The sequence below is a fragment of the Microbacterium sp. BDGP8 genome, assembly GCF_029991045.1.
In the GTDB taxonomy this organism is placed as follows: Bacteria; Actinomycetota; Actinomycetes; order Actinomycetales; family Microbacteriaceae; genus Microbacterium; species Microbacterium plantarum.
The window spans coordinates 738,578-852,325 of the sequence record NZ_CP120712.1 but is presented as its reverse complement, the minus strand read 5'-3'; the positions used below and the strand labels follow the sequence as shown (position 1 = coordinate 852,325).

Annotated in this window: 108 protein-coding genes and 3 tRNA genes (2 of these 111 only partly in view); 35 read left to right on the top strand and 76 right to left on the bottom strand. The window is 70.5% G+C overall.

Annotation, left to right across the window (positions count from 1 at the left end):
* Window positions 1–1,708, bottom strand: partial view of an ABC transporter ATP-binding protein gene (locus tag P6897_RS04035; protein ID WP_282502172.1) — the 5' portion only. It extends 20 nt beyond the left edge of the window; the window shows 1,708 of its 1,728 coding nt (coding positions 1–1,708); its start codon is at window positions 1,706–1,708; its stop codon lies beyond the left edge, outside the window.
* A 113-nt stretch (window positions 1,709–1,821) separates the two neighbouring features.
* On the opposite strand from P6897_RS04035, the gene P6897_RS04030 reads away from it, so the two are divergent.
* Window positions 1,822–2,517, top strand: a complete 696-nt coding sequence (locus tag P6897_RS04030) for a GTP pyrophosphokinase family protein (RefSeq protein WP_112616804.1) — start codon at window positions 1,822–1,824, stop codon at window positions 2,515–2,517.
* A gap of 24 nt (window positions 2,518–2,541) precedes the next feature.
* Here the strand turns inward: P6897_RS04030 and P6897_RS04025 are convergent, their stop codons facing one another.
* The 6 genes from P6897_RS04025 to P6897_RS04000 form a co-directional block, all read right to left on the bottom strand.
* A complete protein-coding gene (locus tag P6897_RS04025; RefSeq protein ID WP_282502171.1) occupies window positions 2,542–2,964 on the bottom strand; it encodes an organic hydroperoxide resistance protein in 423 nt (140 codons plus the stop codon).
* Entirely contained in the window at window positions 2,961–3,455 is a 495-nt protein-coding gene (locus tag P6897_RS04020) for a MarR family transcriptional regulator (protein ID WP_240309688.1), read from the bottom strand. Before P6897_RS04020 ends, P6897_RS04025 begins: the two co-directional genes overlap by 4 nt.
* 93 nt (window positions 3,456–3,548) lie before the next feature.
* A complete protein-coding gene (locus tag P6897_RS04015; RefSeq protein WP_112616993.1) occupies window positions 3,549–4,445 on the bottom strand; it encodes an SDR family oxidoreductase in 897 nt (298 codons plus the stop codon).
* Between the two features lie 53 nt (window positions 4,446–4,498).
* Window positions 4,499–5,383 carry an SMP-30/gluconolactonase/LRE family protein gene (locus tag P6897_RS04010; RefSeq protein ID WP_282502170.1) on the bottom strand — a complete coding sequence of 295 codons (885 nt, stop codon included), beginning with the start codon at window positions 5,381–5,383 and terminating at the stop codon, window positions 4,499–4,501.
* Window positions 5,373–7,163 carry a glycoside hydrolase family 15 protein gene (locus tag P6897_RS04005; protein WP_282502169.1) on the bottom strand — a complete coding sequence of 597 codons (1,791 nt, stop codon included), beginning with the start codon at window positions 7,161–7,163 and terminating at the stop codon, window positions 5,373–5,375. Before P6897_RS04005 ends, P6897_RS04010 begins: the two co-directional genes overlap by 11 nt.
* Complete coding sequence (locus tag P6897_RS04000) at window positions 7,160–7,519, bottom strand: sugar ABC transporter ATPase (protein WP_112616796.1); 360 nt, start codon at window positions 7,517–7,519, stop codon at window positions 7,160–7,162. The genes P6897_RS04005 and P6897_RS04000 overlap by 4 nt, the downstream gene beginning before the upstream one ends.
* Window positions 7,520–7,661: 142 nt before the next feature.
* On the opposite strand from P6897_RS04000, the gene P6897_RS03995 reads away from it, so the two are divergent.
* Window positions 7,662–8,582, top strand: coding sequence for a DUF368 domain-containing protein (locus tag P6897_RS03995; protein ID WP_282502168.1), 921 nt, complete (start codon window positions 7,662–7,664; stop codon window positions 8,580–8,582).
* A gap of 62 nt (window positions 8,583–8,644) precedes the next feature.
* Entirely contained in the window at window positions 8,645–9,964 is a 1,320-nt protein-coding gene (locus tag P6897_RS03990; protein ID WP_323987313.1) for a cytochrome P450, read from the top strand.
* Window positions 9,965–10,489: 525 nt separating this feature from the next.
* Here P6897_RS03990 and P6897_RS03985 read toward each other — a convergent pair.
* The 6 genes from P6897_RS03985 to P6897_RS03960 form a co-directional block, all read right to left on the bottom strand.
* Window positions 10,490–10,563, bottom strand: a tRNA-Met gene (locus P6897_RS03985).
* A 23-nt stretch (window positions 10,564–10,586) separates the two neighbouring features.
* A tRNA-Thr gene (locus P6897_RS03980) sits at window positions 10,587–10,658 on the bottom strand.
* A 63-nt stretch (window positions 10,659–10,721) separates the two neighbouring features.
* Window positions 10,722–12,077 (bottom strand): M23 family metallopeptidase, encoded by a 1,356-nt coding sequence (locus P6897_RS03975; protein WP_282502167.1) that lies wholly within the window; start codon window positions 12,075–12,077, stop codon window positions 10,722–10,724.
* Window positions 12,078–12,213: 136 nt separating this feature from the next.
* Window positions 12,214–13,011 carry an inositol monophosphatase family protein gene (locus tag P6897_RS03970; RefSeq protein WP_282502166.1) on the bottom strand — a complete coding sequence of 266 codons (798 nt, stop codon included), beginning with the start codon at window positions 13,009–13,011 and terminating at the stop codon, window positions 12,214–12,216.
* Between the two features lie 407 nt (window positions 13,012–13,418).
* Window positions 13,419–13,589, bottom strand: coding sequence for a LuxR C-terminal-related transcriptional regulator (locus tag P6897_RS03965; RefSeq protein ID WP_282502165.1), 171 nt, complete (start codon window positions 13,587–13,589; stop codon window positions 13,419–13,421).
* Window positions 13,590–13,781: 192 nt separating this feature from the next.
* Window positions 13,782–14,684 (bottom strand): hypothetical protein, encoded by a 903-nt coding sequence (locus P6897_RS03960; RefSeq protein ID WP_282502164.1) that lies wholly within the window; start codon window positions 14,682–14,684, stop codon window positions 13,782–13,784.
* Between the two features lie 79 nt (window positions 14,685–14,763).
* Between P6897_RS03960 and P6897_RS03955 the strand changes: the two genes are divergently transcribed.
* Complete coding sequence (locus P6897_RS03955) at window positions 14,764–16,041, top strand: histidine kinase (RefSeq protein WP_274178494.1); 1,278 nt, start codon at window positions 14,764–14,766, stop codon at window positions 16,039–16,041.
* A gap of 13 nt (window positions 16,042–16,054) precedes the next feature.
* A complete protein-coding gene (locus tag P6897_RS03950; protein WP_274178493.1) occupies window positions 16,055–16,723 on the top strand; it encodes a response regulator transcription factor in 669 nt (222 codons plus the stop codon).
* Window positions 16,724–16,834: 111 nt separating this feature from the next.
* On the opposite strand, the gene P6897_RS03945 is transcribed toward P6897_RS03950, so the two are convergent.
* Both P6897_RS03945 and P6897_RS03940 read right to left on the bottom strand, forming a co-directional pair.
* On the bottom strand, window positions 16,835–19,243 hold the full coding sequence (locus P6897_RS03945) for a thioester domain-containing protein (protein ID WP_282502163.1): 2,409 nt from the start codon (window positions 19,241–19,243) through the stop codon (window positions 16,835–16,837).
* Between the two features lie 198 nt (window positions 19,244–19,441).
* Window positions 19,442–20,137: a response regulator transcription factor gene (locus P6897_RS03940; RefSeq protein WP_282502162.1), complete on the bottom strand. Its 696-nt coding sequence runs from the start codon at window positions 20,135–20,137 to the stop codon at window positions 19,442–19,444.
* A 322-nt stretch (window positions 20,138–20,459) separates the two neighbouring features.
* Here P6897_RS03940 and lanKC point away from each other — a divergent pair, with 322 nt between their 5' ends.
* On the top strand, window positions 20,460–23,054 hold the full coding sequence (lanKC, locus tag P6897_RS03935; protein ID WP_282502161.1) for a class III lanthionine synthetase LanKC: 2,595 nt from the start codon (window positions 20,460–20,462) through the stop codon (window positions 23,052–23,054).
* Between the two features lie 199 nt (window positions 23,055–23,253).
* Here lanKC and P6897_RS03930 read toward each other — a convergent pair.
* The 5 genes from P6897_RS03930 to P6897_RS03910 form a co-directional block, all read right to left on the bottom strand.
* A tRNA-Tyr gene (locus P6897_RS03930) sits at window positions 23,254–23,335 on the bottom strand.
* A 94-nt stretch (window positions 23,336–23,429) separates the two neighbouring features.
* Entirely contained in the window at window positions 23,430–23,918 is a 489-nt protein-coding gene (locus P6897_RS03925; RefSeq protein ID WP_269267386.1) for an FBP domain-containing protein, read from the bottom strand.
* Between the two features lie 61 nt (window positions 23,919–23,979).
* Window positions 23,980–25,362 carry a hypothetical protein gene (locus P6897_RS03920; RefSeq protein WP_282502159.1) on the bottom strand — a complete coding sequence of 461 codons (1,383 nt, stop codon included), beginning with the start codon at window positions 25,360–25,362 and terminating at the stop codon, window positions 23,980–23,982.
* A complete protein-coding gene (locus P6897_RS03915; protein WP_282502158.1) occupies window positions 25,359–26,504 on the bottom strand; it encodes a DUF2510 domain-containing protein in 1,146 nt (381 codons plus the stop codon). Before P6897_RS03915 ends, P6897_RS03920 begins: the two co-directional genes overlap by 4 nt.
* Window positions 26,505–26,627: 123 nt before the next feature.
* Window positions 26,628–26,954, bottom strand: coding sequence for a hypothetical protein (locus tag P6897_RS03910; protein ID WP_282502157.1), 327 nt, complete (start codon window positions 26,952–26,954; stop codon window positions 26,628–26,630).
* 55 nt (window positions 26,955–27,009) lie between these two features.
* Between P6897_RS03910 and P6897_RS03905 the strand changes: the two genes are divergently transcribed.
* Window positions 27,010–27,498 (top strand): YajQ family cyclic di-GMP-binding protein, encoded by a 489-nt coding sequence (locus P6897_RS03905; RefSeq protein ID WP_071918434.1) that lies wholly within the window; start codon window positions 27,010–27,012, stop codon window positions 27,496–27,498.
* Between the two features lie 30 nt (window positions 27,499–27,528).
* Here the strand turns inward: P6897_RS03905 and P6897_RS03900 are convergent, their stop codons facing one another.
* The 10 genes from P6897_RS03900 to P6897_RS03855 form a co-directional block, all read right to left on the bottom strand.
* Window positions 27,529–28,506, bottom strand: coding sequence for an alpha/beta hydrolase (locus P6897_RS03900; RefSeq protein WP_282502156.1), 978 nt, complete (start codon window positions 28,504–28,506; stop codon window positions 27,529–27,531).
* A 40-nt stretch (window positions 28,507–28,546) separates the two neighbouring features.
* A complete protein-coding gene (gene ugpC, locus P6897_RS03895) occupies window positions 28,547–29,842 on the bottom strand; it encodes a sn-glycerol-3-phosphate ABC transporter ATP-binding protein UgpC (RefSeq protein ID WP_112616747.1) in 1,296 nt (431 codons plus the stop codon).
* A gap of 46 nt (window positions 29,843–29,888) precedes the next feature.
* Window positions 29,889–30,737, bottom strand: a complete 849-nt coding sequence (locus P6897_RS03890; RefSeq protein WP_094262209.1) for a carbohydrate ABC transporter permease — start codon at window positions 30,735–30,737, stop codon at window positions 29,889–29,891.
* Window positions 30,737–31,672, bottom strand: coding sequence for a sugar ABC transporter permease (locus P6897_RS03885; RefSeq protein WP_282502154.1), 936 nt, complete (start codon window positions 31,670–31,672; stop codon window positions 30,737–30,739). The genes P6897_RS03890 and P6897_RS03885 overlap by 1 nt, the downstream gene beginning before the upstream one ends.
* The gene (locus P6897_RS03880; protein ID WP_282502153.1) at window positions 31,669–32,931 is read right to left on the bottom strand and encodes an extracellular solute-binding protein; all 1,263 of its coding nucleotides are present in this window, start codon (window positions 32,929–32,931) and stop codon (window positions 31,669–31,671) included. The genes P6897_RS03885 and P6897_RS03880 overlap by 4 nt, the downstream gene beginning before the upstream one ends.
* A gap of 141 nt (window positions 32,932–33,072) precedes the next feature.
* Window positions 33,073–33,438 carry a hypothetical protein gene (locus P6897_RS03875; protein WP_274178475.1) on the bottom strand — a complete coding sequence of 122 codons (366 nt, stop codon included), beginning with the start codon at window positions 33,436–33,438 and terminating at the stop codon, window positions 33,073–33,075.
* Window positions 33,435–34,820 (bottom strand): FAD-dependent oxidoreductase, encoded by a 1,386-nt coding sequence (locus P6897_RS03870; protein ID WP_274178474.1) that lies wholly within the window; start codon window positions 34,818–34,820, stop codon window positions 33,435–33,437. The genes P6897_RS03875 and P6897_RS03870 overlap by 4 nt, the downstream gene beginning before the upstream one ends.
* 53 nt (window positions 34,821–34,873) lie before the next feature.
* Window positions 34,874–35,929, bottom strand: coding sequence for a polyprenyl synthetase family protein (locus P6897_RS03865; RefSeq protein WP_274178473.1), 1,056 nt, complete (start codon window positions 35,927–35,929; stop codon window positions 34,874–34,876).
* 48 nt (window positions 35,930–35,977) lie between these two features.
* Window positions 35,978–36,658 (bottom strand): class I SAM-dependent methyltransferase, encoded by a 681-nt coding sequence (locus P6897_RS03860; protein ID WP_282502546.1) that lies wholly within the window; start codon window positions 36,656–36,658, stop codon window positions 35,978–35,980.
* 172 nt (window positions 36,659–36,830) lie between these two features.
* On the bottom strand, window positions 36,831–37,373 hold the full coding sequence (locus tag P6897_RS03855) for a DUF402 domain-containing protein (protein WP_282502152.1): 543 nt from the start codon (window positions 37,371–37,373) through the stop codon (window positions 36,831–36,833).
* Window positions 37,374–37,398: 25 nt separating this feature from the next.
* Between P6897_RS03855 and P6897_RS03850 the strand changes: the two genes are divergently transcribed.
* A complete protein-coding gene (locus P6897_RS03850; RefSeq protein ID WP_282502151.1) occupies window positions 37,399–38,691 on the top strand; it encodes an isochorismate synthase in 1,293 nt (430 codons plus the stop codon).
* Window positions 38,692–38,725: 34 nt separating this feature from the next.
* Here the strand turns inward: P6897_RS03850 and menD are convergent, their stop codons facing one another.
* Together menD and P6897_RS03840 are read right to left on the bottom strand one after the other, a co-directional pair.
* Window positions 38,726–40,537: a 2-succinyl-5-enolpyruvyl-6-hydroxy-3-cyclohexene-1-carboxylic-acid synthase gene (menD, locus tag P6897_RS03845; protein ID WP_282502150.1), complete on the bottom strand. Its 1,812-nt coding sequence runs from the start codon at window positions 40,535–40,537 to the stop codon at window positions 38,726–38,728.
* A gap of 1 nt (window position 40,538) precedes the next feature.
* Entirely contained in the window at window positions 40,539–40,943 is a 405-nt protein-coding gene (locus P6897_RS03840) for a PLD nuclease N-terminal domain-containing protein (protein WP_274178470.1), read from the bottom strand.
* Between the two features lie 53 nt (window positions 40,944–40,996).
* Between P6897_RS03840 and P6897_RS03835 the strand changes: the two genes are divergently transcribed.
* The gene (locus P6897_RS03835; protein WP_112616729.1) at window positions 40,997–41,257 is read left to right on the top strand and encodes a DUF4229 domain-containing protein; all 261 of its coding nucleotides are present in this window, start codon (window positions 40,997–40,999) and stop codon (window positions 41,255–41,257) included.
* Window positions 41,258–41,275: 18 nt separating this feature from the next.
* Here P6897_RS03835 and P6897_RS03830 read toward each other — a convergent pair whose 3' ends face one another.
* From P6897_RS03830 to P6897_RS03820, 3 genes are read right to left on the bottom strand one after another with little or no spacing between them, the layout of a single operon-like run.
* Window positions 41,276–42,244, bottom strand: a complete 969-nt coding sequence (locus P6897_RS03830) for a 1,4-dihydroxy-2-naphthoate polyprenyltransferase (RefSeq protein ID WP_282502149.1) — start codon at window positions 42,242–42,244, stop codon at window positions 41,276–41,278.
* An 11-nt stretch (window positions 42,245–42,255) separates the two neighbouring features.
* Window positions 42,256–43,416 carry an AMP-binding protein gene (locus P6897_RS03825; protein ID WP_274178469.1) on the bottom strand — a complete coding sequence of 387 codons (1,161 nt, stop codon included), beginning with the start codon at window positions 43,414–43,416 and terminating at the stop codon, window positions 42,256–42,258.
* A 17-nt stretch (window positions 43,417–43,433) separates the two neighbouring features.
* Complete coding sequence (locus tag P6897_RS03820; protein WP_114588152.1) at window positions 43,434–44,333, bottom strand: 1,4-dihydroxy-2-naphthoyl-CoA synthase; 900 nt, start codon at window positions 44,331–44,333, stop codon at window positions 43,434–43,436.
* A 47-nt stretch (window positions 44,334–44,380) separates the two neighbouring features.
* On the opposite strand from P6897_RS03820, the gene P6897_RS03815 reads away from it, so the two are divergent.
* Window positions 44,381–45,370 (top strand): o-succinylbenzoate synthase, encoded by a 990-nt coding sequence (locus tag P6897_RS03815; RefSeq protein WP_282502545.1) that lies wholly within the window; start codon window positions 44,381–44,383, stop codon window positions 45,368–45,370.
* A gap of 18 nt (window positions 45,371–45,388) precedes the next feature.
* On the opposite strand, the gene P6897_RS03810 is transcribed toward P6897_RS03815, so the two are convergent.
* Window positions 45,389–46,006: a TetR/AcrR family transcriptional regulator gene (locus tag P6897_RS03810; protein ID WP_282502148.1), complete on the bottom strand. Its 618-nt coding sequence runs from the start codon at window positions 46,004–46,006 to the stop codon at window positions 45,389–45,391.
* A 126-nt stretch (window positions 46,007–46,132) separates the two neighbouring features.
* Here P6897_RS03810 and P6897_RS03805 point away from each other — a divergent pair, with 126 nt between their 5' ends.
* Together P6897_RS03805 and P6897_RS03800 are read left to right on the top strand one after the other, a co-directional pair.
* On the top strand, window positions 46,133–48,958 hold the full coding sequence (locus tag P6897_RS03805) for an MMPL family transporter (RefSeq protein WP_282502146.1): 2,826 nt from the start codon (window positions 46,133–46,135) through the stop codon (window positions 48,956–48,958).
* Entirely contained in the window at window positions 48,955–51,006 is a 2,052-nt protein-coding gene (locus P6897_RS03800; protein WP_282502145.1) for a YhgE/Pip family protein, read from the top strand. The genes P6897_RS03805 and P6897_RS03800 overlap by 4 nt, the downstream gene beginning before the upstream one ends.
* A 627-nt stretch (window positions 51,007–51,633) precedes the next feature.
* Here P6897_RS03800 and ccsB read toward each other — a convergent pair.
* The 6 genes from ccsB to P6897_RS03770 form a co-directional block, all read right to left on the bottom strand.
* Window positions 51,634–52,701, bottom strand: a complete 1,068-nt coding sequence (ccsB, locus tag P6897_RS03795) for a c-type cytochrome biogenesis protein CcsB (protein WP_282502144.1) — start codon at window positions 52,699–52,701, stop codon at window positions 51,634–51,636.
* A gap of 5 nt (window positions 52,702–52,706) precedes the next feature.
* Window positions 52,707–54,485, bottom strand: a complete 1,779-nt coding sequence (locus tag P6897_RS03790) for a cytochrome c biogenesis protein ResB (RefSeq protein WP_274178463.1) — start codon at window positions 54,483–54,485, stop codon at window positions 52,707–52,709.
* On the bottom strand, window positions 54,466–55,305 hold the full coding sequence (locus tag P6897_RS03785; protein ID WP_282502143.1) for a cytochrome c biogenesis protein CcdA: 840 nt from the start codon (window positions 55,303–55,305) through the stop codon (window positions 54,466–54,468). The genes P6897_RS03790 and P6897_RS03785 overlap by 20 nt, the downstream gene beginning before the upstream one ends.
* The gene (locus tag P6897_RS03780) at window positions 55,302–55,916 is read right to left on the bottom strand and encodes a TlpA disulfide reductase family protein (RefSeq protein ID WP_282502142.1); all 615 of its coding nucleotides are present in this window, start codon (window positions 55,914–55,916) and stop codon (window positions 55,302–55,304) included. Before P6897_RS03780 ends, P6897_RS03785 begins: the two co-directional genes overlap by 4 nt.
* The gene (locus tag P6897_RS03775; RefSeq protein ID WP_282502141.1) at window positions 55,916–56,557 is read right to left on the bottom strand and encodes a histidine phosphatase family protein; all 642 of its coding nucleotides are present in this window, start codon (window positions 56,555–56,557) and stop codon (window positions 55,916–55,918) included. The genes P6897_RS03780 and P6897_RS03775 overlap by 1 nt, the downstream gene beginning before the upstream one ends.
* 67 nt (window positions 56,558–56,624) lie before the next feature.
* Window positions 56,625–57,350, bottom strand: coding sequence for a DedA family protein (locus P6897_RS03770; protein WP_274178461.1), 726 nt, complete (start codon window positions 57,348–57,350; stop codon window positions 56,625–56,627).
* A gap of 99 nt (window positions 57,351–57,449) precedes the next feature.
* On the opposite strand from P6897_RS03770, the gene aspS reads away from it, so the two are divergent.
* Together aspS and P6897_RS03760 are read left to right on the top strand one after the other, a co-directional pair.
* A complete protein-coding gene (gene aspS, locus P6897_RS03765; RefSeq protein WP_064956100.1) occupies window positions 57,450–58,790 on the top strand; it encodes an aspartate--tRNA(Asn) ligase in 1,341 nt (446 codons plus the stop codon).
* Window positions 58,791–58,894: 104 nt separating this feature from the next.
* Window positions 58,895–60,073, top strand: coding sequence for a mechanosensitive ion channel family protein (locus P6897_RS03760; protein WP_282502140.1), 1,179 nt, complete (start codon window positions 58,895–58,897; stop codon window positions 60,071–60,073).
* Window positions 60,074–60,109: 36 nt separating this feature from the next.
* Here the strand turns inward: P6897_RS03760 and P6897_RS03755 are convergent, their stop codons facing one another.
* The 6 genes from P6897_RS03755 to P6897_RS03730 form a co-directional block, all read right to left on the bottom strand.
* The gene (locus P6897_RS03755; RefSeq protein ID WP_112616703.1) at window positions 60,110–60,412 is read right to left on the bottom strand and encodes a Dabb family protein; all 303 of its coding nucleotides are present in this window, start codon (window positions 60,410–60,412) and stop codon (window positions 60,110–60,112) included.
* On the bottom strand, window positions 60,409–60,687 hold the full coding sequence (locus P6897_RS03750; RefSeq protein WP_274178459.1) for a glutaredoxin family protein: 279 nt from the start codon (window positions 60,685–60,687) through the stop codon (window positions 60,409–60,411). The genes P6897_RS03755 and P6897_RS03750 overlap by 4 nt, the downstream gene beginning before the upstream one ends.
* A gap of 16 nt (window positions 60,688–60,703) precedes the next feature.
* Entirely contained in the window at window positions 60,704–60,997 is a 294-nt protein-coding gene (locus P6897_RS03745; protein WP_269267353.1) for a rhodanese-like domain-containing protein, read from the bottom strand.
* A 114-nt stretch (window positions 60,998–61,111) separates the two neighbouring features.
* Window positions 61,112–61,210, bottom strand: a complete 99-nt coding sequence (locus tag P6897_RS03740; RefSeq protein ID WP_003792170.1) for an AURKAIP1/COX24 domain-containing protein — start codon at window positions 61,208–61,210, stop codon at window positions 61,112–61,114.
* Between the two features lie 83 nt (window positions 61,211–61,293).
* Complete coding sequence (locus P6897_RS03735) at window positions 61,294–61,485, bottom strand: helix-turn-helix domain-containing protein (RefSeq protein WP_094262527.1); 192 nt, start codon at window positions 61,483–61,485, stop codon at window positions 61,294–61,296.
* Window positions 61,486–61,585: 100 nt separating this feature from the next.
* Window positions 61,586–61,993, bottom strand: coding sequence for a metalloregulator ArsR/SmtB family transcription factor (locus P6897_RS03730; RefSeq protein ID WP_023952229.1), 408 nt, complete (start codon window positions 61,991–61,993; stop codon window positions 61,586–61,588).
* 100 nt (window positions 61,994–62,093) lie between these two features.
* Here P6897_RS03730 and P6897_RS03725 point away from each other — a divergent pair, with 100 nt between their 5' ends.
* Window positions 62,094–63,536 (top strand): potassium transporter TrkG, encoded by a 1,443-nt coding sequence (locus P6897_RS03725; RefSeq protein WP_112616695.1) that lies wholly within the window; start codon window positions 62,094–62,096, stop codon window positions 63,534–63,536.
* Complete coding sequence (locus P6897_RS03720; protein ID WP_023952231.1) at window positions 63,529–64,200, top strand: TrkA family potassium uptake protein; 672 nt, start codon at window positions 63,529–63,531, stop codon at window positions 64,198–64,200. Before P6897_RS03725 ends, P6897_RS03720 begins: the two co-directional genes overlap by 8 nt.
* A gap of 37 nt (window positions 64,201–64,237) precedes the next feature.
* Here P6897_RS03720 and proC read toward each other — a convergent pair whose 3' ends face one another.
* Window positions 64,238–65,080, bottom strand: a complete 843-nt coding sequence (proC, locus tag P6897_RS03715) for a pyrroline-5-carboxylate reductase (protein WP_274178457.1) — start codon at window positions 65,078–65,080, stop codon at window positions 64,238–64,240.
* A 114-nt stretch (window positions 65,081–65,194) separates the two neighbouring features.
* Here proC and P6897_RS03710 point away from each other — a divergent pair, with 114 nt between their 5' ends.
* Window positions 65,195–66,313, top strand: coding sequence for an alpha/beta hydrolase (locus tag P6897_RS03710; RefSeq protein ID WP_282502137.1), 1,119 nt, complete (start codon window positions 65,195–65,197; stop codon window positions 66,311–66,313).
* Window positions 66,314–66,322: 9 nt separating this feature from the next.
* Here P6897_RS03710 and P6897_RS03705 read toward each other — a convergent pair whose 3' ends face one another.
* Window positions 66,323–66,754, bottom strand: coding sequence for a nucleoside deaminase (locus P6897_RS03705; RefSeq protein ID WP_282502544.1), 432 nt, complete (start codon window positions 66,752–66,754; stop codon window positions 66,323–66,325).
* An 87-nt stretch (window positions 66,755–66,841) separates the two neighbouring features.
* Here P6897_RS03705 and upp point away from each other — a divergent pair, with 87 nt between their 5' ends.
* Entirely contained in the window at window positions 66,842–67,477 is a 636-nt protein-coding gene (upp, locus tag P6897_RS03700; RefSeq protein ID WP_023952235.1) for a uracil phosphoribosyltransferase, read from the top strand.
* A gap of 115 nt (window positions 67,478–67,592) precedes the next feature.
* Here the strand turns inward: upp and P6897_RS03695 are convergent, their stop codons facing one another.
* Complete coding sequence (locus P6897_RS03695) at window positions 67,593–71,111, bottom strand: bifunctional RecB family nuclease/DEAD/DEAH box helicase (RefSeq protein WP_282502136.1); 3,519 nt, start codon at window positions 71,109–71,111, stop codon at window positions 67,593–67,595.
* Window positions 71,112–71,181: 70 nt separating this feature from the next.
* On the opposite strand from P6897_RS03695, the gene P6897_RS03690 reads away from it, so the two are divergent.
* Window positions 71,182–73,251, top strand: a complete 2,070-nt coding sequence (locus P6897_RS03690; RefSeq protein ID WP_282502135.1) for an NAD(+) synthase — start codon at window positions 71,182–71,184, stop codon at window positions 73,249–73,251.
* 24 nt (window positions 73,252–73,275) lie between these two features.
* On the opposite strand, the gene P6897_RS03685 is transcribed toward P6897_RS03690, so the two are convergent.
* Window positions 73,276–73,857, bottom strand: coding sequence for a hypothetical protein (locus tag P6897_RS03685; protein WP_282502134.1), 582 nt, complete (start codon window positions 73,855–73,857; stop codon window positions 73,276–73,278).
* A 143-nt stretch (window positions 73,858–74,000) separates the two neighbouring features.
* On the opposite strand from P6897_RS03685, the gene P6897_RS03680 reads away from it, so the two are divergent.
* Together P6897_RS03680 and P6897_RS03675 are read left to right on the top strand one after the other, a co-directional pair.
* Window positions 74,001–74,132, top strand: coding sequence for a hypothetical protein (locus tag P6897_RS03680; RefSeq protein WP_258524632.1), 132 nt, complete (start codon window positions 74,001–74,003; stop codon window positions 74,130–74,132).
* Between the two features lie 2 nt (window positions 74,133–74,134).
* Window positions 74,135–74,695 (top strand): nucleoside phosphorylase, encoded by a 561-nt coding sequence (locus P6897_RS03675; RefSeq protein WP_282502133.1) that lies wholly within the window; start codon window positions 74,135–74,137, stop codon window positions 74,693–74,695.
* Here P6897_RS03675 and P6897_RS03670 read toward each other — a convergent pair.
* From P6897_RS03670 to P6897_RS03635, 8 genes are all read right to left on the bottom strand, one after another.
* Window positions 74,683–74,865, bottom strand: coding sequence for a hypothetical protein (locus tag P6897_RS03670; RefSeq protein ID WP_023952247.1), 183 nt, complete (start codon window positions 74,863–74,865; stop codon window positions 74,683–74,685). The genes P6897_RS03675 and P6897_RS03670 overlap by 13 nt on opposite strands.
* A gap of 9 nt (window positions 74,866–74,874) precedes the next feature.
* Window positions 74,875–77,880, bottom strand: coding sequence for an AAA family ATPase (locus tag P6897_RS03665; RefSeq protein WP_282502132.1), 3,006 nt, complete (start codon window positions 77,878–77,880; stop codon window positions 74,875–74,877).
* Window positions 77,877–79,025: an exonuclease SbcCD subunit D C-terminal domain-containing protein gene (locus P6897_RS03660; protein ID WP_282502131.1), complete on the bottom strand. Its 1,149-nt coding sequence runs from the start codon at window positions 79,023–79,025 to the stop codon at window positions 77,877–77,879. The genes P6897_RS03665 and P6897_RS03660 overlap by 4 nt, the downstream gene beginning before the upstream one ends.
* 62 nt (window positions 79,026–79,087) lie before the next feature.
* Complete coding sequence (locus P6897_RS03655) at window positions 79,088–80,551, bottom strand: MFS transporter (RefSeq protein ID WP_274178450.1); 1,464 nt, start codon at window positions 80,549–80,551, stop codon at window positions 79,088–79,090.
* 132 nt (window positions 80,552–80,683) lie between these two features.
* On the bottom strand, window positions 80,684–81,043 hold the full coding sequence (locus tag P6897_RS03650) for a hypothetical protein (protein ID WP_258524631.1): 360 nt from the start codon (window positions 81,041–81,043) through the stop codon (window positions 80,684–80,686).
* A complete protein-coding gene (locus tag P6897_RS03645) occupies window positions 81,040–81,270 on the bottom strand; it encodes a hypothetical protein (RefSeq protein WP_064956107.1) in 231 nt (76 codons plus the stop codon). The genes P6897_RS03650 and P6897_RS03645 overlap by 4 nt, the downstream gene beginning before the upstream one ends.
* Before the next feature lie 102 nt (window positions 81,271–81,372).
* Complete coding sequence (locus tag P6897_RS03640; protein WP_112616677.1) at window positions 81,373–81,666, bottom strand: GNAT family N-acetyltransferase; 294 nt, start codon at window positions 81,664–81,666, stop codon at window positions 81,373–81,375.
* Entirely contained in the window at window positions 81,663–82,229 is a 567-nt protein-coding gene (locus P6897_RS03635) for a toxin (protein WP_282502130.1), read from the bottom strand. Before P6897_RS03635 ends, P6897_RS03640 begins: the two co-directional genes overlap by 4 nt.
* A gap of 401 nt (window positions 82,230–82,630) precedes the next feature.
* Between P6897_RS03635 and P6897_RS03630 the strand changes: the two genes are divergently transcribed.
* The 3 genes from P6897_RS03630 (at window position 82,631) to P6897_RS03620 (ending at window position 84,634) form a co-directional block, all read left to right on the top strand.
* Complete coding sequence (locus P6897_RS03630) at window positions 82,631–83,323, top strand: winged helix-turn-helix domain-containing protein (RefSeq protein ID WP_274178448.1); 693 nt, start codon at window positions 82,631–82,633, stop codon at window positions 83,321–83,323.
* Between the two features lie 100 nt (window positions 83,324–83,423).
* Window positions 83,424–84,389 (top strand): DNA-3-methyladenine glycosylase 2 family protein, encoded by a 966-nt coding sequence (locus P6897_RS03625; protein ID WP_282502543.1) that lies wholly within the window; start codon window positions 83,424–83,426, stop codon window positions 84,387–84,389.
* 26 nt (window positions 84,390–84,415) lie between these two features.
* Window positions 84,416–84,634, top strand: coding sequence for a hypothetical protein (locus P6897_RS03620; protein ID WP_112616669.1), 219 nt, complete (start codon window positions 84,416–84,418; stop codon window positions 84,632–84,634).
* 95 nt (window positions 84,635–84,729) lie between these two features.
* On the opposite strand, the gene P6897_RS03615 is transcribed toward P6897_RS03620, so the two are convergent.
* From P6897_RS03615 to P6897_RS03600, 4 genes are read right to left on the bottom strand one after another with little or no spacing between them, the layout of a single operon-like run.
* Window positions 84,730–85,488 (bottom strand): ATP-binding cassette domain-containing protein, encoded by a 759-nt coding sequence (locus tag P6897_RS03615; RefSeq protein WP_282502129.1) that lies wholly within the window; start codon window positions 85,486–85,488, stop codon window positions 84,730–84,732.
* Entirely contained in the window at window positions 85,485–86,477 is a 993-nt protein-coding gene (locus tag P6897_RS03610; RefSeq protein ID WP_282502128.1) for an iron chelate uptake ABC transporter family permease subunit, read from the bottom strand. The genes P6897_RS03615 and P6897_RS03610 overlap by 4 nt, the downstream gene beginning before the upstream one ends.
* Entirely contained in the window at window positions 86,470–87,444 is a 975-nt protein-coding gene (locus P6897_RS03605) for an iron chelate uptake ABC transporter family permease subunit (protein ID WP_282502127.1), read from the bottom strand. Before P6897_RS03605 ends, P6897_RS03610 begins: the two co-directional genes overlap by 8 nt.
* A 54-nt stretch (window positions 87,445–87,498) precedes the next feature.
* The gene (locus P6897_RS03600; RefSeq protein ID WP_274178444.1) at window positions 87,499–88,485 is read right to left on the bottom strand and encodes an ABC transporter substrate-binding protein; all 987 of its coding nucleotides are present in this window, start codon (window positions 88,483–88,485) and stop codon (window positions 87,499–87,501) included.
* A 100-nt stretch (window positions 88,486–88,585) separates the two neighbouring features.
* Between P6897_RS03600 and P6897_RS03595 the strand changes: the two genes are divergently transcribed.
* From P6897_RS03595 to yidC, 4 genes are all read left to right on the top strand, one after another.
* Entirely contained in the window at window positions 88,586–89,371 is a 786-nt protein-coding gene (locus P6897_RS03595) for a siderophore-interacting protein (protein ID WP_274178443.1), read from the top strand.
* A gap of 111 nt (window positions 89,372–89,482) precedes the next feature.
* The gene (locus P6897_RS03590; protein WP_282502126.1) at window positions 89,483–90,025 is read left to right on the top strand and encodes a DUF805 domain-containing protein; all 543 of its coding nucleotides are present in this window, start codon (window positions 89,483–89,485) and stop codon (window positions 90,023–90,025) included.
* Window positions 90,025–90,306, top strand: coding sequence for a DUF6412 domain-containing protein (locus P6897_RS03585; protein WP_112616655.1), 282 nt, complete (start codon window positions 90,025–90,027; stop codon window positions 90,304–90,306). The genes P6897_RS03590 and P6897_RS03585 overlap by 1 nt, the downstream gene beginning before the upstream one ends.
* 118 nt (window positions 90,307–90,424) lie before the next feature.
* Window positions 90,425–91,150 (top strand): membrane protein insertase YidC, encoded by a 726-nt coding sequence (yidC, locus tag P6897_RS03580; RefSeq protein ID WP_282502125.1) that lies wholly within the window; start codon window positions 90,425–90,427, stop codon window positions 91,148–91,150.
* 49 nt (window positions 91,151–91,199) lie between these two features.
* Here the strand turns inward: yidC and P6897_RS03575 are convergent, their stop codons facing one another.
* From P6897_RS03575 to P6897_RS03565, 3 genes are all read right to left on the bottom strand, one after another.
* Window positions 91,200–93,272: an alpha/beta fold hydrolase gene (locus tag P6897_RS03575; RefSeq protein ID WP_282502124.1), complete on the bottom strand. Its 2,073-nt coding sequence runs from the start codon at window positions 93,270–93,272 to the stop codon at window positions 91,200–91,202.
* Between the two features lie 23 nt (window positions 93,273–93,295).
* Complete coding sequence (locus P6897_RS03570) at window positions 93,296–94,126, bottom strand: aldo/keto reductase (protein ID WP_282502123.1); 831 nt, start codon at window positions 94,124–94,126, stop codon at window positions 93,296–93,298.
* A 63-nt stretch (window positions 94,127–94,189) separates the two neighbouring features.
* On the bottom strand, window positions 94,190–94,993 hold the full coding sequence (locus tag P6897_RS03565; protein WP_274178437.1) for a Cof-type HAD-IIB family hydrolase: 804 nt from the start codon (window positions 94,991–94,993) through the stop codon (window positions 94,190–94,192).
* Window positions 94,994–95,113: 120 nt separating this feature from the next.
* Between P6897_RS03565 and P6897_RS03560 the strand changes: the two genes are divergently transcribed.
* The 4 genes from P6897_RS03560 (at window position 95,114) to P6897_RS03545 (ending at window position 99,360) form a co-directional block, all read left to right on the top strand.
* Window positions 95,114–96,382 carry a sensor histidine kinase gene (locus P6897_RS03560; RefSeq protein WP_282502122.1) on the top strand — a complete coding sequence of 423 codons (1,269 nt, stop codon included), beginning with the start codon at window positions 95,114–95,116 and terminating at the stop codon, window positions 96,380–96,382.
* The gene (locus tag P6897_RS03555) at window positions 96,370–97,047 is read left to right on the top strand and encodes a response regulator transcription factor (RefSeq protein WP_282502121.1); all 678 of its coding nucleotides are present in this window, start codon (window positions 96,370–96,372) and stop codon (window positions 97,045–97,047) included. The genes P6897_RS03560 and P6897_RS03555 overlap by 13 nt, the downstream gene beginning before the upstream one ends.
* Window positions 97,044–97,928, top strand: a complete 885-nt coding sequence (locus P6897_RS03550) for a hypothetical protein (protein ID WP_282502120.1) — start codon at window positions 97,044–97,046, stop codon at window positions 97,926–97,928. Before P6897_RS03555 ends, P6897_RS03550 begins: the two co-directional genes overlap by 4 nt.
* A gap of 220 nt (window positions 97,929–98,148) precedes the next feature.
* Window positions 98,149–99,360: an MFS transporter gene (locus P6897_RS03545; protein WP_274178434.1), complete on the top strand. Its 1,212-nt coding sequence runs from the start codon at window positions 98,149–98,151 to the stop codon at window positions 99,358–99,360.
* 34 nt (window positions 99,361–99,394) lie between these two features.
* Here the strand turns inward: P6897_RS03545 and P6897_RS03540 are convergent, their stop codons facing one another.
* The 6 genes from P6897_RS03540 to aztB all read right to left on the bottom strand — a co-directional run bounded on the left by P6897_RS03540 (window position 99,395) and on the right by aztB (window position 105,942).
* On the bottom strand, window positions 99,395–100,741 hold the full coding sequence (locus P6897_RS03540) for an MFS transporter (RefSeq protein WP_282502119.1): 1,347 nt from the start codon (window positions 100,739–100,741) through the stop codon (window positions 99,395–99,397).
* Window positions 100,742–100,798: 57 nt separating this feature from the next.
* On the bottom strand, window positions 100,799–101,629 hold the full coding sequence (locus P6897_RS03535; protein WP_282502118.1) for a hypothetical protein: 831 nt from the start codon (window positions 101,627–101,629) through the stop codon (window positions 100,799–100,801).
* Between the two features lie 77 nt (window positions 101,630–101,706).
* Complete coding sequence (aztD, locus tag P6897_RS03530) at window positions 101,707–102,891, bottom strand: zinc metallochaperone AztD (protein ID WP_282502117.1); 1,185 nt, start codon at window positions 102,889–102,891, stop codon at window positions 101,707–101,709.
* 29 nt (window positions 102,892–102,920) lie between these two features.
* Complete coding sequence (locus P6897_RS03525) at window positions 102,921–103,823, bottom strand: metal ABC transporter substrate-binding protein (protein ID WP_282502116.1); 903 nt, start codon at window positions 103,821–103,823, stop codon at window positions 102,921–102,923.
* Entirely contained in the window at window positions 103,820–105,064 is a 1,245-nt protein-coding gene (locus P6897_RS03520; protein WP_282502115.1) for a hypothetical protein, read from the bottom strand. The genes P6897_RS03525 and P6897_RS03520 overlap by 4 nt, the downstream gene beginning before the upstream one ends.
* Entirely contained in the window at window positions 105,061–105,942 is an 882-nt protein-coding gene (aztB, locus tag P6897_RS03515) for a zinc ABC transporter permease AztB (RefSeq protein ID WP_282502114.1), read from the bottom strand. Before aztB ends, P6897_RS03520 begins: the two co-directional genes overlap by 4 nt.
* Before the next feature lie 54 nt (window positions 105,943–105,996).
* Between aztB and aztA the strand changes: the two genes are divergently transcribed.
* Together aztA and pgi are read left to right on the top strand one after the other, a co-directional pair.
* A complete protein-coding gene (gene aztA / locus P6897_RS03510) occupies window positions 105,997–106,716 on the top strand; it encodes a zinc ABC transporter ATP-binding protein AztA (protein ID WP_274178427.1) in 720 nt (239 codons plus the stop codon).
* A complete protein-coding gene (gene pgi, locus P6897_RS03505) occupies window positions 106,713–108,398 on the top strand; it encodes a glucose-6-phosphate isomerase (protein ID WP_282502113.1) in 1,686 nt (561 codons plus the stop codon). The genes aztA and pgi overlap by 4 nt, the downstream gene beginning before the upstream one ends.
* Window positions 108,399–108,492: 94 nt before the next feature.
* Here the strand turns inward: pgi and P6897_RS03500 are convergent, their stop codons facing one another.
* The gene (locus tag P6897_RS03500; protein WP_282502112.1) at window positions 108,493–109,047 is read right to left on the bottom strand and encodes an XRE family transcriptional regulator; all 555 of its coding nucleotides are present in this window, start codon (window positions 109,045–109,047) and stop codon (window positions 108,493–108,495) included.
* Window positions 109,048–109,113: 66 nt separating this feature from the next.
* On the opposite strand from P6897_RS03500, the gene P6897_RS03495 reads away from it, so the two are divergent.
* Window positions 109,114–110,748, top strand: coding sequence for a bifunctional NAD(P)/FAD-dependent oxidoreductase/class I SAM-dependent methyltransferase (locus P6897_RS03495; RefSeq protein ID WP_282502111.1), 1,635 nt, complete (start codon window positions 109,114–109,116; stop codon window positions 110,746–110,748).
* A 102-nt stretch (window positions 110,749–110,850) separates the two neighbouring features.
* On the opposite strand, the gene P6897_RS03490 is transcribed toward P6897_RS03495, so the two are convergent.
* Both P6897_RS03490 and P6897_RS03485 read right to left on the bottom strand, forming a co-directional pair.
* Window positions 110,851–112,950: a glucose PTS transporter subunit IIA gene (locus P6897_RS03490; protein WP_282502110.1), complete on the bottom strand. Its 2,100-nt coding sequence runs from the start codon at window positions 112,948–112,950 to the stop codon at window positions 110,851–110,853.
* Between the two features lie 88 nt (window positions 112,951–113,038).
* A protein-coding gene (locus P6897_RS03485; protein ID WP_282502542.1) for a PepSY-associated TM helix domain-containing protein crosses the window boundary here: on the bottom strand, window positions 113,039–113,748 show its 3' portion. Its footprint extends 682 nt past the window's final position; only the last 710 of its 1,392 coding nucleotides appear in the window; its start codon lies beyond the right edge, outside the window; the stop codon is at window positions 113,039–113,041.

Here is a 113,748-nt window from a genome sequence, read left to right as displayed (position 1 = left end):
GCGATTCGACGATCTCGCGATACGTCTCGTTGGACTCGAGGAGTTCTTCGTGCGTACCGAGACCCGCCATCCGGCCGTCGTCGAGCACGAGGATGCGGTCGGCACCGGTCACCGTGGAGATCCGCTGTGCGACGACGATCTTCGTGACCTCCGGCAGTTCGCGCCACAGCGCTTCGCGCAGTCGCGCGTCCGTGGTGAGGTCGAGCGCGGAGAACGAGTCGTCGAAGACCAGGACGTCGGGGCGCCGCACGATCGCTCGTGCGATGGCGAGCCGCTGGCGTTGCCCTCCCGAGACATTGGTGCCGCCTTGCGCGATGCGCGCTTCGAGGCCTCCCTCCATCTCCGCGACGAAGTCGCGCCCCTGCGCGATCTCGAGTGCCTTCCACAGTTCGTCGTCGGTCGCGTCCTCCCGCCCGAACCGGAGGTTCGACGCGACCGTGCCGGTGAACAGGAACGCGCGCTGAGGGACGTAGCCGATGCCGCTCCAGAGCAGGTCGAGGTCGGCCTCGCGCACGTCGACGCCGGCGACCGTCACCGATCCCCCGGTGACGTCGAACAGCCGGGGTATGAGCGAGACGAGCGTGGTCTTGCCCGACCCCGTCGACCCGACGACGGCGACCGTCTCGCCGGGATCCGCGCGGAACGAGATGCCCTGCAGCACCGGCGTCTCGGCGCCCGGGTACGTGAACGCGACGTCGTCGAACACGATGGCGCCGGGCTCGGGGAACTCCCGCACGGGCGAGGCGGGACGCTCGAGCGCATCCTGAGAGGAGAGCACCTCGCCGATCCGGTCGGCGGAGACCGCGGCGCGCGGGATCATGATCGTCATGAACGTCGCCATGAGCACGCCCATCAGGATCTGGCCGACGTACTGCATGAACGCGAACAGCGTGCCGATCTGCACGTTGCCCTGATCGACCTGGATGCCGCCGAACCAGATCACGCCGACGACCGTGACGTTGAGCACCAGCATCGCCAGCGGGAACATCAGCACGAACAGCGACCCGACCTTGCGCCCGACGATCATGATGTCGGTGTTGGCACCGCGGAATCGCTGCTCTTCGATGCGCTCGCGGACGAACGCCCGCACGACCCGGACGCCGGTCAGCTGCTCGCGCATGATGCGGTTGACGTTGTCGAGCCGGGTCTGGAACTGGCGGAACAGCGGCACCATGCGGCCGATGATGAGCCCGGCGACCACGAGCAGGAGCGGCACAGCGACCCCGATCAGCCAACTGAGCCCGACATCCTGCTGCAGCGCCATGATGACGCCGCCGATCGCGAGCATCGGAGCTGTGACGAGCATCGTGGCGCCCATCATCGCGAGCATCTGCGCCTGCTGCACGTCGTTCGTGTTGCGGGTGATGAGCGTGCCCGGACCGAAGCGCGACACCTCGCGCTCGGAGAAGCCGCTGACCTTCTCGAAGACGTCGCGTCGGATGTCGCGTCCCGCGGCCATCGCGGCACGGGCAGCGCACAGCGTCGCGATGACCGACGCGACGATCTGCCCGAGCGCGATGACCAGCATGATGGCCCCGCGCGACCAGATGTAGGCGGTGTCGCCTCGGGCGACGCCGTTGTCGATGATGTCCGCGTTCAGTCGAGGCAGATAGAGCGAGGCCATCGCCGAGCCGAACTGGAACACCAGCACGCCCAGGAGCAGCCACCGATAGGTGCGCAGATAGCGGAACAGGAGCTTGCCGAGCATGGGTCTCCTTGAGCGAGTCGACCGGACGGTTCATGGTAGCGCCGGGCTCCGACACGCGAACGACCGTGGATCCTCACAGCCGCCGCCGATGCCGGATCGGTACCGTCGGTGCCATGACGACCGGCAGCTCCGTGCCCCCGCTCTCGATCACCGACGGTCTCCAGAACTTCACGCCACAGGAGCTCCGGAGCCTGCGCGACGAGTTCCAGCAGTTCCTCCTGGAGTACCGCTTCGGCATGCAGGAGATCGAGACGAAGCTGCAGATCCTGCGCGACGAGTTCCAGCAGCTGCACGATTACAACCCCATCGAGCACCTCTCGAGCCGGCTGAAGTCACCCGACGGCATCGTGGAGAAGGTCGTCCGGAAGGGGGTCGAACCCGAGTTCGCGTCGATCCGCGAGCACATCACCGACATCGCCGGCGTCCGCGTCACCTGCAGCTTCACGCAGGACGCCTATCGCCTGTTCGACCTGCTCACGGCCCAGGACGACATCGAGGTCCGGACCGTCAAGGACTACATCGCTGAACCCAAGCCCAACGGCTACAAGAGCCTGCACGCGATCGTGGAGGTGCCCGTCTTCCTCTCGACCGGACGCATCACCGTGCCCGTCGAGGTGCAGTTCCGCACCATTGCGATGGACTTCTGGGCGAGCCTCGAGCACAAGATCTATTACAAGTTCGCCGCGAACGTGCCGGCGGAGCTGACCGCGGAGCTGAAGGATGCCGCCGAGACGGCGGCCGAGCTCGACGCGAAGATGGAGCGCCTGCACCGCGAGGTGCGGCACCGTCCCCGCGTCGTGCGCATCTGAGCGCGCGACGCGGGGACGCGGGGATCAGTCCTCCGAGACCGTGATCTCGACGGGGATGTTGCCGCGGGTCGCGTTCGAGTACGGGCACACCTGGTGCGCGGCGTCCGCGAGCTCCTGGGCGACCTCGCGCTCGACGCCGGGCAGCACGACCTCGAGGACGACCGAGAGCGAGAACCCGCCGGCATCCGTGGGGTGGATCTGCACCTGGCCGCCGACGGCCGAGTCGGTCACGTCGATCTTCTTGGAGCGCGCCACCATCTGCAGGGCGGAGTGGAAGCAGGCGGCGTAGCCGGCGGCGAAGAGCTGCTCGGGGTTCGAGCCGCTGCCCGAACCCCCCATCTCCTTCGGAATGGCCATCTCGAGGTCGACCCGGCCGTCCGTGGTGCGGACGTGCCCGTTGCGGCCGGCGCCCGTCGAGAGTGCTTCGGCGGTGTAGAGAGCGCTCATGCGTGCTCCTCCTTCATTTCCTTTTCGGGGGTGGTCTTCGTCGCGCGGGTATCCGCGCGCAGATCGGTGGCGGTGTCGCGCATCCCGTCCGCCAACTCGGTGAGGGCGGCGATCAGCTGCCGGGCACCATCGACGGTGACGCCCATCCCCTGCGCGATGCAGGCGGGCACGTGGGCGAGCTCCGAGCGCAGTTCGCGGCCTCGGGGGGTGAGCGACACGGTCACGACGCGCTCGTCGACACTGTCGCGACCCCGTTCCACCAGGCCGTCACGCGTCATCCGGCGCAGCAGCGGCGACAGCGTGCCGGAATCGAGGTCGAGCGCCTGGCCCAGGTCGCTGACGCTGCGGCCGTCGCGGTTCCACAGCAGCACGAGCACGAGGTACTGCGGGTAGGTCAGTCCGTGCGGCTCGAGGAGAGCCGCGTACGCCTTCGTCGTTGCCCGCGACGCGGCGTAGAGCGAGAAGCAGACCATGTGCTGCGTCGGTTCCATACATGCACTGTACACAACTAGGTTGTGCGCAATCAATATGCTGGAAAAGTGCGCCGGCAGCCGCGGCCACCGGCGCACTCGTCAGCGATGACGTCAGGGCGTGGGCATTCCGCCGTTGACGTTCAGGGTCTCCCCCGCGACGTAGCTCGACTCTGCCGACGCGAGGAACACGTAGGCGGGCGCGAGCTCCGCCGGCTGACCCATACGTCCCAGCGGGGTCTCCTCGCCGAAGCTGTCGATCTTCTCCTGCGGCTGGCCGTCGCTCGGCTGGAGCGGCGTCCAGATCGGCCCCGGCGCCACGGCGTTGACGCGGATGCCCTTCGGCGCGAGCTGCTGGGCGAGCGCCTTGGTGAACGTGTTGATCGTCGCCTTCGTCGAGGCGTAGTCCACGAGCGTCTCGGACGGCGAGTAGGCCTGGATCGACGTGGTGTTGATGATCGAGGCACCTGCCGGCAGGTGCGGCAGCGCGGCCTTGGTGATCCAGAACATCGCGTAGACGTTGGTCTTGAAGGTGTCGTCGAACTGCTCGTCGGTCAGATCGGCCAGCTCGTACTGGAAGATCTGCTTGCCGCCGTTGTTGACGAGGATGTCGATGCCGCCGAGCGCCGAGACCGTGTCGGCGACGAGCGAGCGGCAGTACTCCGGGTCGCGCAGGTCGCCGGGAAGCTGCGCCACCGTCACACCCGCATCCTTCAGGATGCCGGCGATGCGCTGCGCGTCCTCTTCCTCCTCGGGAAGGTACGAGATGGCCACGTCGGCACCCTCGCGCGCGAAGGCGATCGCGGTAGCGGCGCCGATTCCCGAGTCGCCGCCCGTGATGAGCGCCTTGCGCCCGGTCAGGCGGCCGCTGCCACGGTAGCTCTCCTCGCCGAGATCGGCCTTCGGCGTGAGGTCGGCGTCGAGGCCCGGCTCGTCCATGTGCTGCTTCTCGGGCTCGATGTCCGCGTACAGCTCGGCGGGGTTGACGAAGGTGTACTGGTCACGGGACATGGTGTCTCCTTCCATCGGTCTTCCTGGGGGTGGTCGTCACTCGGGTCCGTCGATCAGGCGATCGACGGAGACCCGAACGTGTGGATGGGGCGGCCGGTCGCGCCGGGTTCGAGGCGGAGGATGCCGCCCGAGAGAGGATGCCGCTGCAGCTGCTCCTCGGTGAGGTTCTCGCGCGCCGATCCGACGAGGAGGACGTCGAGGTCGGGCCCGGCGAACGCGACGGAGGTGATGTTGGGCACGGGCATCGTGCTCTCCTCGACGAGGTCTCCGTCGGCGCTCCAGCGCGCCACCATGCCCTCGCCATAGAGCCCGTTGAAGAACGAGCCGTCGGTCGCCATTACCAGCCCGTCACTCGACCGGCCGACAAGGTAGGGCTCGAGCTCTCCGAGCTCGCCGGCGGGACCGTAGGACGCGCGGTAGACGGTCGAGGTCGCGGTGTCGGTGATGTACATCGTGCGCCCGTCGTCGGACCACTCCATACCGTTCGCGATTCCGTAGCCGCCGCCGAGCACCCGCACGTCGCCGTCCGGGTCGACCGACCATACCGCCGCATCGGGGTCGTCAGTCGTGAGCTCCATGGCGCCGACGATGAAGCGGCCGAACGGGTCGACCTTGCCCTCGTTCAGCCGCATGCCGTCGTGGCGGTGACGCAGCGAGGCGAGGTCGCGCTCGATACGGCCGTCCGCGTCGAGAAGGACGACGCGGTCCTTCAGTGCCGCGATGTAGCCGCCTCCGGCGGCCGGCTGCACCGCCGATAGCGGCGGGGGCAACTCGACGACCCGGTCGTCGCTGCCGTCGACCGCCCCGTCGAGCGGGCCGCGATGCAGCAGCCCTGCGGTGATGTCGACCCACACGACCTCGTCGGTGCGGTCGTCCCACCAGATGCTCTCGACGAGCACGGCACGAGTGTCGCGGAACACTCCGATCTCATCTGCCACGGAGGGCCTCCTCGGGGACGACGTCGCGGATGGTGAGGACCGTCGCGATGAACGCGAGGTGGCTGAGGGCCTGCGGGGTGTTGCCCCAGGCGGTGCCGTCGTCAGCGTCGATCATCTCGGCGTAGATGCCGACGTCATTCGCGAGGGCGACGAGCTGGTCGACGAGGTCGAGCGCCTCGTCATGCCTGCCGACGCACGCCAGCGCCTCGGCGCGCCAGAACGCGCAGGCGACGAACGTCTTCTCCTCCGCCGACACCCCGCTGTAGCGGTACAGCAGCGGGCCGGCGCCCAGTTCGTCGGTGAGGGCGTCGATCGTCGTCGACATCCGCTCGCCGCGGTCGAAGCCGGTGGGCGCGTGCAGCAGCACGGAGGCGTCGAGCTCGTCCGAACCCGCGTAGAAGGCGTAGGCCGACTTCGCCTCGGACCAGCAGTTCTCGTCGATCCAGAGCCGGATGCGCTCGCGCTCGGCCTTCCACCGCTCGGCGCTCCCGGGGATCGCGCCGCTCTCGGCGAGCGCGACGGCGTCGTCGAGGGCTTTCCAGCATCCCATCTTCGAGGAGGTGTAGTGCCGTTCCTCCGGCAGCTCCCACATTCCCGAGTCGGGATTGCGCCACAGGTCGCAGGTGCGGTCGGCGACGCCCGCCAGCATCCGCCCCGTACCGATGTCCAGGACGTTCCCCGCATCGACGTACGTCCGGCAGATCGCCATGAGGTCGCCGTAGACGCCGAGCTGAAGCTGCTCGCGCGCTGGATTGCCCGTGACGACCGGACCGACGCCTCCCCAGCCGGGCACGGGGTAGTCCTGAGCATCGGGCACGAGTTCGCCGCCTAAGGTGTACATGACGTGCAGCTCGGGCCCGTGCTCGCGGATGGTGCGCAGCATCCATGACAGTGCCGCGTGCGTCTCCTCGCGGAGACCGAAGCGCACGAGCGCGTGAGCGGTGTAGGCGAGGTCGCGCACCCAGGCGTAGCGGTAATCCCAGTTCTTGCCGCCCTCGGGATTCTCGGGCAGCGACGTGGTGGCGGCAGCGGCGATCGCGCCGGTGGGACTGAAGATGAGCAGCTTGAGGGCGAGCGCGCTGCGCTGGATGCGTTCCTCCCAGGGGCCTTCGTACGAGAAGACCTCGGACCAGTGCCGCCAGTTGTCGATCGTCCGGTCGATGCCGACGTCGACGTTACGGGGGTCGGGAAGGTGCAGGGGCTCGTCGTGCGTCGCGGCGAGCGCGATGAGGTGACGCGAACCCTTCGAGGCGGTGAACGAGCCGGTCAGGCGGGGGCCGCTCGTGCCGTCGGGATCGGGAGCCTCGGGCCCGTGCTCGAACCCCACGACGACGAGAGCGGTCTTGCCGCTGCGGATGACGTCGCCGTGCTGAGTGCGCTCGATCCAGGGCGACGCCGTACGCAGCGAAGTACCGGGATGGATGCGCCAGGCCATCGGCACGGTGCCCTCGAGCCCGTCGATGCGACGAGCCAGCTCCGCCCACGGCATCCGCCCGGCGACTCCCGACACCATGGCGTCGGTGACTCTCACGGACCCGCGAGCCGTTGTGAACGTCGTCTCGAGAACATTGGTGTCGGGCACGTACCGACGGGTGGTCTCGAAATCCTCCGTGGGCGCGAGCTCGAGATATCCGCCCGTCTCGCGATCGAGCAGGCGCGCGAAGACGGGCGTCGAGGTCAGATCGGGGAGCGGCAGCCAATCCACGCTGCCGTCGAGACCGATCAGCGCGACGGTGCGGCCGTCGCCGATCGGCGCGTACGACTCGATCCCCGGGGTCACATGCCCTCGTCGTTGATGTCGCCCTCGCCGTCCTCGCCGAGTTCGGCGATGACCGGGTCGTCTCCCTGGGTCTCCGGCTGGGCGTATCCCGTGGGCAGGTCCTCTGCGGGGATCTCGTCTTCGTCCGACGGGATGTGCGCCGGGTCGTCGCTCGTCGCCGTCGCGACATCGAGTTCGGCGGGGTCGACGCCGGAGTCGAGCGCCTCGTCGATCGCGTCGGTGCGGTCCCACTCGCGCTGGGCCGGGTCGAGGTCGGGGTCGGCCACGCTGGTCGCATCGCCGTCGCGCAGCGGCTGGATGCCGGCATCCTCGGCTGCGGCGGGGCGGGCGAGGTCGTCGTTGAATGCGTTGGACATGCCTCCACGATGCGGCGGGGCGGCGAATCCGTCGAGCCACTTGCACCGGGCCGGAGTGCGCGGTAACGCGCGCACCCCTCGATCGCTCAGGTGCCGTCGGTAGGCTGGCACGCTCCGTCCCCGCTCTTCCCGGAGGTCCCCCATGCCCGTCGCCCGAATGCTGCTGGATGCCGGACGCGGCGCTCTCATCGGAACCGTCGAGATCATTCCCGGAGTCAGCGGCGGCACCGTCGCGCTCATCATCGGCGTCTACGAGACGCTCATCGAGTCGGCCGGCCACCTCGCCCGCGGGGTCGCCCGTGGTGTCGCGGACGGCGTGCGAGGCCGCGGGCTGACGCGCGCTCGTGCCGAGTTGGCCGCCGTGCGCTGGTCCGTCGTGCTGCCGGTCGGCATCGGCATGATCACCGCCGTCCTCGTCGCGTCCGCCGTCCTCGCCCCGATCATCGAGGCCGAGCCCGTCGCCTCACGCGCCTTGTTCGCCGGGCTCATCCTCGCGTCGCTCGTCGTGCCGATCCGCATGGTCGGCGGCCGGTGGCGGATGCGCGAGTACGCCGTCGCCCTCGTCGGCGCGGTCGCCGGCTTTGCCCTCACGAGCCTCCCCCAGGTCGACCCCCTCGACCCTCCTCTCCCGGTCGTCGCACTCGCGGCGGCGTTCGCCGTGTGCGCTCTGGTGCTGCCCGGCGTCTCGGGGTCGTTCCTCCTGCTGGCCGTCGGGATGTACGCGCCGACGCTGGCCGCCGTCAACGAGCGCGATTTCCTCTACCTGGGCGTCTTCATCCTCGGCGCCATGATCGGTCTCGGCCTGTTCGTCTCGGTGCTGCAGTGGCTGCTCGTCCATCGTCGGCGCATCATGCTCGCGACGATGACCGGCCTCATGATCGGCTCGCTCCGGGCGCTGTGGCCCTGGCAGGAGGGCGGCGCCGTCCAGGCCCCCGGGCCCGACGCGCTGCCGGCGCTCCTCCTGGTGGTGCTCGGCGCGGCGGCGGTGGGCGGCGTGCTGCTGATCGAGTCGGCCGTGTTGCGGCGGGCCGCGCGGCGCCTCGAATCCGGAGCCGCGGGCTAGCACACGGCGGTCCGATCCGCCTCCCCCTCGGCTCATCGGACCCGACGTGTGAGCGTGGAGACATGATGTCTTCGATCGCCGCCGCTGCACGCACGCTGACCGACGACTCCCCTCAGCTCCTGCTGCGTGGGTACCGATTCGGCGACCGCATCTGGAGTCGCGTACGGGCTGGCGCCCGCTCGGCTCCGATGGGCCTGCTCGGCGACCCGACCGTCTTCGTCCGCGGCGCGGAGGGCGTCGAGGTGTTCTACGACGAGGAGCGGGTCCGGCGCCACGGGGCGATGCCCGGAATCGTGCAAGAGACCCTGTTCGGGCATGGTTCGGTTCACAGCCTCGACGGCGAGGACCACCGGCACCGCAAGGCGACCTTCCTCGACGTCGCCTACGAGGACGAGCAGGTCGAGCGTCTGCGTCCGCTTCTGGCTGCCGAATGGCAGGGCGAGCTCGACGACTGGTTCGCCGGCGGGGAGCGTTCCGCCTACGACGCGGCGGTGGGCGCCTTCGGCCGCGCCGTCATGCGGTGGGCAGGACTCCCGGGAACGCCCGCGGCGAAGACGCGGTGGGCGGCTCGTCTCGCCCAGATCGTCGACGGCTTCGGCGTCCCCTACTCCCCCGAGTACCTCCTCGCCTGGATCAATCGCCGCTGGTCCGACCGGCACACCCAGCACCTCATCGAGGCGGTGCGCGACGGCGACCTCGAGCCCGAGCCCGGAACGGCCCTGCATGCATGGGCCTGGCACCGGGACCGCGCCGGTGTCCTGCTGTCCGCCCGCCTGGCCGGCATCGAACTGCAGAACAGCATGCGTCCGATGATCGCCGTCGCGCGCTTCGTGGCGTTCGCCGCGAAGGAGCTCCACGACCGTCCGGAGTGGCGCGATCGCATCGCCGCGGAGGCGGCCGAGCGTGAGACGCTCGACGGCGGGCCTCTCGCCGTGGCGTTCGCGCAGGAGATCCGGCGCACGGCCCCGTTCGTCCCCATGCTCCCCGCGCGTGCGGTCGCCGATATCGAACTCGACGGCCAGAGCGTCGCGGCGGGTGGCCGCGTCGTCCTCGACATCCTCGGCACCAACCTCGATGAGAACTCGTGGGAGCGTGCCGACTCGTTCGCGCCCGAGCGTTTCGTCGGCGTCGACGACTACGAGGCTCTCCCCGCATTCATCCCCCACGGCGGTGCCGATGTCGCGACGGGCCACCGCTGCCCTGGCGAGAAGCTCGCGATCGCCGGACTCGCGACGGCGATCACGGCGATGAGCCACCCGGATGTCACTATCCTCGACTCGGGTCTCGACGTGAACATGCGCCGGTTGCCCACCAAGCCGGCGTCGGGCGGGCGCGTGCGGGCGACGGGCACCGGCGGCGGCTGCCCGTTCCACCGGCGCTGACGCGTCACCGGCAGACGACGTGTCCCCCGAAAGGCCGACTCGACGGACCGGCGGGGAGGCCCTAGCGTCGATGACGTCGACGATCTTCCCCCCGGATCGTGGAACGCCCCGCATCCTCCGATGACGGGGCGTTCTGGTTTCTGCGGGACGCGCGGCGCCACGTCATCCGATCGGATGAAATCCTGCGCGGAAATTCAGCCCATACGTAGCTCGCAAATGGCACCGTTGCGCCCCGATTTCACTGCTTCACCGGCCATTTTCCCTCGAGGTGGACGGATGGTCGGCGCGCCCCAGCATCCTGCCACGCGAGGCATGATCGTGACGTCGGGTGCGATCCAGCGCTGATGGGGAGCAGGGCGGGCCTGCTCGATCCCTCGGCCGCGAGTTAGGTCCTCGTCTCGCGTCCGACCTGCGCCCGGGACTCTGGAGGGGTCCCGGGCGCCTTCTCGTTCCCGCGGACTTTCGCGCGCGGTTGCCGTTGCCGAATACGACAAAACCCCCGGTGCGTCCGGGGGTTTTCATCTGTAGCAGGAGCGGGGCTTGAACCCGCGACCTCACGATTATGAGTCGTGCGCTCTCACCAACTGAGCTACCCTGCCGCATCGCATCCGAGGATGCTGCGAGCCCCGAGTCAGGATTGAACTGACGACCCCTTCCTTACCATGGAAGTGCTCTGCCACTGAGCTATCGGGGCGTGCTACCCGCAAGCGGGCAACTAGAAGAGGATACCATCTCGGCGGCCTCACTTCGAATCAGGTCAGCGCTTCGTGTGCTCTTCGAGCCAGGCGATCGGGTCGATCTGCGTCGTCCCGCCGAGGAGCACCTCGAGGTGCAGGTGCGCGCCGGTCGACTTGCCGGTGCTGCCGACCTGTCCGATGATCTCGCCGGGCTCGATCGTGTCTCCGACCTTCACCCGCAGCGAGCCGTACTGCATGTGGCCGTAGCGCGTCGAGACGAGCTCACCGTCGATGTTGTGGTCGATGACGACGGTCACGCCGTAGTCGCCGCCTGCCTCGGTCGCGATGCGCACGGTTCCGCCCGCGACGGCGTGGATCTCAGCCCCGGCCCCCGGCGTCAGGTCGACACCGCGATGCGGGCGGGAGAACTCGGACAGGTACGAGACCGAGCCGAACTGCGCCGAGATCGGAACCCCGACCGGGAACGGCCACTGGATCGCGGCGTTGGGGTCGTTGACCCACGTACCGGCGAAGTTGGTCACACCCGAGTCGGCCGCGATCTCCGAGACGGACGTCACATCGAAGGTGTCGCTGCGATCGAAGGTGACGCCCGTGTTCGGAGACGAGACGTACGCCTGGATCTCTTCGGGCTCGATCGACGCGGATGTCCGGGGCGCCTCGGCCGTGATGTCGCGACCCGTGTCGCCCGAGGCGAAGACGGCGGCGGCAGGGCTCGTCAGGCCGACGGCCAGGAGACCGACGGCGGCGACGGCGCTCATCGAGACGGATGCGGCAGCAACTCGCTTGCCCACGCGACGCAGGCGACCCGGACGCGCGACCGTGACCTCGCGGGTGCGCTGCTGGTGCTCGGCGATGGACTCCTCGCCCACCTGCACCGGGGTCTGCGCTGTGAAGGAGAACAGCCGCGCGGCGAACTCGAACTCGTCGACGTCGTGCGCGTCGGACGGCTTGCGCGTCTCATCGCTCGCGTGCGCGTCGCTGTGCGAGCGCGCGTCATCGGCATCCGGCGTCTCGGTCGTCGCGGAGTCGACCGCGGCCGGGCCGAACGACTCGCCCTGCGCGGCGGCATGCTCGGCGGCCGGGCGGGTGCGACGACGGCGGGATGGCGCGACGAAATCCGGTCCCGCGTAAGCGTCGCCGTCCACGACGGTGAGGACCATCTCGTCGGCTACGGTCTCGCTGGTCGCGGCGGCCTGCGAATCGACGGCTTCGACGTCCGGCGTCTGCGGTGCCTCGTCGATCGTTGCGACGTCATCGGCCGGAACGGCGGCGACCTTCGCGGCGAGCTCAGCTTCAGCTGCCAGCCGCCGCCACTGTGCCCGGGTGAGACCGGCAGCCCGCGTGAGTCCCGCCGAGGCTTCCCCTGCCGAGGGTCGCGAGGACGCGGCCTCAGTGGGAGTGGTCTCAGAAGTCAAATCGCAGGCTCTCGAAAACAGCGCGCGCTCGTGCGCAGCGGAACAGTCCGGGTTGCGTTCGATCCCTCGGCTCGGGTTCCGAAGATAACGAACGGGTAAACACTAACGTCTTACAGCTGGGAACGCGATCCACGCGTCAGCTTTCGTGGAAAACCCGTTCGGTCAGCCGACTGTGGAGCGACGACGACGCGGCGATCGTCATGGTACGGCCGGGCCGCTCGCCGGGCATACCGGTGACGACGCCGCCCGCCTCGGCGACGAGAAGCGCCCCGGCGGCGTGGTCCCACGGCTGCAGCCCACGCTCGACGTAGCCGTCGAGACGCCCCGCCGCGACGTAAGCGAGATCGAGCGATGCGGCGCCGGCTCGGCGGATGTCGCGAGCGACCGGCATGATCCGCCCGAGTCGCGCGAGGTCGCCCGCGTGCGTCGCCGGGTCGTAGCCGAAACCCGTCGCCAGGAGGGCACCGGCATCCGTCGGCTCGGACACCGCCAGGCGCGCATCCCCGAGCCACGCTCCCCCGCCCGCGGTCGCCCGGAACATCTCGTCGACAGCCGGCGAGAAGACCGCCGCCACGACCGCCTCCCATCGCTGAGGATCGGGTTCACCGTCGACGACCGCGATGCTCACGGCGTAATGCGGGATGCCGTAGGCGTAGTTGACCGTTCCGTCGATAGGGTCCACGACCCAGGTCAGCCCGCTGGCGCCGCGCTCGGCGCCGGACTCCTCGCCGAGGAAACCGTCATCGGGGCGCGCATGTGCGATGCGATCGCGGATGAGGAGCTCGACCTCGCGGTCTGCTTCGGTGACGATGTCGGCGAGCGCCGACTTCGTCGCGGCGATCGCGACTCCCTCGCCGCGGCGTCGGCGCGCGAGCGCACCCGCCTCGCGGGCGATGTCGACGGCCAGGTCTTCGAGCTCTCGGGCATCCACCATGCCTCCACGCTACGCGGTCGTGCCGGAGGCCAGCCTCGAAGCCGGATCGCCCAGGTCGAGGACTCGGGGTTCGATCGCCTGCAACGCCTCCTCATCATGCGTGGCTCACACCACCGCACCGCCCTGAGCGAGATGACCGGTCAGCAGCTCTCGGAGCGCGCGGGCGGAGCTCCCCCCAGATCAATCCCGCCCAGTTAGCGAGGTCGAGCCCAATGAGGATGACGGCGCCGGCCGCTGTCTGCGACGGCACCCCGAACCGGGGCAGGCGAAGTGTCGTCAGGGCAGCAGCGACGATCCATGCGTGGGGCAGATCCACGATCACCGGCGCACCTCGCTCCGAACCGCCGGCATACGTGACAGCGAAGCTAGTGACGACACGGACATCAGCGCGTCGGCAGGAAGTCGCTCTACCGGAAGCTGACGAGTCCGAAGCGCGCCGCCGTGATGAGAACCTGCACCCGGTCGCGGGCGTTCCACTTCAGCATGATGTTGCTCAAGTGGGCTTTGACCGTTCCTTCGGATACGTGCATCGAACGGGCGATCTCGCCGTTGGACTGGCCCGCTGCCAGATATCGCACGATCTCTGCCTCGCGCGCCGACAGCTTCTCCGACTCGGTAGGCAGTCGCAATGCACCGGTTTCAGCTGTCTGCAGGGCTCGGATCAGCTAGGGCGGCCCTCCTCGGTGGAGCTTTCGACTCCCGGCGTGAGGGGCGAGAATGGGTGGTGACGGCAGCCCTGCCCATCACCTGACGTGCGGCCGCGGAAGGCCTCAGCGCGGGGCGATGGGCTGGTCGGGCAGCGGCGGAGGCGGCGGATAGTCCCCGTACCCGGGCTCGGCGTGGGCCGCCTGCTGCGGCGGGGCCACCTGCGGTGCGGGGGCGGACTGCTGCGTCGGCGCGGGGGCCTGCGGCGCCGGCTGCGCGGGAGCGTAACCCTGCGGGTAGGTGGGGCGCCCCGTGTAGTACGCCTGCCACTCGGGCGATCCGTCGGCGAGGACGGGGAGAGGCGTCCGGCCATCGGCGTAGGTCGGCCATGCCGGGGCAGCCGGCTGAGGAGCGCGAGGCATCAGTAGCGCGTTCACGAGGGGCACGAGGGCCGTGCCCACGGCGGCGAGGATCGTCAGTGCGACCACGACCCGCCAGTAGATCGGCAGGAAGTCGAACCACTCCCCTCCGACCAACGGCACGATGAGCATGACGGCCACGATGCCGAGGAAGGCGATCGTCACATAGGTGACGATCGACAGGAAGGTCGTGGGGTTGCGCAGGTAGGCCTTGGTGAAGAGTCGCAGGTGCAGCAGCGCCAGCTGCAGGATGAGCAACACCAGCAGGAAACGCATGAACCGCTCGTACCCCCAGCCGAAGCTCTCGGTCGGGGATGGAAGCCAGATCATGACGGCGCCCACGAGCAGCGCCCCGACCCACGTGCCCATACTCGTCAGAGCGAACCACGCCGGGCGACGACCCGCGAGGTGCGACTCGAGGATCGCGATGCCTGCGAAGCCGGCGAGCAGCAGGACTGTCATGAACGCGCGGGCGACGATCCCGGTGCCCGACCCGATCAGCACCCAGACGACGCAGACGATCGCCGCCGCGATGAGCGCGCCGATAGCGACCCAGATCGCGGCTCGCAGCAGCTTGTTCGATTCCGGAGATGTGATGGGTTTGCTCATCGACAGGGTTTCCTTCCGCGCTGACACCTCACATCCTGGCACGCGCGAACGTTCCGTGCGGGGCTGAGAGGATTCTGTGGTGAACCCACCCCGAGAGCCTGGCCTTGAGTTCGACGCATCCGCGACGCGCACCTTCTTCCGCACGCGTCGCGCGGCGCTGATCCTGGTCGCGATCGTCTCGGTGAGCACGACCGTTCAGGTGCTCGCAACGCCGATCACCGCAATGATGGCTGGCCCCGTCGATTGGCCCTTCGACATATCGATATCGCTGCTGTGCGTCATCCTCGCCCTGGCATGCGTGGCCCAAGCCTCGGCTGTCCTCCTGAGCGATCGGTGGCCCCGCATCGCGGTCTTCGCAACCGTGGCCGTCTACCTCCTCCTCCTCGGCGCCTTCGACATACCGAACTGGCTCATCGGCATGTATCTCGTCGTGGCACTCGCGCAGTTCCTTCTTGCCCGCCGGGTCTCGGCCGGCTCGGCCGTCGTGTGCTTGCTCGGCGTCGTGGTCGCCGGAATGGGCGGGCTCTTCACCTGGGCCGTCTTCTACTCGGGTGATGTCGGTACCGCCCTGAGCTTCATGGCGAACGAGTTCTTCCGCTTCACCGCGCCGGCCCTCGGTGCGACCGCCCTGGGGATCTGGTGGGGCGCCCAGGTGCGTCAGGTGACCCTGGCTCGCGAGCAGGCCGAGCTCGCGCGCCAGGAGCACGACGCGCGGGTCAACGACGCGCGCGAACGCGAGCGCGCCCGCATCGCGCAAGAGCTGCACGATGTCGCGGGCCAGCACCTCGCCGGGCTCGTGACGCTGGCCGACGCCGCTATCTCCCTCGCACCGGCACGCCCCGACGAAGCCATCCGCCTGGTCGGCGAGGTGCGCAACGAGGGCCGATTCGCCGCCGCGAGCCTGGCGGGTGCGCTGAGCGACCTGCACGCCGCCGACGCAGCTGGTCCCGCCGAGACGACCCGCGACCTGCGTCGCGCCGGCGAGCTCGTGGAGTTCTGGTCGCAACGCGGCATGCCGGTCTCATTCGACCTAAACGGGGCCGTGTCCGATCTGCCCGCCGTCGTCTCGACCACCGCCTACCGCGTTCTCCAGGAGGCACTGACGAACGCGGCGAAACACGCCCCCGGAGCGCCGGTCACCATCTCGGTGACCGTGACCGAGGAGGAGCTCCATGCCCGCGTCGTCAACCAAGCACCCGGCACTGATTCGATGCCCGTTCCGGGCCTCGATCTCGGCTGGGGCCTGCGCGGGATGCGCGAGCGCGTCGAGCTGTTGCGCGGCACACTGTTCGCAGGGCCGACGCCGACCGGCGGATGGGATGTGCGGATCGCGATCCCGATCGACCCGATCGCCTGACAAGGAGAACGGTATGAACCGTGGGGCCGAGCGCATCCGCGTTCTGATCGCCGACGACAATCGCGCCGTGCGGCGGGGGCTGCGGCTTCAGCTCGAAGGCGCCCCCGGCATCCAGGTCGTCGGCGAGGTCTCGAACGGCGTCGACGCCGTTCATGTCGCACGCGCCGAACGCGCCGACGTCGTGCTCATGGATATCCAGATGCCCCAGATGTCGGGATTGTCCGCCACCCGCATGCTCGCTCGTCCCGACGACGGCCGCTCCCCCATCGCCGTCATCGTCATGACGAGCTTCGCCGTCGATGGCTACGTCAGTGAGGCACTTGATTCGGGCGCCGTCGGATACCTGCTGAAAAGCCACGACTCGGACCAGCTCGTCGGCGCGATCTACGCCGCAGCGCGGGGCGAAGCACTCGTGTCGTCGCGAGTGACGGCGCCGCTGATCCGAGAGTTCGTGCGCCGCGGCGGCGCTCCCGAAGACCCCGAAGCAAGCGCTCTGCTGACCTCGGCCGAGCGCCGCGTGATCTCCGTGCTCGCCGGCGGAGTCACGAGCAACGAGGGCATCGCCGAGACGCTGCAGGTGTCGGTTCACACCGTGCGATCGCAGCTGCACTCCGCACTCAAGAAGCTCGATCTCGCCGACCGCACCCAGCTCGCGCTGTGGGGCGCGCGCAACCGGGTGTGAGATTACTTCATCCATCCGGGTGAAACTTCGACACGGGTTTTCACCGCACGACCGACCGCACGACCGTCCCCCTCCCGCTGACCAGCGAGAGGGGGACGGTGCGTGTCAGGCTCAGCGGACCGCGCGCTGACGGTGGACCCGCAAGCCTCCCACGAGCAGGAGCAGACCGACCATCATGCTGCCCAGTCCGAGCATGAGGGCCAGGTGCGGTTCGCTGCCACCGGTGGCGGGCAGGGCGCTGTGGCCCGGGACCACCGGCTCGCCGCCGCGGACGTCGTTCACGAGGGCGGCGTCGACGGTGTCGCCCGGTTGGATCTCCACCGTGACCGGGTCGGCGGTGGCCACCTGGACCAGTGCGGTCGTTCCCGCCTTCGTCTCCGTGACGACGCAGTCCGAACCGGCGGGCAGGTCGGTGTACACCTGCTCGTAGTCGCCCGCTGCACTCCTCGCGGGGATCGTGAACGTCTCATCGAGCACGGCCCCGTCATCACAACGGACGGTGAGTTCGATGTCCGCCTGCAAGCCGGCGCCGCCACCCGTGATCGTCTTCACAACCCGCAACGAACCGGACAGATACACGACGTCGTTGGCCAGGGCGGCATCGACCGTCGCGCCCGGCTCGATCGCCACCGTGACCGGGTCGCCGGTCGTGACGTCGACCTGCGCGGTTGCGCCCGATTCGAGCTCCGTGACGGTGCACTCGGTACCCGCGGGGATGTCGGTGAAGAGCTGTTCGTACTCCCCCGCGGCAGCACCCGCGGGGATCTCGAACGTCTCGTCGAGGACGTCTGCGCACACGATGCCGAGCTCGATCGCTCCCTGCTGCCCGGCCGCCACTCCGTCGATGGACTTCACCACGCGCAGCGAACCGGGCCGGTAGGTCACGGCGTTCGCCAGGGAGGCGTCGACCGTCGCGCCGGGCTGGATCTCGACGGTGACAGGATCGCCGGTCGCGACCTGCACCTGCGTCGTCTCACCGGTCTCCGTCTCCGTCACCGTGCACTCCGTGCCGGCAGCCAGGTCGGAGTAGACCTGTTCGTAATCACCGGCCGCGCTCCCCGCGGGAATCTCGAAGGTCTCGTCGAGCACGTCGCCGCACACGATGCGCAGCGAGATGGCGCCCTGCTGACCCGCCGCGTCGCCGTCGATGTTCTTGACGACTCGCAGCGCTCCCGGCCGATAGGTCACCGTGTTGGTGACGGTGACGGCCGCGCCCTCTGACGTGATCTCCGCGTCCTGGCCGGCATCCGTCGAGACGTCGACGACCGTGTTCGCGCCCGTGACCGGTTCGGTCACGGTGCAGGTCGTGCCCACCGGTATGTCCGAGTACGTGAAGGTCTGCGTCGACGCGGTACCGGCCGGGATGTCGGCGGTATAGGCGTAGCCCTCGCCGCAGTCGATCGTCAGCTGGATATCGCCCTGCAACCCGAGCGCTTCACCGGCGAACGCCTTGCTGACCGTCAGCGAGCCCACAGCGAGGAACTCCGCCACCGCAGAGTCGACCGCGTCGAGTTCGGCGGTATCCGCGAGGATGAGCCGCTGCGCGTCGGCGAGATCCGGGGTGTTGCCGTCATATAGGTAGACCTGGCCGCGCTGAACGGTCACCGTCGCGCGCGCGTTGATCACCGCGTCTCCCGGTGATCCGTCGGGGACTCTCACCCAGATGTCGGTGCCCGATGGGACGGTCGCGGGGTTTGCCAGGGGCTCCATGCCCGCCTCATCCGTGAACATGGCGTACCCGCCGGGAACGGAGACGGTGACGTCGGTCGCTCCCTCGGCGGTGACCGTGTAGGGCCCGGCACTCGATGTCGCTCCGACCGTGTCGGACTCCGGCGTGATGCTCACTTCAGGCGCGGGCGGCTCCACGACGGGACCGGCGGCCTGAGCTGCCGCGACGATCGCCGCCGTGGCCTCGCGCACCGTGGAACTGGCCGCGGTGTTGAGCACATAGCCATCGGTGAAGTACCAGATCGCGGACTGCACGGCGGCAGCCTGCTGGTTCGCCGACAGACCCGCCGGCTCCGGAACGGTGGGGTAGAAGTTGTTGAGGATGTAGGTCACGTACCCGATGTTGGGCACGTTCGACTCCTCCCAGCTGCCGGACTCGTATCCGATCCCCACGTAGGTCGAGACGCGCAGATTGATGCAGTACATCTCAGCGGTGAGCGACGGGTCCGAGACGCTCGCCGCGACGATCGTGCCGGCGAACGTCGAGACCGATGCGTATCCCTCCGGGTTGCTCGCCGGGTACGGCGCCTGCGGGTCTTGGGTGATGGGCGACGGGGGTTGGAGACCGGGAAGCGTCGCACCCGGGCCGAGGCTCGTGATCTGGATCTCGGTGTTGGGACCGATCTGACCATCACCGATGGGCGTCGCATCATCGATGCGCGCATGTGCGGCGGGACCGAGCGGGAACAGAACGAGCGCCGCGACGACGAGAGCTCCCAGTGCGGCGATGATGCCACGGCTGCTCGCGCCGACTCGATCACCGCCAGGCGCGATGACTGAGCGCACCGTCACGGCGCGACCTGCTTTTCCTTCGACGAGTGATGCGCGGCTTCATGTCTCATGCCAGTCATGGCGTCGTCCTCTCTCCGGGGCGGGGGTGCAGACGCTCCCTTTCACGGGGATGCGTACGGTCACCCTCGACCACGACGGAGCGAGATCGGCAGTGCCATTCGTCCCTTCGATCTCCAGAAATCGAAAGAACTATCTCGCTCATAAAGGGCCGCTGTGCGTGCTTTCGTCGTGAGTGACGCGATACACGGCGGCTTGCGTACGACTTTCCAGATGCAACTTGGCGAGCAGTCCCGAGACGTAATTCTTGATGGTCTTCTCCGCCAAGCCGAGCCGGAGGCCGATCTGCCGGTTCGTCATTCCGGCGGCGATGAGACGGAGGACCTGCCGCTCGCGCAGGGTGAGGTCGGACACTCCCGGTTCGTCGGCGGGAACGACCGCGGTGGGCACCGCCTGCAGCCCATGGGAACCGTCGCCGCGCGCGATCCGCCGCACCAGCTGCAGGACGTCCTTCCCGCGGGCGTCATCGAGAAGATATCCGTCGGCTCCAGCCGCCCACGCGATGCGCTTGGCTTCCTCGGCGTCGGTGCGTCCGTGCACGAGCACGGGAACGTTCGCCTGCACACGACGGATCGTGTCGACCGTGTCGACGATGCGCGCGGTGGGTTCCGTCGCATCGAGGATGGCGACATCCAGCTCGGTCCGGTCGATCATTCGTCCCGTGTCGTCGAGTCGAGCCGCGTCGCCCACCACGACGACGTCGTCCGAATCCTCGATGACCGCTCTCAAGCCTCGTCGGACGACATCCCGTCGATTGATGAGGAGGACCCGTACTTCGTCTTCGGCGTCGAGGTCCTCATCAATTGACTCTGGCTGCGTCTCCACTTCGTCATTCATAGCCTCCGTGCCTCTCCCGGGTGGCCCCAGTCAAACACCTGCACCCGGGCGCGCCTAGGGGGTGCCCGGGTTTTCGAACGGTTTCAGGCCTTTAGTCCATACCACCTCCTTGCGGCGCGCATTCTGGACAAACGCGACTCCTTCATCCATTCGGATGAATTTTCACGACTTGTTTGCGGACCGCCTCGGTGCCCCTGCACCACTGCAACGCGGCACCACCGGTAGCTCAGGGCGCCTTTGTGCCGGGAGCGACGCAGGCGACGCCGCTCGAGCGGACGGATGATGACCCTGGGCCCGTCGTTCCGGGCCATGGGGGAAGCAGATGGAACCGATTTTCGGGCGCTTCGCGACACGAGGTCGGGTGTTCTACGACGCGCCCGGCACGGGTGACGCCAGCGCCGAAGCCGAGGGGCGTACCGCTGCGTACGTACCGGCGACGACCCTCGCGTGGCAGGGCTGGCGGCACAGCCGACGGGGCCCGTGGTCGGTGTGGCTGCCGCCCGCGCATCGTCTGCCCGAACAGGGATGGAAGGTGCACATCACCGCACTTCCCGATGCCGCAGCGACCGTGCTGGACACCGCCTCGAGGTACTGCCACCGCCACGGCATCGCTTTCAAGCACCTGCAGAACGCGCACGCGCTCGGCGCCGTGCTCGCCAAGGATGCCGACCGCTCAGGCGCGGGCAAGTTCATCACGCTCTATCCGCCATCCGAGCGCAGCCTCGAGCACTGCCTCGTCTCGCTCGACGACGCGCTCGGCGGCCAGCCCGGCCCGTACGTCCTTTCGGACCTTCGCTGGAACACGGGCCCCCTGTTCGTGCGGTACGGCGCGTTCACCGATCGCGAAGTCCTCGTCGGCGGCGAAGCCCTGCCCGCCATACAGGATCTGCGGACGGGAGAGTGGGTACCCGACCGGCGGACCGCGGGGTTCCACATCCCACCTTGGGTCGAACTGCCGCCTTTCCTTCAGCGGCAACTCGACGCGCTCGGACACGAGCCGCCGCCCGGCTTCCCGGAGATCACCGGCGCCCTGCACTACTCCAACGCCGGCGGTGTCTACACCGGAGCCCTCGACGGCGCCGAGGTCATCGTGAAGGAAGCTCGCCCGTTCGCGGGCTGGACGCCCGACGGGCGCGATGCCGTCGCCCGGCTCCGCGACGAGGAACGCACCCTCCGCGCTCTCGCCGGAAGGGTCCGCGTCCCGGCGGTCCGCGCTGCCTTCGAGGCGCACGGTCACCGCTTCGTCGCCATCGAGCAGCTGCCGGGACAGCCCCTGGACCGGCTGGTCGCAACGACCAGCCCGCTCACCGCCGCCGTCTCGACCGCAGCCGAGCGCCGCGCGTACCGCGATCGGATGCTGCAGCTGCTCGACGCGCTGCGGAGGGAGATCACCCGGCTGCACGCCGCGGGCGTCACCCACGGCGACCTGCACCCGGCGAACGTCATGGTCGACGCCGACGGCTCGGTGAGCCTCCTCGATCTCGAGATGTCCCTTCCCGTCGACTCCCGCGCGCCCGCCGTCCTCGGCGCAGCGGGATTCTCCCTCCCGGACGAGCCGGACCCCGTGCGCCGCGATGCACACGCTCTGGCGTGCATCGAGCTCTACGTCTTCCTTCCGATGACGAGCCTGCTGGCGCTGCAGCCGGCCAAGGCGGATGCCCTCGTCACCGAGGCCGCGACGGTCTTCGATCTGCCCCGCGAATGGTGCGAGCGGATGAGCGCCCGGCTTCGGCCCGCCAACTGTGCGGCGCGGCATCCTGCACCCGTCGTATCGATCGAGCGCGTCGCCGAGCAGCTCGTGGCCGACGCGACGCCCGAGCGGACCGACCGGCTGTGGCCCGGCGACCCCCGCCAGTTCGGGCAGCCCGCGTTCTCTCTCGGTCACGGCGCACTGGGGGTGGCCGTCGCGCTGGATGCCGGGGGCGTCGCCCTCCCGTCGAAACTGCGATCGTGGGTGTCGCGCTCGATTTCGAGGTCGCTCACCGGGCAGGCACGCCTCGGGCTGATGGACGGCGCGGCCGGCGCGCTCTGGGCCTGCCGGCGCCTCGGCTTCGCCGACGAGGCGACGGCACTCGACGAGTACCTGCACGACGACGCCGTCGGGTCACTCGGCTCCGACCTCGCGACGGGTCTTCCGGGGATCGGCATCGCTCTGCTCGACGAGCCCGATTCCGGGCGCGACATCGAGCGGGCGACCGCGATCACCGACGTCCTCGGCGCACGCTGGGGGCTGCTCGGCCCCGCCGCGCCGTCGGGAGCGCCGTCGCCCGCGCCGTCACGACGGCACGGCGGCCTGATGGGCGGCGCGAGCGGGACGGCTCTTCTGGCTCTCCGGGTGTTCGAACTCACCGGAGAGCGCCGCTTCCTCGAGATCGCCCGCCGGGCGCTCGACGTCGACCTCCGCACGTTGCGCCGCGACGCGGACGGGTCGGTGCAGGTCGACCAGGGATGGCGCATGCTTCCCTACCTCGCGCACGGGTCGGCCGGCGTCGGCCTCGTGCTCGCACGGTACCTGGCGCATGAGCCTGCCGATGACGAGCTGCGTGTCACGCTGCACGGCATCATCCGCGCGGCGTCGGCGCCCTTCGTCGTACAGGCGGGACTCTCCGCCGGCCGAGCCGGATTGGCCCTCTTCCTTCATTCTCTGGAGGCGACCGGACACGCGAGCGCAGACACGGTCCGCGCGCGCGACCATCACCTCGGGCGAATGACGCTGCACGCCCTCGACGCGCCGGTCGGCGCGCGTTTCGTGGGCGACGGGATGCTGCGCGCGTCGTGCGATCTTGCGACCGGCGCCGCGGGCGTGCTGCTCGCGCTCGCCTCCGCGTCGCCTCCGGCTTCGAACAGTGACCAGCCGGTCCTGCCCTTCCTCCCCCCGGTGCTCGTGCCCGCCGGTTCTCCGGCGGCGAGAGGATGAGGGAGGTGAACAAATGGGTTTCATCCTGGCATTGCAGACGCTCGAGAAGAGCGAAGAGGAACACCGCACTGTCGTGGGCAGCACAGTAAGCATCGGCCTGTGCCGGAGCACCGTGTCGACGGCCTGCTGATCCCGCCGTGATCGCGCGCTCCGCAGCGAAAAACGAAGGGCCCCCGCTGAGCGGGGGCCCTTCTCGATGTGGCGAGTGAGGGATTCGAACCCCCGAATGCAATGCAGTCTGATTTACAGTCAGATCCCTTTGGCCGCTTGGGTAACTCGCCAGTGCGCACCCGCCCGGCTTGTACAGTCGACCGGAGGCGCGAGAACCCATATTACCCCCTGTGGCCGGGTGCTCCGAACCACGGGGGTCGGCCGTCAGTCGTTGCCGACGACCCGTTCGACGAAGGCCTCGGTGCGGTGGCGCGTGCCGTCGATTCGGCGATCGACGCTCGCGCGGATCTCGCTGGGCGCGAGCGGGCCAGCGATCCGCACGTTGTCGTGGCATCCGAGGTCGGCGCAGATGTACGTGCCGATCGTGTCGCCGGCATCGCCGGCGGGCCCGGCCTTACGCGCACTGAAGAGGGTGACCTGGTCTCCGGGCTGCATCGTGTGACAGAGGTTGCACAGCGCGGACCGTGCGCGTGAGCTTCCCGACGCCGCGCGCATGACGACTCCGACCGGGGCGCCCTCACGCTGCGTGATGACGTATCCCCGCTCGCGCGAGTTCGGATCCCGCCACGCGAGGAAGTCGAGGTGGTCCCAGTCGAGCAGCATGAAGTCGATCGGCATCGCCATGATCCGGCGATCGTCGACCGTCGCGTTCACGAACGAAGCGCGGACTTGGTCTTCGGTCAGAGCTTGCACGCGTTCCAGCCTACGAAGCGCACGGCATCCGCGGGCCGCGTGCGCGGACGCCCTCCCGCGGTCACTGCGATGCGACCCATGCCTGCCAGTCGGCCTCGGTGAATTCGGTGCTGTCGACGAAGAATCCGCCGCCGAGGACCGAATCCACTGCCATCGTCCAGGCCGACCCGTCATAGGCATCGGCGTAGGCGTAGAACGAGCCCGCGGCGTCGTACGCGAGGTTCGCGTCCTTGCTGCGCAGCGCCTCGTCGGTGAAGGCACCCATCCCCTGCGCGGCGACGGCGGCCTTCACCTCAGGCCGGAGGTACCCGGGATCGGCGAGCCCCGATTTCCATTCGACGAAGCGGGCGAATCCCTCGTGGACCGCGACGGGCGGTGCGATGAACGACCCGGGCGCCGCTGCGTAGTGAAGGCCGTGTGCGAACTCGTGGACGAACACCTGCTCGCGACCCGACGCGCTGCCCGGGCCCATCACGATGAGCGTTCCGGATGTGTCGGATCCCGTCGCGATCACGGGGTCGAGGAAGCGCTGCGCGATCTGCGGACGCAGGGTCGGACGGGCATAACCGGCGACATCCATGTCCCACGGCGTGCCCTTGCCGTACTGCCAGCGCTGGAAGCGGTCATCGTCGTCGGTGATCGCCGATACGAAGCCGTCCTGCGTCGGCTCGCCGCCGAGGGCGCGGATCGTGTCGAGCGCGATGACGGCCGATCGCTCGGCCGCATCCGCGTTCTGATCGACCAGCTCGGCCTCGTCGCTCATCCCGAACAGGACGACGTGATCGCGCTTGGTGACGTAGATTTCGCCCTCGTCCCACGGGTTCGGCTCGCGCGCGGGGACGATGGACGTGATCGTTGCGGGCTCGGGCGGTTCCGTCTGCTCGTACCGGTCGAACGACCGGCTGGGGACGGTACCGGGCTCGAAGGTGACGGTGTAGGCGAAGCCCTGAATGAGGTCGAGGCCGGCGTCACGGTCGCCGTCGCCTCGCTGCGGCTGTGCCGCGAAGGCGTACTGAGCGCCGAGGATCACCTCGATGGTGCCGGTCTCGTCGACGTCGAAGTCCGACGGCGCGATCGCCGCGACATCCCACCCGATCTTGCTGGAGTTGTCCCACCACAGCGCGAGCTGCGTCGCCGCGTCACCCGTGGCGTGAGCGAGGAACCGCTCACGATCCTTGTCGCGCATCGCGGCGTTCATCTCGGCGAACGTGGCGCTGGTGGGAGTCGCGAGGTCGTTGTCGGCCCACGGCGCCCAGCCGACCGGAACATCGGCCGTCGGCCCGGTCTCGGGCGTCCGCGGCCACAGCACGACGCCCGCGGCGACGGTCATCAGCAGCGCACCGATGCCGAGGGAGGCGATGACGATCTGCATCGTGCGCGCCGCGCGATTGCGAGGCTTCGGCTGCGGTGATGCCGCAGGGTGCACTTCAGTCGTGTCGGTCATCGGGTCTCCGCCTTAGAGATGAGGATGATGCGGCGTTCGGAGTCGGTCGTCAACTCGCCGCCGACGCCTGTCGAGGCGAGAACGAAGACGTAGTCGGTGCCACCGGAAGAGATGAGGTACTGCTCGAGCGGCGCCGGGGTGTTGGGGTCGTTGTGCCAGCCCATCAGATCGGTCATCGGTGCAGCCTGGCCGACGACGGGGAACCCGGCGGCGAGGGCGTCGATGTCGATGCCGTCGTCGAAGGAGGTCGAGGTTCCGCCGCTCAGGCAGACCGCGGCCAGCACGCCTTCGGTGCGCGCGATCTCGGAAATCTGCGACAGCACCACGTCGGAGGTGTAACAAGCCTGATCGATAGGGGCGGGCTCGAAGCTCGTGGTCGCGACGACCGCTCCGTCGTACGCCGACGCCGAGGCGGCGCCCGTCACCCGCCAGGGGCCGATGGCCGTCGGAGTCTCCCCCTGGCGAGCGCCGGAGGGCACATCGTCACCGTAGTAGTAGGGCCGGGTCAGCCAGATCTCGCGGGTCGAGGTCGCCGTCTGCGGCGTGCCGTCGACGGTGAAGGTGTAGGTCATGTCGACCAGTGCTTTGGCGGTGTCCGCGCCGCTCGGCGACTCGTAGCCGGCGGTGCCGTTGGTTCCATAGAGGATGCCGCGCCGGTCGTACTCGATGGAGAGGTCGAGCACCTCCGCGGCACGCGCATCGCCGAACAGGGGCGTCGCCGACCCCGAGATCGCGATGTACCCGGGCGAGGCGTACTGCGTCCAGCTGGGCTCGTCTGCTGTGGCGGCGGCGAGGAAGCCGTCGACGACATCCGGCGCCTCCGAGGTCGCGGCGGCGTTGGCCGAGACGACGGTCCAGCCGACGAACCCGGCTGCGCCGCCGACGATGAGGAGGGTGGCCGCCAGCACGATCCAGGTCACGCGCGTCATCACCTTCTGCCCGGGGTTCTTGGACGCGGGACCGGGCGCGGCAGCGGGGGCCGCCGCCGGCGCGGCATCCGACGCCGACTGCTCCGCCACAGGGTAGGGCGAGACATGGTCGGTCCATCGCTGGCCGTCCCAATACCTCAGCTGCTGCTGTCCCGATGGGTCGGGATGCCAGCCGGCCGGCGCGGTCGGAACAAAGTCCGGCACGTCGTTCACACGTCCCCCTCGCCCCGGCCGCGAGCACCGCCGGTCCGTGACGATGCTATTGGCATGCGCGAAGTGGCTCGTACACCTGCTTTTCCGCGCCGGATCTGCTAGTCGTGACGGACACCCTGGGCGTCAGATGAACCAGCCGTTCAGGAATCCGGTCCCCAGCAGCACCTGCCCCCAGCCGAGGATCAGCGCGACCACGGGCCACCCGTATCCTCCTCGGTCACCGCGCGCCGCGATCAGCCCGATGATGCCGAGCACGCCGCCGAGGGCTCCGGCCGCGATCGAGATCGGCAGTGCGATGAACAGCATCCATCCCCAGAGCGGATCCACGGTGTACCCGAGGACGACCACGACAGCAACCGGGAGGATGCCGATGCCCGCGAGGATCGTCGCGGCGATTCCCCACCCGCGGCCGCGGCGGCGCCGGGACCGGTCAGCGGGCTCACTCGTCATGGCGCGAGCCTAGCGTCCCCCGGCGCGACGCCACGGGCGCGGCTAGAGTAGCGGCATGGCAGATTCCTCGTTCGACATCGTCAGCAAGATCGATCGCCAGGAGGCCGACAATGCGCTGAACCAGGCCCGCAAGGAGGTCGAGCAGCGCTACGACTTCAAGGGCACCGATGCCTCCATCGAGTGGTCGGGCGAGTCGATCCTCATCAAGGCGAACTCCGAAGAGCGCGCCAAGGCCGTGCTCGACGTCTTCCAGACGAAGCTCATCAAGCGGGGCATCTCGCTCAAGAGCCTCGACTCGGGCGAGCCCACCGCTTCCGGCCGCGAGTACCGCATCGTCTCGACGCTGAAGGAGGGCATCTCGTCGGAGGATGCCAAGAAGATCAGCAAGATGATCCGCGACGAAGGTCCGAAGTCTGTCAAGTCGCAGATCCAGGGCGACGAGCTGCGCGTGCAGTCGAAGTCGCGCGACGACCTGCAGGAAGTGCAGCGGATGCTGAAGGCCGCCGACCTCGACGTCGACCTCCAGTTCGTCAACTACCGCTGACGCTCCCCCGCACCATCCCGGGCTGAGCGCTCACCGGTCGAGGCCGCTGACGAACGACACCAGTCGGTCAGCGGCTTCGGCGCGTGCGGGCGCAGCCGAGAGGAAGACGTCGTGCAGGGCGCCCTCGATGCGGGCGATCGTGACGGTGGCGGCGATGCGGGTGGCCGCGCGTGCGATGTCGTCGACGACGAGCACCGAGTCGGTCGAGGTCATCGTGTCGTTCCAGCGCAGCGGCGACGTCGACCGCGCCGAGAGCAGAACGAGGGCCGGTGCGCCGACCTCCACGCCGGCCGCGACGCGCGCATGCCCGGCGATGACGGCGGCGAGCCATGCGGGATGCGTCGGGAAGCCCCGTTCGGGACGCCAGCCGTCGGGCGCATCGGGCAGGCTGCCCACTTCACGCTGGGCCCGCGTGTAGAACCCGAGATCGACGGCGGGGTGGGCACCGCGCGGGTCGAAGCGCGCCCGCACCTCGACGAGCGGCGCGACCGCCTGCCGCCCGAGGGGGCCGAGCTGCAGCTCCAGCCACGGACTGTTCAGCACCACGGCGGCGGCTCGCCCCGGGTGACGCGCCGCCCAGAGGGTGAGCGTCAGCCCGCCGGTGCTGTGCCCGAGGAGCATGAGCCGCCGGCCCAGACGCTCGGTGTCCATGGCAGCGAGCGCCGCCTCGATGTCGTCGTCGTAGACATCGAGCGATGTGACGTACCCGCGCGCCTGTCCGGGACGGATGCTGCGCCCGTACTTCCGCAGGTCGAGCGCGTGGAACCGCGCGCCACGATCGGTGAAGATCCGCGCGAGGTCGGTCTGGAAGAAGTAGTCCGACCAGCCGTGGACGTACAGCACGTCGATGTCGCGCCACGCGCCGAAGAGGCGGAGCCCCGGATGCGGCATCGCCCGCACGAGTGTCGCGACCACGTCGCCCTCGTCATCCGACCCGAGCGGAAGCGTCGTCTGCTCGAAGCCGGGACCCAGCAGGTCGGGACCCCACGTCACCTCATCCGCCCGCATGCCCCCACCCTAGGTCGTGGACATCCGCGGGCGCAGGGGGTCAGGCGGCGGAACTCTGCTGCGAGCCCGAGCCCGCACCGGAGCCGGTGCGACGGGCCTCACGCTCCTGGGCACGCTGGAGCGCGCGCTTGCGCTGCTCGCGGGCGTCGTCCTCGAGCTTCGCTGCCCTCTCCTCGTCGCGCGTGAGGTTCTCTCCCGTCTCGGGGTCGAACACGTGCAGCGAGTCGGGCGAGAACCACAGTGTCGCCGGATCCCCCGCGCGGATGTTGCTGAGCGAGTCGAGCGCCACGACGAGCTCCGTGCGGAGCCCCTCTCCGTCGAGATCGCGGTCGAGCTCGGCGAGCTTCTCGCGTACCGATTCCTCGACCTCGAATGGGATGTAGGCGTACAGCACCTCGCCGAGCCACTCGGTCATCTCGACGTCGACCTCGGCGCGCACACCACCCTCGAGCGGACGGTCGGAGGTCTCGGCATCCTCGAATGCATCGGGACGCACGCCGACGATGACGAGCTCGCGCTCTCCGATCGCGCGGCGCAGCCGGTCATCGAGCGGAACGTCGAACATCGGCAGCTTGAGGGTGTCGCCCTCGACCGTGCCGTGCAGGAAGTTCATCGGCGGCGAGCCGATGAAACCGGCCACGAAGAGGTTCACCGGCTGCTCGTACAGCCCGCGAGGGCTGGCCACCTGCTGCAGCTCGCCGCGGCGGAGCACCGCCACCCGGTCGCCGAGCGTCATGGCCTCGGTCTGATCGTGGGTGACGTAGACGGTCGTCGTTCCCAGCGAGCGCTGCAGCCGGGCGATCTCGGTGCGCATCTGCCCGCGCAGCTTGGCGTCGAGGTTCGACAGCGGCTCGTCGAACAGGAACGCCCGAGCGTTGCGGACGATCGCGCGGCCCATCGCCACGCGCTGACGCTGGCCACCCGAGAGGTTCGCCGGTTTGCGCTCGAGGTGCTCGTCGAGCTCGAGAAGGCTCGAGGCCCGGCGCACGCGCTCGTCGATCTCATCGTCGGGCACGTTGCTCGACTTCAATCGCATCGGGAAGGCGATGTTCTCGTACACCGTGAGGTGCGGGTAGAGCGCGTAGTTCTGGAACACCATCGCCAGGTCACGATCCTTCGGCGCCTTGTCGTTGACGAGGTCGCCGTCGATGAGCATCTCGCCGCTTGTGATGTCTTCGAGGCCCACGATCATCCGCAGGAGCGTCGACTTGCCGCATCCGGAGGGTCCGACGAGGATCACGAACTCGCCGTCGGCGATGTCGAGGTCGACGCCCTTGACCGCCGTGAAGCCGTCGTCGTACGTCTTCACGATGTTCTTCAGCGTGATGGAGGCCATGACGTTCCCTTCGAGGTAGACGCGGCGGCGGCGGGGATGCTGGAGGTCATCCCTTGACCGCGCCCTGCGTGAGGCCGGAGACGATCCGGCGCTGGAAGATGACGACGACCACCACGATCGGGATCGTCACGATGATGGCGGCCGCCGAGATCGCGCCCGTGGGCTGCTCGAACTGCGACGCTCCGGTGAAGAACGACAGAGCGGCGGGCACGGGGCGCGCCGCACTCGTCGAAGTGAGCGAGATGCCGTAGACGAAGTCGTTCCACGCGATGAAGAACGCGATGATCGCCGTCGTGAACACTCCGGGCGCCGCGAGCGGGACGACCGTCTTGCGGAAGGCCTCGAACGGCGTCGCGCCATCGACCTGCGCCGCCTGCTCGAGCTCCCAGGGGATCTGGCGGAAGAAGGCCGCGAGCGTCCAGATCGCGATCGGCAGCGTCAGCGAGAGGTACGGGATGATGAGCCCCAACCAGGTGTCGTAGAGGCCGATGACCCGCCACAGGTTGAACAGCGGCGTCACGATCGAGACGATCGGGAAGACCGACACCGCGAGCGCGGTGACGAGGATGATGCGCTTGCCGCGGAACTCGAGTCGCGCGATCGCGTAGGCGCACAGCGTGGCGAGAACGACCGCGACGAAGGTGGCGATGAGCGAGATGCCGACGGAGTTGCGCAGCGCCGGAAGGAACAGATCCTGCGCGCCGCCGCCGGGGGCGAGGATCTCGGTGTAGTTCTCGAGCGTCCATTCCTGCGGGAGCAGGGTTCCCGAGAACAGACCCGACGGCGTCTTGAACGACGTCATGAGGATCGAGAAGACGGGGAAGAGCGACCAGACGAGCACCGCGATGATGATCGCGGCCCATCCGATCCGCTGCGGCCAGGTGAGCGTGCGCATCAGGAGTTCCGTCCCGTCGCCAGGTCGACTTTGAAGCCCTTGATGAAGATCGCGGCGATGATCAGGACGCTGAGGAACAGCAGCACCGAGATCGCCGAGCCGAGCCCGATCTCGAGGCGCCCGATCGAGGTGTTGTACGCGAGCAGCGACAGCGCCTCGGTGTCATTGGCGCCACCGGTCATGATGTAGATGTTGTCGAAGATGCGGAACGCCTCGAGCGTGCGGAAGAGCACGGCGACCATGATCGCGGCCTTCATGTTCGGCAGGATGACGCGACGCATGACCTCCCACCCGGTGGCTCCGTCGACCTTCGCCGCCTCCTCCAGATCGCCGGGCACCTGCGCGAGGCCCGACAGCAGCAGCAGCGAGATGAACGGCGTCGTCTTCCACACCTCGGAGAAGATGATCACCACGAGGGAGGTGCCCTGCTCAGCGAACCAGTTGAGCTCGGGGTCGAACCCCGGGATCCAGCTGAGCCAGTTGTTGACGTACCCGCCCGAGTTTATGTCGAACGCGTAGAACCAGGCGAAGGCCGCCACGACCGTGATGATGCCGTACGGCACGAGGATCGCGGTCCGCACGAGCCCGCGGAGCTTCTTGATCGCCCGGTGCATCACCAGCGCGAGGAGGAAGCCGAGGATGAGCTCGAACAGCACGGTCACGACCGTGATGAAGAGGGTGACCCCCATCGACCGCCAGAACGCGGGGTCGCTGAGGACCACCCGATAGTTCTCGAAGAGGACGAACGACCGCTCGTCGGGGGCGGTGAGCCGCAGGCTGAACAGCGAATCGAACAGGGCCTGTCCGATGGGGTACATCGTGACCAGCAGCATGATGACGAACGCCGGGCCGGCCAGCATCCAGCCCAGTCGTCCCTCCGCACGCGCCCGGGCCGAGCGTCCGGGCCGCGGCGACGCGCTCTCCCGCGTGCTCACAGCAGACGCTCCCCTCGCAGGACGGCGAGGATGAACTCGCTCGATGTTCTCGGGGTGGTGTCGGGGTTCACAGCTGCCGGCGGGTGCCATGTCCGCTGGAGCCCGATCGAGATCTCGTTGTAGTACGGCGTCTGCGGACGCGGCACACCGAGGTCGAGCGACTCGCGGATGGTGTCGGCCATCGGGAACTCCTCCTGCACGCGAGGGTCGTCGTAGGCGGCGGCGTTGGACGGCGGGTTGCCGTCGGTGACGAAGTACTCCGACTGGTTCTCGGGCTGGACGATGCACTCGACGGCCTGCCAGGCGAGGTCGGGGTTTTTGCTGAAGGCGCCGACGCCGAGGTTGATGCCGCCCACCGGAGGTGCGGCCGGGGTGTCGGCATCGACACGCGGATACACCGCCCAGCCGAGGTCGTCGGCGATGGCGGGGTCGGCGCCGGTCATCGCCGGCCACACGAACGGCCAGTTGACCATGAAGGAACCCTGCTCGCCCTGGAACAGGTTCATGTTGGCGTTCTCGTCGGCGGTCGGGAGGCCCGGCCCGCCGAGCCCGTCGGCCCCGATGCGGTGGATGATCTCCGCCGCGGCACGTCCCGCGTCGCTGTCGAGCCCGAGCTCGAGCTCGTCAGCGGGCGCCTCGGGGTTCTTCAGGATCTCGCCGCCGGCCGACGCGACGAGAGCGTTGATCCACACCGTCAGCGACTCGGCCAGCGCGCCCTGAACGCCGAGCCGCAGATCCTGCTCCTGGGCGACGGCGATGATGTCGTCCCAGGTGACCGGCTGCGACATGTCGAGGCCCGCCGCCTCGACGACCGACTGCCGATACCAGAGCAGCTGCGTGTTGGCCCAGAAGGGAACGGTCACCAGCTCGCCGCCCCAGCTCGCGGAGTCGACCGCGCCCTGGACGATGCCGTCGGTGTTCTGCAGTTCTTCCGGGACGTCGTCGAGGAAGCCGGGCTCGGCGAGCTCCGGGATGAACGGCGGGTCGAGGCTCATGATGTCGAGCGAGGTGTCGCCGGCTGCCAGACGCCGGGCGAGCTGCTCGCGCTGCGACGCCGCATCACGCGGCAGCAGCGACGTCTCGATGCGATACGCGCCGTCAGCGGCATCCGTGCAGGCGGCGGCGATCCGCGCCTGCCCGCCGTCGTCGGGGTTGATGTACCAGGTGAGCGTGGGCACACCGTCATCGGGGGCGCAGGCGCCGAGCGTCGCTGCGAGCGCGACCACCGACGCGGCTGCCAGGACCCGGGTCGTGCGCATCGGGCCTCCTCGTTCCGTATCGTCGCGACCCAGCGCGCTCACGGCACCGGGCGTTCCCCCATCATGGCGTCGGAGGAATGCAGCGACCACGGGTTGCCCAACCCGACGCGCTGTAGTACGCCGGGCGGGCGAGGATGCCGGTCAGTTCTCGGCGACCAGGCTCACGATCTCAGCGGGGTCGTCGCCCGCGAACGCGTGCGATTTCGTCTCGAGGAACGCGCAGAGGGTCGACACCATCGCGAGCTCGGTCGACAGGGCGAGCGCGGCGCCGGCTCCGAGCCGCAGTTCGGTCTCGCGCGCCTCGAACGTGATGCGCCAGGTGTTTCCGCCCGGCACGTCCGGCTCGATGTACGTCACGGTCTGCGCGTTCATCATGTTGATCGCGACGAGCCCCGTGTCGCGGCCGAGACTGCCGTCCTGCGGGATGACCTTCACGGCGAGGGAGTATCCGAACTGCCGGAACTCCTCGATCCACGAGACGAGCGTCTCCTTGCTGCGGAAGGTCATCGCCCGACCTCTTCGCCGCGCGAGATGGCGACCATGTCGTCGCGGTCGACGACCTTCACACGCGCGCGATCGGCAGCGGCGCCGAGAGCGATCTCGTGCTCGTCGAGACGGTGCCACCCGTCGAGGTCGGTCCAGGCGACGCCGCGCTCGGTCAGCAGATCGAGGACGCCCTGCTCGGACGGGTCCACCGGCTGCCACCACGACCCCTGGTCGTTGATGACATGGCGCACGGTCTCCATCGCGTCGGACTTCGTGTGGCCGATGAGTCCGACGGGTCCGCGCTTGATCCATCCCGTCGCGTACACGCCCGGCACGCGCTCGTTCGAGTCCTCGTGGAGCACCTGACCCTCGTGGTTCGGGATGACGCCGTGCGTGGCGTCGAACGGCACGCCCGGCAGCGGCGACCCGAAGTACCCGACCGCGCGGTAGAGACCCTGGAGGGCGACCTCGCGCATCTCGCCGGTGCCCTCGACCCCGCCTTGCCCGTCGGGACGCGTCCGCTCGTAGACGAGCGCGGCGACGCGGCCCGCGGCATCCTTCTTGACCTCGACCGGCTTGGCGTAGAAGTGCAGGTGCAGGCGACGTGAGGCCTCTCCCCCGGCGCCGTTGACGCCCGGGCGCTGACGCCATGACTGCAGCACGCGGTCGATGACCATCACCTGCTTGTTCGACGCGATCGCCGCCTTCGAGGCCTCGTCGTAGTCGAAGTCCTCGTCGTAGACCACGAGGTCGACGTCGCGCAGATCGCCGAGCTCGCGCAGCTCGAGGGGCGTGAACTTGACCTGCGCGGGTCCGCGGCGTCCGAAGATGTGGACATCGGTCACGGCCGACGAGCGGAGACCCTGGTAGACGTTGTCGGGGATCTCCGTGACCAGAAGGTCGTCCGCGTGCTTGGCGAGCAGTCGAGCCACGTCGAGCGCGACGTTGCCGTTGCCGATGACGCCGACGGATGCGGCATCCAGCGGCCATTCGCGTGGGAAGTCGGGGTGACCGTCGTACCAGCTGACGAAGTCGGCCGCGCCGTACGAGCCGTCGGCATCGATGCCGGGGATGTCGAGGGCTGCGTCGCGCACCGCGCCGGTGGCGAAGATGACGGCGTTGTAGTGGTGCTTCAGGTCATCGAGCGTGATGTCCTCGCCGAAGCGCACGTTGCCGAACAGGCGGATGTCGCCGCTGTCGATCACGTCGCGGAGGGCGTTGATGATGCCCTTGATGCGGGGGTGATCGGGCGCGACTCCGTAGCGGACGAGCCCGTAGGGGGCGGGCAGGTGATCGAACAGGTCGATCGAGACGTCGAACTTGCGCTCGGCCTTCAGCAGCAGATCCGCGGCGTAGATGCCGGCGGGCCCGGCTCCGACGATGGCCAGCCTCAGCTTGGTCATGGGTGTTCCTCGTTCCTGGTGGCACCCGAGCGCGGGCGCAGCGGGGGTCTGTGTCAGCTGGCGCGGTCGACGACGACCTCGGCGAACCGGGTCAGCGCGTCGCGCACGGCGCCGGTCGGCAACGGTGCGAGGGCCGCGACGGCGTCGTCGGCCCACTTCTCGGCGAGCTGCCGCGTCTGGGCCGTCACCTCGTGGTCGCGCAGGCGGGCGAGCGGCTCGTCGAGGATCGCGGGATCGGCTCCCTCCGCGATCTCGGCGACGCCGCGGTCGATCGTCGCGGCGAGCTCGCGCGAAGCGGCATCGTCGGCGCGGGTCAGCAACAGGTAGGGCATCGTCGGCACCCCGGCACGCAGGTCGGTTCCGGGAACCTTGCCCGTGGCCTCGGGGTCGGCGGAGAGGTCGATGACGTCATCGAGCAGCTGGAAGGCGACGCCGGCCTTCTCGCCGAACGCGAGCAGCGGCTCGGCGAGCTCCTCCGGTCCGCCGGAGAAGAGCACGCCCACCTGCGCCGCAGCGGCGATGAGCGAGCCGGTCTTGTCGGCGAGCACCTGGATGTAGAACTCGACGGGATCATCGCCGGGCTGAGCGCCGATGGTCTCGTGCATCTGACCGAGCACCAGGCGCTCGAAGGTGTCTGCCTGCACGCGGATTGCTCGCTCGCCGATGCGCGCCATCAGCTGGCTCGCCCGCGAGAAGAGCAGGTCGCCGGTGAGGATCGCGACGTTGTTCCCCCACACCTCGTGTGCGCTGGGGACGCCGCGTCGCTTGTCGGCACCGTCCATGACATCGTCGTGGTACAGCGATCCGAGGTGGGTCAGCTCGAGCGCCGCAGCGCCGGCGATGACGTCCTCGGTCGCACCGTCGCCGAGCTGCGCGGTGAGCAGAGCCAGCATGGGCCGCAACCGTTTGCCGCCGGCTTCGTAGAGGTATCGGGTCTTGGCGTCGACGAGCGCGTCGCTGACGGTGAGCTCATCGCCGAGGCGCGACTCGACGCGCTCGAGCCCGGCTTCGACGGTCGCGAGCAGCTTGCGGGTGCGGGGTCCGGCGAAGATGCGCTCGGTCATCCCGAGGTGCTTCGCCAGCCGCGGCGCGGATGGGCTCGATGTCACCTCTCCAGCCTACCGGCCGGGCGACCGCGCCGATCCGCGCGAGCCGGTTCAGACCGCGGGCTTGACAGCGCGGTGGAGCGCCACGATGCCGAAGGACAGATCGCGGTGCGCGACCTCGTCCCAGCCGGCCTCGCGGATCCACCCGGCGAGGGTGCGCTGGTCGGGCCAGTCGCGGATCGACTCGTTGAGGTAGTCGTAGGCCTCGGCGTTGGAGCTCACCGCGCGCGCGACCAGCGGCAGCACCCGGTCGTTGTAGAAGCGGTAGATCCCCGCGAACGCCCGGGAGGGCGGCTGCGAGAACTCGCTGATGAGCAGGCGGCCGCCGGGCTTGGTGACGCGCAGCATCTCGGCGAGCGCCTTCTTCGGCTCGTTGACGTTGCGGAGTCCGAACGAGATCGTGACGACGTCGAACTCGGCATCCTCGAAGGGCAGGTTCGTGGCATCCGCCTCGACGAACGACAGATTCGGGATGCCGCCGCCCGGCGCCTGCGCTCCGTACCGGCGGACGCCCTCGGCGATCATGCCGGGCGAGAAGTCCGCGGCGACGACCTCGGCACCGCTGCGGGCGAGCGAGACCGAACTCGCACCCGTTCCCGCGGCGAGGTCGAGGATGCGCTCCCCCGGCTTCGGGTCGATCGCGCGGGTGGCCGCGATGCGCCAGAGGCGGTCCTGGCCGAGGCTCAGGACGTCGTTGGTGCGGTCGTAGGCGCCGGCCACCTGGTCGAACATGCCGCTCACACGCGACGGGTCCTTGCCGAGGTCGGCGCGGTTGGGCTCGCTGGTCACGCTCCGAGTCTAGGCGCGGACATGCCTGCTCAGCCCCGCCCCGCGAGGTCCCACTTCGGCCGGGTATGGGCGCGGCTTTCCCGGCCGAAGTGGGACCTCGGCGGGCGGACGGGAGTCAGGGGGCCGCGGGGGCAGGGAGGGATGCCAGGATGCCGAGCCACTGGGCGGCCGTGGGGGCGTCGAAGGGCGGTCGGTGCGCGGTGACGGCCGCCTCGAGGTCGACGGCGAGGGCCTCGAGCTCGGCGACGATCGCCCGCGGGTACCCGTAGGCGACGCGATGCTCGTCCCACTCGTCGCGGTCATCGATCCAGATGCCGCGGGTGGCGGAGTCGACGACATCCAGGTCCATGTCGATCGCCGTGGGCTCGCCGCCCTCGTCCCATCGGGCGTCCCAGGCGATGTCGATGTACACGCGGGTGGGATGCGGCGGCGCGTTCATCGTCAGCACCCACTCGCCGACCGCAGGCAGGAGCATCACGCACGGATGCGTCGCGACGAAGTCGCGTCCGGGCCGGTTGCTGCGGTCGCCGGGGCGCTGGCCGAACCAGTCGCCGTGCTCGTCGCTGCCGAGGTAGGTGCAGGCGTGCACCCAGTGGGTTCCGCCGTTCCACTTGCGCCAGCGGAAGGTCACCGGGGTTCCCGGCACGGGGCGGAGCATGACGCGCCGAGTCTAGGCTGGTCGAGTGAACGATTCTGCGCCCGCCGCCCGGCTGCGCGTGGTCACTCGCGAGATCGAGGCACCCGACGAGCTGCTGGTGTTCGCCGACCCGCAGCACCCGACGGTGTGGTCGCGACGCGGCGACATCCTCGTGGCGCGCGGCACTGCCGCGGCCTTCGACTCAGCCGACGCGAACCCCGGTCCACGCGAAGCCGCCGACTGGTGGCGCAGAACGGTCGCCGCCGCCGAGATCGACGATCCGGTCGGATTGCCGGGATCGGGCCTCGTCGCGTTCGGCGCCCTGCCGTTCGATCCCCGCCCCGACGAGCGCGCCGACGCCTCCACACCGCCATTGCACTTCGCGGTGCCTCGTTTCGTCGCGGGTCGCCGCGGGTCTCGCGCCTGGGTGACCGCGATCACCGCCGACGGATCCGACCCGGATGCCGCCCTCCCCACCGCGACCGGCTTCGGCCCGCACTGGTCGGCGACGACCGGCCCCGGAGCGCTGACACCCGACGGCTACCAGGAGATCGTGCGCGCGGGCGTCGACGCGATCCTCCACGGCGACCTGCAGAAGGTCGTCCTGGCGCGTGATCTCGCCGGCACCGTTCCCGCGGATGCCGACCTCCGGCGCCTCGTGCGCGCACTGTCGTCGGCGTACCCCGACACGTGGGCGTTCGCGGTCGACGGTCTGATCGGTGCAAGCCCCGAGACTCTCGTGACGGTGTCGGGCGGCACCGTCACCGCGCGCGTCCTCGCCGGGACGATCGCACGCGGGGCCGACGCCGACGCCGACACGGCGGCATCCCTGTCCCTCGCCACCAGCACGAAGGACCTCGACGAGCACGGCTATGCGGTGCGCAGCGTGCTCGACGCACTCCGCCCGTCGACCTCGTCGCTCGTCGCCGGCGAGCAGCCGTTCATGCTCAAGCTGCCGAACGTCTGGCACCTGGCGACCGACGTCGAGGGCGAGCTCGCCGGGGATGCCTCCGCCCTCGACCTCGTCGCGGTGCTGCACCCCACCGCGGCGGTCGCCGGCACACCGACCCCGAACGCACTCGACGAGATCCGCCGCCTCGAGCCATTCAGCCGGGGACGGTACGCGGGACCCGTCGGATGGATCGACGCGCACGGCGACGGCGAGTGGGCCATCGCGCTGCGGTGCGCGCAGTTCCGTCCCGGCGACCGCGCCGACGGCGGCGCCTCGATGCCCTTCACCGCCTACGCCGGTGCGGGCATCGTGGGCGCGAGCGACCCCGAGTCGGAGATGCTCGAGACACGCGTGAAGTTCCGGCCGATCATCGACGCGCTGGCCTGAGCGGGCGCACGGGCCGCACACCGGGCGGAGCGACTCAGCGGGCGAGCGGGACCTCGATGAGCAGACGTCCGCCGACCGGCGAGGTGAGCACCTGGTCGAGCGCGGAGCGCGTCGTCACGCGGCGGTACTCCCACCCGTAGGCGAGCGCGAGCTGCTCGAGCCGCGCCTCATGCGGCGTGAAGAGCACCCGGTCGGCGGCCTCCGGCGGTGCGGTGCCGGCGACCTCGAGCCCGTCGAAGATGGTGCCCCCGCCGTCGTTGCCGACGATGACCTGGATCCGGGGTTCGTCCTCGGTGCCGGGAAGCAGCAGCGCGCCCACGTCGTGCAGCAGAGACAGGTCGCCGGTGAGCACGCGGGTCACGCCCGCCCGTGCGTCGTCCTGGCTCGCGACCGCGATACCCATTCCGGTGGCGACGATGCCGTCGATGCCCGCGAGCCCCCGATTGGCGTGCACGGGCACTTTTTTGCCACCGAGCACCGTGTCGGCCACGCGAACGAGCCTCGACGAGGCGAACAGCAGACGATCGTGCGGCCAGCTCGCCCGCCAGACGGCGTCGACGAGCGACTCACGGTCGAGCGGAGCCTTGAGAACGGCCATCTCCGCCGAGATCGCGCCGAGTCGCTCCTGCGGCACCGCCGACGCGAGCCCGTCGACATCGGGCGCCGCGGGGCTCAGGTCGACGGCCTCCTCACGCGATGCGCGCATCCAGGCGCCGAGCCAGGCCCGGTCCGCCTCTCCGGGCTGAACGGACACCGCGGCGACCGCTGTCGTCGTTCCGTTGAGATTCAGGTCCTCTCCTGGGCCGCGCACGGCCCAGACCTCGACCTCCGGTCGCGAAAGCAATGCGGCCACCTCGCGGCTGAGCGTCGGGTGCCCGAACACGACGACCCGTTCCACGGCGTCGGCGAGATCGGGGCGGGAGAGCACCGCACGGTAACCGTGGACGAGGTTGCGCCCGAACCGCGCACCGCTGACGATCTCGGCGACGAGCGGCCAGCCTCCCGCGTGAGCGAGATCCTCCGCCGCCGGACCGGCATCCGCGCCCGCGACGACGAGCGTGTTCGGCCCGCGGGTGAGCTCCACCGGCTCGAGGGGCATCGGGGGTTCGGCTTGGCCGATGCCCCCACCGCCCTGATAGTGCGCGCCCGACACTGTGGCGTCGACTGTTTCGCCCGGCTCGGCGCCGCGGGCGGCCGGGGCGGGCGCGGGCTCGGCGTCCGCGTCGATGAGCCACGGCGGGAGGCCGCCCGACAACGGGTTCCGATACGGCAGGTTCAGGTGCACGGGGCCGGCCGGCCGCGATCGGTCGCCGAGCGCCGCGGTGAGCGCGTCGGCGGCCAGGACGGCGATCTCCGCCGACTGCGCCCCGGTGGGGGCGTCGTCGATGTCCTGCGGCGTCACGGCGTCGACCTCGAGCCGGACGAAGCGCGAGAACATCCCGGGCTGATGCGTCGCCTGATTGGCCCCGATGCCGCGCAGCTCCGGCGGCCGGTCGGCGGTCAGCAGCAGCATCGGCACGCCGGAGTGGTGCGCCTCGAGAACGGCAGGCATCAGGTTGGCGACCGCCGTTCCCGACGTGCATACGACAGCCGCCGGCATCCGGGTGTCACGTCCGATACCGAGCGCGGTGAACCCGGCGACCCGCTCGTCGATGCGGACGTGCAGACGGATGAGGCCCCGCCGCTCCAATTCCGCCGCCACGAGCGCGAGCGCCTGGGAGCGCGATCCCGGGCTCAGGACCACGTGGCGCACTCCCCCGGCGACGAGAGCACCGAGCAGTGCAGCGGCGGCGTCGGTCGCCGGCGCCCGATCCGCCGGCGTCGGAGCGTGTTCGGCGCCGTTCATCTCAGGCGCGCGGGCCGCGTGAGCCGGCCGGGCCTTCGGCATCGTCATCGCTCGACGACGAGGAAGCGGGCGGAACGTCGCGAGGGTCGTCGGCCTCGGCGTCGAGGGCCGCCAGCTCCTCCTCGAGACGGCGGATGCGCTCGTCCTGGTCTCGCACCGACCCGAGGCTGCCGAGGAAGTCGGGGTCGTCGTCCGGGGCTCGGCGGACGGGAGCGCTCGCGCGGCGGGCGCGTCCGACGACGAACCAGAGGATGCCGCCCAGCACGGGCAGCAGGACCACGATGAGGATCCAGACCGGCTTGCTGACGCCGCGGTGACGGGTCGCGTCCTGCAGCGCGCAGTCGACGATGCTGTACACCCAGAAGGCGAGTGCCAGCAGCACACCGATGAGCAGGAGCCGCGCCATCCCCCCATCCTAGGCGTCCGGCGACCCCCTCGGCCCGGACGTAGAATGGCCGGATGAATGCCCGCTCGGCCGTCGTCTACTCGGTGCTGCGGCTCCTCGCCTTCCTGGTCCCGTTCGGCATCATGATGCTGTTCCCCATCATGCGCGAGTACTACTGGCTCTCAGCGATCTTCGCCGCCCTCATCGGCTTGAGCCTGTCGATGATCTTCCTGCGCCGGCCGCTCGACGATGTCGCTTCGGGCCTCGCCGAACGACGCACGCGCCGCCGCTCCGGCGCCCAGACCGACGCCGAGGCCGAAGACGCCGCGTCCTGACCTCAGGTCTTCCGGGCCTCAGCCGACGAAGGCCCAGAACAGGAACGCGCCGTACGCGACGGACGTCAACGAGGTCAGCGCGAGGGCGACGACCAGTTCACGCGGCTGGCGGTACGTCCAGACGATGAGGATGGCCGACAGAGCCGGCAGCAGCGCGAAGAGGCTCAGCCAGGCGATCGGATAGACCAGGGCGAGCAGCACGGCGATCGCGAACGGCGCCAGGACGAACAGGGTGAAGACGATGCGCGTCGCCGTCCGGCCGATCAGGACCGTCAGGGTGCGCTTGCCGGCGATGCGGTCCTGGTCGATGTCGCGCAGGTTGTTCGCCAGGAGCACGGCGCACGCGAGGAGCCCAGCGCCCACCGCGCCGAACCAGCTCTCCTGGGGAACGAATCCGGCCTGGACGAAGGTCGTGCCGACGGTTGCGACAAGGCCGAAGAAGACGAAGACGAAGAGCTCGCCGAGACCCGCGTAGCCGTACGGGCGCTTGCCACCCGTGTAGAACCACGCCGCGACGACGCAGGCGGCCCCGACCAGCAGCATCCACCAGTGCCCCGTCCGCACGACGATCGCGATGCCGGCGACGGCGGCGATACCGAAGAACCCGAGGGCGACGATGAGCACCGTTCGGGGCTTCGCCAGCTTGCCGCCGGTGAGTCGCGCGGGACCCACGCGCACATCGTCCGTGCCCCGGATGCCGTCGCTGTAGTCGTTGGCGTAGTTGACGCCGATCTGCAGTGCGACCGCGACCACGAGGCAGCACAGCGCGATGACCCAGTGCAGGTCGCGGTCGACGAGCATCGCCGCCCCCGTGCCGATGAGAACCGGGGTGATCGCGAGCGGCAGGGTGCGCAGCCGCGCCGCGCCGATCCAGTCGCGAGCCGTCGCCTTCCGCGGCGGCGGAGCCGAGACGAGGCCGCGCTTGGCGGGGTTACCGCCGCGCGGCGCGGGACGAGACGACTTCGGGGAGCGAGACGAGCGAGCCACGAGGGATCATCCTAGATCGCGAGCATGCGACGCAACGCCGCACGGTCGGGTTTTCCGCTCGCGAGCACCGGCATGCGCTCGACCGGGACGACCCGTGCCGGGCGCGCCGGCTTGCCGAGCCGGTCGCCGACCGTGTCCCGGATCTCGGACAGCAGAGCCGACTCGTCGGCACCGATCTCGGCGAGCGCTGCGATCTCGACGACGACGGCGGACGCCTGCCCCCATCGCTCGTCGGCCGTCGCGACGACGACGGCCGACGCGAGTCCGGGTCGCTCCCGGACGACGGCCTCGACGCGGTCGAGCGAGACGTTGACGCCACCCGAGATGATGACGTTGTCGACGCGCCCGGTCACCCGCAGCACGTTCTCGTCGAACTCCCCCGCGTCGCCGGTGCGGTACCAGCGCACACCGTCGTCCACGATGAAGGATGCCGCCGTGCGGTCGGGCTCGCCGAGGTAGCCGTCGGCGAGCATGGGGCCCGAGAGCTGCACCTCGCCGGCCACGATCCGCACCCCTACCCCGTCGAGCGGGACGCCGTCGTAGACGCATCCGCCACTGGTCTCCGTCGAGCCGTAGGTGCGCACGATGCGCGCCCCCAACCGCGTGGCGCGCTCGCGCTGCGACGCCGGGAGCGCCTGCCCGCCCACCAGGATCGCCTCGTAGGCCCGCAGGGCGTCGGCGACGGCGGCATTCGTCTCGGCCGCATCGAGCAGATCGGCCAGCTGGGCGGGTACCAGCGAGGTGAACGTCGCCGCACGCTGCCCGCCGACGCTCGAGTGCGTCGACGCGGTGACCGCGGCGAAGGCGGCGGGCGAGAACGACCCCGTGAGGACGGCCGGCTGGTGCCCCGCGAGGAGGCTGCGCACCATCACCTGCAGCCCCGCCACGTACCCGGGCGACAGGGCGAGGAGCCAGCGCCCTTCGCCGATGCGGGCCGCGGTCGACGCGGCGCTGGCGATGAGGGCCGAACGGCTGAGCACGACGCTCTTGGGCACCCCCGTCGACCCCGACGTCGTGACGACGGCGACGGTTCCCGGCGGCGCCTGCGCCGGAGCGCTCGTGCCGGCGGGCGCGCCGAGGGCGAGCGCCGGCCCGGCACCGTCGAGGGTCTGCCGAAGGGCCCGGAGCACCGCGCGGGGCTCCGACGCGACCGGGACGAGGTCGACCGCCATGTCAGAGGCGAGCCATCTCAGAAGTGGTAGGGGTAGGGCGACCAGTCGGGGTCGCGCTTCTGCAGGAAGGCGTCACGCCCCTCGACGGCCTCGTCGGTGCCGTAGGCGAGCCGCGTCGCCTCGCCCGCGAACACCTGCTGGCCGACCATTCCGTCGTCGATCGCATTGAAGGCGAACTTCAGCATGCGGATCGCGGTGGGCGACTTGCCGAGGATCGTGCGGGCCATCGCGATCGCCTCGCGCTCGAGCTCGGCGTGCGGGACGACACGATTGACCGCGCCCATCTCGTAGGCGCGCTGCGCGGAGTACTCCTCCGCGAGGAAGAACACCTCGCGGGCGATCTTCTGGCCGACCTGCCGCGCCATGTACGCCGAGCCGTACCCGGCGTCGAACGACCCGACATCCGCGTCGGTCTGCTTGAACCGGCCGTGCTCGGCCGAGGCGATCGAGAGGTCGCACACGATGTGCAGGGAGTGCCCGCCGCCCGCAGCCCAACCCGGAATGACGGCGATGACGACCTTCGGCATGAACCTGATGAGGCGCTGCACCTCGAGGATGTGCAGGCGCCCGGCCCGGGCCGGATCGGCGACCGCGCTCTCGTCATCGCTGTACTTGTAGCCGTCGCGGCCACGGATGCGCTGGTCACCGCCCGAGCAGAACGCCCAGCCGCCGTCCTTCGCGCTCGGACCGTTGCCGGTGAGCAGCACGACGCCGATGCGCGGGTCCTGGCGCGCGATGTCGAGCGCGCGGTACAGCTCGTCGACCGTGTGCGGGCGGAAGGCGTTGCGCACCTCGGGACGGTCGAACGCGATGCGCGCGATGCGCCCGTCGGTCGAGACGTGAGCGGTGATGTCGGTGTAGGCGTCCGCCCCGGGGGCGAGCGACCATTCCGCGGGATCGAACAGTTCCGAGACCATGCCGCCAGCCTATGCCGCGGTGGGAGGATGAACGCGTGGACCCCGCCATGCCCCTCCCCTCCCTGGCCGAGCTGCTCGACCGATCGCACGTCGTGGCGCTGCCGCTGACGACGCGTTTCCGCGGCGTCGACGTGCGAGAGGCGCTGCTGCTCGAGGGGCCGGAGGGCTGGACGGAGTTCTCGCCGTTCACCGAGTACGACGACGGTGAGGCCGCGACCTGGCTGGCCGCCGCGCTCGAGTTCGGCTGGACCGCGATGCCCGCGCCGGTCCGCGAGCGCGTCGCCGTGAACGCCACCGTGCCGGCCGTCGCGGCCGAGCGCGTCGCCGAGGTGCTCTCGCGGTACGACGGATGCCGCACGGTCAAGGTCAAGGTCGCGGAGCGCGGCCAGGTGCTCGCCGACGACGTCGCCCGCGTGCGGGCGGTCCGCGAGGCGCTCGGCCCCGAGGGGCGTGTGCGGATCGACGCGAACGGCGTGTGGAACCTCGACGAGGCCGAGCACGCGCTCCACGCCCTGGCGGAGTACGACCTGGAGTACGTCGAGCAGCCGTGCGCGAGCGTCGAGGAGCTCGCCGAGTTGCGCCGCCGTGTGCGTTACATGGGAATTCCCATCGCCGCCGACGAGAGCGTCCGCAAGGCCGACGACCCGCTCGCGGTGGCGCGAGCCGGTGCCGCCGATCTGCTCGTCATCAAGGCGCAGCCGCTCGGCGGCGTCCGGCGTGCGCTCGCTCTGGTGGCAGAGGCGGGTCTACCCGCGGTGGTCTCGAGCGCCCTCGACACGAGCGTCGGCCTGTCGATGGGGGTCACCCTGGCGGCGGCCCTGCCTAACCTCGACTTCGACTGCGGCCTGGGAACGGCCTCCCTCTTCGTCGACGACGTCGCGACCCCCGCCCTGCGTCCGCTCTCGGGTGAGCTCGCGACCGGACGGGTCACGGTCGACCGGGATGCCGTCGCCGCGCTCGCCCCGTCCGCGGAGCGGCAGCGGTGGTGGCGCGAGCGGCTCGAGCGCTGCCACGCGGTGCTCGCACAGGCGCGCTGAGCGCAGGTCGCTCGGGCCTCAGGCGTCGAGGAGCGCGGTCGCGAGCTGCCCGATGCGCTCGTGCAGCAGCCGCGTCGTCTCGGGTTCGCCGAGCCCTTCGACCGCCGCCCGCTCGCACGTTGCATCGGAGAGGTCGACCATGAGCTGCGCGACCTCCGAGACCGGCAGCCGGAACCGCAGCTCGTAGACCTTCCGGATGTCGTCGACGATCACCCGGACCCGTTCGACGATGCCGTCCTGCAGGCGAAGGTACGCCTCGGCCATCCTTTCGTCGCGCAGAGCCTGCGTGCGCAGCTCGGACACCAGCCGGGGCTCCATGCCGGCGAGCGAGACGCCAACGACCTGGGGGACGAGCGAGGACGGGTCGGGCGCCGCGGTGCGGTCGAGGGCGCGCACGCGGTCGGCGACCAGGTCGAGCTTCTCGCTGGAGGACCGCTCGACCAGGGCGAGGAAGAGCTCGCCCTTGGAGTCGAAGTTCGAGTAGAAGGCGCCGCGCGAGAATCCGGCGCGGTCGCAGACGGCCTCGACCGACGCGGCATCCAGCCCCACCTCGGCGAACACCTCGGCGGCGGCGTCCAGCAGCCGGGCGCGCGTGTTCTCGCGACTGCGGGTGGCCGGGCGGGCCTCGGCATCCATGGTGCTCCTCGTGTTTCACACCGATCGTCCAGCCTGATCGATGGGTGATCAACCTAGGATACATTGGTGTATCGGATACAGCGCTGTATCGAACAACCATGACGATCGATCAGACCTGGAGCGCCCGTGTCCACACTCCTGTTCACCCTCGGACGCTGGTCGTTCCGTCACCCCTGGCGGGTCCTCGTCTCGTGGCTGCTGATCCTCGTCATCGCCGGCGGCGGAGCGGCGCTGCTGAACAAGGGCACCGACAACTCCTTCTCGATCCCGGGGACCGAGGCGCAGGAGGGGCTGGAGTTGCTGAACCGCACGTTCCCCCAGGCGAGCGGCACGAGCGCGCAGCTCGTCGTCGTCGCCCCCGAGGGAGACAGCGTGCGCGACGAGCCGTTCGCCGGCGAGATCGCCGACACCGTGACCGCGTTCGGCGACCTGGGTGATGACGTCCTCGCCGTGACCGATCCGTTCGACCAGACGGTCTCCGGCCTGGTCTCGGAGGACGACCGGGCCGCGATCGTCCGCGTGCAGTTCGACGGCGAGGCGACCTCGGTCAGCGCAGAGACGAAGGACGCGCTCACCTCGGTGGCCGACCGGATGCGGGCGGACCTACCCGACGGCACGCAGATCGCGCTGGGCGGTGACCTGTTCTCGACCTCGATCCCGGCGCTGTCGATCGTCGAGGTGATCGGTGTGCTGGTGGCACTGTTCGTCCTCATCGTCACGTTCCGCTCATTCGCCGTCTCGTGGTTCCCGCTCGTCAGCGCTCTCATCGGGGTCGCGCTCGCGACGGCGATGATCTTCGTGGCGACGCAGTTCGCCTCGGTGTCGTCGACGACCCCGCTGCTGTCGGTCATGCTCGGCCTCGCCGTCGGCATCGACTACTCGCTCTTCATCGCCGCCCGACATCAGGACCAGGTGCGTGCGGGCATGGACCCGGAGGAGTCCGCCGCCCGTTCGACCGGAACCGCGGGATCGTCCGTCGCGTTCGCGGGCATCACGGTGCTCATCGCACTGATCGGGCTCAGCTTCGCCGGCATCCCCTTCCTCACGACGATGGGCATCGCTGCAGCCGTTGCCGTCGCGATTGCCGTCGTCGTCGCCGTCACCCTCACTCCCGCGCTCCTCGGTTTCGCCGGAGCTCGTGTCGCCGGTTGGCCCCGCCGAGCGAAGCGGTCGCGGAAGCGACCGGCCGCGCCCCGTCGATCGTTCTCGGAGCGCTGGGTGCGCGGCGTCACGCGGCATCCGCTCGTCACCACGATCGCGGTCATCGCGGGTCTCGGCGTCGTCGCGATCCCGTCAGCGAGCCTGACCCTTGCCCTCCCCAACGCGGGGGTGCAGCCGCTCTCGAGCGAGGCCCGGCAGGCGTACGACCTCACCGCCGAGCACTTCGGTCCCGGCGCGAACGGTCCGCTGATCATGACCGGGACGATCGTCACCTCGAACGATCCGCTGACCCTGATGCAGGACATCGGCGATGACATCGCCACCATTCCCGGGGTGAAGGAGGTCGCGCTCGCCACCCCCAACGAGACCGCCGACACCGGGCTCGTGCAGATCGTGCCCGAGACCGCACCCGACTCCCCCGAGACGGCCGACCTCGTGCGCGAGTTGCGGGCACAGCACGACCGCCTGCTCGACGAGTACGGTGTCGACCTCAAGGTCACCGGGTTCACCGCCGTGGGTATCGACATCTCCGATCGGCTCGGCGAAGCCCTGCTGCCCTTCGGTGTCTTCGTCGTCGGGCTCTCGCTCATCCTGCTGACGATCGTGTTCCGATCGATCTGGGTGCCGATCAAGGCCGCGCTCGGATATCTGCTGTCGGTGCTCGCCGCCTTCGGCGTCGTCGCCGCCGTCTTCGAGTGGGGCTGGTTCGCCGACCTGCTGCACGTCACCCGCGAGGGGCCCGTGATCAGCTTCATGCCGATCATCCTCATGGGCGTCCTGTTCGGCCTCGCGATGGACTACGAGGTCTTCCTCGTCTCGCGGATGCGCGAGGACTACGTCCACGCCCGCCGCGACCGGGGCGGCCGCGCGGATCGCCTCACCGCCGTCGGGGCTGTCCGCTCCGGTTTCACCTCGTCGGCGCGCGTCGTCACGGCCGCGGCGGTGATCATGTTCGCCGTCTTCGCCGCGTTCGTCCCCGAGGGCGACTCGTCGATCAAGCCGATCGCACTGGGGCTCGCCGTCGGCATCGCCGTCGACGCATTCCTCATCCGCATGACGCTCGTGCCGGCCGTCATGGCGCTGCTCGGTGAGAAGGCGTGGTGGATGCCGCGCTGGCTCGACCGCGTCCTCCCCCACTTCGACATCGAGGGCGAGGCCGTCGAGCGCGAGCTCTCGCTGCGCGAGTGGCCGGAGCGCAACACCTCCGCCGCCCTGGTCGGAGAGGATGTCGCCGTCCACGCCGACGACGACGGCCACGCGGCGGTCTTCTCCGACGCGACCTTCCGGGTCGAGCCCGGCGAGTCGCTCGTCGTCTCCCACCCCGATCCGCGCGTCGGCCGCGCCTTCGCCCTCGCCGTCTCCGGGCGGCTCCGCGTCGACGGGGGGCTGCTCCGCGTCGGCGGGCACCTGCTGCCCGAGCGGGCGCCGTGGGTCCGCTCGCACGTCGGCCTCGCGCTGCTCGACGACACGACCGACCCGGTGGCCGAGCTGCGTCGCGCCACCTCGGGCGGAGCGACGATCGTCGTGGTCGACGGACTCGACGCCCTCGCCGGCGCTGACCGCGATCAGGCCGCCGCGGTGCTCCGCGATGCGGCATCCGACCTCGACGAACGCCACGCGGGGGCCGGTGCCCTCACCGTCGTGGCGATCGTCCGGCGCGAGCTCGGCGTGCTCGACATCCTCGCTGAGGCCCATCGCCCGGCGCCCCACACCCTCCCCCTGCACGGCGGTGCATCCGCGACATCCGCGTCCGAACCGTCGCACCCGAACACCGAGGTGATCCCGTCATGACCCTGTTCATCGAGCGCGCCCGCTCGCGCAAGCCCGTCACCTGGCTCACGATCGTGGGCGTCATCCTGCTGCCCGTCCTCATCGGCGGCGTCTTGGTCGCAGCGCTCTACAACCCCGTCGAGCGCCTCGACAACATGCGGGCGGCGATCGTCAACGACGACCAGGCGGTCGAGGTCAACGGTCAGCTCGCGCCCCTCGGCCGGCAGCTGACCGCCGGTCTGGTCGCCGGGTCGGACGAGGTCCCGAGCAACCTGGACTGGGTCATCTCGAACGACGAGGACGCCCGGGCCGGGCTCGCCGACCGCACCTACGACGCCGTCGTCACGATCCCGAGCGGCTTCTCGGCCGCGGCCACCTCGACCGCCCCGGGCGGCACGCCCGAGAAGGCCACCATCCGGGTCGACACCGCCCCGGACAGCCTCGTCGTCGACGACGCCATCACGGCGCAGATCACACAGGCGGCCACCTCGCTCATGGGCTCGCAGCTCTCGACGGTCTATCTCGAGAACGTGTTCCTCGGCTTCACGACGCTGGGAGATCAGCTCGGAGATGCCGCCTCGGGCGCCCGACAGCTCGCCGACGGCGGGCGGCAGGCAGCCGACGGCGCCACGCAGCTCGCCGACGGTGCGGGCCAGTTGGCCAGCGGTGCGGGCACCCTCTCGGACGGGGTCGGCCAGCTCGCGACCGGTGCCTCGCAGCTCTCCGACGGGGCCGCGGCGACCCAGACGGGCCTGACGACCTGGGCGCAGGGCGCGCGCACCCTCGCCGGCGGAACCAACGAGTTCGCGACCCAGCTGTCGCAGTCGCTGAGCGGGCTGAGCGTTCCCGAGATCCCCGCCGAGGCCGTTGCCGGAGCGCAATACCTCGCCGAGAACTCCGACCGCATCGCGACCGGCGTGACGCAGGCCGCCGACGAGCTCGCGGCCGTCGCGGCGAGCTGCGAGGCCGACGGTGGATCGGCGCAGGTCTGCGACGCCCTTCGCGCCGTCTCCGCGCGCACGCAGAGCGCCCTGCCCGAGGTCACCGGTGCGATCGGTCAGTCCGGTCAGATCGCCGGACAGGTCTCGGGACTGGCGGCCTCCGCGCCCGAGCTGATCTCCGGTCTGCAGCAGGCCGCCGGTGCGGCGACGCAGCTCGCGAACGGCATGACCGAGCTCGCCGACGGTGCCGACGCTCTCGCAGCCGGAGGCGGCCAGCTGGCCTCCGGCGCCTCGGCCCTCGCCGCGGGTGCCGGATCCGCCGCCGACGGCGCCGCGCAGCTGTCCTCCGGCGCCGGCGAGCTGGCGGGCGGTGCGACCGACCTCGCCACCGGCGTCGGAACCGTCGCCGACGGCACGGGCACCCTCGCCGACGGCCTCGACACCGCGACGGCGGCGCTGCCGTCGTACACCGACCAGCAGGCGACCGACCTCGCGAGCGTCGTGGCCGCCCCCGTCGAGGCCGAGGGGCTCGGGCCCGACCTGTTCGGCGCCTCGGCCATCCCGCTGCTCACGGGCCTCGCCCTGTGGCTCGGCGCGATCGGATCCTTCGTCGCGCTGCAGTCCGTCCCCCGCGGCGCGCTGACCTCACGTCGCCCGTCGTTCCTGCTGACGCTGCGGGCCTTCGCCCCCGCCGCGGTGGTCGGGCTCGTGCAGGGCGTCCTGGTCGCGGTGGTCGTGCAGCTCGCGGCCTCGTACGACCCGTGGACGTGGGCCGCGTTCGCCGGACTCTCCGCCCTGGCGGGTGTCGCCTTCGCCGCCGTGAACCAGGCCCTCGTCGCGCTGCTCGGCGGAGCGGGCCGATGGGTCGCGGCCGGTGTCGCCGTGCTGGCGGTGGCCACGGGAGTCGTCTCGACCGTGCCCGGAGTGCTGTCGCAGATCGCGGGGCTGCTGCCGACGGCATCCGCCTACCAGGGCCTGCTCGCGGTGCTCACCTCGGCCGGAGGTGGCGGAGCCGCGGTTGCGGGGCTGCTCGTGTGGACGGCGATCTCACTCGTGGTCACGGTCATCGTCACGGCCCGGGCGCGCACGACCTCGGTGCGCGACGTGCTGCGCCCCGCCGCCGTCTGACTCGCTCCGCCCCGCCTTCTCTTGAGGCGGGGCGGAGCGAGTGAGTTGGCAGTTCACGCCCCCTCGAGCGAAAGGAATGGGCGCATGCTGCCAACCGAGCCGACGCCCCGCACCCCGGCGAGGTTGAGTTGGCAGTTCACGCCCCCTCCCGCGACGGGAATGGGCGCCCGCTGCCAACCGAAGCGACGCCGCGCACCACGGGCGACTCCCAGCTGGCAGTTCACGCCCCCTCCAGCGACGAGAACGGGCAGCTACTGCCAACCGAAGCGACGCCGCGCACCGCGGGCGACTCCCAGCTGGCAGTTCGCGCCCCCTCCCGCGACGGGAATGGACACATGCTGCCAACCGAGCCGACGCCCCGCACCCCGGCAAGGTTCAATTGGCAGATCACGCCCTCTCCCGCGACGAGAATGGGCGCCTGCTGCCAACCGAGCCGACGCCGCGCACCACAGGCGACTCCCAGTTGGCAGTTCGCGCCCCCACGCGCGACGGGAATGGGCACACGCTGCCAACCGAGCCGACGCCCCGCACCCCGGCAAGGTTGAGTGGGCAGTTCACGCCCCCTCCAGCGACGAGAATGGGCGCCTGCTGCCAACCGAAGGCGACTCCCAGCACCCCGGCGAGGGGTCAGCTCAGGCCGCTGTAGGCGTGCAGACCCTTGAAGAACTGGTTGACGATGATGAAGTTGAACAGCACCGCTGAGAAGCCGACGATCGACAGCCAGGCGCTGCGGTTTCCGCGCCAACCGCGCGTCGCGCGAGCGTGGATGTAGCCGGCGTAGAGCACCCAGATGACGAAGGTCCACACTTCCTTCGTGTCGAAGCCCCAGTACCGGCCCCACGCGTCGTTGGCCCAGATCGAGCCGGCGATGAGGGTGAAGGTCCAGAAGATGAAGCCGATGATCGCGAAGCGGTAGGCGAGCGACTCGAGGGCGTCGGCGCTCGGCAGCGTACGCAGGAACCGCGCACCGTCGCGCTGCGGAGCGGATCCCGCGGATGCCGCATCCCCAGCCTCGGCGCTGACCCGAGCGATCGCGCGTGCCTCGCGTCGCGCCTGCATGAGCTGCACGATCGACAGGGCGAACGCGAGCGCGAAGAACGCCGACGCCAGCGAGGCAACGAAGACGTGGATGACGAGCCAGATCGACTTCAGCGGGTCGGCGAGCGGCACCACCGCGACGTAGAAGTTGAGGACCGAGCCGCCGAGCAACACGACCGCGAGCCCCGTGATGAAGGTACCGAGGAACCGGAGGTCGTACCGGAAGAGCACGACGAGGTAGACCATCACCACGAGGAGCAGCCCGGTGAGGGCGAACTCGTACATGTTCGACCACGGCACCCGCTCGGCGGCGATGCCGCGCAGCACGGTCGCTCCGAGGTGGAAGAGGAACCCGATCCAGGTCAGGGTCGTGCCCATGCGCGCCCACAGCAGGCGCGGGCGGTCGGCGGGACGGGCGTTGAGCGCGAGCTCGGCCTGCGCCTCCGCGGCGCGGATCTCGCCGATCGTCCGCGCACCGCCTGCGGCGACGAGGGCGGGAGCCGCCGCCGCGGCGGGGACGGAGTCTTTCGTCTTCAGCGCGAGGTCGGAACGACGAGCCAGATCGATCGCGTAGGCGATGAAGGCGAGCGCGTAGACAGCCACCGCTGTCCAGACGAGCAGGACCGAGACGGCATCCAGCGACAGGTCTTCGGGCATAATCCTCAGTTTACGTCGGGCGCTTGCGCGCGGGCGGGGCGGGGACGGCGCGGACGCTCGGCCTCGGGCGGCAGCTCGACCTCATCGCGCCCGAGGGCGGCGAGGTGACTGCGGGAGATGTCGGCGACCGCCTGCGCGATCGCGGGGTCCTCGCCGCGGGCGAGGCCGGCGTACTCCAGGCGGATCGCTCCGTCTACCGGGGTCGCCTTGACCCACAGGCGCCGCCGCGGCACGAAGAGCCCCGCGAGCAGGCCGAGGGTGGCGAGGATCGCGAAGACGAGCACGAACGGCGCCCCCACGTCACGGTGGATCGACAGCGAGACGTAGCGCTTGACCGCCTCCTGAGCGCCGGATGCGCGCTGGTCCTCGAAGGTCACGGTGCCACGACCGCCCGGGAGGTCGACGGTCTGACCGGGTTCGAGCTCGAGCGACGCGGCCTCCGCGTCGCCGCCGGCGATCTGCTCCATGCCGGTCGGGTCGAGCGTGTAGACCGAGCGGGGCGTCCCGTCGTCGATGCCGAGGTCGCCCTCGTAGACACGGAAGGTCACGAGCGGGTTGGTGAGGTCGCCGTAGGCGGAGGCGATGGCCCCCGTCTCGAGCGTCGCTGCCGTCGGGTAGAAGAAGCCGGCGAATCCGAGCTGCTTCGGCATCCCGTCGGCAATCTTGACGACGCCGATCGAGGTCATGTTGTTGTCCTGCGGCAGGAACGGCACGTCCTCGCTGAACACGACCTCGCCGGCGGCGTCGCGGACGGTGATCGTGGGGGCGTAGCCGTTGCCCATCAGATAGACGCGGTCACCCTCGATCCCGTAGGGGTGGTTGACACGCACCTCCCCGTCGCGCGGCTCCTGCCCGGGCTCGGTCACCGTGAGGTGGGCGAGGAAGTCTCCGGCCATCCCGTGACCCGGTCCCCCGCTGAACGGGCCGTACGTCACGTCGAACTTGTCGAGGGTCAGCGAGTACGGCGGCATCTGGTCGGTGTCGACGAAGCGGCCCGGGTTGAACGAGGTGTACCCGAGACCGAGCGAGTTGACGAACGTGTCACCCTCGACGATGACGGTCTGACCCGTGTACGTCAGCCCGCCGCCGATGCCGACCGAGATCAGCACGCCCACGAGCGCACCGTGGAAGACGAGGTTGCCCGTCTCGCGCAGATAGCCCCGCTCGGCCGAGACGGATGCGACCTGGCCCGAGTCGTACCGCTCGACGCGGTAACCCGACTTGCGCAGCTGTCGCTGAGCCTCGTCGACGGCCGCCGACGCCGCGGCCGCGGCATCCTCGTCGTCGCGCAGGGCGACTCCGACCGTGCGGTGATCGGCCAGCCGTGACAGGCGCACGGGGGTGCGGGGCGGGCGCGACTTCATGGCCTGCCAGTGGTGCTTCGTGCGCGGGATGACGCACCCGACGAGCGAGACGAACAACAGGATGTAGATCGCCGAGAACCACACCGAGGTGTAGACGTCGAACATCTGCAGCGCATCGAGGATGGGGTACAGATCGGGGTTGTCGGTGCGCCACTGGGTGACGCCGTTGGGGTCGGCGCTGCGCTGCGGCACGATCGACCCCGGGATGGCCGCGATCGCGAGCAGGAGCAGCAGGACCAGCGCCGTGCGCATGCTCGTCAGCTGCCGCCAGCCCCACCGCAGCCACCCGACGAAGCCGAGCTGGGGCTGGGTGATCTCGCGGTCGCCGTCGGCGGGTTCGGCCGCGGGAGCGGCGTCGGAGTGGTCGCCCGGTCGCAGCGGCGCCGAGGGATCGGCCTGGTCAGAGGAAGGTCGGGACACCGGCCACCACTCCTTGGAAGACGGACATGATCGTGGTCCAGACGCCGGTGACCATCAGCAGGCCGAGGACGACGAGCAGCGCTCCCCCGGCGATGTTCACGACGCGGATGTGGCGGCGCACGAAGGCCACCGAGCGGGTGGCCCAGCTCGCGCCCAGCGCCAGCAGGACGAAGGGGATGCCGAGGCCCAGCGAGTACGCCACGGCGAGAACCCCGGCGCGGGTCGGGTCGGCTTGGCTGAGGGCGATCGAGAGGATCGCGGCGAGGGTCGGACCGATGCAGGGCGCCCAGCCGATGCCCATCGCGATGCCGAGCAACGGCGCTCCGGCGAGGCCGAGGTTCTGCCGCAGCTGCGGCCGGTAGATCCGCTGCGCGAAGCCGAACATGCCGACGAACACGAGCCCCAGGACGATCACGACGGCGCCGAGGACGCGCGTGATGACCTCCTGGTACTCGAAGAATGCGCGGCCGATCGTGCCCGCGAAGACGCCCATCGCGAGGAAGACCACGGTGAACCCCGCGATGAACAGCCCGACACCGAGCAGGAGGCGTCCGCGGCCCGGCGCGGACGTCGGGGAATCCGCCGAAACGCGGACCGATCCGGCGGCATCCTCCGAGCTTCCCGACATTTTCCGAGCTTCACCGCGGCTGGCGACCCGCTCAGCGGGCTCGCGCGGCGTGACCGCGCTGCCAAGGAAGCCCAGGTAGCCGGGGACGAGCGGCAGCACGCACGGCGACAGGAACGACACCAGTCCCGCGAGCACGGCGATCGGCACCGCGAGCCACAGGGCTCCGCCGAAGACGATCTCGCCCGGGTTCACGACGATCCCGCGACGGCGCCCGCCTTCGCGGCGTCCTCGACGAGGGTGCGGAGGATGCCGGCATCCCGCAGCTGGCCGACGATGCGGGCCGCGACGCGCCCTTCGGTGTCGAGCACGAGCGTCGTCGGCGCCGCCTGGACAGACGCGGATGCCGCGAGCGCGAGCTTCAGCTCGCTGTCGCCCTGCATGAGGAGCGAGGGGTAGCTGATGCCGTAGTTCCGCTCGAAGGCCGACGCCTGCTCGGGACCGTCGTAGATGTTGACGCCGAGGAACTCCGCGCCGACCTCCTGCGTATCGGTGTAGACCTCTTCGAGCAGCGGCGCTTCGGCGCGGCACGGGCCGCACTGCGCGTACCAGAAGTTGAGGACGAGCGGCTTGCCGGCGTAGTCCGCGCTCGAGATCGTCGAGCCGTCGACGGCCGTGCCGCTGAACGCGATCGGAGCGCCGCGCTCGGCCTCGGGGATCTCGGTGGTCGTGCCATCGCCCGAGATGAACCCCTTGTTGTCGCCGTCGCGGTACTGCCCGGCGAGGTCGTCGTTGGGGCTCGAGCAGGCGGCGAGGCCCGCCGCGAGTCCGAGTGCGAGGACGGCGGCCACAAGGCGGCGCTTCATCAGACTGCTCCTACATCGACGGCGCCCGCGGTCGATGCGGGCTCGGCGTACGCGACCTCGCGCCACGCGGCGCGCTCTCCCCCGTCGGAGAGCTCGAAGCTCGTGACGCTCGAGAGCGCGCATCGGCGCCGACGCGGGTCGTGGCGCAGCGGCTCGCGGGCGACCGCGAGGTGGGTGATCCAGATCGGCAGCTGGTGCGAGACGATCACCGCATCGCCCGAATCGGTCGAGTGCCACAGGTCGCGCATGGCCGCATCCATGCGCGCGACGATCTCGAGGTAGGGCTCACCCCAGCTCGGAGTCGCCGGCGTGCGCAGGTGCCACCAGTTCCAGGGGTTGACGAGGGCGTTGCGCATGCGCCGACCCTCGAAGACGTTGTGCGGCTCGATGACTCGTTCGTCGATGACAGGATCGAGGCCGAAGAGCTCGGTGAAGGGCTCGGACGACTCGCGCGTGCGCTGCAGCGGCGACGACATCAGGGCGGTGACCGGGCGGTCGAGCGACGCGACGTGCTCGGCGGCCGAACGGGCCATGCGCCGTCCGTCCTCGCTCAGTCCGAAGTGCGGCAGCCGTCCGTAGAGCACGCGCTGGGGGTTGTGAACCTCACCGTGGCGCACGAGATGGAGACGGGCTGCGGGCACGGTCTCCAGTCTACGGCGGCGGCTCCTATGCGGACCCTGAGCGCCCGATCGGCCGGCAGCCGGTGGGTCAGGATCCCTCGGCGCTCGGCTCCGGTGCCGGCCCCGCGCCCGCGGCTCGATCGCGACGCAGATCGCGCACGCGCTTCACGACGAACCAGACGATGAGCACCGCGACGACGACGATCACGATCAGCTGGAAGGTCTCGGCGTAGCGCTCGACGATGTGCCAGTTCTCGCCGAGGAGGAAGCCGGCCATCACGAAGATCGAGTTCCAGATCAGGCTTCCCGCGGTGGTGAGCAGGCCGAACTTCCACCAGTGCATCCGCGCGACCCCGGCTGGGATCGAGATGAGGCTGCGGAACAGCGGCACCATCCGTCCGAAGAACACCGCGATCGAGCCGTGCTTCTCGAACCAGTGGACCGACCGCACGACGTCGTCGCCGGTCACCAGCGGCATCCGGTCGGCGATGCGGCGCAGCCGGTCCGCTCCCAGCCAGCGGCCGAGGAAGTACAGGATGTACGCGCCGAAGACCGACCCGAACGTGGTCCACAGGATCGCCTCGGCGAGCGTGAAGGATCCGCGTGAGGCCGCGAGCCCGGCCATCGGCAGGACGACCTCACTGGGGATCGGCGGGAACAGGTTGTCCATGCCGACCGCGATCGCCGCCCCCGCCGGCCCGATCGTGTCCATGAGCGAGACGGTCCAGTCGGCGAGCGTGGTCAGCCACGACCCGCCCTCGTCTGCGGAGGCCTCCGACGCGTGGGCGTAGGCGGTGCGGGTCATGACGGTCATCGGGTGCCTTCGCGCTCGGTGATCGGATGCCCGGCCGGGCCCCGCGCACAGCCTAGGACGGCAACGTCGGAGATTGCTGGACGCGTAGACTCTCCCCTCGTGAGTGAACGCGTTCTCGTCCAGCAGCTGCAGGCCCGCCCCGACGGCCCCGTTTCGGTGTCCGGATGGGTCGAGACCGTCCGCGATCAGAAGAAGGTGCAGTTCGTCATCCTCCGCGATGAGACCGGCGCCGTGCAGCTGGTCAACCCCGCGACGCGCCCGGCCGAGGACGGCAGCGAGCAGGATGCCGCGGCCCTCGCCCTCACCGAGCTGATCTCGAACCTCTCGACGGGCACGTTCCTCACCGTCACGGGCGAGCTCAAGCACGACGAGCGCGTCAAGCTCGGCGGCGTCGAGATCAAGATCGGCGCCCTCGACATCGCGGCCGCCGCCCTCCCCGAGACGCCCATCGCGGCCGACTCCGGTCTCGACAAGCGCATGGACTGGCGCTTCCTCGACCTGCGTCAGCGCCGCAACAACCTGATCTTCCGCGTGCAGACGACGCTCGAGCACGCGATGCGCACGTACTGGATCGAGCGCGACTACATCGAGATCCACTCCCCCAAGCTCATGGCCTCCGCTTCCGAGTCGGCCGCCGAGCTGTTCGAGGTGCCCTACTTCGAGGACAAGACGGCGTACCTCGCGCAGAGCCCGCAGTTCTTCAAGCAGATGGCGCAGTCGGCGGGCTTCGGCAAGATCTTCGAGATCGGCGACGTCTTCCGCGCCGACCCGTCGTTCACCTCGCGGCACGCGACCGAGTTCACCTCGATCGACGCCGAGATCAGCTGGATCGACTCGCACGAGGACGTCGCTGCGATGCAGGAAGAGCTGCTGCAGTTCGCCTTCCAGGCCGTCAAGGACAAGCACGGCGACGAGATCGCCGAACTGTTCGGTGTCGAGGTACAGGTTCCGCAGACCCCGTTCCCCCGCATCCCCCTGGCCGAGGCCCGTGAGATCGTCGCGGCACGCGGCTACGACATCCCGCGCACCGACGGCGACCTCGACCCCGAGGGCGAACGCCAGATCTCGGCGCACGTGCTCGAGACCTACGGTCACCAGTTCGTCTTCATCACCGACTACCACCCCGAGATCCGCGCTTTCTACCACATGCGCGACGAGGAGACCGGGCTGACCAAGTCGTACGACCTGCTCTTCAACGGCGTCGAGATCACGACCGGCGCGCAGCGCGAGCACCGCGTCGACGTTCTCATCGAGCAGGCGAAGGAGAAGGGTCTCGACCCCGAGCACCTCGACTTCTACCTCGACTTCTTCCGCTACGGCGCCCCGCCGCACGGCGGCTTCGGCATGGGCCTCGCGCGCGTGCTGATGCTGCTGCTCGGTGAATCGTCGATCCGCGAGGTCACGTACCTCTTCCGCGGGCCGACGCGCCTCGCCCCGTAACACAACACCCCACGCACCCGGCAAGCGCTCAGGCAGCGTCCGCCGCCGCCCGTATCGTGGCTTCTCCCGTGACGGAAGGAGTACGACGTATGTGGGACGGGTGGATGGAGTTCGCCATCGCGGTGCTGGTGGGTCTCGCGGTCGCCGTGGTGATCGCTGTGGTCGCTCATGTGGCGCTGAGCATCGCCGCGCGACGGCAACGCTGGCCGGAGGTGCTCGGCCGCCGCTCGCGCGCGCCGTTCCGTTCGCTGCTCGTCGCCATCGTCCTGTGGGCCGCCGTGCAGGCCGCCTTCCCCGACGAGCTCTGGCGGTCGGCCCTGAGCCAGCTGCTGACGATCGTCATCATCGCCGCGAGCGCCTGGCTGCTCGCCTCTCTCGTGCTGGTCGTCACCGACATCGCGCTCGGCCGTTACCGCATCGATGTGCCGGACAACCGCGTCGCCCGCCGTATCCGCACGCAGATGCTCATCGTGCGGCGTCTGGCCGTGGCGATCATCATTGTGATCGGCCTCGGCGCGGCCCTCCTGACCTTCGACTCGGTGCGGGCGGTGGGGGCGAGCGTCCTGGCCTCCGCGGGTATCGCGTCGGTGGTCGCGGGACTGGCCGCCCAATCGGTGCTCGCCAACGTCTTCGCGGGGCTGCAGATCGTCTTCAGCGACGCTCTGCGCGTCGACGACGTCGTCGTGGCCGACGGCGAATGGGGCCGCGTCGGAGAGATCACACTCAGCTACGTCGTGCTCGACCTGTGGGATGACCGCCGGCTCGTCCTCCCCTGCACCTACTTCACCACGACGCCGTTCGAGAACTGGACGCGGCGCGGCTCCGAGCTGCTGGGGGCCGTCGAGATGGATCTCGACTGGAACGTCTCGCCCGCCGCGATGCGCGCGCACCTGCACGACGTGCTCGAGAAGACCGACCTCTGGGATCGCCGGACGTCGGTGCTGCAGGTGACGGATGCCGTCGCCGGCTACGTCCGCGTGCGCATCCTGGTCACCGCGAAGGACGCTCCCACGCTGTTCGACCTCCGCTGCCTCGTGCGCGAAGCGATGGTCACGTGGGTGCAGCGCACGATGCCGCAGGCCGTTCCGGTTCAGCGGATCGTCATGTCGGATGCCACGGCCCCGGGGCACCACACCGACCACCCGATCACGCACGACCCCACCCCGACCAACGACGGGCTCTTCACCGGCAGTGCCGAGGCCGAACGACGGGCGAGCACGTTCACGAACGCGATCCCGGTGGTCATGACGGACGAGCTCGCCGAGCGCGATCGGCGGAACTGAGACCCCCTCGGGGCGAGCCGGTTGAGGCCGGGTGGCTCAGACCTCGAAGTCGACCGAGATGCGACTCGCGACGACGCCGCGGACGAAGGCGGCGACCTCCTGGTGAGCCGGGTGCACCTGGTACGCCTCGAGACCGGCGACATCGTCGAAGTCGGCGACGAGGGCGACGTCGCCGTTGACATCGGCGTAAGCCGCGTTCGGCCCGATGCTCAGCGAACGGATCGAGGGGACGACACCGACGAGACCCTGGATGCGGCGCGCCACCTCGGCGGCGTGCTCGGCCCGGGTCTCGGGGTCTTCGGCGGCGAGCTTCCAGGCGACGACGTGGCGGATGGTCATGCGGACTCCTCGGTCGGGGTCGGGGTTTCGTCGGTCAGCGCGGCGCGCAGCCGGTCGGCCGACACGCGCCAGTGCGCGTGGAGGCGGTCGTCGATCAGCACGACGGGGATCTTCTCCCACCACTGCTCGAAGAGCGCCGGGTCGTCGAAGATCGACCTCTCGACGACCTCGACGTCCGCTTCACCGGGCAGGTCGGCCACGACGGTGTCGACGATCTCGCGGGCGACGTCGCAGAGGTGGCAGCCGGGCTTGGAGATGAGCGTCAGCGTGGACATCGGTGGCGCGCCGCTGTCAGCGCTCGAGCTCGAAGCCGCGCGAGGCCCACTCGCCCGTGCCGCCGGTGACGTTCGTGGCGTCGTAGCCGCGTGCCTCGAGGGCGGCGACGACCTGGGCCGACCGTCCGCCGGCCTGGCAGATGACATCGAAGGCGCCGTCGGGCAGCTCGTCGATCCGCTCACCGAGCTGCGACATCGGGATGCTGATCGCGCCGGGGACCCGTCCCGCGGCGAACTCGTGATCCTCGCGGACGTCGATGAGGGGGATGTCGCGGCCCGCGCGGAGCTCGTCGATGGTGATGGATTTCATGCTCGTTCCTCCACGTTCAGCCTAGGCCGCGGCGCAGTGGGGCGGCCGCATCCGGAAAGCACGAAGCGCCCCTCGGCCGGAGCCGAATGGGGCGCTCAGTGACGTCGCCGCGACTTACTTCTTGTTGCGGCGCTGGTGGCGAGTCTTGCGAAGCAGCTTGCGGTGCTTCTTCTTCGCCATGCGCTTGCGGCGCTTCTTGATGACAGAACCCACGGAAAACCTCACTATGTCAGGGTCTGGACGCATCTCGTCTGCGTCCGGGAACAGGCACCTCGCGAAAAATGCCTCGGATCAGTCTAGCCGACGTCGGCGATCGGCCGTTGCACGGCGTCGCGAACGGCAGATTCGGGCACGCGATAGCTCCGACCGAAGCGGACAGCCGGCAGCTCGCCGGAATGCACGAGGCGATACACCGTCATCTTCGACACCCGCATGATCTCGGCCACCTCCGCAACGGTGAGGAAGCGCACATCGGGCAGCTCGGCCATCGTCATCCCTTTCCCCCGGATGCGAACACTCTAGGGGCGCGGCGCGACGCGTGTAAACCGGAGTGACACGTGTTGCGGACCGGGCACGGATCCCGCCGTGTCAGCGACCGGAGCGCTTGCCGAACACGCTCGTGACGGCGTGCTTGGCGGATGCCGCGGCCCGGCCGACGAGCTCGGCCGCAGCCACGGCCTGTTCGGGGAGGGCGGCGACGGGCTCGGCGTCGTAGGCCTCGGAGGACAGGAAAGGGACGAGCCAGTCGTCGACGACGTCGAGCGGCTCGGGCGACAGGCTGTAGTACCGGTGCTGCCCTTCCTCTCGGACCGTGACGAGCTCGGCACCCCGGAGGACCTTCAGATGCTTGGAGATCGTCGGCTGGCTCACCCCGAGCTCACTGACGATCTGCGAGACGCTCGTGCCGGACGAGCGGGGATCGGAGTCCCGATCGAGCAAGAGCCGCAGGATGTCCCGACGGGTACCGTCGGCGATCACGTCGAAGATGTCCGCCATGCCATCAGGTTAGTCGGCGCACGCGCCCGAGTACCATGACATCGGCACCGACCTACTGCGGCGCCGGGAGCAGCAGCTGCGATCGTGGGGAGGAACACGCATGGCGGACAGGTCCGTCGGCGCGATCGTCCTCCACCGCCTCGGTGGTTTCGGGCGCAGCGCCTGGGACGCCGGGCGTGATCTGGCGACCGCGTCGCCGTCTCGGTTCGCGGTGCTGATCTTCTCGACGCTGATCCTCGTCTTCACGACGCTGTTCTCCCTGCCGGCGGCATCCGCATCGGGCCGGGCGACCCCGTTCGCCGACGCACTGTTCACCGCGGTGTCGACGATCTGCGTCGCGGGGCTCGCGACCGTCGACATGGCCACGCACTGGTCGCCGTTCGGTCACGTCCTGATCTACATCGGCGTCAACGTGGGTGCGCTCGGCGTGCTGACCCTCGCGTCGATCCTCGGCCTCGTCATCTCCAAACGCCTCGGTCTGCGCGCGAAGCTCATCGCCGCCGGCGACAGCAATCCGATGCGCGCGCACGGCGGTCCCGTCAACGAAGGTCAGGCCGTCCGCCTCGGCGAGGTCGGCTTGCTGCTGCGGACCGTCGCGCTATCGACGCTCGTCATCGAGGCGGGGCTGGCGATCCTGCTGTATCCCTCGCTGCTGTTCGGCGGCGTCGATCCGCTCACCGCGCTGTGGGAGGCCCCGTACTACGCGGCGATGGCCTTCACCAACACCGGCTTCTCACCGAATGCCGAGGGCCTGCAGCCGTTCGCCCAGGACTACGTGATGCTCACCGTGCTCATGGCGGGGGTGTTCCTCGGCTCCATCGGCTTCCCGGTGATCTTCACGCTCTGGCGCCACCAGTGGCACGTGCGGGCGTGGTCGCTGCACGCGAAGCTCACGATCATCACCACGATCATCCTGTTCTTCACCGGCGCCGGAGTCTTCCTGCTCCTCGAGTACGACAATCCGGCGACCTTCGGGTCGATGGAGGCGTGGGACACCACGTTCCAGGCGTTCTTCATCTCGGCGATGACCCGGTCGGGAGGCTTCTCGATCATCGACATCGGCGAGATGCACGGCTCATCCCTCATCGTCGGATCAATGCTCATGTTCGTCGGCGGCGGCTCGGCCTCGACGGCGGGCGGCATCAAGGTCACCACCCTCGCGGTGCTCGCCCTCGCCGTGTGGTCCGAGGCGAAGGGGCGCCCGTCGGTGCAGGTGTTCCGCCGCCGCATCCCCAGCGACGTGCAGCGCGTCGCGCTCTCGGTCGTCGCCTGGAGCGCCACGATCGTCGCGATCGGCACCGTCACGATCGCGCAGATCACCAAGGCCCCCGTCGACGAGGTGCTGTTCGACGTCATCTCCGGGTTCGCGACCGTCGGCCTGTCGACAGGCTTGACGGCCGAACTGCCCGACCCCGCGGTGTACGTCATGGCCCTCGTCATGTTCATGGGCCGCGTTGGTACAGTGACTCTCGCTGCAGCGGTGGCCGCGGCATCCCGTTCGCAGTTGTACGCCCTGCCCGTCGAAAGGCCGATCGTTGGTTGAGCAGATCCGAAGCGACGCTCCCGTCCTGGTCATCGGGCTGGGGCGCTTCGGTGCCGCCTGCGCGGGAGAGCTCGACCGCCTCGACCGCGAGGTGCTCGCGATCGACGACAACCTCGAGCTCGTCCAGAAGTGGTCGGAGCGCGTCACGCACGCTGTGCAGACCGACGCCCGCAACCTCGACGCGCTCAAGCAGATCGGTGCGCAGGACTTCCAGGTCGCCGTCGTCGCCGTCGGCTCGTCGATCGAGGCGTCGGTCCTCATCACCGCGAACCTCGTCGACCTGAAGGTCCCGCAGATCTGGGCGAAGGCGGTCTCGCAGTCGCACGGCAAGATCCTCGCCCGCGTCGGCGCCAACCATGTCGTGTACCCCGAGCGCGAGGCCGGCGAGCGCGTCGCGCACCTCGTGAGCGGGCGCATGCTCGACTTCATCCGTTTCGACGACGACTTCGTGCTCGCGAAGATGTACCCGCCGAAGTTCATCCGCGGCGTCGGCCTCAACGAGTCGGGCGTGCGGACGAAGTACCGCGTCACGGTCGTCGGCGTGAAGAGCCCCGGCAAGCCGTTCCGCTATGCCGAGGCCAACACCGTCGTGACCAACCACGACCTCATCATCGTCTCGGGCACCAACTCCGACATCGAGCGCTTCGCCTCCCTCGACCGCTGACCCGGTTTGGTCGCCGCGGTGTCGCGGTGTGCCGGGGTCAGGCGCCGGCGGCGAGCTCGCGGGCGCGGGCCAGCGCCGCGTCGGTCGCGCGGGCGAAGACGTCGTCGAGGCGGGCCTCCTGCAGCACGGCGATCGCCCGCTCGGTGGTGCCCTTCGGGCTCGTGACGCGTCGGCGCAGCTCCGCCGGGTCCTCCCCCGAGGAGTCCAGCAGGGCGGCCGCACCGATGAACGTCTGCTCGGCCATCACCCGCGCCTCGGGCTCGGCGAAGCCCTTGTCGATCGCGGCGCGGGTGAGCTCCTCGATCAGCAGGAAGACGTAGGCGGGGCCCGAGCCGGAGATCGTCGAGAGGGCGTCGATCTGCGCTTCCGGAACCTCGACGACGACGCCGCACGTCTCGAACAGCGCACGCACGGTCGCCCGGTGATCGTCGGATGCCGCGGGGCCGGCGGCCAGCCCGGTGACGGCCTTTCCGACGACGGCGGGGGTGTTGGGCATCGACCGGATGACTGCGACATCCGACCCCAGGATCCCGGCGAAGGTGTCGATCGTGACGCCCGCGGCGAGACTCACCACCACCACCCCCGGGCGCAGCACCGGCGCGATCTCGCGCAGCAGGTCGGGCACCATCGCGGGCTTGACGCCGATCAGGACCACATCGGCCGCGGCGGCGGCATCCGTGTTGCCCGTGGGAGTGTCGGCGAGCGCGACGCTCGTCACTCCCGGCAGGTCGGCGAGGGCGGCGGCCTTCTCGGCGGTGCGGTTGGTGACCGTCACTCCCCCGGCCGCGGCGCCCGAGGCCACGAGCCCCGACAGCACCGCACCTCCCATCGAACCGGCTCCGAGGATGGCGATCGGGGGCAGGGCGACGAGGTCGGGCATGCGGCCATCTTAAGTCCGGCCGTTTCCCAGCGGAGGGAACGGGCGCGAGGTAGAGTCGAAGCGTCCGCGGGCGCGGAGGCGCTCGCCGCGCAGAGCAGAGCGAAGGATCCCGCCATGCCCCTCTTCGACGGCATCACGCCACGCACCATCGAGACGTCGCGCCTGGCGGTGAACATCCTCGAACGCGCTGCAGACGACCCCGAGACGCCGGCCGACCGCACGCTCGTGCTGCTTCACACGGCTCCCGGGTCGAGCCTGTTCTGGCAGGAGATCATCGAAGACCTGCCGAGCGACGTCCGCCCGATCGCCATCGACCTCCGTGGCTTCGGCGACACCGAACGGCTTCCCGTCGACGCGACCCGCGGCGTCCGCGACTTCTCGGACGACGTGCGGGCGACGCTCGAGGCTCTGGGCCTCGATGCCGTGCACCTCGTGGGCTGGGGCCTGGGTGCCGCGGTCGCGATGCAGTACGCCCTCGATCACCGGGTGCTCTCGCTGAGCCTGCTCTCGCCCGTGTCGCCGTACGGCTTCGGCGGTACCCGACTCGACGGCACGCGCCTGACCGACGATGACGCCGGATGTAGCGCGGGCGCCGTCAGCCCGGCCCTCGTCGACCGCCTCACGGCTCGCGACGCGGGCGACGACGAGGGCACCGCCCGTTCGTTCTTCCGCACGTCGTTCGTCTCGCCCGACTACGAGTCCGACAACGAGGACACGTGGGTCGAGGCGATGCTCACGACCTCGACGGCCGAGGGCAACTACCCCGGCGACAGTGTTCCGAGCGAGAACTGGCCCGGCTTCGCCGCGGGCCGGCTCGGCGTTCAGAACGCCCTCGCCCCGGGACACTTCGACGTCTCGTCGATCGTGGACCTGGCGGCCGGTTACGACGCTCCCCCGATCCTGTGGGTACGGGGCGGCGCCGACGTCATCGTCGCCGACGGCTCGTTCGCCGACAGCAGTCACCTCGGCGAGATCGGCGCGATCCCCGGCTGGCCCGGCGTGGAGGCCGCACCGGCTCAGCAGATGGTCGCGCAGACCCGTGCCGTGTTCGAACGGTACCGCGAGGCGGGCGGTCAGGTGACCGAGGTGGTCATCGAGGGCGTCGGGCACGCCGTGCACCTCGAGCGCCCGGGCAAGGTGCGCACCGCGATCCTGTCGACGATGGGCTACCTGGGAACGCCCATCTCGCCGGCTCCCCCGACCGAGGCGATCATCCTCAGCTCCTGGGACTGACCGGGCCCGTCATCGTTGCTGCGCGAAGAACGTGCGCAGCAGCGCCGACGACTCCGCGGAGCGCACGCCCGCGACGACCTCCGCCCGCACGGGCAACCGACGGTCGCGCACGAGGTCGTACTGCGACCCGGCGGCTCCGGCTTTGTCGTCCCACGCCCCGAAGACGAGTCGCGAGACGTGCGCCTGGAGCATCGCGCCCGCGCACATGATGCAGGGCTCGAGCGTCACGGTGAGGGTGCACCCCGACAGGTTCCACGACCCGGTCGCGGCCGCCGCGGCGCGCAGCGCGACCACCTCGGCATGAGCGGTCGGGTCGCCGGTCTCCTCGCGGAGGTTCCGGCCCTCGCCGATCACCGTGCCCGCGGCATCCGTCACGACCGCGCCCACGGGGATGTCGCCGGCCGCCGCAGCCGCCTCTGCGAGCTCGAGGGCGCGCGCCATGCTGCGGATGTCGCCAGCGGATGCCGTGAGGGTCACCGCACCAGCGTAGAGCCGAGGACACACGGGCCGTCCGCGTAGGATCATCACATGCGTGTTCACGTCGCCGACCACCCCCTCATCACCCATAAGCTCTCGGTCCTGCGCGACAAGAACACCACGTCGCCGGTGTTCCGCCAGCTCACCGAAGAGCTCGTCACCCTGCTCGCGTACGAGGCCACGCGCAACGTCCGCACCGAGCAGGTGGAGATCGAGACCCCGGTGACCCGGACGACCGGTCTGGCGATCGCGAAGCCGCGTCCCCTCGTGGTGCCGATCCTGCGGGCCGGGCTGGGCATGCTCGAAGGCATGACCAAGCTCCTCCCCACGGCCGAGGTGGGCTTCCTGGGCATGGCACGCAACGAGGTCACGTTCGAGCCGACCACCTACGCGGAGCGCCTGCCCGACGACCTGAGCGACCGCCAGTGCTTCGTGCTCGACCCGATGCTCGCCACGGGCGGGTCGCTGGGGGCCGCAATCGACTTCATCTTCAAGCGCGGCGCGCAGGACGTCACCGCGATCTGCATCCTCGGTGCTCCCGAGGGCCTTGCTGCGATCGAGAAGCAGGTCGGCGACCGCGACGTGACCCTCGTCCTCGGCTCGCTCGACGAGCGTCTCGACGAGCGTGGCTACATCGTGCCCGGTCTCGGCGACGCCGGCGACCGCCTCTACGGCACCGTCGACTGACCCGCGCCCGCACCTGCACCCCACCCGGGGCATCGAGCGCACCTCCGCGAATGAGGCGCAGTTCAAGCTGCGCCTGGCGGTGGGAAGTGCGCCCCGTAGGCGCGAGCCGCGCGCTTCAGACCGCCCCGACGAGGCGAGCGAACGCGCTCATCCGCGCGACGCCCTCGGGCGTGCGCGGCAGATCGTCGAGGATGCCGGTGCCGTAGACGATGTACGCCGTGTGCTGAGCACGTGAGACGGCGACGTTGAGGCGGTTCTGCAGCAGCAGGAACTCCAGTCCCCGCGGTGCGTCGCGACCCGAGGATGCCGCGAGCGACACGATCGCCACCGCCGCCTCCTGACCCTGGAAGCGGTCGACCGTTCCCACCGGCACTTCGGTGTATCCCGCTGCGGCGAGCGCTTCTTCTACGAGGACCTGCTGCGCGTTGTACGGCGTGACCACGATGATGTCGCGCTGTTCGAGCGGACGCGGTGCGAGCGCGGCGTCGGGCAGCCACGCGCGGCCGAGGAGATCGCCGACCAGGCGTACGACGACCTCGGCCTCTTCGGGAGAGGCGGTGGCGTTGCGCCGATGGGCGACGGGCACCGGCACGACGCCCGGGGTCACGCCCTCGAGCAGCCGATCCGCCGTCGACGCGTGCGCGGCGAGACGTCCGTCATAGGCCAGCACGGAGACCGGTTCGGCGACCTCCGGCCGCATCCGCCGGGTCTCGGCCAGGAAGAACCCGCGGTCGGCGGGGATGACGTGCGCGCCGTCCATGATCCAGCCGAGAGCCGACGTGTCGACCGGCTCGGGGTGCGTACCCTGGCTGACCTGCGGCAGCTGCTGCGGGTCGCCCAGGAGGAGGAGGCGGGATGCCGCGACCGAGACCGCGATCGTCGAGGCGAGCGAGAACTGGCCCGCCTCGTCGATCACGAGCAGATCGAGGCTGCCGCGCGGGATGCGACCCGCGTGGGTGAGGTCCCACGCTGTGCCGCCGATGACGTAGCCATCCGGACGCGTCGCGGTGAAGTCCGCCACGCCGTTCTTCGGGATGACGGTGAAGGCCTCATCACCGGTCGGCTCGCCCTTCACCGCCTTGGCGATCTTCTCGCGGGGCACACCCGCCGCCGCGATGCGATCGAGCATGTTCTCGACGACGGCGTGCGACTGCGCGACGACCCCGACGCGGTAGCCGCGTTCACCGACCAGACGCGCGACGACGTGCGACCCGACGTAGGTCTTGCCCGTCCCCGGCGGGCCCTGGACGGCGAGATAACTGCGGTCGAGGTCGACGATGGCGCGCGAGATATCGGCAACCGGGTCGGATCCATCGCTCGGCAACCCGCCGGAGAGCGTCCGCGGCGGCCGGCGCAGCAGGAGATCGGTCGCGGGGTCGGCGGGCAGCTCGGGCGCTGCGGCGATCACGCCGTCGGCCCACGTGTCGATCGCCGCCTGCTGGCTGCCCGCGGGAGGCGGGGCCGCCGGGGTCAGCGCGATCGGCAGCTCCGACCACATGTACGCCCCCGCAGCGAGCTCCTCGACGATCGCGCCGTCGTCGAGGACCTCGACGACCCGGACGCGCCGGTCGGCGTGGATGAAGCGTGGCCGCGGTTCGGTCGGGAACGGCGCGGGCGACTCGTAGATCGCGAAGGGGGACGAATCGACGCTCAGCCGCGTGCCCGGCGCGACCTCGCCGCGGAGCTCGAGGATGCGCCGGTCGGTCCGGGCGCCCTCGGGGCGATGCCAGTCCTCGAGCACGCGGCTGCGTTCCGCCGCGACGGCGACGACATCACGGGTGTCCTCCCACATCGAGAGCGGTTCGCGCAGACGGAGGAAGTGGGTGGCCCAGAACGACTTCGCCTCGCGCGGGTAATAGTCGATCGCTGCCGCGCCGAGCCGGAGTGCAATCGCGGCCGGCGCTTCGACGCCCGCGGGGTCGTCGGCGGCCGCGGCATCCGCGAGCCGTGAGAGCGCGATCGCTCGCGGCGACGGCTCGTAGGCGCGCTCTTCGGGCTCGACGTCTGCCGACGGCCGCAGCTGCGCTTCTCGCGCCCGATCGACGAGCCAGTCGCGCAGGCGCCGAGTGGAGACGCAGTCGTAACGGTTGTAGTCGGCGAGGTCGGCGAGGATCGCAGCGGCTCCGTCGGCGTCACCGGACTCGGCGAGCGCCCGCGCCTCGACGTAGCGGACGATCGAGTCGTCGCCCTTCTGGACATCGCTCGTCCGGACCTCGGCGCCCATGTACAACGGTTCGAGCTTCTTGATCGAGTACGACCGCGACCCCACGCGCAACGCGCGGCGGACGATCGGATACAGGTCGACGAAGACGCCGTCGCGCAGCAGCCGGTCGACCTCGGCCTCGCCGACGCCGTACCTCGCGGCCATCGCGAGAAGGTGCGTCGGCTCGTACGGTGCGTAGTGGTAGATGTGCATCGCCGGGTGCGCGGCGCGGTGCACGGCGACGAAGTCGAGGAAGGTCTGGAACGCCGCCTTCTCCTCGTCGAACGTGTGAGCCCACAGCGCGGAGTACTGCTCGCGCAGGTCGACCCACCCGAACAAGTAGTCGATGCCCCAGTGGCGACCCGGCCCTTCGGTGTAGAGCGGGTCGCCCTCGAAGTCGAAGAACAGGTCGCCGAGGTCGGGCCGGGGAAGCGCGCCGAGCGCCTGGGGGAAGACGACCTCGAAGGTCGGCAGGGGCGCAGCGCTCGGGGCGTTCTCGGGGTCGCCGTCGACCGCGGCCGTGACGCCTCCCGCCGGGCTCTCGAGTTGCAGCCGCGCCTGGGTGCGGAGCCCGGTGAACGTGTCCCACGACATCCGCGCGGGCGCTTCACGTGCCGCGGCGAGCTCGTCGATCGTGGTGACTCCGGCGGCCCGCAGACGCTCGCGCTGGATCGGCCGCATCCCCGCGACGAGCAGGAGATCTCGCGCGGCCACGACCTCGAGGTCGCAGGTCGCGCAGCGTCCGCACGCCGCGATCCGCAGGTCGCCACGGTCGTCGCCCCACGCGATGGGCTCACCTGCCGCGCCCGTAGCGACATCACGATCGGCGATGAGCGAGCGCAGACGCTCGCGACGCAGGACGAACACCGGCGCGATGTCGGCCCGGGCGTGCCGCGACACCGTCCCGTCGCCGAGCAGCAGCTCGACGTGATCGGCCACGCGGGCGCCCTCGCGATCGAGCTGGACGGCATACGCCTCGAGCTGCATCAGCGCGGTCACGCGGGCGTGACGCGCGAGCTTGGTGTCCTGCACGATCCACCGGCCGTCGTCGTCGCGCAGGAGGAAGTCGGCGAAACCGACGAAGTCGGTGTCGGAGAACGCCGCCTGGTAGATCACTCGCGCATCCGAGGCGAGGGCTTCGCGAGTGAGCTCGACGGCACGCGCCAGGCCCGCGGCATCCGACGAGCGCGTCTCGGGAATCTCGGCGACGCTGTCTCCGAACTCGGCACGGTACGCGGCGAGCTGGCGTTCCTCGTGGCGGTCGCCGAGACGACCCGCGCGCTCGAGCGTCGGATCGTCGGGCTCGTCGACCGCCGCGACGCGTCCGAGCTTGGCGTCGATCGCTCGCAGCCAGGCGAACTCGCACTCGGCCGCGGCCTTGAGGTCGCTCGCGCTCCAGACGATTCGGCCTTCGTCCTCGATGTATCGCATGATCCCCTTCCGTTCAATGACCCTAACCGCGGGGTGCGACACCGCCGACGCCGGTGCCAGACTGAGGAGGGTGAACGAGTCGCTCCCCTTCGCCAGCGCGTACGCCCACGGCTTCGCGCGGGTCGCCGCCTGCACCATCCCGGTGGCCATCGCCGATCCCGCCGCCAACGCCGAGGCCGTGCTCGCCGAGGCGCACGCGTGCGACGCCGACTCCGTCGCGGTCGCCGTGTTCCCCGAGCTCTGCCTCACCGGGTACGCCATCGAGGACCTCGTGCTGCAGGACGCCGTGCTGGATGCCGTCGACGCGGCGATCGAGCGCATCGTCGAAGCATCCGTCGATCTCATGCCGGTGCTGGTGGTCGGTGCCCCGCTCCGCCACCGCAGCCGCCTGTACAACTGCGCCGTCGTCATTCATCGCGGCGAGATCCTCGGTGTCGCGCCGAAGGCCCACCTGCCCACCTACCGCGAGTTCTACGAGCGGCGCTGGTACGCCGCGGGTGAGGAGTGGGACGGCGAAGGCATCCGCATCGGCTCGCACGAGACCGTGTTCGGGACCAACCTCCTCTTCGACGTCCGCGACGTACCCGGGCTCGTCCTGCACGCCGAGGTGTGCGAGGACATGTGGGTACCGGTGCCGCCCTCGTCGCGTGCGGCTCTCGCGGGAGCGACGGTGCTCGTGAACCTCTCGGGCTCGCCGATCACGATCGGCCGGGCCGACGACCGCCGCACGCTGGTGCAGTCGCAGTCGCTGCGATGCCTCGCCGTCTACGCCTACGCCGCGGCGGGTCTCGGCGAATCGACCAACGACGTCTCGTGGGACGGCCAGACCATGATCTACGAGGGCGGTTCGCTCCTCGCCGAGACCGAGCGCTTCCCCGACGGGCCGCGGCGCAGCGTTGCCGACGTCGACCTCGACCGGGTGCGCCAGGACCGGTACCGGCAGGGCACCTTCGACGACAACCGCCGCACGACGGCGACCGACTTCCTCACCGTCGAGACGTTCCTGCACCCGCCCGCCGAGGACATCGGCCTGCGGCGCACCCTCGACCGCTTCCCGTTCGTCCCGGACGACCCGGCACGTCTCGACCAGGACTGCTACGAGGCGTTCAACATCCAGGTGTCCGGACTCGAGCAGCGGATGCGCGCGATCGGCGGCCCCCGCCCCGTCATCGGCGTCTCGGGCGGACTCGACTCCACCCATGCGCTGCTCGTCGTCGCCCGCGCGATGGACCGCATGGGGCGACCGCGCAGCGACATCCTCGCCTACACGATGCCCGGCTTCGCCACGAGCGACCACACGAAGTCGAACGCCGTCGCCCTCGCCGAGGCGATCGGCGCGACGATCGAGACGATCGACATCCGCCCCGCCGCGAACGAACTCCTGCGCGGCATCGGACACCCCTACGCCTCCGGCGAGCCGGTGTACGACGTGACGTTCGAGAACGTCCAGGCCGGTGTGCGGACCGACTTCCTGTTCCGGCTCGCGAACCGCCTGAACGGCATCGTCATCGGCACCTCCGACCTCTCGGAGCTCGCGCTCGGCTGGGCCACCTACGGCGTCGGCGACCACATGAGCCACTACGCGGTCAACGTCGGCGTTCCGAAGACCCTCATGCAGCACCTCATCCGGTGGGTCATCGCGCATCGCGAGGGCACGGGCACCGACCTGTCCGACGAGGCCGTCGCCGTGCTGCAGTCGGTCCTCGACACCGAGATCAGCCCCGAGCTCGTGCCCGCCGGCGAAGACGGCAAGGTGCAGTCCACGGAATCGACGATCGGGCCCTACGCCCTGCACGACTTCGCGCTGCACCACGTCCTGCGCTACGGGTTCCGCCCGTCGAAGATCGCCTTCCTCGCTCAGCACGCGTGGTCGGATGCGGATGCCGGCGACTGGCCGGTCGGCTTCCCCCGCGACAGCCGGTACGCGTATGACCTCGCCGAGATCACCCAGTGGCTGCAGGTGTTCATCAAGCGGTTCTTCGGCTTCGCGCAGTTCAAGCGCAGCGCCATCCCGAACGGGCCCAAGGTCGCCGCGGCGGGCTCGCTGTCGCCGCGAGGCGATTGGCGCGCGCCGTCGGACGGCAACCCCGAGGCGTGGCTCGCCGAACTCCGTCGGGCGCTGCCCGATCTCGTCGACTGACCGGCCTGACCGGGAGGACCCGGGTCAGGCTGTCGGCAGGGTGCCGGAGGCCAGGGTGATGAGCCACCCGTCGCGCGAGATGTCGACGAGCGTGTACTTCATGTTGCGATCGGGGATCCAGCCGCGGTGCCGGCCCGGGTCGAGCCGGACCTGCTCCGGCGCGACGCGGACACCGCGACCGTCGGCCTCGAGCACCGCCTGCACGTGAACCCAGTGGTCGACCAGGTCGAGTGTGTCGGTGCCCGCGAACAGCCGCGAATGCTTGCGCATCCGGGCCAGGTCGGCCGGCTCGGGGTGCGCGTCGCGGATGTCGATCCCGAGCGGCAGTCCCGGGTCGCTGACCGCGACGACCGTCGCCGCGCGGAAGCTGGCCGTCGTGATCGCCAGCGGCACCTCGACTCCGTCGCGTGAGGCGACGAGTCGCGTGTGATATCCGAACCCCCGCGGCGCCTCGCGTTCGATCCGCACGTCTTTCTCGTCGCAGCCGAGCGCCTGTGCGACGAGTTCGCGTGCGATCATCCGCCGCCGGTGGTGCACCGTGATCGCCGGGTCCCAGCCGAGCCGAGCCGTGATGCCCGCGGGCGTGTCGAGAAGTACCGTCTGCATGTCGTCGCTCCCGCCTCTGGATGGTCTGACCTCAGTTCGAGTCTAACGATCACGCCTGCCCGTACCAGGGTGTGCCGCCGGGTCAATCCGGCCACCTGGCCGCTCGCGCTTCCGGTCGACGCGACCTCGCCTAGGCTGGCGGGATGAGCCTCGACAACGGCGACGACAAGCGACCGTCCTCCGCCCGCATCGCGATCTGGGTCGTGGTGGGCGGCATCGGCGCCTACCTGCTGATCTCCGGCATCCTCGGCATCATCGCTCGGGGCGGTGCCTGACCGTGCGACGCCTCCTGGTCGTCGCCCACCGCGACGAGCTGACCGGCTTCCCCGCCGACATCCCGGGGTTCGACATCCTGCTCACCGGCCCCGGCAAACTGCTCGCCGCGCATGAGCTGACCCGCGCTCTCGATCGCACCGCATACGACGAGATCGTCGTCGTCGGGACGGCGGGGGCGGTGGCCGGCGCTCTGGGACCCGGCATCTACGAGGTCGGCGACGCCGTTCAGCACGACGTGTTCGATCTGGCCGGCGTGCGCGGGCGACACCTCTCAATGCCCGAGCGCGTCGAGGCCGGGGGCGCCGGGGTGCGCATCGCGACGGGTGACGTCTTCGTCGACGATGCCGAGGCGGTCGCCCTCATCCAGTCACTCGGCGCCCAGCTGGTCGACATGGAGGCGTACGTCTACATCTGGGTCGCGCAGCGCTTCGGCATCCCCATCCGGGTGCTCAAAGCGGTGTCGGATGATGCCCAGGACGGCGCGACGACCGGGTGGGATGAGGCCGTGGCCGCGTGCAGCCGGGCTCTGTACGAGCGGATCCGCGCCGACTACGGCGTCTGATCGCTGCTGCGCGCGAACAGCCGGCGTAGCAGCAGGAACACGACGAGGGCGACGACCGCGACGAGCCCGAGCTTGACCGCGAACACGGCCAGGCGCAGCACGATGTCGACGATCACCCACGCGACGAAGATCGCGGCGATCACTCCGACGACGGTCCAGAAAGTCCTCACGACGCCAGCCTAGTCGCGCTCGCTGAGCGCCTCCTGCCGGATGATGCTCGGGCCCTCGCGCGTCGCCTCGACGACGATCTGTGCGGCGAGCTGCTCCTTCATGCCCTCGACGTGACTGATGACGCCGACGGTCCGGCCGCCCGCGCGCAGCTCGTCGAGAGTGCGCATCGCAAGCTCGAGGGTCTCGGGATCGAGCGACCCGAAGCCCTCATCGACGAAGAGCGTGTCGAGACGGATGCCGCCGGCACGACCGGTGACGACCTCGGCGAGACCGAGCGCGAGGGCGAGGGAGGCGAGGAAGGTCTCTCCTCCCGACAGCGATTGCGGCGAGCGGAGACGGCCGGTGTGCGCGTCGAGCACCTCGAGCCCGAGTCCGGATGCTGCGCCACGGGCCTGCAGCGCGTCGCTGTGGTGGAGGGTGTAGCGACCCGACGACATGTCGCGCAGGCGCAGATTGGCGGCCGCGACGATCTCTTCGAGCTCGGCCGCGAGTACGAAGGTCTCGAGATCCATCTTCCGGGTGTTCGGGGCCCGACCCGCGACGGTGTCGGCGAGGCGGGTCACCGTCGCCGTCCGCTCGGCGAGACCGGCCACCGCGACGAACGCGTCGTCGATGCGCAGGAGGAGGTCGCGCATCGTCTCGGCGGCGTTGACGGCATCGCGGTGCGCCGCGATCGCCGCACTCCGCGCGCGGTCTCCGCTGGCGACCGCCTCCGCAGCAGCGTCGAGATCGGGCCGCTCGTCGGGCAGCCCCGCGGCGGCGAGTTCGAGCTCGAGAAGGCGGGCGCGCGTGGCCGCGACGTCCGCGGCGTGCTCGGCGACGCGCCGCGTGAGGGCGGTTCGCTCGTTCTCAGGGAGCAGCGCCTCGCGCACCTCGCCGACGTCCGCGAACACCGATGCCTCGATCCGCTGCGCCCGGTCGTTCGCCGCATCACTCGCGGTCGCCTCGCTGTGGGCGAGCGCCCGCCGGCTCTCGAGCACCGCGCGCGCGAGGTCACGCCGCTCGGTCGCCGCCGCGATGCGCTCCGCGACCGTCGCGAACGGACCCCGCGCGTCGGCCACCTCCCTCTCCAGGCGCGCGAGCGTCGTCGTCGCGACGGCGGAGCGCTCGCGCGCATCGGCCAGGGCGGCCGCGAGGCGAGAGCGTTCCTCGGTGGCCTCCGCGTCGAGACGGTCGAGCACGTCGCGCTTCTCGGTGAGAGCGATGACTCGCTCTGCGGCGCGTTCGGAGGATGCCAGCTCGTCCCGGGCCTGAGCGAGCAGGTCCGCGAGCTCGTCGCTCCCGCGTGCGCCCGCGCGCGCTGTCGCGGCGGCGAGCTCTGCGCGCAGCAGGGCGGCGCGCTCGCCCGCGTCGCGGGCCTCGGCGGCGGCGGCATCCCGCGCCGACTCCGCGTCGGCCAGATCGTCGTCCGTCACACCGTCGTCCGCCGGGGGTGCGGGATGCGGGTGATCGAGCGCCCCGCAGACCGGGCAGGCCTCGCCCTCGGTGAGTTCGGCGGCGAGCTCTCCCGCGCGACCGGCCACCCGTCGCCGCAGCAGGTCGGTGACGGCGGCGGCTGCCGCCTCCGCGTCACCGCTCGCCCGCAGGTAACGCTCCTCGGCCTCGCCGAGCTTGCCAGCAAGGCGTCCCGCGTCGTCGGCGGCCTCGGCCCGGGCGGTGAGATCACTCACTCGCACGCGCTGCTCGTCGACGCGCGCCGCCGCGAGCGTCTCTGCCGCGACCTCGGCCGCGACGCGTTCGCGCTCCGCGGGCAGAAGGGCATGCTGCTCGTCGAGCAGCGTCGCCTGTTCTTGAAGGAGGGCGATCTCGGCCGCAGTCGCGTCTCGGGCGTCGGTGGCGTCCGTCAGCTCGTGCTCACGGGCGAGCGCGTCGGTCCAGCGCGCGATGTCGCCGGTCAGGGTCTCGACCAGAGCGGAGATGTCGTCGTCGGCGGCTCCGCCCGCTGCGGTCCAGCGCGTCTCGGCCCGCTCCACCATCGCGCGGGCCTGCCCCGCCGCTTCGCCCGACCGGTCGGCCTGCTCCAGTGTCGCGCGGAGCGCTTCGGCGGCGCGCGCACGCTCGAGTCGGCGTTCAGCCGCAGCTACCTCATCGGCGACCGCGTCGAGGTCGTCCAGACGTCGCCGCGCCGCGGCGAGGTCATCGAGCACCCGCACCCGCTCGACGAGCTCGGCATGCGCCGCCACGAGAGCGGCCTGCCGTGACTCCGCCTGCTGGCGGAGTTCGTCGGCCTGCTCCACGCGATAATCGGCGCGACGGTGTGCTCGCTCGACGACATCGCGTCGACCGGCGAGGTCGAGCGGCGCCGCCTCGTCCGTCGCGCCGTCGTCGCCGATGGCGCTGCTCTGCTGCGTCATCGCGGCCTCGGCCAGCTCGAGAAGCGTCCGCACCTGATCACCGGCGGCGTCGAGCTCGCGCTGCGCGGCGCGGCGACGCTCCTCGAGGTCGTCCTTGTACTGCTCGAACCGCTTCGTGCCGAACAGGGTGCGCAGCAGCTGCTGCCGCTCGTCGTTGCGGGCGAGGAGGAATCGCGAGAACTTGTTCTGCGCCAGCAGGATCACCTGCTGGAACTGCTGCGCGTTCAGCCCCAGCACCTCGTCGAGCAGCAGGGCGACCTCGCGGGGTTTCGCCGCCCGGCCCACCCACTCACCGTCGACGTGCTGCTCGAGCTCGGCGCGCGCGATCTCGGTCGTGAGCTTGTCGCCGCGCTTCGCGGGCCGCTCGTACTCCGGCGCTCGGGTCACGCGCCAGCGCTGCCCGCCGACGGTGAACTCCAGCCGCACCTCGGTGGGGTCGCCCAGGAAGCTGTGGTCGCTGCGAAGACGCCGCTCACCGTTGTCGTAACGCGGCACCGAGCCGTAGAGCGCGAAGCTCACCCCGTCGAGGATGCTCGACTTGCCCGCGCCGGTCCGCCCCGAGATGAGGAAGACGCCGTCGCGATCGAAGGCGTCGAAGTCGACGGTCTGCTTCTCGCGGAACGGACCGAAGCCGGTCAGCTCCAGGCGATGGAGCTTCACGCCATCGCCTCCACGCGGATCCGCTCGTCGAGGACGTCGGCCAGCAGCTCGCGCTCGCGCTCGTCGGCCCCAGCCCCCTCTCGGACGTGCACGAGGAACGCTTCGACGAGCTCGGCGTCGCTGCGCGCGGCGCGCACGCGGTCGACGTAGGTGCGCGCGTCGCTCGGCGCGGCATCCGCCGGGGCGTGCACCACCTTCGCGCAGAACGGGAAGCGTTCCTGCAGACGACGCATCGGATCGCGCTCGGGCAGCGTGTCGGTGTACTCGACGCAGACCCACGCATCGGCGTGCTGCTCGTGCGCGGGATCGGCGAGAACGTCGGCCAGCGGCCCGCGGAGGGTGACCACCCGACGCGGGACCGGCAGCTCGAGCCACCGCGCATCCGCGAAGCCGTCGGCGTCGAGATCGACCAGCCACGAGCCCCGGGGCTTCTCACCCTCGCCGAAGCTGTAGTGGAGCGGCGCACCCGCGTAGCGGACGGCGGGGGCGAGCTGCTGGCGTCCGTGGATGTGCCCCAGCGCCATGTAGTCGACGCCCGCGAAAGCAGACAGCGGCACGACGTCGAGACCGCCCTGCTGGATGTCTCGCTCGAGGTGCGGCGTCGGCTCGACACCCGCGGCGAAGCAGTGGGCGATCGCGACGGACCGCCCGCCCCGCATCGCCAGGTCGTCGCGCACGAGCCCCATCGCGCGATCGATCACGGCCGCCTGCGACCGCGCCTCGGGCCACAGGTGTCGCAGCAGTGCCGGCTCGAGGTACGGGATGCCGTAGAAGTGCACGGGCCCGTCGGCATCCGTGATCGTGATCGGAGTGCCCACCGCGGCCGGGTCGGTGAGGACGTGGATGCCCTCGCGCAGCAGGCCCGCCTGAAAGCCCAGGCGCGCGGCCGAATCATGGTTGCCGCTCGTGACGATGACGCGCGCGCCGGTGTCGGCGATACCTTGCAGCGTGTCGGAGAGGAGGGCGTAGCAGCCCGCCGCCGGCGCGGCCGAGTCGAACACGTCGCCCGCCACGACGACGACGTCGACCTCGTGCTCGCGGACCTGAGCCGTGAGCTCCTCGAGCACGCCGCGAAGCGCATCGAGCGTCGAATGACCGTGGAAGGTCCGCCCGATGTGCCAGTCGGAGGTGTGGAGGATCCGCATGCCGACCAGGGTAGGAGCAGGCTCGGACATCGCCGGGGTGCCCCGCGGGGAAGCAGCCAGACTCAGGCCTGACGGGCTCGCCTGCGCCGCGAGGAAAGGTCGGCGACGCCGAGCACGAGCGCGAGCGCGAGGAACAGGCCCACCGAGACCATCCCCAGCGCATAGGCGTCGTGGTAGACATCGATCCGCGGTGTCGACCCGCCGCCGAGCCGGTTCACCGTCGAGTAGAACAGCGACAGCGCGACGGCGGTTCCGACGGCGGTTCCGATCCGCTGCACGAGCTGACCGACCGAGCCTGCGAGACCGCCCTGCTTCACGGGTATGTCGGCGAGGGTGAGGGTCTGGTTCGGCGAGATGACGAGGCCACCGCCGAAGCCCCCCACGGTCAGGACTCCCGCCATCGCGAACTCCACGATCCCGGGCGGCACGAAGTACGCGACGAGGGCGAGAGCGACCACGGCCGAGAGCATGATGACGAGGCCGCCGACGACGAGCGGGCGCCCGACGCGCGTCACGATCCGGCCGCCGACATACGAGGCCGCGGCGCTCGCGACGGCGAATCCGATCGAGACCATCCCCGCGAAGACGGGCTCGAGGCCGACGCCCAGCTGCAGGAAGAGGGTCGTCAACAGGAACATCGCCGGCAGCGCCATGAAATAGACCGCCTGGATGAGAGTGCCGTTGCGGTACGACGAGATGGCGAAGAGCTGCAGCGGAATGAGCGGATGCTTGCCGGATGCTGCATAGCGTCGCTCCCACCACACGAAGAGGGCGGCGAAGACGCCGAAGGCGACGAGCGACCACCAGCGCTGCGGATCATCGCCCGGCGCACCGGTCGTGAGGAGGAAGGGCACCATGAGGGCGATGACGACGAACGCGAAGAGCAGGAGACCGACGGGATCCAGCTGCAGCCGCGCCGGCCGGGATTCGCGCGTCTTCGGAAGGAGCCAGACGACCCCGGCGAGTACGGCGAGGGTCAGCGGGACGTTCATCCAGAAGATGTAGCGCCAGCCGTCGTCGGCGCCGCCCAGCGCGATCATGAGGCCTCCGAGCGTGGGGCCGAAGGCCGTCGAGATGCCGATCGTGGCACCGAACAGCCCGAATGCCTTGCCGCGCTCGGCCCCCTGGAACATCTCCTGGGCCAGTCCGATCACCTGCGGCATCTGGATGCCGGCGGCGACGCCCTGCACCAGCCGTGCGGCCAAAAGCACCTCCGTGTTCGGAGCGAGCGCGCACGCGATACTCGTCACGGTGAACAGCGAGAGTCCGATCACGAACAGCGCGCGTCGCGAGCGCTGGTCGCCGATACGTCCGGCGGGAACGAGCGTGAGCCCGAAGGTGAGGACGTAACCCGACACGATGAGCTGGAGCTCGGTCGAGCCCGCACCGAACGCCTGCTCGATCGAGGGCAGCGCGACGTTGACCTTCGTCAGGTCGAGGATCGTCAGCGCCGCGACGGCCACGCAGACCCAGAAGGCCCGCCACCGCTGGTGCACCGACAGCGGGATGCTCGCCGTGTCACTCATCGTGGGTCAGGGTATGCCCGCATGAGCGCGGCAGGCCCGCCCTTGCACTCTCGGGCCGAGCGTCGTACAGGGCACCGCCTCGACACGACGAATGCCCCGGGGTCCCACCCGGGGCATTCGTACCGTCGTCCGTCAGTCGGCGGCGAGGTCGTCGACGATTCGCGCGATCTCGTCGTCGCCGACACTCAGGCCGACCTCCGAGACGCGCTGACGCACGTACTTCTCGACCGTCGCGCGGTTCTCGCCCGGGAGATCAGCCCGCAGCTGCGCGACGAGCCCGTCGAGGCGCTCCTGCTCGGTCGTGTCGTGCATCGACAGCGCGGGGCCGTCCTGCACGCCCGGGGGCGAGACCGGGGTGTCCTCCTTCGGAGGCGTCACGTCGCCGCCGGTGCCCGCAGTGGTCGACCGCGTGCCGCCGCGGCCGGTCTCGGGCGCGTCCTGCGTCGCGGAGTCAGAGACGCTCGAATCGATCTCGTCGGCCTGACCGCTCATCGCTGCTCCTCCTCGTCTGCCTGCTCGTCGGTGACGAGGTCGGGGTCCAGGCCCTGCTGGATCTCGGCGCTCTCGACGAAACCGTCGGGGCTGTCGCCATCGGGCATCGGGACGTCGGCGGGGCTGTCCGCGTCGCGCACGGCGTCGTCCTCGGCCTCGCTCGCGGCGAGCGACGTGGCACCGGCGCCGTCAGGATCGACGACACCCTCGGGTAGATCGCGGTTCATGACTGTCTCCTTCGATCGATCGCCCCAGTCTGGCCCCGGCGTCCTCTCGCGAGCACCGTCTTGACAGCCGCGCGGCAGGAGACGTATCTGCGGCTTCGCGGGTCAGCGCCGCGGCTGCAGAATCCCCGCGCGATCGGGGTGCGCCTCGAACCAGTCGGCGACGTACCAGCAGACCGGGCTGATCGTCCGGTCACCGAGCGCCTCGATGTCGGCGACGGCGCGCTCGACGACCTCCGCCGCATAGCCGTGCCCGCGGAACGTCGGAATCGTGTACGCGCGGGTGAGTGCGACCGTGCGCCCGTCGTCGCGGTAGTCGAGCACGCTGACGAGGTCGTCTCCCCGGTGCAGCGTGTAGCGGGAGGCATCCCTCTCATGCGTGAAGGTCAGATCGCTCATGCGCCCACGCTACGCCCGGCCGGTGGCAGCGAGGCGAGCCAGGCGTCGATCTCCGAGCGATCGCGCAGCCGCACGATGCGCTCCCCCGCGGCGATGCGCCCGAGCATGCGCTCGCGCGTGACGGGATGGTTGGTCCACGCGAACCGGATGATGTTCCGCTCCGGATGCCATCGGAAGAGATTGCCCGCGCGCTCGCGGTTGCCGTGCCAGAGCTCCTCGCGCCGCACCACGCGGCGCAGCGTGCGTCCGACGACCTGACGCATCACGCGTCGGCGCGGCAGGTCGAGCCACACGACCGTGTCGGCGCCGTCCGGCGAACCCGGGTCGAGCAGGTCGCCCAGGCGCGACGTCCAGTTCCCGTCCGCGACCCACCCGTCCGGATGCCGCCGCACGAACTCCCGGACCCGGGCCCGGGCCTCGTCGAGATCGCGCATCCGCCAGCCGGCATCCCAGAAGACGGCGTCGAGCTCGAGCCGCGGCAGCCCGGTCCGCGCCGAGACGCGGTCCGCGAGCACGCTCTTCCCCGAGCCGGAGGTGCCGACGATCCGGATCCGCGTAGCCACGATCGTGCACCGTAGCGAGGATTGAGCAATCTGTCACATTCCGTCATCGAAGGACGCGCGGCGCTGGTGTGTTTGACACATCCGGACACGGATCGTCATAATCAACCCCATGACTGACATCGCACGCACTCTGTCCGCCCGGGAGGCGAACGGAACTGCCGACATCATGATGATGTCGCAGCGTGCTGTCATGTGTTGCCGAATGTGCCGCTGACAGGTGAACCCCGCCTGATCCTCCGCCGCTTCTGAACGCGGCCGCGGATCCCCGAGTTCCGATGGCCCGGCCCACAACGCCGACATCCGGATGCTCGCTCACCGGCCCCCGCTGGGCCTCACGCAACGCACACCCGAACCCGCCGCAGGCTGACAGCCCGGGTTCACGTTCCGAGGACGAACCTCCCATGTCGAACACCGCTCTTCTCGCCCCCGCCGCCCCCGCTCGCCACCTTCGCGCCGTCGAGACGCCTCCCCCGGCGCCCGCCGCTGCGACCTCGACCGCACCCCGCGGCTTCGCCCTGTACGTCGGCATCGACGAGGCCAAGGCCGCCGTCGACGGCGTCTCGCTCTCGACCCTCGTCGAGGCGCTGCGCCGCACGCTGGGCGAGCTCGCCCCCCACGCCGAGACCTACGCGACCGTCGCCCTGGCACCGGTCGGCGCGGGCGGACGCGACGTCGACGTCGTCCGTCTCGCGCTCCACGAGCCCAGCGCGGTCGCCCGCACGAAGCAGGACGTCCCGGCGGAGGACCACGTCCCCGGCGGCGTGACCGTCGACATCTCGCGCAAGCGCGTCTTCATCGATGGCGAGTCGGCGGCCTTCACCTTCAAGGAGTTCGAGCTGCTGCAGTACCTGGTGCTCCGTGAGGGACGCACCATCGAGCGCTCCGAGCTCGTCGAGTCGCTGTGGAGCAACGGTTCCGACGACGAGGCGCCGGGCGAGCGCACGATCGACGTCCACGTCCGCCGGCTGCGTGCGAAGCTCGGCCGCTACGAGGACATCGTGCGCACGGTACGCGGCGTCGGCTACCGGTTCGACCGCCACGCCGACGTGGTCATCCGCTACGGCCACGGCACGCCCTCGCCCGACCGCTTCTGATTCGCGCCGCGTCACCCCGACGCCGATCGACGTCGCTCACGGCGGGATGTCGGAGGTTCCGACGTAGGGTGTCGGCATGAGCGCGGTGACGACGGGACGGATGCCGGGTCGCCGCCCGGCGATCCGCGAGCGCGATGCCGCGCCGCCGCCGCCGTCATCCCGCCCGATCGAGACCGAGTACCGACCGGCTGCGCCGATCGACATCGCCCGCGCGGTACGTCACCAGCAGCACGGCGCCCACGATCCCACGATGACGGTCTCAGGCGACGTGATCTGGCGCGTCAGCCGCACGCCGCGCGGCGTCGCGACGCTCGCCCTGCGGGTGGGCCGCTCGCTCGTGAGAGCAGCCGCCTGGGGTCCCGGCGCCCAGTGGGCGATCGAGCAGCTGCCGCGGCTGTGCGGCGCACACGACGATCCCGAAGGGTTCGACGGGACGCGGCATCCGCTCATCGCCGACATCCACCATCGGCATCCCGACATCCGCCTGGGCGCGACCGACCTCGTCTTCGACGACCTCGCGAGCGCGATCTTCGAGCAGAAGGTGACGGGCCTGCAGGCCTTCGGCGCTTGGCGCGCGATCGTCACCTGGTACGGCGAGCGCGCGCCGGGACCGACGCCGCGTCCGATGTTCGCCCCGCCCGCGGACTGGCACCTGATTCCGAGCTGGGCGTGGCATCGCGCCGGCCTCGAGCCGCCGCAGTCGCGCACCGTCGTGCGCGCGGCACAGCGACGGGCGTCGGTCGAGCGCGCGGTCGCCGGCGCCCGCGGCGGCGACGAGCACGAACGCATCCTGACCTCACTGCCGGGGATCGGGCCGTGGACCTCCGCGGAGACCCGCATCCGCGCCTTCGGCGATCCCGATGCCGTGAGCGTGGGCGACTACCACCTGTGCCACACCGTGGGCTACGCCCTGACGGGCCACCGCGTCGACGACGACGGGATGCTCGAACTGCTCGAGCCGTGGCGGGGCCACCGGCAGCGTGTCATCCGGCTCATCTACGCGGGCGGCGTCTTCGAACCGCGCCGCGGCCCGCGGCTGCATCCCGAAGACCACCGCGACCGCTGACCCGCGCGGCACCGTAGGCTCGGGGCATGGCGAATCGGGGATGGCAGCGCGGACACACCTACTGGGCGCTCGGCGCCGCCCTCGTCTTCCTGCTCGGCATCGTGTTCGGCCTCGTGATGAACAACGTGTGGCTCGGCCTCGTGCTCGCCGCGGCGATCTCGGTGGGATGGCTCATCGCCTACGAGTCGCGCCGGGGACGCAACGAGGGCGTCTACGACCGCGACGACGACGGCGCGCAGCTCTGACCGCCGCGCGAGCCGCTTCACCTGACACTTTCCGCCCCCTTCACGCGCCGGATGCGGCCACAACTGCCAGGTGAAGCCCTCTCGGTGCGCTGCGATCAGCGGAAGTACACCGCGAGCGGGTACTCGCCGTCGTCGCGGACCGCGATCGGCGTCTGGAACACGCTCTCCAGCACGTCGGGGCGCATGATGTCGCGCGGTGTCCCCGCGCACGCCACCGTTCCCCCGGTGAGCGCGACGATGCGGTCGGCGTAGGCGGCGGCGAAGTTGATGTCGTGGATGACGACGACGACGGTCTTGCCCAGCTCATCCGCCGCACGCCGCAGCTGCCGCATCATCCCCACGGCGTGACGCATGTCGAGGTTGTTGAGCGGCTCGTCGAGCAGGATGCAGTCGGTGTCCTGCGCGAGCACCATCGCGACGTAGGCGCGCTGGCGCTGCCCGCCGGAGAGCTGATCGAGGTAGCGGTGCGAGAGGTCCTCCAGATCGAGGAAGCGCAGCGCCTCGTCGACGTGGCGCCGGTCGTCGGGAGTGAGGCGTCCCCCGGAGTGGGGGAACCGCCCGAAGCCGACGAGGTCGCGCACCGTGAGCCGCGTGACGAAGTGGTTCTCCTGCCGCAGGATCGACACCACGCGCGCCAGCTCGCGGCTCGGGGTGCGCGCGACATCGAGACCGCCCACCGTGACCGTGCCCGTGGTGGGCTCGGTCAGGCGCCCGACGATCGTCAGCAGCGTGGACTTGCCGGCGCCGTTGGGCCCGACGAGGGCGGTCACCCCGCCGGCCGGGATCTGGAGGTCGATGGGACCCAGCACGCGCAGGCCCCCGTAGGACTTCGAGACGTCGGTGAGGGTGATCACAGCGCGCCCTTTCGCAGCAGGTAGACGATGAAGAAGAGGCCGCCGACGAACTCGATGATGACCGTGAGCATGCCCGCGGCGTAGAACACGTGCCGCAGCACGAAGTAGCCGCCGAGCAGCGTCGCCGCCCCCAGCAACGCCGCGAAGGGCAGGATCACGGCGTGGCGGGACGATCCGGCGAGCTGGTAGGCGAGGGTCGCGACGATGAACCCGAAGAAGGTCATCGGGCCGACGAGCGTCGTGGAGACCGAGATGAGCACGGCCACCAGGATCAGCAGGACGGTGACCTCGCGCTTGTACGCGAGGCCGAGGTTCGTCGCTACGTCGCGCCCGAGGGTCAGCACGTCGAGACGTCGGCGGCGGCGCCACACCACGACGAGGACGATCGCGACGATCACCGCGGCCCATGGCAGGTACTCGGGGTTCGAGTTGCTCAGGTTGCCGAACAGGCGCGCCGAGAGGAGGTCGAAGTCGCTCGGAGTCAGCAGCCGCTGCATCACCGTCGAGAGCGAGCCGAAACCGACCCCGAGCACGATTCCGATCAGCAGCATGATGTGCAGGTTTCCCCGCTTGCCGGCGAAGAGCCACCCGTAGAGGAGCGTCGCGAACGCCACCATCAGCAGGCTCTGGAGGGCCACCTTGGCGAGCCCGTCGGTGGCCGCGAGCGCAGCTCCCCCGAAGAAGAACACCAGGCCGGTCTGCATCACGACGTAGAGCGCGTCGAACCCCATGATCGAGGGCGTCAGGATGCGGTTGCCCGTCGCGGTGTGAAATAGCACCGTCGCGACCGCCTGGCAGCATGCGACGATCGCGACCGTCGCCACCGTCGTGACCCGGAGCTCCACGGCGAGCCAATAGCCGCGCTGCGCCGGATCGAGAGGGATGTTCCACGTCAGCAGCAGAACGGCCGCCGCGGCGACCATGATGGCGAGAACGACGAACCGCAGCCACACCCGCGATCGGACAGTGCCGCGCAGCGTCTCAGCCATCGTGCCCTCGCTGCCGCAGGAGCAGCACGACGAACACGGCAGCACCGAGGACGCCGAGGATCATCGAGACGGGCACCTCGAACGGCATCCGGATGACGCGGCCGACGATGTCGCAGACGACGATGACAGCCACTCCGCCGAGACACACCCAGGGGAGGTTCGCGCGGAGATTGTCTCCCCGCCACATCGACACGAGGTTGGGCACGACGAGCCCGAGGAAGGGCAGGAACCCCACGACGACGGTCGTGACGCCGGTCGCGACGGCGACGAGGGCGGTGCCGAGGAGGAGCACCCGGTCGTAGTCGACACCGAGCGTCGTTGCGACATCCTTCCCGAGGCTCGCCGCCGTCAGCCGGTCGGCGAAGAGCGCGACGAGCACGACGACGATGCCGACGACCCACAGGACCTCGTAGCGACCACGGACGACGGCGGTGAAGCTGCCCATGAACCACGTACCCAGCATCTGCAGGGCGTTCGCACTGACCGCGAGGTAGGTCGTGAAGGACGAGACGACGGCGCCGAGCATGATGCCGATGAGCGGCACGATCAGCGACGAGCGCAGCTGGATGCGACGCAGGATCGCGAGGAAGACCATCGTGCCGACGAACGCCGCGAGGCTCGCGAAGAGCATGCGTACGACCAGCGGAGCGTCGGGCGCGAGGAGCACCGTCGCGAGGAGGCCGAGCGCTGCCCACTCGGTGGTCCCAGTGGTGGTCGGCTCGACGAAGCGGTTCTGCGTCAGCAGCTGCATGACGAGGCCGGAGACGGCCATCGCGCAGCCCGCGAGGACCAGCGCGAGCGTGCGCGGAATCCGGGTGATCCACAGCATCTCCGAGCCGACGCCGTCCGAGGCGAGGTCGTAGACGCCGACGAAGAGGGACAGCACGACGAGACCGGTCACGACGGTGATCGCGGCCGGGAGGGCGAGACGCCCGCGGATGCGGGCGGGGGCGGTGAGCGCAGTCATGACGGATCGCGGCGCCCCGGCCGGCAGTACCGGACGGGGCACCGCGCAGGACGATCAGGCCGCCGCGGCGAAGGCCGTCGCGATGTCGGCGTAGAGCTTGGTGTACGCCTGGATGCCCTCGTCGAGGTAGAAACTCGGTGCGAGGTAGACGATCTGCCCCTTCTGCACGGCGGGCACGTTCTGCAGCGCTTCGGACCCCTCGATGAGCTCCTTCGCCGAGACATAGCCGTCCTCGCCGAACATGGCGTCCCGGTCCAGCACGATCAGCCACTCGGGGTTCGCCGCCGCGATCGCCTCGACGCTGATGTCGTCGCCGTGCGAGGCGTTCTCCGCTCCGCGATCGATGCCGGGGACGAGTCCGAGCGTGGGGAAGACGGCACCGACGCCGCGCCCCTCCCCCGGGGCCGCGAACGAGATCTTGCCGCCCGAGGTGAGCAGGCCGACGACCGTGTCGGTGCCGTTGTAGGCCGCCTTCGCGTCGGCGACGGCGCCGTCGAGGGCGTCGGCGAGCTTCTTCGCGTCATCCTCCCGATCGAAGACCTGTCCGAGGATCTCGACCTGGCGCTTCAGCTCGGCGACCTGCTCCTCGCCCTCGCGAGCACTGGTCTCGATCGTCGCGGGCTGGATCGCCGTCAGGTCGTCGTAGATGTCGCGGAAGCGGTACCCGCCGACGATGAGGTCGGGCTGGGCCGAGATGATCGCCTCGAGGTCGGGCTCGCGGTGCAGCCCGACGTCGAGCACGTCGTCGCCCCCGGACAGGTTGGGCCACAGGTCGTACATCAGCGGCTTGGGTGCCGCCACGAGGTCGATGTCCCAGTCGCTGAGCGTCTGGAACGTCGTGTTATCGAGCGCGACGACGCGTTCGGGGGCGACGGGCACCTCGATCTCGCCGTGGTTGTCGGTCACGGTGACGGTCGTGGGCGCGGTCGCGTCACCGCTGGGCGCGGCATCCGGGCTCGCCGACGACGCGCACCCGGCGAGGCCGAGCGCTGCGACGAGCGCGATCGAGACGAGTGCGGGACGGCGGATGGCATGGCTCACGTGACGTAACTCCTGGTGCGGTGCGTATCGGATGCTGGTCGACGGGGCGACCGGATGCCGGGATCGAGAACCGGCGACTGTGTAGGTTAGCCTAACCTTCATGTCCGCCTCGACCGCAACCCCCTCGTTCCGGATCGCTCGCCGAGCGCTCGACCTGCGTTTTCGCTTCGTCCGCCTGGCAGCCCGACAATGGCTCACTCCCGCCTATGTCCGGGTGCGGCTCGAGGGCGCCGATCTGCGGGACTTCGATTCCCCGGGGTGCGACGACCACGTCCGTGTGTTCTTCCCCGAGGTGGCCCCCGAGAGCATCGACGAGCTGCGTGCGGCGCCGAGCCGCGAGTACACCCCGCTCGCCTGGGACGCCGACGAGGGCTGGCTCGACCTCGAGTTCGCCCTGCACGGCGACGGCGTGGCTGCGGACTGGGCGGCGACGGCGGAGATCGGGTCGACGATCGGCATCGGCGGACCGCGCGGATCCGCCGTGCTCACGGGACGCCCCGACGGCTGGTTCCTGGCGGGAGACGAGACCGCGGTCCCCGCGATCCGGCGGTTCGCCCATCACATGGATGCCGCTGCCGTCGGGCGCGTGCTCATCGAGGTGCCCGACGCCGATCACGAGCTGCCCATCACCACGCCGCCGGGGGTCGTCGTCGAGCAGGTGCACCGCGGATCGGCATCCGCCGGCGCTCCCCTCGCCGCTCGTCTCGCCGCGCTCGGCGACGACGACCGACCGGACGGCGCCGTCTTCGCTTTCGTGGCGGCCGAGCAGTCGATCGTGCGCTCCGCTCGAACGCTGCTCCTCGACCGCTGGCGCCTCGACCCCGAGCAGATCACGGTGAAGGGCTACTGGAAGCGGGGCGAGCCCGAGTATCACGCACCCCACTGACGCGCACGGGTCGGTTCACCTGACGCTTCCCGCCCCCTCTCCGCGCGGGATGGGGCCAGAACTGACAGGCGAAGACTGCGCCGCCCCGCGACGCTCCGCTAGCATCGCGGGATGGAGGCCGTCTCGACAGCACCGCTGCCGAACGCTTCGCTGCCCCAGGCGATGCGCCGTTTCGTGGTGCACGCCTTCTGCCTGCGCGGGCGCGCGAGCCGCAGCGAGTACTGGTGGTGGATGGCCGTCGGCACCACGGCCGCCGTCGTCTTCCTCCTCGTGATCCCGCGGATGCTGTCGGGGCGCTGGCCGCAGCTCGACCTCGGGCTGCACCCCTTCGGCTGGTGGGGATGGCGCGGGATCGAGCTCTTCGGGCCGATCGCTCCGACCGATCCCCTCTCGACCCTGGTGGCGGTCTACCTGTGGAGCTCGACCGTGTGGGTGGTGGCCACCTTCATCCCGGGTTTCACCGTCGCGGTGCGGCGGCTGCACGATTCGAACCTGTCGGGATGGTGGGTGCTGCTGAACCTGATGCCCATCGGCGGGTTCGTGCTTCTCCTGCTCGCCCTGCGACGGTCGCGCCCCGAGGGCGCGCGTTTCGACGGGGATGCCGCGCTGCTCGAGCGCGCCGCGGGCTGGGCCCCGACAGGGGTGGTGGCGTGATGTCCCTCCTCTCCACGCTCCCGATGCTGCTCTCGGTCATCGGCGCCCTCTCGCTCGGCGACTCGAGCGGGCTCGCAGCGGCGACCGCGGTGGCGCTGCTCACGATCGCGATCGCGGTCGCCTCGATCGCGGGCGCCGTCACGGCGACGGGGGCGGCGGGTTCGCGGCGCCCCCACCCGCGGCGATCCATCTCGCCGTCGACTCTGCTGGCGCAGAGCGACCCGGACGCTCCCGGGAGACGCCGCCCCCGAGCCCCGGGGCTCGCGGCTCCAGCCGCGTAGCCACGTCCGGAACGGCTCCACACCCGCGCGCACCCGCACCGCAGGCCCCGTACTCCGCGCCGTCCGGCGTCCCCTCGCGGCTGATCCCCCGTGCTCAGCTTCGTCGATCGGACTCTCCATGGACCTGTACTCCTTCCCGCCCATCGCCGCCGCGCTCGACGCCGTGGCCTCGATCCTCGCCGCACTGACCGCGGCGCTCGGACCCGCGCTCGGCGACCTCGCCGCCGCGGCATCCGTCATCCTCATCACCGTCGTCGTGCGCACAGCACTGATCCCCGCGGGCGTCGCCCAGGCGCGAGCGGATCGCGCTCGTGCACGCCTGGCGCCGCGGCTGCGCGAGCTCCAGCAGCGATACCGGAGCGACCGCGAGAAGCTGCAACGCGAGACGCTCAAGCTCTATCGCGACGAGAACGTCTCGCCGACGGCAGGCTGTCTGCCGCTGCTGGTGCAGGCTCCCGTCGTGGGGCTGCTGTACGGGGTGTTCATCCATTCGACGATCGCGGGCCACACCAACGTGCTGCTCGCCGAGACGCTCGCCGGGGTCCCCCTCGGGTCGAGCCTGACGGGCACCGTCGCGTCGGGCACACTGCCGCTCGCCGCCGCCCTCGTGTTCGGCGCCGTCATCGCCTCGATCGCGCTCGTCGGCGAGCTGACGCGGCGAGCCTTCCGGGTGACGGATGCTCCGGCCGCCCTGTCGGGGGTGCTCGGGGTCGCGCAGTTCGCGACCGCCGTCGTCGCGGTGTTCGTTCCGCTCGCGGCGGGCCTGTACCTGGTCGTGACGGTCGCCTGGACGCTGGCGCAGCGGCTCATCCTCCGTCGCATCCTCCCGCCCGTCGCCGCGTGAACCCGTTCATCTGACAGGAGAGCGCCGCAAGGCGCGACTGAGACGCGACTCAGGCGCGCGCGGGCAGATTCTCCTCGAGGAACGCGAAGACCGTCTCGTACCAGACCCGCGCGTTCTGCGGCGAGAGGATCCAGTGGTTCTCGTCGGGGTAGTACAGGAACCGGTGCGGGCTCGTGCCGTCCTCGGCGGCGTGGTGCTCGTTGAGGTCGGCCCACAGCCGCAGACCCTCGCCGATCGGCACCCGGTAGTCACGGTCACCGTGGATCACGAGCATCGGCGTCCGGATGTCGGCGACGAAGCGATGCGGCGAGTTGGCGAACGCACCCTCGGGGCTGAAGATGCTCTGCCAGTACGGCGCGAAGTCGGTCGTGCCGGCGAACTGGTCGAACGCCCACAGGCTCGCGTGGGTCACGATGGCGTCGAAGCGGTCGGTGTGACCCGCCACCCAGTTCGCCATGTAGCCGCCGAACGATCCGCCCATCGCGGCCGTCCGGGTCTCGTCGATGTCATCGCGCGCGACGACCGCATCCGTGATCGACATGAGGTCGGTGAAGGGCGCCGCGCCCCACGCGTCCCACCCGCGCGCGATGAAGTCGAGCCCGTAACCGGTCGACAGCGCCGGGTCGGGCAGCAGCACGGCATAGCCTCGGGCCGCGGCCAGCAGCGGGCTCCACCGCCAGCTCCACGCGTTCCAGCTGTTGAGCGGTCCGCCGTGGATCCACAGCAGAAGCGGCGCCGGGGTCGCGGCATCCGCCCCCTCGGGCAGCACGAGCCAGCCGCGCACGCGGGCTCCGTCGTCGGCGGTCGTCTCGACCTCGACCATCGAGGCGGTCGTCGCGGGGGACGGCGCCGGGTTCGCCAGCGGCGTGACAGAGCCGTCGGCGGCGACACGGACCGGATGCGGCGGCGTCATCCAATTGGAGCGGAGCGCGATGACGTCCGTGGTGCCCGAGACCGGCTCGACGTGCGTGTACGCGAAGTCGTCGTGCGTCGTCTGCGAGACAGCGCCGCCGTCGAGCGGCACGCTGAAGACGGGGCCGCGACCGTCGTGGTCGGCGGTCACCACGAGCGCCGCGTCGTCATCGGAGAATCGGATGCTGCCGGGCCAGCGGTCCCAGTCCGAGGCCAGGCGCTGCGCGTCGGCACCGTCGAGGGCGCTCGCCCACAGCTCCTGATCGGCGGGCCCCGCTGGGGTGGACTTCACCGTGCGGACGTAGGCGACACGGGCGCCGTCGCGGCTGATCGCGGGCATCTCGACGTCGACGTCGACCTCGTCGCGGATGACGCGCAGCTCGCCCGTCGCGGTGCCGATCGCGACGAGACGGTACCGGGCGTCACGCCCCTGCGGCTCGGGCACCGAGGCGACGAGGGTCGCACCGTCGGGCGTGAGCGCCATACCCGCCGTCGAGGCCGCACGACCACGGAGCAGGATGCGCGGGCGCGGCAGCCCCGCGGGGTAGGGCTCGTCGGCAGCCTCCCCCGCTTCGGCGCCAGCGCCGACGACCTCGTCGACGGCCTGGTCGGCGGTCGCGATGACGGCGGGCGCGTCGCCCAGCTCGTTCAGATCGAGGGCAAGCAGCGCGGGCTCGTGGGGGCCGAGATCGTGGTCCCAGTACCGCACGGGGTAGGTGTCGTGGATGATCGCGGAAACCTTGAGCTTCTTCCGCTCCGCCCGCAGCTTCGCGTCGGCCTCGATCGTGGCGGCCTCGGGGAGCAGCGACGACGCGATCACGATGCGGTCGGAGTCCGCCGCCGTGACGACCGCGGAGACGCCGCCGGCCAACCGCGTCACCGGGCGCGCCTCGCCGCCGGCGGCCGGAAGCAGCCAGAGCTGAGCGGGTGCGCCGTCCGCGGCGTCGTTGTCGGGGCGGGCCGACACGAACAGCAGATCGCCGGAGGATGTGAACACGGCGCCGGACTCGCCGGTCGTCGAGCGGGTCAGGCGTCGCGGCGCACCGGCGCCATCGGCGGGCACCGACCACAGCGAGCGCTCGTAGCCGGTGCGATCCTTCGTGAGGGTCGCGACCGTCAGCACGACGTGCGAGCCGTCGGGCGCGGTCGCCGCCGCGTCGATGCGGGGAAGGGCGTAGTAGTCGTCGAGAGAGTCGAACGGCGTCGTCATGCCTCCACGCTATCCGGCGCGGGCTACATCTCCTCGTGGGTGTCGGGGTCGCCGTCCCAGAGCCGGCCACGTTCGAGGGCGCTGATCGCCGCGATCTCGTCGCCCGACAGCAGGAAGTCGAAGACGTCGGCGTTCTCGCGCTGGCGGACCGGGTCGGCAGACTTCGGGATCGGGGTCGACGACAGCTGCGTGTGCCAGCGCAGCACGACCTGCGTTCCGGTGACGCCGTGGGATGCCGCGATGTCGGCGATGACCTGCTCGTTCAGCAGCTCGCTGCGCCGAGCCAGGGGGCTCCAGCTCTCGGTGCGGATGCCGTTCGCAGCGTGGAACGCGCGCAGGCCGGCCTGCGGGAAGTAGGGGTGCATCTCGACCTGATTGACCGCCGGGGCGACTCCGGTCTCCTCGATGAGGCGGGCGAGCATCGGCTCGGTGAAGTTCGAGACGCCGACCGAACCGACCTGCCCCTCGTCGCGGAGCGCCAGCATCGCACGGTAGGTCTCGAGCCACTTGCCCTGGCTCGGGTTCGGCCAGTGGATGAGGTACAGGTCGATCTTCTCGACGCCGAGCCGGCCGAGCGAGCCTTCGGCGCTGCGGATCGTCTCGTCGAAGCCGTGGTCGCGCCCCGGCACCTTGGTCGTGATGATCAGCTGGTCGCGGATGCCGCTGCGACGCACGGCTTCCCCGACCTCCGACTCGTTCTGATAGTTCACCGCGGTGTCGAGCAGCCGGTAGCCCGAGTCGATCGCGGCGGCGATGGCGTCGATGCCCTCGGGGCCGCGCAGGTTGTAGGTGCCGAGCCCGAGCTCGGGGAAGTCGGAGCCGTCGTTGAGCGAGACCGTGGGAATCGTGACCATGCCGCACACGCTACGCCGTCGCCGTGGTCTTCGGTGCGGGCTTGCGCAGAGCGATCCCGTCGCTCAGCGGGCCAGGAACTCCTCGATGACCGTCAGCACTCCTGCCTCGGTGTGCGAGGGCGCGCTGTAGCGGGCGACGGCCGCGATCTCGGGGTGCGCCTCGGCCATCGCGTACGAGTAACGGGCCTGCTGGAGCAGTTCGAGGTCGTTGAGGTAGTCACCGAACGCCATCGTGTGCTCGGGGCCGATCCCGAGCGTCTCCTGCAGACGGGACAGCGCCCGCCCCTTGTTGACCCCCGGGTTCATGATGTCGACCCAGTGCTGCCCCGACACCACGACCTGGTGCGTCTCGCGGAGGTCGAACAGCTCGGGTGCGACCGAGTCCTCGGCGAGCGCGAAGTCGTAGACGGCGAGCTTGAGGATCTCGTCGTCGACCGAGGTCAGGTCGTCCACGACAGCGAGCTCGGCGTAGTACTTGTCGGCCTCGGCGAAGAAGGCTGCGTCCGCGCGCTCGATGTAGGCCGACCGCTTGCCGCAGACGACGAGGCCGACATCGAGGTGGTCGAGACCGCGGATGCGGCGGACGACGGATGCCGCGAACGCGGGGTCGACGGCATCCGAGCTGACCTCGGCGCCGTCTCGGACGACGTACGCACCGTTCTCGGCGATGTAGTCGAGCTCGACCGGCGCATCCGCGAACTGCCGGCGGAGCGTCGCGAGCTGGCGTCCGCTTGCGGGAGCGAACACGATGCCCCGATCGCGCAGCCGCGGCAACAGCCGCCACAGGCCCTCGGGGATGCGGCCGTCCGCGTCGAGGAGCGTGCCGTCCATGTCGACGGCGATCAGGCGGATGTCGGGAGAGGTCACTCCCCCATCCTCTCCGACACGACCGGCGGCTGCGGCCGTGCGCCCCCGGGGGATAACCCGAAAGGGAGTCTCCGGGCGGCTCGCCTGCGCGGCACCCGGCCGCGGTCCTAGCGTGGAGCCATGACCACCGCCGTCGCCAGCACCGCCCCTCCATCCCGTGCTCTGACCTGGGTGCGCCCGCTCGGAGCGCTCGCCCAGCTCGCCGCCCTCGGCTTCGCGGGCACCGCCGTGTTCACCGTGCTCCTCACCCTCATGGCGACGGGGATCGGCCTGACTCCGGCACTCGGACTCGGCCTGCCGATCCTGGTGGGTTTCGTCTACGCGCTCTGGCTCACCGGCTGGCTCGAATACGCCCGCGTCGACGGCCTGTACGGGTGGGGCCTGCCCTCGCTTTCGCCGCGCAGCAGCGGCCGGCCCGGGTTCGGCGGCTGGCTCCGCACGGTCTGGCTGCAGTTCACCGACGGGCGGATGTGGCGCGGGGTCGCCCACGCAGCGATCTCGACGGTGCTGGGGCTCATCGCGCTCAGCCTGTCCGGACTGCTCGCGTCGGGCTTCGCCCTGATCTTCGCCCCGCTCTACGCGGAGCAGACCGTCACCGTCGCCTCGACCTGGATCAGCGTTCCCCGCGAGGGCGCCGTCGTGGCCGGGGTGCTCCTGGTCCTCGTGCCGGCAGCCCTCCTCGTGGGGATCACCCTTCTGCACGGCATCCTCGCCAAGGCGATCCTCGTCCCCTCGCGCGAAGCGCAGCTGGTCGAGGCTGCCCGCACCGCGGGGGTGCAGCGCGAGGGCGCGGTCCGCGCCGGTGAGCTCGAGCGCACCCGCATCGAGCGCGACCTGCACGACGGCGTGCAGCCGCGGCTCGTCTCGGTGGGCATGACGCTGGGACTCGCCCAGCAGAAGATCGACGACGACCCGGATGCCGCGAAGGAACTGCTTGCCGAGGCCCACACCTCGACGAAGGCCGCGATCACCGAACTGCGTCAGCTCGCCCGCGGAATCCACGCCTCGGTGCTCGACGATCGCGGACTCGACGCGGCACTGTCCGCCCTCGCCGCCCGCTCGCACGTGCCCGTCAGCCTCGACGTACGGGTCGACCAGCGGTGCAGTCGCACCGCGGAGGCGGCGGTGTACTTCGCGATCGCGGAGTCGCTCACCAACGCTGCCAAGCACTCGCGGGCCGGGGAATGCCGCGTGGTGGTCCGTCACCGCGACGATCACACCCTCTGGGCGCGGGTCGAGGACAACGGCGTCGGTGGAGCCCGGGTCATCCCCGGAGGCGGGCTCGACGGGATCATCAACCGCATCACCGCCGCGGGCGGCACGACACGCCTCGACAGCCCGGCCGGTGGACCGACCGCTCTGGAGGTGAGCGTGCCGTGCGCATCCTGATCTGCGAGGACTCGACGCTGCTGCGAGAGGGGATCGTCCGGCTGCTGGCCGACTCGGGCCACGAGGTCGTCGCGGCCCTCCCCGATGCCGACGGTATCTCCGCCGCCGTGGCCGAGACCCAGCCCGACCTCTGCATCCTCGACGTCCGGCTGCCGCCGACGTTCACCGACGAGGGCATCCGCGCGGCCCTCGCCCTGCGTGCCGAGAACCCCCGGCTGCCCATCCTCGTCCTGAGCCAGTACGTCGAGGAACGCTACGCGAGCGAGCTCATCACTTCGCAGGGGGCGGCCCTGGGCTACCTCTTGAAAGACCGCGTGGCCGACGTCGGCGAATTCCTCGCGACGATCGAACGCATCGGCGCGGGAGCCACGGTTCTCGACCCCGAGGTGGTCGCGCAGCTGCTCATGCGCCGATCGCGTGACGAGCGGATGTCGCGGCTCACCGAACGCGAGCGGACGGTGCTCGCCCTCATCGCCGAAGGGCGCAGCAATCAGGCGATCGCCGGGGCGATGTTCCTCAGCGAGGCGAGCGTCGAGAAGTACATCACCTCGCTCTTCCAGAAACTCGACCTCGAGCAGGACGAACACGGCAACCGCCGCGTGCTCGCCGCCCTCGTCCATCTCGAACACGGCGGCTCACAGCCGCAGAACGGAGCAGTGCGATGAGCACGACCCTGACCCCGCCTCCTGCCACGCCGCCGGGAGCCCCCGACGGGCCGCCGTCGGCGGGCGGCACGCCCCCGACGGTGCCGACGTCGACGCCGTCGTCCGCAGCCCGCGTGGTCGCCGGGCTCACGATCGCCGCGGGCGCGGGCCTCCTCCTGTTCACCGCCGGAACCAGTGTCGTGTCGACAGTCGTCAGCGGCGGCACCGCGACCTCGACGATCTCGGCGCCGACCGCGGGTGTGAGCTTCCTCGAGATGGATGCCGCGGCTGCCGACGTCGAGGTCTCCTTCGGCGATGTCGACGAGGCGACCCTCACCGTGACCGGCTCGGGAGGCGCCGAGGCGTGGGAGCTCGCCCGCGACGGCGACCGCCTCGTGGTCGACTCGGACCGTGACTGGTGGAGCGGATGGCGCCTGTGGGGCGGAACGTCGCGGGCGACGCTCGTCCTTCCCGACGACCTCGCGGGACTTGACGCCCAGCTGAGCGTGGGGGCGGGGGCCCTGCGAGCGGACGGGGAGTTCGGCGCTCTCGCGCTGCGCGCCGATGCCGGGTCGATCGATACGGCCGGCTCCGCGACGAGCCTCGACGCCCGCGTATCCGCCGGACGCGTTTCGGTCGAGCTCGACGGGGTCCGTGAGGCGACCGTCGACGTCAGCGCCGGCCGGGTGTCGGGCTCCCTCGCGGGCACCGCTCCGACGTCGGTGACGATCGCCGCCGAGGCGGGCGGGGTCGACCTCGCGCTCCCCCGTGGTGATTACGCCGTCAGCTCGACCCAGGAGGCAGGCTCGTTCGTCAACGGCCTGAACGAAGACCCCTCGTCGCGCAACCGCGTCGAGGTCCGGGTCTCGGCGGGGTCGGTCGTCCTTCGGGAGGGTCGCTGAGGGTCCTGCCGCGATCCTGAACGATCACTATGCAGCGCTGATGAGAACGGCCCAGCCGTTGCATCCCGTTACCTGGTCGTTATAACTTCGAGGCACGCAGTTCCCCCCAACTGCGCGGTGTGATCTCTGGTGCAAGGGATGACAGGGCCGGTCGACGATTCTGAGTCGACCGGCCCTTCTCACGTCCGGCTGGCGGTCGCCGCGGTCGTAGGCTGGCCCGGTGCGTGCGTTCACCGGTCATGTTCCCGGGTCGCCCGCTTACCGCCGGCTCATCGCCGGGTTGTTCTTCGCCGGCGTCGCGACCTTCGCGCAGTTGTACTCGCCCCAGGCGGTCCTCCCCTTCATCGGCTCGGAGTTCGGGGTCGAACCGGCCACCGCCGCATTGGCGGTCTCGGTCTCGACGCTCGGTCTCGCCGTCGGCGTCATCCCCTGGTCGGTCGTGGCCGACCGCATCGGTCGCGTACCCGCGATGGCGACCGGGGTCATCGCCGCGACCGTGCTCGGCCTGCTGGCCCCGCTCGCCCCGACGCTGCCGCTGCTGCTCTCCGCCCGGCTGCTCGAGGGCGTGGCACTCGGGGCCGTGCCCGCCATCGCCCTCGCCTATCTGTCAGAAGAGGTCGACGCCGCCCACACCGCGACGGCAGCCGGCAGCTACATCGCCGGCACCACGATCGGCGGACTGCTCGGAAGGCTCGTCGCGGGCCCCTTCGGCGATGTCGGTCTGTGGCGCGGCGGCGTGTTCGCCGTCGCGGCGGTGTGCGCGGCGTCGGCCGTGCTCTTCCTGTGGCTCACCCCGCCGGCCCGCGGCTTCGCGCCGCAGCGGAGGACCGGAACCTCCGACCCCTCGCTCGTCGCCCGGCTCGCGACGAACCTGCGCGACCGTCGCCAGCTGTCGCTCTACGCGCAGGGATTCCTGCTCATGGGCGGCTTCGTCGCCGTGTACAACTACCTCGGGTTCCACCTCGTCGCACCGCCGTACTCGCTGCCGCTGTGGATCGTCAGCTTCCTCTTCCTCGCCTACCTCGCCGGGACCGTAGCCTCTCCCTGGGCCGGGTCGCTCGCGGGGCGGTTCGGGCGTCTGCCGGTGCTGCTGGCGGCGCTCGCGGTCATGGCGATCGGCATCGTCGTGACGGCGGTGCCCCACGTGATCGCGGTGCTCGTGGGGCTCCTGATCCTCACCGCCGGCTTCTTCGGCGCCCACGCGATCGCCTCGGGCTGGGCTCCCGCGGCGGCGAGGCCGGAGACGCGCGCTCAAGCCGCGTCGCTGTACTACCTCGGGTACTACGGTGGCTCGAGCCTGTTCGGCTGGCTCCTGGGATATGCCTTCCACGACCTCGGCTGGGCCGGTGTCGCCGGATGCACCCTCGTGATGGTCGCGGTCGCCGGCCTGCTCGCGGTGCTCGGGCTCAGGGCGCCGCGTCAGCCGGCCTGACCGGGGTCGGGCCCGGCAGCGCAGCGGCGGCAGCCTAAGGCTCTGGCGGCGCTGCGTCGGCGTAGGCCCGGCTCAGTCGCCGGTACTGCGGCGAGAGGAACGCGAGCAGCACCACCACGAGCATGAGCGCGCTCCCGGCGACGAAAGCCAGGGCGATGCCCCGCGCCTCACCGCCGCCGAGGAGCCAGCCGAAGCTGCGCTCACCGGCATCCGTGCGCATGAAGGGAATCAGACCGAACTGCGCGAGCGGTCCGACGAGGTACGCCGAGATCGGCGAAGCGGCCGACTCGACCGACGCCGCGAAGCCGAAGACGCGGCCCTGGGTCTGGAACGGCACGACGCGCTGGATGACGGTCTGCTCGGCGGCCTCGGCTGCGGGCATGAGCATCATGAACACGAAGATCCCCAGGGCGTAGAGCCACCACCACTCGCGGATCGCGAAGGTCATCCCCAGCACCGCGACGCCGACGTTGACCAGCAGCAGGGTGCGCACGGGGTTGCGGCCGAGACCGCGGGCGGCGACCAGCGCGCCGCCGACGATGAACCCCGTGCCGGTGACCGCGAGCACGATCCCCCACGCCTCGACGGTGAAGAGCGTCAGCCCGTATGGATCCATGAGCGCCATGAACACCCCGCCGACGAGGTTGTTGAGGGTCGTGAACAGGATCAGGGCCAACAGCCCCGGGACGGATCGGATCGCCGGAACGACGCCGCGGAACGTGAAGGCCGGTGCCGCGGCCTCGTGCGATGCGGCGACGCCGCGCTCGGGGATCGACACGAGCGTCAGATGCGCGAGGGCCAACGCGGTCGCGGACACCGCGATCACGACGGTCCAGCCCATCCCGAGGAGGCCGATCGAGAGACCGGAGAAGACGCTCGTGACGATGAACGCCACACCCTGCACCGTTCCGACGAGGCCGTTCGCCCGGTCGCGGCGGTCGCTCGGCACGAGAAGGGTCACGGTGGTGGACAGCGCGATGTTGCGCAGATTCTCCACGACTCCCCCGACGAGGATCAGGCCCGCGAACACCCAGAACCAGGGGCGCCCCCAATCGACGAGGATCGACTCGGGAAACAGCAGGTAGACCGCGCCGGCACCGAGATAGGTCGCCAGGGTGATGAGGCTCGAGAGCACCATCACGGCCTTCTTCTTCATGTGGTCGACGAGGGCCCCGAAGACCACCCCGAACACGGCGACGAGCAGCATGTACGAGCCGCCGATGATGGATGTCGCCAGGACGTTCTCCGTGGCGAGGTAGGCCCAGAACGTCAGGGCGAACCAGAGGAAGCTCGAGGTCACGTTCGCGAGCAGAGTGTTGCCGAGCACCTGGTGGAACGCGCGCATGCGCGAGGTCTCCAGCGCGCTGAGCGGGGCGGTCATGGGACGAACAGTAGACCCGCTCGCGAACGCGGAGAAGAACGCGTTTCGGGTCGACGGTCAGGCTCGCAGCGCGGGATCGGCGAGCGACCACTTCTGGGCCGTCTGCATCATCCAGAACACCAGGAACAGCGCCAGGGCGATGAGCTCTCCCGCCAGCACGACGGGGAGGTCGAACAGCACCGCCGACACGACGGTCGCGGCGAGGTCGAGCAGGAGCGCGATCGCGACGATGACGTACCCGATCAGCGTCCGCCTCGCCGGTGGGTGCGCATCGGAGGGCCGCAACGCCTCGGCGAGCGCGACGAGGGCGATGAGGATGAAGAAGCCGAAGGCCGCAACGGCGTGACCGTAGCGGACGAGCAGTTGCGGTGCGAGCGTCCACACGAGGGCCACGCCCGCGAGCACCGTCGCCGCAAGGGCGAGCGTCGGCCCCGTGTCGCGGAGGGCGACGTCTCCGCGTCGCGCCAGCACGAGACCGATCGCGAGCACGACGGCGCCGATCACGAGGTACGTCGCCAGAGCGTTGTCGAGGTCGTCCGTGAACCCGGCGGGGACGCACGGGGCGGCGCAGTCGACGACGACGCCGGGCACCTCGCCGGCCGAGGTCGGCGTCGGGATGATGGCGATGAGCGGGGCGAGGAGCGCCGCGACATCCAGCAGCACCCGCTGCGGGCCCCGCCCGGAGAGCGCGAGCAGGCAGGCCGCGGCCGCGACGAGGGCGGCGGAGAAGACGGTGCGGGCCGAGCTGTAGAAGTAGTGGCTGACGCTGGGCAGCACTCCCGCGTCGGGGATCGCGAAGAGCACCGCGAGCATGATCGCGACGGGTGCGCCCGCGAGGGTCAGGCGCAGGTAGCGATACGTGCGCTGCGAGGTCGAGACGGGCGGCACGACGCCAGGCTAACGGCGACGTCCGACGTCCGCCGCATCCGCCCCGGTGACCGGAGCGGATGCGGCGGCGCGGCGCGTCAGGAGACGGCGGCGATCTCGTTCGGAACGTGCGGCAGCTTCACCGTCTGCACGATCTCACCCGTCGTGAGGTCGACCGCGACGAGCTCGCTGTCCGCCGGGTCGGTGACGTAGGCGATGTCGCCCGCGACCTTCACGGCCGGGTGCGGAGCCTGCCACTCGGCCGGACCCTCCCACGGGTCGACAACGGGCAGGGACTTCGTGATGCCCCCCGTGGCGGGATCGATCCAGTGCAGCGATCCGTCGGTGCCGATCAGCACGGCCTCGCCGGCCGGCCCGCGCGCGATGCCGCGGAAGGTGTACTCGACGCCGGCGGGCAGCGCGACCTTGGTCAGCGACTTCGCCTCGGTGTCGACGAGGGCGATGTTGCGCAGCAGGTAGCCCTCGGCGTCGGGGTCGTCCTTGTAGTCCATGACGACGAGCGGGCTGTCCTCCGCGACGAAGGCGTTGCCGATCCGGCCGTACGAGTCGGGCGAGGTGACTTTGGTGATCTCGCCGCCGTCGTAGATGATCGCGCCGTTCTCGCAGCCGAACACGACGCGCTCGCCCTCGGCGGTGCCCTCACCGTGGACGCCCGGGCAGTCGGCGTTGGACGCGACCTCGGTGCCGTCCGCATCGAGCACGCGGATGCCGGTGCGCCCGGCCTCGCCGCCGACGGTGGTCAGCAGTGTGCCGTCCTCGAGCTCGACCGAGACGCCGTGGTGCGCCTCGACGCCGGCGATCACCTCGGCGTCGGGCAGCTTGCCGTCGAGCTGTGCGAGGTCGGCGGTGTCGAAGATCGTCGTATCGCTCGTCGCGTCGTCGTACAGCACGGTCTTGCCGCCGTGGACGACGACGTGTCCGGCGGCGTCCGCCGGGACGACGAGGTCGGTGAGCTCGGGCTGCTGCACGTCGAGCAGCTGGAAGCCCTCCGACGTGGTGACCATGACGTGGCGGCCGTCACCGGCCGCGTTGAGCCGGATGAAGTCCTCGGAGTCGAAGTCTCCGATCACCTCGAGCTCGTCGCCGCCGAGCACGAGCACGCCGCCCTCGTAGCCGAGCGCGACCCGGGGACCGGCGGGGACGGATGCCTCGGCCGACGCGTCACCGGACGGGCTGGACGTCGCGGAGGGCGAGGACGAGCATCCCGCCAGCACCAGGGCTGCGGCGCCGGCGAGGGCGCCGAACTGCAGGGTTCTCTTCATGGGGTGGGTTTCCTTTCCAGGGAAATGCCTCATCGGGTGAGGCCGTCGGTGATGCGCTGAAGGTTCTGGCGCATCATGTCGAGGTAGGTGTCGCCGGGCTGTCCCTCTGGCGCGAGCGACTCGGTCAGCAGCGGCACGACGGACACGTCGCGCCCCGCTTCGTCGGCGAGGACGCGCATGAGCCGGTCGGGCTGCGACGAGTCGGCGAAGATCGTGCGCACCCCGGCGGTGTCGATGGCGTCGACGAGCTCCTGCAGGTCGGACGCGCTGGGCGCTGCGAGCGTCGTGCCGCCCGGCACGGCCGCCCCCAGGATGCGGACGTCGTAGCGGCGCGCGAGGTAACCGAACACGTGATGGTTGGTGACGAGCGCGCGGTGCTCGGCGGGGATGGACTCCAGACCGGCGGTCATCTCGGCGTCGACCGTCTCGAGTTCCGCGAGGTACGCGTCGCCGGCATCCGTCACGGCCTGTCCGCCGTCGCCGGCGAGGTCGGCGAGGACCGGGGCGAGTGCCTCGACGACGCTCGCGGTCTGGGTCGGATCGGTCCAGAAGTGCGGGTCGACCGCGTCGGAGTCGAGGTACCCGAGGGTCTCGACGTGATCGCCCGCGACGAACTGGGCCACACCGTCCGCGGCGGACGCGTCGACGTGGTGCTGCACCCCCTCTTCGAGCCCGAGCCCGTTCGAGACCACGAGGTCGGCACTGCGCATCGTCGCCGCGTCCTGGGCCGAGAGCTCGAACGAGTGCGGATCGGCGTCCCGCGGCATGAAGGTGACGACGTCGAGCTCTTCGCCGGCGAGGTTCTGCACGATGTCGCCCAGGATGTTGGTCGTCACGACGACGGTCGGGCGGTCGCTTCCTGCCCCCGAGCAGCCCGAGAGCGAGACCACTCCGGCGACGACGAGGCCGAGAGCCAGCGCCGCCCGCCTCATCGGCCCGTCTCCGCGAAGAGAGCGGGCGCATGGTCGACGGCGAAGGTACGGGCAACCCGACCACCGTCGGCGGGATCGAGCTCGAACAGCGTTCGCTCCGCGGGTGCGTTGAGGTACGTGCGCCGCTGGTCGGCGACGAGGTCGACACCGGCGGCGAGCGCCGGGTCGGCGAGAGATGCCGCCACCAGCGGCTCCGTGCGGGACAGCTGCTGCCCCGTCGCGCCGGAGACGACGATCACCGATCCGTCGGCGGCAAGCGCGACCACGGTCTCGTCGGCGTCGTCGACGGCCGTCACACGGACGATCGGCTGGCCGGCGTCGTGCGCCGTCCACGAGCGCTCGCGGGTATCGAGCAGCCAGAACGCCGAGGACTCGGTACGACCGGCCACGGTGGGGCGACCCTCGCGGTTCGCGAACGACACGGCACGGCTCGGCCCGCCCGCGGGATACGGGATGCTCTCGAGAGTCGTGCCAGCGGCATCCGAGACGGCGAGCACGGCACCGTCGGCGCATCCGATGACGACGCCCACATTGGTCGCGATGGATCCTGCCGGGTCGACGCAGGGCGCGGTGTCGAGTTCCGACCCCGAGGCGTCGACGCGGCGGATCTCGCCCGAGCCGGCGTCGGCGATCAGCGCTCCCCCGGGGATCGGTGCGACAAGGGACCCGGGGGCATCGAGGTCGAGGCGGAAGCTCTCGACGATGTCGCCCTTCTTGAGCGCGTCGAAGTCGAGCAGCACGGCCTCGCCGCCGCGGTCGCCGTCGTCGAAGTAGACGCCGACCCCGAGATCGCTCGTCACGGTCCGCGGTGTGCCGGAACCCTCGAGCTCACCGAGGATGCGGGACGGCGCCTCGTAGTAGTGGAAGTGGTCGATGTGGTTCCACGTCCACACGCCGCTGTCGATGATCGACACCTCACCCTCGCGGCCCGCGAAGAGGAAGCGTCCTTCGCTGTCGAGCGTGTCGGCGGGAGCGATGTCACCGAGGACCTCGGACTGCTCGTCGATCAGGTCGAGGTGGTGCACGGCACCGTCGGTGCCGATGCTGGTGAGGTGCAGCGCGGGCTCGGCGAGTTCGCGCGCCCCGGCGATGGCGCCGTGACCGTCGCCGAGGGCTTCGCCACGCGCGGTGGCATCGGCATCCGGAGTCGCGGCGGAGTCCGACGGAGCGGCCTGGCAGCCGGCGAGCAGGGCGGCACCGGCGGTGAGAGCGATGAGCGAGAGAGGTGCACGAGTTCTCATGCGGTCCTTTCCGGGGTGTTCGGGATGACGGATGCCGGCGCGCGGCGCCCGTCCGGGCGGGTCAGAGCGCGCACGAGCGCGCGGATGCCGGTGGAGACGGCACCGGAGCAGATCGCGGTGAATGCGACCGTGGCGCCGGCAGCAGTGGCGGCGTGCCAGGAGATGAGCAGGCCCACGGCGACGGAGAGCGTGCCGATCAGGGCGGCGAGGATCATCGTGGGCACGATGCGCCGGGTCCACTGCCCGGCCGCGACGGCGGGGCCGAGGAGCATGCCGACCACCAGCAGCGAGCCGACCGCCTGGTAGGCCGAGACCACCGCGAGCGTGACGAGCCCGACGAGGACGATGTGGGCGGCGCGGGGACGGAGACCGAGCAGCTGCGCCTGTCGCGGGTCGACGGTCAGCGCGACGAACGCGCGGTGCCCGAGGGCTGCGACGACGACGGTGACGATGAGCGCGACGGCGAGGGCGACGAGTTCGGAGGGACCGATGGCCAGGATGTCGCCGAAGAGGATGGCCGAGGCATCCGTCGCGAAGCTCCGCGACGCCGAGATGACGATGATGCCGAGCGAGAGGCTTGCGACGAACAGGAGTCCGATGCTGGTGTCGGCCGAGAGGCGGCCCCGGCGCTGCAGGGCTCCGACCCCGAGCGACATCGCTGCTGCGCTGACGGCAGCGCCCGCCATCGGCGGGAACCCCGTGAGGGTCGCGACGGCGACCCCGGGAAGCATGCCGTGCGCCATGGCCTCGCCCAGGAACGCCATGCCGCGCAGCACGACCCACGTGCCGACGATGCCGCACACGATCGCCACGAGCGCGCCGCCGAGCAGGGCGCGCTGGACGAACGTGACGGCGAAGGGATCGAGGAGGAGGGACACGGTCGACGACCTTACATGAAAGTGAGAACCGTTTTCATTTGCAATACTGGGTGGATGTCCAGCTCCACCACCCCACTCGTCCCCGGTGGCTCCGTCGTCGCCCTGCGGGAGGTGACCGTCGCCTTCGACGGGCACCTCGCCCTTCGCGGCGTGGATCTCGATGTGACCGGCGGAGAGGTCCACGCGATCGTGGGCGCCAACGGGTCGGGGAAGTCGACCCTGATCGCCGTCGCGGCCGGGCTCCTCTCCCCCACCTCGGGAACGGTGCGCCGAGAACCCGGCATCCGCGTCGGTCTCGTACCGCAGACCTCGAACGACGGCGCCCGCCTGCCGCTGACCGTGGCCGACCTGGTCGCGATGGGGCGCTGGCGCGAGCGGGGACCATTCCTGCCGCTGCGGCGCAGCGACCGCGCGCGCATCGCCGAAGCGATCGACACCGTCGGGCTGGCCCCGCTCGCCCGGCGGCCGCTCGGCCTGCTCTCGGGCGGCCAGCGCCAGCGGGCGTACATCGCGCAAGCCCTCGCGCAGGAGGCCGACCTGCTGCTGCTCGACGAACCGATGAGCGGACTGGATGCGGCATCCCGCGACGCCGTCGCATCCGCTCTCGCCGCCGTGGCGAGCACGGGCACGGCCGTCGTCGCCGTCACGCACGATCTGGCAGAGCTCGGCGACGTCGATGCCGTGTGCCGCCTGGTCGACGGGCGCGTCGTCGAGAGTTCTTCCGCCGCGCCGCGTGGACGCGGACACCGCGGCGCGGCTACCGTGAGAGCGTGACCGCTGCTCCCATCGATGCCACCACCACCGCCGCCTGGACCGACCTCGAGTCGCTGAAGAAGGGCTTCACCCCCGACCTCCGCGGGTGGTTCGACAGCGACCCCGGGCGCGTCGAGCGTCTGAGCCTGCCGCTGGCCGACCTGCACGTCGACCTGTCGAAGAACCTCGTCACCGACGAGATCGTCGCCGCCCTCGTACGCCTGGCCGAGCAGACCGGCGTCGCCGAGCGCTACGCCGCGATGGTCTCCGGCGAGCACATCAACACCAGTGAAGACCGCGCGGTGCTCCACACTGCCCTGCGTCGCCCCGCCGGCACCTCACCCGAGCTCGTCGTCGACGGCCAAGACATCGACGCCGACGTCCAGGCCGTGCTCGAGAAGATGTCGGCCTTCGCCGACCGGGTGCGCTCGGGCGAATGGACCGGCATCACCGGCAGGAAGGTGACCCACGTCGTCAACATCGGCATCGGCGGCTCCGACCTGGGCCCGGTCATGATCTCCGAGGCGCTTCGGCCGTACGCGACCGCCGGCATCCAGGCGCGGTTCGTGTCGAACATCGACCCGTTCGACATCGCGAACAAGACCGCCGACCTCGACCCCGAGACGACGCTGTTCATCGTCGCGTCAAAGACCTTCACGACCCTCGAGACCCTCACCAACGCGCGCCTCGCCCGCGACTGGCTGTGGGCCGGGCTGCAGGAGGCCGGCGCGATCGACGACGGCGAGGCGCAGAGGACGGACGCCGTCGCCCACCACTTCGTCGCCGTCTCGACCGCGCTCGACAAGGTCGAGGCCTTCGGCATCGACCCCGCCAACGCGTTCGGATTCTGGGACTGGGTCGGCGGCCGCTACTCCGTCGACTCGGCGATCGGCCTGTCGCTCGTGATCGAGCTCGGCCCCGACGCGTTCCGCGACCTGCTCGCCGGCTTCCACGCGGTCGACGAGCACGTGGCATCCACTCCGCTCGAGAAGAACGTGCCGGTTCTCATGGGCCTGCTCAACGTCTGGTACACCAACTTCCTCGGCGCCCAGACGCACGCGGTGCTCCCTTACGCGCAGCAGCTGCACCGCTTCGCGGCCTACCTGCAGCAGCTCACGATGGAGTCGAACGGCAAGTCGGTCCGCTGGGACGGCACCCCCGTCACCTCCGACACCGGCGAGGTCTTCTGGGGTGAGCCCGGCACCAACGGCCAGCACGCGTTCTACCAGCTCATCCACCAGGGCACGCGGCTGATCCCCGCCGACTTCATCGCCTTCGTCAACCCGGCCCACCCGCTCACCGACGGCGGGCGTGACGTGCACGGGCTGTTCCTCGCGAACTTCCTGGCGCAGACGAAGGCGCTCGCCTTCGGCAAGACCGCCGAGGAGGTCGAGGCCGAGGGCACGACCGGAGCGCTCGTCGCGGCACGGACGTTCGCGGGCAACCGTCCGACGACGTCGATCTTCGCGCCCGCGCTCACCCCGAGAGTGCTCGGCGAGCTCATCGCGCTCTACGAGCACATCACCTTCACGCAGGGCACGATCTGGGGCATCAACTCGTTCGACCAGTGGGGTGTCGAGCTCGGCAAGCAGCTCGCCCTGCAGATCGCGCCCGCGATCGAGGGCGACGCCGACGCGCTCGCCGCGCAGGACGCCTCGACCCAGGCCCTCCTCGCCTACTACCGCACGCACCGCCACTCCTGACCCACAAACGCACACCGTCGACTCGCCAGAGAACGCGAATGCCGGGACACCGGCATTCGCAGTTCTCGGCGAGTCGACGCGTAGGGGGCGGGTGTCAGGAGGGGGCCGTCAGGGTATGCATGCGCTCACCGGCGGCGTTGAAGATGCTGATGACCTCGGCGGAGCGCGTACCCACCGCGCTGATGGAATGCGGGGTGCGGGTGTCGAACTCCGCCGCCTCGCCCCGCGCGAGGATGAGCTCCTGGTCGTCGAGCACGAGCCGGATCCGCCCGCTCAGCACGTAGAACCACTCGAAGCCGTCGTGGACACGAGGGGCCGGCGCCTCATCGGACGGCGGGAACGTCACCTTGTAGGTCTGCACGGGTGAGCTCTCGCGCGTCAGCGGCGCGACGACATGACCGTGCCGGGTCGTCGCGGGCCGACGCACCCGGGGATCGGGATGCTCGGCGGGCACGAGATCGTCGATCCGGATGCCGAGCTGCCGCGTGAGCGGCACGAGAAGCTCGAGGTTCGCCTGACGCTTGCCCGACTCGAGCCGCGAGAGCGTGCTCGTCGACATGCCCGCCCGCTCCGCGAGCTCTTCGAGGGTGAGCCCGCGTTCCTGCCTGGCCGCGCGCAGGCGCGGGCCGATCTGATCCAGTCCGGTCATGCATCCAGTTTGCCATTTCCGCAAACCTGTTTGCCAGAGAGCACTCGAATCCGGATGCTGTTCGACATGCAGAATCTCGATCAGGACGTCGTCATCGTCGGCGCCGGCCCCGCCGGCCTCAGCGCCGCGCAGATGCTCGGGCGGGCTCGCCGCCGCACCCTCGTGCTCGACTCCGACAGCCCGCGCAATCGGTTCGCCGAGCACATGCACGCCGTCGTGGGCTTCGACGGCACCTCGCCGACCGAGCTCCGCCGACGCGGCCGCGAAGAGGCGGAACGCTACGGCGTCGCCTTCCGTTCGGCGCGCGTCGCGTCGGTGACCGAGATCGACGGCGGCCTCGAGGTCGTCCTCGCCGGCGGCACCGAGCGGATCACGACGCGAGCGCTTCTCGTCGCGACCGGCGTCTCCGACCGCATGCCCGATGTGCCGGGGCTCGCCGAGCGCTGGGGACGGACCGTGCTGCACTGCCCCTACTGCCACGGCTGGGAAGTGCGCGATCGCCGTATCGGCGTGCTCGCGACGTCGCCGATGAGCCTGCACCAGATCGAGCTCGTACGGCAGTGGAGCCCCGACGTCGTGGCGTTCACCGCTGCGGCGGGTGACCTCGGGGACGACGTGCGGGAGCGGCTGCGCGCTCGCGGCATCCGCACCGTCTCCTCGCCCGTGGTCGCCGTCACCGGCCCGGCGGAAGCGGCGGACGACGCCCACGACGCGGCGATCGGCGCTGTCGTGACCGCCGATGGGCAGCGCGTGGCGATCGACGCGATCTTCACCGGCGGACACCTCGAGCCTCACGACGGCTTCCTCGCCGGGCTCGACCTCGCCCGCGCCGACGGACCGGTCGGGTCGTTCATCGCCGTCGATGCGGCGGGGGCGACGAGCCACCCCCTCGTGTGGGCCGCCGGCAACGTCGTCGCACCGATGGCGAACGTCCCCCTGTCGATGGGCGCCGGGTCGATGGCCGGCGCCGCGGTCAACGCCGCGCTCGTCGGCCGCGACGCCGCCGCAGCGCTCGAGCGCCGCCGCGGTCACGCCGCCGACTGGGAGGCGCGATACGCCGAGACGGACCGGGTGTGGTCGGGGCGCGTGAACGAGACGACCTCGACGGTGATCGCCGAGCTCGAGGCGGCGGGCTCGCTCACTCCGGCCGCGGCGCTCGATCTGGGCTGCGGCGAGGGCGGCGACGCCCTGTGGCTCGCATCGCGCGGGTGGTCGGTGACCGGCGTCGACCTGTCGCCGACGGCGGTCTCACGGGCCCAGGCGGCCGCCCGTGACGCTCAGGTCGACGCGACCTTCGTCGCCGGGGAGATCGACGCGGCCGAGCTCGGCGAGTTCGACCTCGTGACGACGAGCTTCCTGCACTCGTGGGACCCGGAGTTCTCCCGCATCCCTCTCCTGCGCGCCGCCCTCCGCCACGTCGCCCCGGGCGGGCGACTGCTCGTCGTGTCGCATGCCGGCGGACCGCCGCGCGGGCCCGAGGACGGCGAGCCGCACGACCATCCCGACCATCCTCCGTTCCCCACGCCCGCCGAGGAGCGCGCCGCGCTCGACCTCGACCCCACAGAGTGGGTAGTCGAGCGCGAGGAGATCGTCGAGCGGCGAGAGATCCGCGAGCACGCCGCCTCTGCGGCATCGGGCCACGCGGCATCCCGTCCCCCGCACCCGCTCGACGGCGTCCTCCTGCTCCGCCGCCTCCCCTGACCCCGCCTACGTAAAACGTCGACTCGCCAGAATCTGCGGATGCCGGGAGCCCGGCATCCGCGATTCGTGGCGAGTCGACGTTGGGGGTCGGGGGTTGAGGAGTTACTTCTCCAGGACCAGGAGGGGGGCGCCGGTCGTCGTCGGGCCGAAGCCCACGGGGTCGACCGTCGCGAACGCGTCGCCGTTGAGGACGATGACCGGCGTGATCAGCGGGTAGCCCGCCTTCTCGATCACGGCACGGTCGAACGTCACGAGGGGCGTGCCCTGCTCGACGCGGTCACCGGCCTTGACGTGGACCTCGAAGCCCTCGCCCTTCAGGTTGACGGTGTCGATGCCGACGTGGATGAGCAGTTCCACCCCGTTGTCGAGCTCGAGGCCGAACGCGTGACCGGTCGGCTGTGCAGCCGCGACTGTTCCGGCACCGGGCGAGACGACGGTGTTGCCCGTCGGCTCGATCGCGACACCCGGACCCATGACGCCGCCACCGAAGACGGGGTCCGGCACCTCGGAGAGCGCGACGGCCGTGCCGTCGAGCGGAGACGCGATCTCGATCGCCGCCGACACCTCATCGGTGGCGCCGGGCTTGTCGAGGGTCGCGGTCGCGGTCCCCTGCGCGGTCTGCGCGGGTGCCGCGGTCGACGAGCCCGAGCCCGAGGCCGCAGCCGCAGCGGGCGCTGCCGCAGCACCGGCAGCCGTCGCGCCGGCCTTCGCCTCGGCCTTATCGCGCTGCGCCTCGAACTCGGCGCGCTGCTCGGGCGTTCGGTAGTCGCTGATGATGACGAGGGCCATCGCGACGACGAACGCCGCGAGCACGGCGATGCCGTAGAGGACGACCGAGTCGAAGGCGGGGATCGTCAGGAGCGACGTGAACACGAACGCCTGCGTCTTGACGCCACCTCCGATGCCGATGATGAGACCACCGACGAGGCATCCGACGAGCATCCGGGGGTAGATGCGCTTGAAGCGCAGGTGGATGCCGTAGAGCGAGGGTTCCGAGATGCCGCCGAGCAGACCGGCCGCGAGGGCTCCCGTCGCCGTCTGCCGCATCTGCTTGTCACGGGCACGCCACGAGATCCACAGCACGCCGGCGGTCGCGCCGAAGCAGGCGAAGTTCCACGCACCCATCGGGCCCTGGATGAAGTCGTAGCCGAGGTTCTGGATGTTCAGCAGCATGATCGCGTTGATCGGCCAGTGCAGGCCGAGCGGAACCATGAAGGGATACGCGAGCGGGATGACGACCGCGAAGATGAACGGCGAGAAGTCGTTGATCGAGCTCAGCAGGTTCGCGAGACCGGCACCCGCGTACACACCGATGGGTCCGATGAGGAAGGCCGTGAGCGGGATCATGATCAGCATCGCCAGGAACGGCACGAAGATCAGCTGGATGTTCTCCGGAATGACCTTGCGCAGCCCCTTCCAGAGCAGCCCGAGCGCACCCGCCATGAGCAGCGGCGGGAACACCTGCGAGCTGTAGTCGAAGATCGTCAGCGGCAGACCGAAGACCGAGACGGTCGTGATGTCCGAACCGAGGAAGTTGATCTGCTGCGCGCCCTCCTGAGTCGCCAGACCCGAGAACTGCGGCAGCATCACGACGGCCATGATCGCGAAGCCGACCCACGGGTCGGCCCCGACCTTCTTGGCCGCGTTGTAGGCGACCATGAGCGGCAGGAAGATGAAGACGCACTGCCACATCAGGTTGACGAACTGCCACGACGGGTCGAGGACGACGCCCGGGGCGTTCCAGGCCGGGATGACGCCGAGCGTCGCCATCAGCGCCATGAACGTGATGAACAGAGATGCGCCCAGCAGCGCGCCGAGGATGGGGCGGAACGAGTCCGAGAGGAACTCGAACAGGGAGTCGAGCCAGGCGACCTTGCCGCGCGGGCCCTTCGCGCGCTCGCGCGCCTTGACCGAGTCGATGTCGTCCTCGTCGACAGCGCCACCGCCGGCGCCCGACATCGAGGGGAGCGCGTTGATGTCGTTGTAGACGTTCTGGACGGCTCCGCCGATGACGACCTGGTAGCGGTTCCCGGCCTGCGGCACGGCGCCCATGACGCCGGGGATCGCCTCGACCGTCGACTGATCGACGTTCGAGGAATCGCGCAGTTGGAAACGCAGGCGCGTGGCGCAGTGCGTCAGACTCTCGATGTTTGCCGGACCGCCGACGGCGTCGACGATCGATTCAGCGGGGCTTGTCGCCATGGCTTCTCTCCTGTTCTCCGACGGGTGGCCGGAGTTCTTCGCCCGGAACTTTACCCTGAGAATTCGCCGGGAACGAGGGCTTGACCAGTCATGGCCTGACCACACTCGTTTCCGCTCCCCCGGAGGAAGATCTCCGCGCCCGACGAGCCCGGGCGCCCTGTACGAGCGCATCCCCGATGACGAACGCGGCGAGCGGCAGGCCGACGAGGGGAAGGAAGTACCCGATGCCGATCGCGACGGCCACCACGAGCACGACACCCCATACCGGCGCGTTCGGAAGGGCCTCGCCGGGGACCGTGCCCATCCGGCGAGCGGGGTCGCGGGTGGGCCGGCGCTTCCACCACATCAGGTACCCGAGCACGACCATCGTCGCGATCCCTGCGGCGACCACGAACAGGACGAGCTGATTCACGAGGCCGAACATCGACCCCATGTGGAGGTCGACGGCCCACCGCGCGAGCTTCGCCATGAACGGGTAGTCCGCGAAGTCGACCCGGTCCACGACCGCGAGCGTGTCGCCGTCGATCGCGACACCGTCGACCTCCGTCGGGAAGCTGCGCTGGATCTCCTGGACGACCCACGCCTGCCCCGCAGCCGAGGGCGGCCGAATCTCGATGAGGCCGACGTTCACGTTCTCGGTGCGCGCGACCGCGAGCACGTCGTCGAAGGTGTCGGGTGAGACCGCGGCGGTCGGCGCCGCGACGACCCCGTGGTCCGCATGGGCTCCCGCAGCACCACCGGAGCCGGTGTCACCGAGCGCCGTCGACAGCGCCGGGTTCTGCCACGACAGTGCCGCTC

Bases quoted from the DNA above. Each gene is read 5' to 3' on its own strand.
- P6897_RS04030 (WP_112616804.1), top strand. From the start codon at position 1,822: ATGACGACCGGCAGCTCCGTGCCCCCGCTCTCGATCACCGACGGTCTC.
- P6897_RS04025 (WP_282502171.1), bottom strand. From the start codon at position 2,964: ATGAGCGCTCTCTACACCGCCGAAGCACTCTCGACGGGCGCCGGCCGC.
- P6897_RS04020 (WP_240309688.1), bottom strand. From the start codon at position 3,455: ATGGAACCGACGCAGCACATGGTCTGCTTCTCGCTCTACGCCGCGTCG.
- P6897_RS04015 (WP_112616993.1), bottom strand. From the start codon at position 4,445: ATGTCCCGTGACCAGTACACCTTCGTCAACCCCGCCGAGCTGTACGCG.
- P6897_RS04000 (WP_112616796.1), bottom strand. From the start codon at position 7,519: ATGTCCAACGCATTCAACGACGACCTCGCCCGCCCCGCCGCAGCCGAG.
- P6897_RS03995 (WP_282502168.1), top strand. From the start codon at position 7,662: ATGCCCGTCGCCCGAATGCTGCTGGATGCCGGACGCGGCGCTCTCATC.
- P6897_RS03990 (WP_323987313.1), top strand. From the start codon at position 8,645: ATGATGTCTTCGATCGCCGCCGCTGCACGCACGCTGACCGACGACTCC.
- P6897_RS03970 (WP_282502166.1), bottom strand. From the start codon at position 13,011: ATGGTGGATGCCCGAGAGCTCGAAGACCTGGCCGTCGACATCGCCCGC.
- P6897_RS03960 (WP_282502164.1), bottom strand. From the start codon at position 14,684: ATGAGCAAACCCATCACATCTCCGGAATCGAACAAGCTGCTGCGAGCC.
- P6897_RS03950 (WP_274178493.1), top strand. From the start codon at position 16,055: ATGAACCGTGGGGCCGAGCGCATCCGCGTTCTGATCGCCGACGACAAT.
- P6897_RS03940 (WP_282502162.1), bottom strand. From the start codon at position 20,137: ATGAATGACGAAGTGGAGACGCAGCCAGAGTCAATTGATGAGGACCTC.
- lanKC (WP_282502161.1), top strand. From the start codon at position 20,460: ATGGAACCGATTTTCGGGCGCTTCGCGACACGAGGTCGGGTGTTCTAC.
- P6897_RS03920 (WP_282502159.1), bottom strand. From the start codon at position 25,362: ATGACCGACACGACTGAAGTGCACCCTGCGGCATCACCGCAGCCGAAG.
- P6897_RS03910 (WP_282502157.1), bottom strand. From the start codon at position 26,954: ATGACGAGTGAGCCCGCTGACCGGTCCCGGCGCCGCCGCGGCCGCGGG.
- P6897_RS03905 (WP_071918434.1), top strand. From the start codon at position 27,010: ATGGCAGATTCCTCGTTCGACATCGTCAGCAAGATCGATCGCCAGGAG.
- P6897_RS03900 (WP_282502156.1), bottom strand. From the start codon at position 28,506: ATGCGGGCGGATGAGGTGACGTGGGGTCCCGACCTGCTGGGTCCCGGC.
- ugpC (WP_112616747.1), bottom strand. From the start codon at position 29,842: ATGGCCTCCATCACGCTGAAGAACATCGTGAAGACGTACGACGACGGC.
- P6897_RS03890 (WP_094262209.1), bottom strand. From the start codon at position 30,737: ATGCGCACGCTCACCTGGCCGCAGCGGATCGGATGGGCCGCGATCATC.
- P6897_RS03880 (WP_282502153.1), bottom strand. From the start codon at position 32,931: ATGCGCACGACCCGGGTCCTGGCAGCCGCGTCGGTGGTCGCGCTCGCA.
- P6897_RS03875 (WP_274178475.1), bottom strand. From the start codon at position 33,438: ATGACCTTCCGCAGCAAGGAGACGCTCGTCTCGTGGATCGAGGAGTTC.
- P6897_RS03870 (WP_274178474.1), bottom strand. From the start codon at position 34,820: ATGACCAAGCTGAGGCTGGCCATCGTCGGAGCCGGGCCCGCCGGCATC.
- P6897_RS03860 (WP_282502546.1), bottom strand. From the start codon at position 36,658: ATGTTCGACCAGGTGGCCGGCGCCTACGACCGCACCAACGACGTCCTG.
- P6897_RS03855 (WP_282502152.1), bottom strand. From the start codon at position 37,373: ATGCTCCGCCCCGTGCCGGGAACCCCGGTGACCTTCCGCTGGCGCAAG.
- menD (WP_282502150.1), bottom strand. From the start codon at position 40,537: ATGAACGGCGCCGAACACGCTCCGACGCCGGCGGATCGGGCGCCGGCG.
- P6897_RS03840 (WP_274178470.1), bottom strand. From the start codon at position 40,943: ATGGCGCGGCTCCTGCTCATCGGTGTGCTGCTGGCACTCGCCTTCTGG.
- P6897_RS03835 (WP_112616729.1), top strand. From the start codon at position 40,997: ATGAATGCCCGCTCGGCCGTCGTCTACTCGGTGCTGCGGCTCCTCGCC.
- P6897_RS03825 (WP_274178469.1), bottom strand. From the start codon at position 43,416: ATGGCGGTCGACCTCGTCCCGGTCGCGTCGGAGCCCCGCGCGGTGCTC.
- P6897_RS03820 (WP_114588152.1), bottom strand. From the start codon at position 44,333: ATGGTCTCGGAACTGTTCGATCCCGCGGAATGGTCGCTCGCCCCCGGG.
- P6897_RS03815 (WP_282502545.1), top strand. From the start codon at position 44,381: ATGCCCCTCCCCTCCCTGGCCGAGCTGCTCGACCGATCGCACGTCGTG.
- P6897_RS03810 (WP_282502148.1), bottom strand. From the start codon at position 46,006: ATGGATGCCGAGGCCCGCCCGGCCACCCGCAGTCGCGAGAACACGCGC.
- P6897_RS03800 (WP_282502145.1), top strand. From the start codon at position 48,955: ATGACCCTGTTCATCGAGCGCGCCCGCTCGCGCAAGCCCGTCACCTGG.
- ccsB (WP_282502144.1), bottom strand. From the start codon at position 52,701: ATGCCCGAAGACCTGTCGCTGGATGCCGTCTCGGTCCTGCTCGTCTGG.
- P6897_RS03780 (WP_282502142.1), bottom strand. From the start codon at position 55,916: ATGAAGCGCCGCCTTGTGGCCGCCGTCCTCGCACTCGGACTCGCGGCG.
- P6897_RS03770 (WP_274178461.1), bottom strand. From the start codon at position 57,350: ATGACCGTCATGACCCGCACCGCCTACGCCCACGCGTCGGAGGCCTCC.
- P6897_RS03760 (WP_282502140.1), top strand. From the start codon at position 58,895: ATGGAGTTCGCCATCGCGGTGCTGGTGGGTCTCGCGGTCGCCGTGGTG.
- P6897_RS03755 (WP_112616703.1), bottom strand. From the start codon at position 60,412: ATGACCATCCGCCACGTCGTCGCCTGGAAGCTCGCCGCCGAAGACCCC.
- P6897_RS03750 (WP_274178459.1), bottom strand. From the start codon at position 60,687: ATGTCCACGCTGACGCTCATCTCCAAGCCCGGCTGCCACCTCTGCGAC.
- P6897_RS03745 (WP_269267353.1), bottom strand. From the start codon at position 60,997: ATGAAATCCATCACCATCGACGAGCTCCGCGCGGGCCGCGACATCCCC.
- P6897_RS03735 (WP_094262527.1), bottom strand. From the start codon at position 61,485: ATGGCCGAGCTGCCCGATGTGCGCTTCCTCACCGTTGCGGAGGTGGCC.
- P6897_RS03730 (WP_023952229.1), bottom strand. From the start codon at position 61,993: ATGGCGGACATCTTCGACGTGATCGCCGACGGTACCCGTCGGGACATC.
- P6897_RS03725 (WP_112616695.1), top strand. From the start codon at position 62,094: ATGGCGGACAGGTCCGTCGGCGCGATCGTCCTCCACCGCCTCGGTGGT.
- proC (WP_274178457.1), bottom strand. From the start codon at position 65,080: ATGCCCGACCTCGTCGCCCTGCCCCCGATCGCCATCCTCGGAGCCGGT.
- P6897_RS03710 (WP_282502137.1), top strand. From the start codon at position 65,195: ATGCCCCTCTTCGACGGCATCACGCCACGCACCATCGAGACGTCGCGC.
- P6897_RS03705 (WP_282502544.1), bottom strand. From the start codon at position 66,754: ATGGCGCGCGCCCTCGAGCTCGCAGAGGCGGCTGCGGCGGCCGGCGAC.
- upp (WP_023952235.1), top strand. From the start codon at position 66,842: ATGCGTGTTCACGTCGCCGACCACCCCCTCATCACCCATAAGCTCTCG.
- P6897_RS03695 (WP_282502136.1), bottom strand. From the start codon at position 71,111: ATGCGATACATCGAGGACGAAGGCCGAATCGTCTGGAGCGCGAGCGAC.
- P6897_RS03685 (WP_282502134.1), bottom strand. From the start codon at position 73,857: ATGCAGACGGTACTTCTCGACACGCCCGCGGGCATCACGGCTCGGCTC.
- P6897_RS03680 (WP_258524632.1), top strand. From the start codon at position 74,001: ATGAGCCTCGACAACGGCGACGACAAGCGACCGTCCTCCGCCCGCATC.
- P6897_RS03660 (WP_282502131.1), bottom strand. From the start codon at position 79,025: ATGCGGATCCTCCACACCTCCGACTGGCACATCGGGCGGACCTTCCAC.
- P6897_RS03655 (WP_274178450.1), bottom strand. From the start codon at position 80,551: ATGAGTGACACGGCGAGCATCCCGCTGTCGGTGCACCAGCGGTGGCGG.
- P6897_RS03650 (WP_258524631.1), bottom strand. From the start codon at position 81,043: ATGAGCGGTCAGGCCGACGAGATCGATTCGAGCGTCTCTGACTCCGCG.
- P6897_RS03645 (WP_064956107.1), bottom strand. From the start codon at position 81,270: ATGAACCGCGATCTACCCGAGGGTGTCGTCGATCCTGACGGCGCCGGT.
- P6897_RS03640 (WP_112616677.1), bottom strand. From the start codon at position 81,666: ATGAGCGATCTGACCTTCACGCATGAGAGGGATGCCTCCCGCTACACG.
- P6897_RS03630 (WP_274178448.1), top strand. From the start codon at position 82,631: ATGTCGAACACCGCTCTTCTCGCCCCCGCCGCCCCCGCTCGCCACCTT.
- P6897_RS03625 (WP_282502543.1), top strand. From the start codon at position 83,424: ATGCCGGGTCGCCGCCCGGCGATCCGCGAGCGCGATGCCGCGCCGCCG.
- P6897_RS03620 (WP_112616669.1), top strand. From the start codon at position 84,416: ATGGCGAATCGGGGATGGCAGCGCGGACACACCTACTGGGCGCTCGGC.
- P6897_RS03610 (WP_282502128.1), bottom strand. From the start codon at position 86,477: ATGGCTGAGACGCTGCGCGGCACTGTCCGATCGCGGGTGTGGCTGCGG.
- P6897_RS03605 (WP_282502127.1), bottom strand. From the start codon at position 87,444: ATGACTGCGCTCACCGCCCCCGCCCGCATCCGCGGGCGTCTCGCCCTC.
- P6897_RS03595 (WP_274178443.1), top strand. From the start codon at position 88,586: ATGTCCGCCTCGACCGCAACCCCCTCGTTCCGGATCGCTCGCCGAGCG.
- P6897_RS03590 (WP_282502126.1), top strand. From the start codon at position 89,483: ATGGAGGCCGTCTCGACAGCACCGCTGCCGAACGCTTCGCTGCCCCAG.
- P6897_RS03585 (WP_112616655.1), top strand. From the start codon at position 90,025: ATGTCCCTCCTCTCCACGCTCCCGATGCTGCTCTCGGTCATCGGCGCC.
- yidC (WP_282502125.1), top strand. From the start codon at position 90,425: ATGGACCTGTACTCCTTCCCGCCCATCGCCGCCGCGCTCGACGCCGTG.
- P6897_RS03575 (WP_282502124.1), bottom strand. From the start codon at position 93,272: ATGACGACGCCGTTCGACTCTCTCGACGACTACTACGCCCTTCCCCGC.
- P6897_RS03570 (WP_282502123.1), bottom strand. From the start codon at position 94,126: ATGGTCACGATTCCCACGGTCTCGCTCAACGACGGCTCCGACTTCCCC.
- P6897_RS03560 (WP_282502122.1), top strand. From the start codon at position 95,114: ATGACCACCGCCGTCGCCAGCACCGCCCCTCCATCCCGTGCTCTGACC.
- P6897_RS03550 (WP_282502120.1), top strand. From the start codon at position 97,044: ATGAGCACGACCCTGACCCCGCCTCCTGCCACGCCGCCGGGAGCCCCC.
- P6897_RS03540 (WP_282502119.1), bottom strand. From the start codon at position 100,741: ATGACCGCCCCGCTCAGCGCGCTGGAGACCTCGCGCATGCGCGCGTTC.
- aztD (WP_282502117.1), bottom strand. From the start codon at position 102,891: ATGAAGAGAACCCTGCAGTTCGGCGCCCTCGCCGGCGCCGCAGCCCTG.
- P6897_RS03525 (WP_282502116.1), bottom strand. From the start codon at position 103,823: ATGAGGCGGGCGGCGCTGGCTCTCGGCCTCGTCGTCGCCGGAGTGGTC.
- P6897_RS03520 (WP_282502115.1), bottom strand. From the start codon at position 105,064: ATGAGAACTCGTGCACCTCTCTCGCTCATCGCTCTCACCGCCGGTGCC.
- aztA (WP_274178427.1), top strand. From the start codon at position 105,997: ATGTCCAGCTCCACCACCCCACTCGTCCCCGGTGGCTCCGTCGTCGCC.
- P6897_RS03500 (WP_282502112.1), bottom strand. From the start codon at position 109,047: ATGACCGGACTGGATCAGATCGGCCCGCGCCTGCGCGCGGCCAGGCAG.
- P6897_RS03495 (WP_282502111.1), top strand. From the start codon at position 109,114: ATGCAGAATCTCGATCAGGACGTCGTCATCGTCGGCGCCGGCCCCGCC.
- P6897_RS03490 (WP_282502110.1), bottom strand. From the start codon at position 112,950: ATGGCGACAAGCCCCGCTGAATCGATCGTCGACGCCGTCGGCGGTCCG.